The sequence below is a fragment of the Kitasatospora sp. NBC_01560 genome, from assembly GCF_045208415.1.
Taxonomy (GTDB): domain Bacteria; phylum Actinomycetota; class Actinomycetes; order Streptomycetales; family Streptomycetaceae; genus Kitasatospora.
The window spans coordinates 7706288-7815700 of record NZ_CP109364.1 but is presented as its reverse complement, the minus strand read 5'-3'; the positions used below and the strand labels follow the sequence as shown (position 1 = coordinate 7815700).

The following is a 109413-nucleotide window of genomic DNA, read 5'->3' as shown; positions in this document are numbered from 1 at the left end:
CGGTGGTGTTGAGGGTGACGACGAGTCGGCGGTCGTGGCCGGAGCCGGTCACGGTCCAGCGGCCGGCGGCCACCGCGGACCAGGTGAGTTCGATGTCCCGCCCGGCACGGGCCCGCTGGGCGCGCTCGCGCTCGGCCCACTCGTCGGCCTTCTGCCGTTCCCGGGCGGCTCGTTCCTCGGCCTCGGCGTGCTCGGCGCGTTCCTGCCGACGGAGGAAAGCTGCGCGGGTCTCAGCTCGCCAGCGCTCCAGCTCCACGGCGCGCTGGCGGGCGGCCTCGCGGCGGCGGGCGGCTTCCTGGCCGCCGGGGAGCGGGGGCAGGGCCTGGGGTTCGTGGCGGACCGCCCAGGGCTCGGCGAGGTCGGCGCGGTGGTGCCGCCAGATGGTGAGCATGGCGCGGCCGTCGGCGGTGGCGAGCACGTCGCCGTTCTCCTCCTGCCGGAGGAACCCGGCGGCGATGACCAGCTCCACCACGCGGCGGCGCACCCGGCGGCCCTTGGCGTCGATGCGGGCCCCGTAGGGGATTAGGCGGTAGCCGGTGCCGTCCCACCAGACCCCGCTGTCGGGGTCCTCCCCACTGGCGGCCACGACGAGGGCGTGCACGCGGGTGGTCCACCCGGAGTTCTCGCGGGCTTCGCGGGTGCGCTCGGCGGTGACGAAGCGGCGGAAGTCGGCTTCGTGGTCCTCGGCGTGGAGTCGGGCGGCGTGGTGGGCGTCGTCGCGGTGGCCGTGGTCGTCACCGACCTGGGCGGGGCGCCCGCTGTACCGGTCGCCGCAGTCCAGGCACCAGACCGCGCCGCCTTCGCCGGACAGGCCGGCTGGCCCCACCCCGACGGGGCACGGGATGCGCAGCCCCCAGTCCAGGGCGGTACCTCCGCCGGGAATCCAGGGGGCGCGGGGGGTGGGCACTGGTGTCTCCTGCGGTCGGTGGGGCGACCCCCGGTTTTGGTTACCCGGGGTGATTGGTTGGGGTACTCGGCGTAAGGGTCTATGTCATAATGTCTTTTTTATTGACATTTAAAAAATATCTATACATAAGCCCCTGGCGGTGGGACTCAACCCAACTCGGGGTCCGACACCCGGCATACCGACAGTGGGGTGACGGCAGCCGGGCGAGGGGGGTGGGGCCTGGTGCCAGCGGGCTGGTCAGCTCGCCCCGACGGCGTCGAGCCACTGGCCGGCGTCCATCCCGTCCAGGGTCGGGCAGCCGTCGCGGAAGCGGACGTCCCGGGGTTCCAACTCCATGCCGAGCATCTGTGCGACGTGCAGGCACTCACGGACGAGGAGACCCCGGTAGGCGGCTTCGGCCCGGACCTGGGCCTCATCCCCGTAGTACCGGCGGGGCTGGTCGCCACTGAGCATTCGGCCGGCCGCTCCGTACGCCTGGCGCTCGACGGTCCACGTGCCCTTGTCGTCGGGGGCGACGGTGAACCGGACGGCCATCGGGGGCCGGTCACTGATCGGCGGGTAGGTGAGGGTGTAGCCGGTGGTGGTGATGGTGGCGGGGGGCACTGGTGTCTCCGGGGTGGTCGGGGTGGGGGCTGGTGTCAGGGCTGGACGAGCGGCGCGCAGGCCGGGCAGAGCGGTTCGCCGTTGGTGGCCCAGTCCGCGACGAGCGGGGCGTGCGGGTCGCACAGGGAGCGGCGGTCGGGGTCGTCCACCATGGCGACGTGCGGGGCGGTGCTGGGGCTGGCGTAGCCGAAGGTCAGGTGCCGGGGCAGGTCCATGACCCGCAACGGCTCGGGGGCGTGCACAGGGGTTCCTCCGGGGGGGTGGGGGCTGGTGTCAGGCGTGGGCGGTGCGCAGGTGGCGGCGGCGTTCGTCGTCCACGTAGCCCTTGCCGGGGGACTTGATCGACCACTCGCGGCAGGTGCAGACGGCCTTGGAGTACGCGCGGCCGGGGCACTCGGCGACGAGCGGTTTGCCGCTGCTGGTGTGCTTGTGGTTCGGCGGGCAGGGGGTGTCGTCGCCGTGGTGGTCGGTGCGGGGTGCGGTGAACTTCGGGGCGGGGGTGGGCTTCTGGTGGCGGGCCCGGGGTGTGGCCTGGTGCCCGCCGCTGCGGCGGTCGATGGCTTCCTGTTCGGCGTCCCATTCGGCCTCGGTCTGGGCGTCGCCGACCACCAGGGGCTCGGTGTGGTCGAACCACACCTTCCGGTCGGCCGCCACGATGCGCTCGGCCTCGCGCTGGGCAGCCTCGGGGGTGGGGGCGAGGACGGGCACCCAGTGCACGCGGATCTCGTCCACGGCGACGATGTACTTGGACATGCTGCTGCTCTCCTGCGGGTGCTCGGGGGGTGGGGCCTGGTGTCTGACCGGCCTCGGCACGGTCCGGAGGGTGTCCGGCCCGTACCGGGGCGGGTCAGGCCGCCAGTACGGTGCCGCTGACGAGCAGGCCGGGCAGGCAGTCCTGAAGCAGCGCGGGGACCATGACGGTGTCGCGGTCGCGCATCCACGGATGGCCGGGCGCGGTGACGATGGCGAACGCCTCGCCGCCGTCAGCCGGGACGACGACGCGGTACCGGGCACGGGGCTTGGCCACCGCCGGGCAGTCGAGCCCGAGCACGCTCGGGTGCGTGTCGCTGGCGACGCCGTAGCGCACGGTGCCGTCCTTCTCGGTCCAGCGCTGCCAGCCAGCGCCCTTGCTGCGGACCTTGCTGGGCTTCGTGGCGGGGCGGGGACCGGGCCCGATCTTCACGGCCTTGCCGGGGCTGCTGAGCGTCGGCAGGTCCAGCGCGGTCTGCACGGCCTTGGTGTGCTTGTTCTGTGCGCCGCGCTGGGCCGGGGTGGTGACGACGACGGGCTTCTTCTCGCCGGGCAGGCGGAGCGTGGTGGTCAGGGTGGCGGGGGTGGGCACTGGTATCTCCTGCGATGGGGTGGGGGTGGGGCCTGGTGTCAGCGGCGGGTGGTCACGCCGCGACGGGGAGCGGGAGCGCCTCCAGCAACTCCGGTTCAGGAACCTCTGGTTCGTGGCCGTGGCTGTAGCCGCTCTCGCGGTCGTCGCTCTCGAAGATGGCCAACCCGGCGGCCTCGGCGGCCTCGTAGTCGTCGGCCTCTACCTCGTAGCGGTAGGTGCTGGTGTCGTTGATGTAGACGGCAAAGCGGGGCACGGAGGTCTCCTGCGGGGTGGGTCGGGGTGGGGCCTGGTGCCAGGCCGGCCGGAGGGTGGGGCCTGGTGTCAGCGGCCTTCGTAGGAGATCCACCAGTCCGCGTGACCGGTCTCGTAGGCGAACCACTCGCCGTCGTCGCCGGTCAGGCCGACGGCTTCGGCCCAGGCCCGGTATCCATCGCGGCTGAGCCGCCAGCCGCGCATCCTGCCCGCGTCCTCCGCCCCCTTGCCGTACGCGCGGCTGTCGGTGGTCCACTCGGGGAGGTCGGCGGGGTCGCTCACCCACGCGGCTTGCACGACCGGCAGCCAGACCACGCGGACGGTGCGCTTGGGCCGTGGCCACTCGACCGTGACGGCTCCGCCGGGGCCCGGGGTGACGGTCGCGGCGTGGTGGGCTCCGTGCCGTGCGAGACGCTGCGCCAGGACGTCCGGGCTGGTGCTCGGGGAGTCGTCTTCGGTGGCGTACGCCTTGACGCCGTGGGCGGTGGCGTGGTCGCCGACGGTGGCCCGGACGGTGTCGTAGGTGGTGCGGGGGTTCATCGGTGCTTCGCTCTCTTCGTCGGGTGGGGGTGGGGCCTGGTGCCAGCGCCGCCGGTCAGAAGGGGATGCCGCCGATGCGCTTGCCGATCGGGCGGACTCGGAGGTACGCGCCCCGGGCGGCCTGACCTTCCCGGGTGATGCGCCACATACCGTGGACGGCCCCGGGGATGAGGTATCCGGCGTCGGCCAGCCGGGCCGTCTCGGTTCCGTCGGGGTCGGCGACGTCGGCCCCGATGCGGTCGCAGAACGACCAGTGGGAGAGAAGCGCGAAGTCCTCGGCGCTGATCACCGGCTGTCCTCCGCCTCGCGGATGAGGGCTTCTAGTTCGGCGGTGAGGGTGAGCAGCAGTTCCCGGCTGTCCTGGGCGCGGGACTCGTCCGTCTCGTCCCACGTGCCCATGTGTTCGTCGTCGGCGGGCTGGTCCCCGCTATGCGGGTCGTACGTCGGGACGCGTTCGTAGAACGTGGCTTCCCAGTCGCGTTCGTGGCGGTGGACGCGGTCAACGAGGGCTTGAAGCTGTGCGGACATGGCGCTGTTCTTTCGGTTCGGGTGAGGGGGTGGGGCCTGGTGCCTGAGCGGCTACGGCAGGGGCCGGGGTGTCCGGCCGCCACCGAAGCGACTCAGACCTCCATGCCCTTGAGTGCCGCGTCGAACGGGCACATGGCGTCCGTGATCAGCCGGTGCAGGTGGTCCCCGGCGTCCCGGCCGCAGTCGGCACAGCTGACCGTGGACGCCTCCACACCGACGCCGTACTTCGAGCGTCCCGCCGCACTCCTCACAGCCGAACTGGTCGTCGCTGGCGGTCACTTCGGGGTCGGGGAGGTCAGCGACCAGGGCGGCGAACTGCTCGGCGGTCTCGGCTTCGGCGGGCTTCGGGGTGTTTTCGGGCATGGCTGTGCCTCCGTGGCGGCGGTTGGGGGTGAGGGGGTGGGGCCTGGTGTCTGTGCACCCATGGCGCGGGCCCGACGCTGCGGGCGGGCCCTCACCAAAGGGGCGCAGCTCAGATGGACTGGAAGACGTGGCCGCCGGTGGTGTGGGCGTAGTCGCAGTTCCACGCGATCATGTCCAGGTGGGGCCTCCACCCCCGGCACCCTTCGACGGCGGCCCGGTACTCGTCGTCCGTCTCCATCAGCCGGTCGTGGGCGAAGTCCTCCAAGTCGTCCCACTGGCCTTCGTAGGCGTCATCGAAGGTCCGCACGGCGTACTCAGCGTCGCCGACGAGTGCGGCGTAAGCGGTGAGGGCTTCCAGGTCTTCGATCATCAGCCCGGCCTCGTCGGCAAGGTGGGCGAGGTAGTCAGCGGTGCGGCTCACGGTGGGGTCTCTCTCGGGTCGGTGTGGGGGTGGGTGGGTCAGACGGTGTGCGGGTCGGCGAACATCTCGTCCAGCAGGACGTCAAGGCCCTGGCCGAACTCCGGGTCACGGCGCATGTCGCGGAAGGCGTCGAACATCGCGGCTGCGTCGTCGGGGTGGTCCATGCCGAGCTTGGCCAGGTTGGGCCAGTAGCCGGACAGTCGGATTGCGTCGGTGCGGGTCATGGCGGAGATTCCGTTCTGTGGTGGGGAAGTTGGAGGGGGTGGGGCCTGTTGCCTACGCGGCGCGGCCGTACACGGCGCGGTATCCCTGCTTGGAGCCGCGCACGATGGCGCGCACGTCCTCGCGGTACGCGGCCCCCTGCTCGGTGGCGTAGCCGTCCAGGTAGGGCTTGAGAACGGTGGTCAGCGGCTTGCCGGGTTCCCAGCCGGACCCGCCGGTCAGGGTCGGGGTGGTCCAGCGAACGGGCGGGCACGACTCGTTGAGCGCGCAGTCACGGCACAGCGGTTCACCGCGTCGTGCGGTCGACGGGGTCAGCCACTCGTCACAGTCCGAGCACTGGGTGTACCCCATGCCGGACAGCGCGTCCTCCACCATGTCCATCGTGATGCAGCCGAGTTGGGGACAGGCAAGCTCGCTGAGCACGTCCCCGCCGTCCACCCCGTCGGGGAGGGTGAGGGGTGATCCCTCCACCTCTTCGATCATGGCGGCGTGCTCGCGCTCGCTGTGGTCCATCTCGTCCAAGATCGGGTATCCGTGCAGGCTGGCCGTGATCCGCTCCGCGAGCGCAACGGCGGTCGGGTTGTCCGCGTCGTACATGAGCCATCCGGTGTCGTCCCACGCTTCGCCGATCGGTCCGCACTCCTCCGTAAACCAGCGCTTGGCCGTGGCGTAGTTGGACGCTGCGCAGACCTGTTCGGCCTCTGTGGCGTACCAGTGGTCCCCGTCCTCCAGGAACCCGCTCACGTCCATCACCAGGGCTATCCGGGCCCAGTCGTGCGCGGCGCACTCCCTGATCAGGTTCTGTGCGATGTCGTAGCTGTTGCCGAACTGGTCCACGGCGGAGCAGAGTTCGGGTGCGAGAGTGGCGTTCATGGTGCGTTCCTTGCGTGGTGCGGGTCGGTGATCAGCGGGGGATGGAGAGCCAGTTGCAGGCGTACGCGCTGCCCTGGTCGCAGGCGTCGCGCATGGCGTCCTGCCAGCCGTCGTTGAATGCGCGGGTGTAGGCGTCCTCACTGGCCGGGCCGCTGCCCGTGAGCGACCATGAGCCGTCCTCCCAGAAGGTCACGGCCTGTCCGGCCAGTGCCATACCCTGCGAGCCGTCAAGGGCCGTGCGGCAGGCGTCGTGCCCCCGTCCGCAGGCCGCCGCAACGGTCTGCCCTTCACCGAGTACGGCGTAGACGTCATCAGCCGTGACGCTCGGCGGAGTTGGGGCCGGTGCGTGGTGGCTTCCGGCCGCCCATCCGCCGAGTGCGGACACGGTGGACAGGGCGAGTGCGGACAGGGTGAGGCGGGCACGCACGGGTGTTCTCCGGTGTTGAGTGGGGTGGGGTAACGGCTCAGGCGTCGTCGCGGTCGGTGTCGACCGCCGGAACGTCTGCCGGGCACTGCACGGGCCGCCGGAAGCGACCGGCCAGCCGCTGCACCCCGTGCGCCAGAAGGCCGGTCAGCAGGGCCGCCGAGAGCCCCCCGCCCCAGTTGTGCGTCTGCCACGGGTTGCCCGCCAGCAGCATGGCCAGGGCCAGGGCGGCGGGGGTGATGTGGTTACGCATCGTGATCTCGTTTCGCTCGGCTCGTTCGTTCTGAGGGCAACACTGCACCACAGATGCATTCCATGTCCAATGCATCTTGCGTGACCTGCATCACAGATACCGAAGTGCTCGGTCTCGCCAAGGCGGAAGACGCGCGCCTACGCGAAGCGAAGTGAAATCCCTTGTGACACAAGGGTTCTAGAGGTGTAGCGATGGCGGTTTGGCGGTCGGCCCAGGGGCGCCCGGGGGGTGTCTCCCGCGCGTGTTCCTTCATTGCCCGGAGCGTCATAGCAGCCGAGATCCGATACGAACGCCAGCCAACCCCTTCTTCCAGGTCAATAACGCAGTGTGACCAGCAGATATGCACTCACTGCCACGCACCGACTGCGGAGGGTGAGGCCGCGGGCGTCGGCCCGCGTGTTAACCGGGCTGCCTTAATACATATGGAGGCGGCTTACGCGCGTGCGCGCGACCCGTTGCAGCGGCACCCCGGCCGGCCTCCCCTCGCAGTCCCGCCAGGGCAACGCTCCCCGATCGGTCCTCTCTCCCCGGTCGTGGTCGAGCACCTGGCGGAGCCCTGCGCCAAGGAGGTTGCCGTGGCCGCGAGTTCGCGCCGGACGACCCCGCTTCCCCCGCACTGGGCCCGTCTTCGCCGCGCGGTGATGAACCGCGACTCCTGGATGTGCCAGCACATCCGGTACGACACCGGCGAGTTGTGCGGCGAGCCTGCGCGCCACTGCGACCACATCGTCCCCGCCTCCGAAGGCGGCCCGGACGACCCCACGAACCTGCGGGCCCTGTGCGACTGGCACGTCCTGCGCAAGGACGCGGCCGACGCCGGCCGAGCCCGTCAGCGGGCCACCGCGGACCGCTGGCAGCCCATCCGAACCCGCCGACGCCACCCCGGGGAGGTCTGTTGAACATCGACCCGACCGAGAAGGATGCGGCGAAGATCCGCGCCGCGCTGGTCGCCCTGTACGAGACCGAGTTGGACTTGGAGCCGACCGACCTCACGCTGATCGACATCGCCGCGCCGATGCTCGCTCGCGCCGCCCAGCTCGACGCCGTGGTGAAGCGCGAAGGCCAGATGATCGAGGGCGGCAACCGCAAGGACATGATGGTGCTGCACCCCGGGATCGCGCAGGCCCAGCTGAACCGCACGCAGGCCGCCGGCCACCTCGCCAAGATCCGCGGTGAGGGTGAGGGCCCCAAGCGCGGGCACAACTCGCGCGACGCCATCGGCGCTCGCTGGGGAAACCGCGTCTGAGAGGAGCCCGCCGTGGCACGCCGCAAGGCAACCCGGGCCGATGGCCCCTCGGGCGAGGCCCTGCGCATCGCGCGGACCATCGTCTACTACGAGGCGTGCTTGGACTCCGAGGTCCCGCACGCCGTTGCCCGCGAACTGTGGTCGCACGACATGAACTTGCCTTTCGCGGCCGGTGAGCACGTCCCCTGGGACGCAGCCCGGCTGCTGGAGGAGCGCGCCCGCCGCGAAACAGCGGGGGCCTGAGACAGCCAAACTCAAGTTCCATTTGGAGTTTGAGGGCCTCGCATGGATGTCCGGACTGAGGAGGGCCGCTCTGATTCCCTACGAGCCGGTCCGCACCCTCGCGGACGAGATCCCCGACCGCCACCGCACGCTGGCCGGTGAGCTTCTGCGCTGGAGCGCCCACGCGTTCCGGCCGGACTGGAAGTACACCCCGGAGCAGGTCAGAATCCTGGCCCGCTGGTACGAGCTGCGCGACGACGCGGTACCGGAGGACCCGAATGACCCCGAGACCTGGGGCCGGGCGTTTCGCTACGAGTCCGGCACTCTGCGCCGTCTCAAGGGCTGGGGCAAGGACCCGAAGATGGCCAGCGTCGCCGCGATGGAGTTCGTCGGCCCGTGCCGCCTGGTGGGCTTTCGCGCTGACGGTTCGCCGATCGGTGGTCCGCCGCAGGAGGCGTGGGTGCAGATCTTCGCCACAGCGGCTGGCCAGAACGTCAACACCATGTCGGCGCTGGCCACGATCTTCTCCCCGGCCGCCATCGACCGGTACGCGATCAAGCTGGGCCAAGAGGTCTGCTACGCGAGCCAGAGCGACACCGACGGCCGCCAGTGCCGCCTTGAAGCCAAGGCTTCGAGCTTCCGCGCCGCCGAGGGCGGACGGCCCAGCTTCGCCCTGATGAACGAGACCTGGCACTGGGTCGAGGGCAACCACGGCCCGCGCCTGGCCGCCACCATCCGCCCCAACGCCACGAAGGTCGGCGGGCGGACGATGGAGATCACCAACGCCCCGGTGATCGGCGAAGAGAGCGTCGCCGAAGGCACCTGGTACGCCTTCGAGAAGCAGCGCGACGGCGTGAACCGCGACGCCGGTATCTACTACGACTCGGTGGAGGCCCCGCCCGGGGTCGATCTCGCCGACGAGGACCAGCTGCGCGCCGCGATCCTGTGCGCCCGGGGCGACTCGGTGTGGATCAACCCGGACCGCGTGATGCGGGACATCTGGTCGGCCAGCACCTCCGAGGACGAGTCCCGCCGCAAGTACCTCAACCAGCTCTCCAGCCATGACGACGCGCTGGTGGACCGCGATACCTGGGACCTGGCCACGGTCGAGCCGGCCGACGGCATCAGGCCCGGTGAGCGGATCGTGCTGTCCTTCGACGGCGGCAAGACGGACGACTCAACCGGCCTGGTGGCCATGCGTGTTCGGGACAAGCTCGTCCAGAAGCTTGCGCTGTGGGAGAAGCCCGACGGCCCGGCCGGCAAGAACTGGGAAGTGGACGGCCAGGAGGTCAACGACATGGTCGGCCACGTCTTCCAGAAGTACACCGTCGTAGCGTTCTTCGCCGACGTCGCCGGGTGGGAGTCCTACGTTGCCGACTGGTCGGAGAAGTACGGCAAGCACCTGCTCATCAAGGCCAGCGGCAAGTCCACTGTCGGCTTCGACATGCGCGCGAACCAGCGCGAGATCACGACCGAGCACATGGCGCTGGTCGGGGCGATCGAGACCGTGGCATTGCCGCACGTGCGCGACTACTCCCTGACCCGGCACACCATGAACGCCCGCAAGAGGCCCAATCAGTACGGCTTCTCGTTCGGCAAGGAGTCGCGCGAGTCGAAGCTGAAGGTGGACCTGTACGCGGCGATGGTGCTCGCGTGGATCGCCCACCGCCGCCTGACCGAGAGCGGCAAGCTCAAGCCCCCCAAGCAGCCCGGAACGCTACAGACCCGAGGAGGGTTCTGATGTCCCTCCCCGTCGTGCTCCAGCGTGCCCGCCACGCCAAGGAGCTGATCGACCGCGACTTCGACCGGCTGAACCTGGTGGACCGCTACGCCCGCGGACTTCACCGCGCGCCGTGGATGCCGGCCAAGTCCAACTCGGAGTTCAAGGACCTCGTCAAGCGGTCCATCCTGAACGTGACCGGCCTGGTGGTCGAGACCCCGCTGAACGCCCTGCGGGTGCAGGGCTTTCGCCGCCCGGGTTCGGGTGAGAACGCCTACGAGTGGGCGTACTGGCAGAAGAACCGGATGGACGAGCGGCAGGCCGCCGTCCACCGCGCCGCGCTGACCTCCGGAGCGGCCTACGCCGTGGTCACCCCCGACCCGCGCAAGGGCCGCCGCGAGCCGCTGATCCGGGCCTACGACTCGATCAACACCGTCGCGGTCTACACCGACCCGGCGTGGGACGAGTACCCGGTGTACGCGCTGCACGTCCCCGAGCAGCAGCCCGACGAGGACACCACCGTCGGCTACCTGTGGGACGACGTGGCGAAGTACACCATCGACCTGGACTCCGAGCCCGACACGGCGGTGCTTTCCGCCGAGCCGCACGGCATGAACGTCTGCCCCGTGGTCAGGTTCTCGCCGTCGGTGGACCTGCGGGGCCGAACCCGGGGACTGGTCGAACCGCTGGTCGTCTCACAGGACCGCCTCAACCAGCAGACCCTGTCCCTGCTGCTCAACCAGCACTGGGGCGCGCACGCGATCCGCTACGCGACGGGCCTCGCCCCGTCCGAGCGCCTGGACCCGGAGACGGGTGACCCGGTGCGCGACGCGCAGAGCGGTGAGCCGGTCTACGACGTGCCGAGCCTGGACCCGTCCACGCTGCTGATGGCCCCGAACTCGGATGCCAAGTTCGGGCAGCTCCCGGCCATGCCGACCGGCGATCTGATGGCCTCGCGTCGCCAGACGATCGAGGAGATCAGCTCACTGGCCGATGTGCCGCCGCACTACCTCGCCGGGGCCAGCCTGGTGAACCTCTCGGCGGATGCCCTGGCCGCCGCCGAGACCTCGTTCAAGCGGATGCTGGGCTCCCTTCAGGACTCGCTGGGCGAGTCGTGGGAGTCGGTGTTCCGGCTGTGCGCGGTGGTGGCCGGCCGGGGCGAGAGCGAGCAGGACGAGAGCCAGGTCGAGTGGGCCGAGAAGTCCACCCGCTCTCTCGCGCAGGCCGCCGACGCCATGGTGAAGCTCATGCAGCAGGGCGTCCCACTCTCGGTCGCGCTGCGCAAGGTGCCCGGGTTCTCTCAGGCCGACATTGACGAGGCGGTGAAGGCCGCCGAGGAAGCCGCCCGCAAGGCGGAGGCCGCCGAAGCCGAGGCCCTGAAGCAGCAGAAGGAGGCGACGGCCGGTGGCGTGGACTCCCAGAACCGACGAGATCCTTCGGGCGGTGGCCGCGTACCAGCTCGCACAGGAGGCGCTGGCCGGTGAGTTCGCAGCCCGCTGGGCTCAGGCCCTGGCCGCCGTCGAGGCCCGCGAGATCGCCGGGTCGCTGACCGAGCTCGAAACCGAGTACGGGGCGGCGGTCCGCGAATCCGCAGCGGCCTCCTACGCCCTGTCGGTCGTCTTCTACCGGCTGTTGCGTGCGCTGGAGACCGGCCGCGTGATCGGGGGCCCCGGCTACCGGCCGGCCTCCTCGCTCGCCTCCCTATGGGCCGACTTCAACCGCGCCACCGGCAAGCGGACCGGCTCCGGCCTGCGCGAGCCCCTGCCGGTGGACACCCGCAACCCCTTCCCCGCCGAGGACATCGCCCGCGAGACCCGCAGGGCGGAGGAAGCGTTCCGCGAGCAGGTCGCCGACCGGGTGGCCAAGCATGAGCGCGAGCGCCCCGGCCGGGAGGGCTCGGCCGCGCTGGACGACCCCGCGCTGATCGCCTGGGAGCGCGAGTTCCTGGAGTCGCTGAAGACCGGTGGGTCCGGGGCGGGCGGGCAGATCGTCCAAGACGGCGGCCGGGACATGATCAACAACGCGCTGCAGGACGACCCGGGGGCCATCGGCTACTACCGCGTCACCGAGGGCTCACCCTGCTACTTCTGCGCGCTCATGGCCGCCCGAGGCGCGGTCTACAAGTCGAAGCGGACGGCCGCCTTCGGCGCTCACCCGCACTGCCACTGCCAGGCCGTCCCGATCTTCTCGCGCCGCTACCAGCTCCCCGACGCCAACGCGAAGTTCGCCGGGATGTGGCGGGAGTTCGGCGGGGGCTCGCTGGCCGACTGGCGTACCCACTACACCAAGACCTAGGAGAGAGACATGTCCGAGCAGCAGTCCCAGACCCCGACTCCGGCCGAGGCGATCCCCGGTGGTGCGGTCCACCCCGCCACCGCGCCCGCTGCCGAGGAGTCCGTCGACCTGACGAGCGGTCAGGAAAACTCGAGCGAGCCGAACGCCCCCGCCCCGGTCCCGGCCGAGCCGGACTACAAGGCCCTGTACGAGAAGATGCAGGCCGACCTGACCGCGACGCGCGAGCGCTCGAACGAGTCCGGGGTCGAGGCGGACGAGCTGCGCGCGCAGGTCGCCCAGCTCCAGGAGCAGGCCCTTCGGGACCGCATCGCGGCCGAGTACGCGCTGCCGCCGGTCCTGGCTGCCCTGGTCCAGGGCGGTGACGAAGCCGCTGTGCGCAAGCACGCGGAGGCCCTGGCGACCGTCGCCGCGCCGAAGCCCCTGCTGGGTGCCGGCGGGCTGACGCCGCACTCCGAGCCCGACCCGTACAAGGGGCTGGCCGAGAAGCTGCGCAAGCGCCGCTTCGGCATCTGAGAACCCCCACCCGCCTTGAGGCTGCCCTGTTCCGGGGTGGCCTTCCGTCTTCCCGAGGATCAGCGCTATCTCTCTCAACCCCGCACGTGCCAATGCCTTCCAGAACCCGGACAAGCTGGTCCTTCAGGCCATCGCGAACCTGAAGGACAGCGTCCTCCTGGCCCACAAGTTCGACCGCCGCTCGGCGGACGAGTTCGTGAACGCCACCGGTCAGGTCATCAACATCCGCCGCCCCGCCCGCCTGAAGGGCGCTGAGGAGCGGATCGACGCCAAGCGCAAGTTCGGCGACCCGACCACGTGGATTCAGTCGGAGAACCTGAACGAGGGCCTGCTGACCGTCAAGCTCGACACCCACGCCTACTCGGCGGTGGACCTGTCCGACGCCGAGCTGACCCTTGACCTGCTCAGCTTCGGTGAGCAGGTCATGGTGCCGCAGGTGGACTCCATCACCGAGCGCCTTGAGGACAAGGTCGCGAGCGCGATGAACGAGTTCCCCGACGTGGCCACCGCCGCGAAGATCCCCGTTGACCTGACCAAGGCGACCTCGGACGAGCAGGCCGGCCAGATCATCCGCAAGAGCCTGGCGCGCCTGCGCGTCCAGCTCAACAAGGAGAACATCCCGGCCGAGGGCCGTACCGCCGTGGTCGGCTCCGAGGCCGCGTACTACCTGCTGAACGACCCGAACATCACCAAGGCCAACGAGTCCGCCAACGGCGGCGCGGCGCTGCGTCAGGCGACCATCGGCAACCTGTACGGCTTCGACATCGTGGAGTCCACGAACGACGTCCTCGCCCCGCTCGGCGTGTACGCGTTCCACCGCTCCGCGATCCAGCTCGTCTCGGGTGCGCCCTCCGTCCCGGAGTCCGCGAAGGGCGGCCGGCAGAACGCGGACGGCTTCGCGCTGCGCTGGATCAAGGACTACAACTCCGGTGCCGCGATGGAGCGTTCGTTCCTCTCGTCCTACTGGGGTGCGACCCTGGTCACCGACCTGAAGAAGAACGAGACCAACTGGCAGGACCCGAAGAACCTGGTCAAGGTCCGTGGCATCCGCCTGACGTTCACCGGTGAGCCGACCGCCGTCCCCGCCAAGTAAGGGGCCCGCCGTGGCGCTCGAAGTCGCTGACCTCTTCAAGCGCCTGGGCAAGCCCGCTCCCGCCACCGGCACGCCGGACTGGGAGCGGGCGAGTGCCGCGCTCGAAGACGCCTTCTGGGTGATCGCCGCCCAAGGCCACCCTGCGTGGACCCCGCAGCGCCACCCCCCGGTGATCCGCACCCTGGCCCTGGCCGTCGCCGACCGCCGCTTCCGCAACCCCGAGGGGTACGTGCAGGAGCAGGCCGGAGAGGTCTCCTACCGGATGCCGGACGGTTCACCGATGGGACTGGCCCTGACCCGGGGCGAGGCCGCGCTGATCGACAGGGTGTCAGGCCGCGGGGGTCTGAAGTCGGTGAACGGTCAGCGCTCCGTGCTCTCGCGCGGCCTGCGGACCGGCTACCCGTACCCCGATCCCGAGGACTCCTGGGGGCTCGCGTGAGCCTGCTGGAACGCGGACGTACCCGCGTCACCGTCTTCACCGTCCGCATGGTGAGCGACGGCTACGGCGACCACCGGCCCGCCACCGGGCAGGGCACCACCTACTCGGCGTGGGTCCAGCCGGTCGGCGACGCCGCCGGTTGGCGGGCCCCGGTCGGCGCTCAGGTCGGCTGGTCCCCGCCGGTCCGCCGAAAGATCGTCTTCCCACCCGAGGCGGTGATCGACAAGTGGTCAGCCGTCGCCTTCGAGGACGAGGGCGACCCCGGCACCAAGTGGGCCGTGGTGGATGCCCCGCGCGCCCACCACGGTGCTTCCGACCGCATGCGGTTCGTGACCGTCATCGTGGAAGGGGGTGGGCAGAGTGGTCGAGATCCGGCCGGACTGTGACGCCATGATCGCCGGACTTCCCGGGGTGATGGCCGCGCTCAAGCTGGAGGCCGAGGAGCGCAAGGTGCGCATCACCGCGAAGGCCGCCCTGCACATCGACACCGGCGAGTTCATCGCCGGACTGAAGGTCAAGCGCCACGCCAAGGGCTACGCCATCGTGAATGAGGACCCCTTGGCCGCTCATAAGAACTGGGGCGGCTTCAACCACCGGGCCGGGCGGCACGTGGACGGCATCCATGCGATGGAGGCCGCCCTGTGGTGAGAGAGCCGTACCTGATGCCCGACTCCGAGCGGATCGTCATGGAGGCCCTGCGCACCGCGCTGCCCGGCTACCGGTGCGCGGTCTACCTGCCCACCGACTGGCAGCTCTCGCTGCGCGAGGCCGGCGGCCTGGTCATCGCCCGCCGCGTCGGCGGGGTGATGCGCGACAAGCGGTTCATAGACGAGGGCATGTTCACCGTCCAGACGTACGCCACCGCCCGCGCGGACGCCTCCCTGCTGGCCCGTCGCGCCCGCGCCGCCCTGGTGCGTCTGACCCGCGACCAGTGGGGCAACACGGACGGCTACCTCTCGCACTTCCGGGAGGCGACGGGGCCGTTCATGACCACCGACCCGATGACCGAGGCCCAACCGGACTTCTACCGGTTCTCGGCCAACTACATGATCGCTACAAGGCCCCGCTGACGGGCCGGAAGGGAGTCAGCGATGGCTGCTGACGACGCCCCGGTCCTGGTACCGGGCACCGGATACATCTACGTCGCCGACCCGGGAACCGCGCCGCCGGACCTGAGCAAGCCCGGGTTCGACCCGAAGGACACCACCAAGTGGGGTACTGGCGCGGCGTCGTGGAAGTCCGTGGGGAACACCTCGCTGGACAACGGCATCGAGCTGTCCGTGGACGGTGACGACCCGGAGGTTCTGGGGAGCTGGCAGTCCAAGAGCCTGAAGACCACCGACCCGGGCAAGACCTACGCGGTGACGGTCAACTTGGAGGACTTCACCGCGGAGTCGTACAAGCTCTACTACGGCACGTCCAAGGGCCTGGACAGCAAGGGGTTCTTCTCGATCCCCACCAGCCCCACCGCCCAGAACCGCGCGCTGATGATCTGCGCGGTGGACGGCGGCAAGGCCGTCGTGTGGCACTACCCGAAGACCAGCATCATCGGCGCGGACGCCGTGAAGATTGACCCGGCCGCGCTCACCGAGATGCCGGTCAAGGCCACCGTCGTCGCCCTCAACCAGGCCGCACCGCTCGGCACCGTGACGCCGGTCTTCGACCTGGCCGTGGGCCTCCTGCCGCCCGCAGCCTGACCCGCCGGCCCGCCCCGTGAACACTCCGGGGGCGGGCCGATGCTTACCCGCAACCAGTACCGCAGCAAGGAGAGTTAGACCGTGACCACCCTGGACTTCGCCGACCTTCAGGCCGAGGCCGACCGCAAGCACGCGGGCAAGGGCCTGCCGTTCGTCGCCAAGGGCGGCAAGAAGCTGCGCCTGCGCCGAATCGAAGCCCTGCCGGGCGGCGACCTCAAGGCCGCCATGGCACTGATGGACGTCATGCAGTCCGAGAAGGTCAGTAACGAGCGCCGCATCGACGCCATGGGCGCGCTGCTGGTCGCGGTCGCCTCCGACAAGAAGCGGATGCGCGAATCCGTGGACGCCCTGCCGCTGGAGCAGACCATGACTGTGGTCGAGGCGTGGATGGAGCAGGCCGCGCCGGGGGAAGCATCGGCCTGATCAGGCTGCTGGACAAGCACGGCGCGGAGATCACTGCCGACCTGCGCCGCTTCTGCGGCGTGGACGTCCTGGACTGGGTCCGGGGCCGGCACTCCGCGCGCTTGATCCTCGGCCTGATCGGGACGCTCCCCGACGACTGCGCGACGCTGGCCGCGATGCGCGGCGGCCGTGAGGCCCTGGGCTGGGACGCGCGGACCTACGTCCTGGCGGACCTGGTGGACGCCGTGCAGGCGCTGACCCACGTCCAGGTGGCCAAGGCCGTCAAGAACCCCCGGGCGGTCGAGAAGCCGACGCCCTACCCGCGCCCGTACGCCAAGCGCACCCGCAGGCCCGCCGACGGCAACCCGTTCGCCGCCGCCCTCCAACGCGAGGTCGGCGAGGGCGGAGGCCCCGCCGTGGCCCTGCCTTCCACCCCTCTTGCAGAAACGTTCCGCCTACCGGCGGCCGTGCTCGCGCGCTCCACCGCGCCGATGCGGCCCGCACCGGTCCGACTCACGTAGGAGGTGAGCCGATGGCCGGTCCCGGCGGCAAGGAAGCCGGGCGCGTCCACATCCGCGTCCTGCCTGACACTGACGGCTTCCGCCAGCGCCTGAAGCAGTACCTGGAGATGCTGGAGAAGTACACGAAGCTCAAGGTCAAGCTCGACCTTGACACCGGGGGCGTGAATGCCCGGCTGCGCGAGCTGACGCACGACCGCAACGTCCGGGTCAACGTCGTCGCCGACACCGGCGAGGCCGCCGCCCGGATCGCCGCGCTCACCCGCGAGCGACGAGCGCGGGTCCGCGCGGATGCGGACACCGCGCCGGCCGAGGCCCAGGTCCGGGCGTTCACCGGCCGCCGCTGGCGGCTGGGGATCAACGTCCACCTCGCCCGGGGTGGACTCGACCGGGTCAAGTCCGGTCTGCGGGACCTGGGTTCGGGGGCCGCGGAGGTCGCCCGATCCTTCGGGCGCCTCTTCACGCTCTCGATCGAGCAGACGGCCTCCGCCCTCCAGGGCATCGGCTCCGGCGTCGCCTCGGTCGCGCAGGGCACGCTCGGGATGGCGGCCGGGTTCGCCCAGTCCGCCGCTGCCGCGCTGCCGCTGCTGGTCGCGGTCACGGCCATCGCCTCCTGGGTGACGGTCGTCGCCTCCGGGCTGATCGGCGTCCTGGCGCTGGCGGCCCTGCCGGTCCTGCCGCTGGGCCTTGCGGCCGTCGCGGCGGCCGGGGACATGAAGAACCTCGGCAAGAAGGCCGAGGAGGCGATGCAGGCCGCCTCAGAGGCACTGAAGCCTGCAACTGCCGGTATCCGCAACGAGTTTGGCGGTGCGGTCAAGGATGTAACGGCCTGGTTCCGCCAGGCCCAGCCCGAGTTCAAGGCGTTCTTCGACGCCGGGGCGCAGTACGTCCGACCGATGGTGAAGTCGATCACCGACTTCACCGACACGCTGTTCCCGAAGCTCACGGCGGCGATGTCCTCGCCGGGGATGAAGGCTTTCACCGACGAGCTGCCGAAAGCGCTCGTCGGTCTCGGCGCTGCCCTGGGGGACTTCTTCCTCACCCTGTCCAACGGTGGCGCCCAACTTCAGCTGATCCTGGGCCCGTTGGTCGGCCTGCTCGACGCCTTCCTGCAAGGAATCGCCAAGCTCGCGGTCCAGTTCTCGCCGGAGATCGCCGCGTCGATCAGCTGGTTCGCAGACACCCTGCGCCAGTTCTTCCAGGTCTTCTCCGACAACGCCGAAGCAACGTCCGCCCTGATGCGGCTGGTCGACCTGGGCTTGCGCGCCCTGGTCATCACCTTCAGCGTGACGATGCAGGCGTGGAACGGCCTGGCAGTCGGAGCCCAGTGGGCCTGGCAGATGATCCAGGCAGCCTGGGACGGGGTGACCTCGGCCACCAAGTCCTGCTGGGAGGCCGTGAGTTCAGCCGTCTCGTCAGCGTGGTCGTCCGTGACCTCCTGGACGTCGTCGGCGGCCTCCTCCGTGGCCTCCGCTGTCTCGTCAGCCTGGGCGTCAGTGACCTCGTGGACCTCGTCATCCTGGGCGTCAGTGACCTCGTGGACCTCCTCGTCCTGGGCGTCGGTGACGTCCGCCGTGTCGTCAGCGGCCTCGTCCACGGCCAGCGCGGTGGCCGCAGCCTGGGGAAACGTCCAGTCGTGGACCTCGTCCGCGTGGAACTCCTGCGTCTCAGCAGTGAGTTCAGCCTGGTCCCAAATCGCAAGCGGCGTGTCGTCCGGGATCGGCACCGTGGTCTCCTACGTGGCCAGCCTGCCAGGCAAGATCCTCGGCGCGATCGGCGACCTGGGCTCGCTGCTCTACGACAAGGGCAAGTCCGCGATCCAGGGGCTGGTCAACGGCATGAAGTCGATCTCTGTCGGCGGCGTGGTGAGCGGCATCATGTCGTCGCTGAACCCGTTCAGCTCGGCGCCCGCGTCCACCCCGACGGCCGCAGCCCCGCGCTCCCTGATGGCCGCGCCGAGGATGGCCTTCGCCGCCATGCCGGCCGCCTTCGCCGCTCCGTACGCCAGTCCGCTGGAGCAGGCACTTCGCCCGGTCACCGCTGGGCTGCGCTCGCTCGACAGCTACGGCTACGGCCAGCGGGCCGCCGCGAGCCTGCGCCACCCGGAGCCCGTTTCCAAGGCCGCCGGCCGCGAGCGCTACGGCGCAAACATCACCGTCAACGCCCGCACCAGCGCGGACCCCCACGAGATCGGCAAGGCCATCGCGTGGGAGCTGAAGACCTCCGGGAGGTAGCCCATCGGACCGAGCGACATCACCACCGGCACCCCGCTGTCGGCCTCCAACCCCTACACGGGCCGCGACTGGACAGCAGCGTGGGGCGGGCTGCTGCTCGGTGAGGACTCCTCCGTCGTGCTGGAAGAGGTGTCCGGCCTGCTGGACGCCCCCGAGGTCCGCACCTCGGACGCCGAACTGCTCCAGCGCGACGGCCTGACCCCCGGCACCGACTACATGGGCTCGCGCACCGTCACCCTGACCATGCTGGCCCTGGACGACCGCGAGGTGCCCGCGCTGCTCGGGGCCTTCGCCCCCGGCGGTCCGGAGCGGCCGTTCGAGTTCGCGTTCCCCCCGGTGGCCGGCGGGCGCTCGCGGATCATGGCGCGCGTGCGCAAGCGGGCCGTCACCGTGGACCGCGAGTACCACGCGGGCCGCCGCCGCTTCACGGTCGAGCTGGCCGCCACCGACCCACGTCTCTATGGGGCGTGGCTCCAGAGCGCGACCGTGGCAGTGGACGTGCCCCGGGGCGGTCGGCCGATCTTCCCGCTGACGTTCCCCTTCGACATGGGCAACGGCCCCGCCGCCCGGTCAGCTCCGGACATCTACAACGCGGGCTCGGTGGACTCCTGGCCGATCGTGCGGCTGACCCCGCGAACCGGCGAGATCCGCGACCCGGCGCTGACCCTCGTCCACGACGGGGTCCGCCGACGCTTCGCCACCCGGGGACTGCGGGTCGGGCGCGGTGACGCCCTGGTGGTGGACATGGGCCGCCGCCGCATCACCCTCAACGGCGCTTCCCGCTTCGGACAGGTCGATCCGGGCTCGGCCTGGTTCGCCCTGCCCCCGGGGCCGAGCGCCGTTCAACTCGACGTACTGGAAGGCCCCGACGGGGTCACGGCGGATGTGCAGTGGCGCTCCGCCTGGATGTAAGGACCCCTCTCTCTTGGCTGTAGAACTCCGTGCCCCGCTGTTCGTGCAGCAGGGCCGATACGACGCGTTGGACCTGCGCACGATGATCGGCGGCACCAGGGGTGCCCACGTCGGCGTCTCGGGCCCGGCCGCGCTGCTGGTCGAGAAGGTGGACAACCCCACCCCGCGCGTGAGCGTCGCCGCAGGCTCGCTGTGGCTGCCGGACGACGTGGCCGTCTCCCACAAGGGGGCCGTCCACTTCGCCAACCTGGACGCCTCCATTCAGCTCCAGTGCTCCACCCCCAAGCCGGGCGAGGCCGCCCGGCAAGACCTCGTCGTGGCGTTCGCCGACCCCGACACCGCCCCGGCCGGCCCGCTGCTGATGGACATGAAGACCACCGCGGACCGCTACATGCAGTCCGTCACCTACGCCGCCGACGGCACCCCCTACGCCGCAGCCCCCGGCACCGGCACGCAGGTGACCAAGGAAGGTGCGCGCGGCTGGTCGCTGGCGGTGCTCGCCGAGTCCACCCCGGGCGCGAAGGACTGGCCGGTCCCGTCCAACTGCATCCGCCTGGCGCTGGTGAACATCGCCCAGACCGGCATCACGGGCATTGAGGACCAGCGGTTCGTGTTCGCCGGTCAGCTCGACACCACGCCGCTGCGCCAGCTCCGCACAGCAGGCCCGCAGGGCATCGCCCAGGCCGCCACCGGAGCCCCGGCCGGCTCCCTGGTCTACGACTCGGTGACCACCGCGCTGCACAAGGTCACCGGCCCCGGCACTACCGCCCCGGTCCTGCCCGGCGCGACCCGCCTTGACGCCAGCTACCAGGCTCCCGAAAACGCCTGGGGCTCCGAAGGCTGGCACACCTTCACCGCCCCCGCGACCCCGTACCCGCGCCTGGTCACCGTCAGCTTCGAATGCACCTACGCCGGTGACTTCGGCGAGGGGTGGATCAGCCCCGTGGTCTTCGGGCACGGCGAGAGCCGTCGGGCCGGTCGGCCGCAGTACATCCGGGCGGGCGACAACCGCGACGTCCGGGGAACCGGCACCATCAAGGTTCCCGCCGGGGCGGCGATGAGTGTCAGCACCTCGTGCCGCCCGGACAACACCGTGAACAACAACGTGAAGTTCAAGGCGGCGTGGACGTCCTACGCCGAGGCCATCGTCATACAGGCGGCCTGATGACCGAGGCCGCTGACTACCGCGTGATCCTGTCCGAGTTCAAGGGCGGCCGGCTGCTGGCCGAGCTGCCCGTCTCGGGCCTGTCCTTCCGCTCCATCCTCAACGCCCCTGGCTCCGCGAGCTTCACCGTGCCGCTGTCCGCCGAACCCCTGGCCGGCTTGGACTGGTCGCTCGTCTCGCCGTGGCGGATCATCGCCCACGTCCAGCGCGGCAGTCGCGTCCTGTGGGGCGGCCCCCTGCTCTCCTGGTCGGTCGACATGGCCACCGAGACCATGACGCTGGATTGCCCCGGGCTGTGGGAGTACTACCGCCGAAACATGGTCAACCTCGGATACAGCACGGGCGCCACCCCGCGCGAACAGACAACCATCGCCCGTGAGCTGATCCAGACCTTCGCCGACAACCCGTCCCCGGTCGCCCCAGGGCAGGCCGGGTACTGGGGCAGCAACGGCCCCGGCGCGCTCACCTTCGGCCCGGACCTGGACACCATGAAGCGCGACCGCACATATCCCTGGTTCGAGTGGAAGTCCGTCGGTGAGGCGGTCGAGCAACTGGGCGCGGTCATCAAGGGCTTCGACTTCCGCATCGACCACGACTGGGACGTGGACGCCCGGATCATCCGCAACCGTTTCCGCTTCCTCGCCCCGGCCGGAGGCGTGGACACCGGCATCGTCCTGGAGCACGGCACCAACTGCGACGTCACCTCCGTCACCAGCGACGGCGACAAGATGTGCACCGAGACCGGCGTCAACGGCGCGGGCGAAGGCTGGTCGCAACTCAAAAGCTGGTGGTACAACGGCCAGTTGGAGACCGAGGACGGCCGCCGCATCCCACGCCTGGCCGCCGTCGAGACCAACAACTCCGTCGTCCGCGTCGAGACCCTGACCGCCCAGGCAGAGCGCATGACCGCCGTCGGCGCGTTCCCCATCGTCGTCCCCGAGGTGCGCCTGCACCCCGGCGGCGAGTACTCGGTGGCCGAGCTGCGCGTGGGCCACAAGATCCGGGTCCGTGCCCGAACCGCCAACTGGCCCGGCATCAACGCCGAGTACGTCATCCAGGAGATCAGCACCAAGGTCTCCCAGACCGGCGAGGAGACCACCCTGTCCCTCGTGCCGACGACCGTCTTCGAGCGCGTGGACGACTGGGTCAAGGGGGAGCTGGTGAGCGCCGCATGACCGTCTACGGCCGCCCCACCCTCGCGGATGAGTTCCAGGGCATCGACACCCGCCTGTCCGCGATGGAACGCACCGCCAGCGCGCTCGGCGCGGTCCTGCCCATGACCCCCTACCGCCAGGGCCTGGACGTCCAGACCGCCTGGCGCGCCGCCGCCACCATCCCCACCGCCGGAATCGCCCACCCCGTGATCCGCCTGGACTGCCGCGTCTCCTCCAAGCAGGGCGCAGGCGTCTGGCTCCGGCTCTTCGACGTGGACAAGGCCCGCCCCGTCACCTCCGAGTGGCAGTACACCGGAGGCGCACTCAACAACGGCTGGGTCCGCCTGGACTGGGTGCTGCCCATGGGCGGCACCCAGCCCGGCGAGTGGCAGCGCCTGCTGCTCCAGACCCGCACCGACGTCACCGGAGGCGGCACCGTCGATCCCGGCGTCGCCATGACCCTGCCCCTCAACCAGGCGCCCCAGGCCACCGAGGCCGGCACCTGGACACTCGTCGCTCTGCCACCCGGCTACGCCTGACCCTCCGCCAACCGGCCCCTCCCGAACTCCCGGGCGGGGCTTCGTCATTGAAAAGGACAGCTATATCTCCCGCGAAGCGATGATCGCCGAGGCCACCAAGTGGGCCGACCAAGGTTACCGAGGCGGCCTCTCCCCGAACGGCAAGTACTACGACACCCCCTTCGGCAAGTGGTACGCCCCCGGTTTCAACCACGAACCCTTCTGCGACATGTTCGTCTCCTGGTGCGCCGACAAGGGCGGCGAGGCCGCCACCGTCGGCAGGTTCGCCTACTGCCCCTCCCACGTCCAAGCCTTCCGCAACAAGGGCCAGTGGCTCGGGCGCGACGCCGCCTTCAAGCGCGGCGACGTGATCTTCTTCAGCTGGTCGAACAACGGCGTCGCCGACCACGTGGGCATCGTCCTGGAGGACTCCGCCCCCGGCCAGCAGGTCAAGACCGTTGAAGGCAACACCGCCCGCGACAGCGGCGCGGGCCAGGGCTCCGGCGGCTACGTCGCCCGCAAGACCCGGCCCCGCTCCGTCGTGCTCGGCGTCGGCCGCCCCGCCTACACCTCCGGCGGCACTGGCACCGAAACCGGCACCGGCACGCCGACCGGCCGGCCCGTCACCATCAACGGCCTGATGTACGGCCCCGGCGCGCGCGGCCAGCACATCACCGAGATGGGCCGCGCCCTCGTCCGCGCGGGCTGCTCCCGCTACACCCAGGGCCCCGGCCCGGTGTGGGGCAGCGCGGACACCGAGTCCGTGCGCGCCTATCAGATCAAGATCGGCGACACCGCCGACGCCGACGGCATCCCCGGCCCCAAGCAGCTCGCCCGCCTGCTTGCCGAGTTCGGCCGTGGCCCGGTCACCGAGCCCCTGCCGCCCGTCACGCCCCCGCCGGCCACCCGCACGTTCACCATCCGCAAGGGCATGACCCTTGGCGGTATCGCCGTGGCGCTCGGCACCACGGTTGCCGGGCTGCTCTCCCTCAACCCCCAGATCGGCAACCCCGACCGGATCACCGAGGGGCAGCAGATCACCGTCCCCGCCCCGGCCACCCCGAGCAGCACGCCGCAGACCCCGGCCCCGCCGGTGACCGAGACCCCGGCCCCGCCCACCCCGGTCGAGACCCCGGTGCCGACCCCGGACCCCGTTCCCGCCCCGGACCCGGCCCCCGCAGCAGCCACCCACACCGTCGCGGCCGGGGACACCCTGTCTGCCATCGCCGCCCGCTACGGCGCGAGCCTGGACGCCGTGGTCAACGCCAACCCGCAGATCGCCAATCCGGACCGGATCGAGGTCGGGCAGGTGATCAGCCTGCCGACCGCCACCGCCGGAGCTGCCGCCGCGCCGCCGGTCCACACCGTCGTTCCCGGTGACACCCTGTGGGACATCGCCGCCTGCTACCGGGTCACCCTGGAAGCGCTGGTGGCCGCCAACACCGCCACGGTCGCCAACCCGGACCTGATCTTCCCCGGGCAGGACATCGCGATCCCCGACGGCTCCGCTCCCGTCCCGCGCCCGGCCGCGCCCAAGCCGCAGGCCCCCGCGCTCAAGCCCGCCCCGGCCCCCGCCGAGCAGCCCACCCCGACCCCGGAACCCGCACCGGCCCCGCCGGTCGAGGACAAGCCAGCCACCCCGAGCACCGGCTACTCCAACGACCTCGCCGGATGGATCGAACAGGCCCGGGACATCCTGCGCGCCAACGGCGACCTCGTCCCCAGCGCTGCCGCGATCGAGCACCGCGCGATGATCGAGTCCGGCGGCAACCCGAAGGCCGAGAACCACTGGGACAGCAACGAAGCGGCGTACGGCGGCACTTACGGTCTGCTCCAGACCATCCGGCCCACGTTCGACGCCTACGCGCTGCCCGGCCACCGCGACATCCTCAACCCGGTGGACTCGATCATCGCGGGCGTCCGCTACGCGAACGCGACCTACGGCTCGTTCGAGTCCATCGCCTGGAACGCAGGGGGGTACTGATGGCCCGAGACGAACAGCTCGGCGGCGTGGTGATCGGACCACGCGAGATCTACGACCAGCTGGTCGGCGTGCGTGAGGACGTGCGCTCGCTGGCCCAGAGCAGCGCGACCGTGGACCAGATGCTCAAGGACCACGAAGACCGCGTCCGCGCGCTGGAACGCTGGCGCTACGGCGTCGTGGCCTCCGGCCTCGCCGGAGGCACCGCCCTGGCCGCCGACGTGGTCGCACGACTGAAGGGATAAAGGATGAAGGACTGGCTCAACGCCAACCCCGTCAAGGCCCGCGCCGCCGTCGTCGCGCTGCTGACCGTGCTCGGCACCGTCGTGCCCAAGCTGGCCGGCATCGAGACCAACGAGGCCATCATCGGCCTCCTGTTGGCCGCCGCCGCGATGGCCGGCGGGCACTCCGCGGGTAAGCGCGTCGTCACACACGAGACGGCCGCCGCCCGCACCGAGGAGGCCCGCACCGCAGCACTCGCCGAGGGCTGCACGTGCCCGGACGCCGACACCGGGCCGCGCGTCCGGCTCGGCGACGACGGGATGAAGGCGAAGCGATGACCAGGGCCCCGGCCTGCCTCCGGGCCGGTCGGGGCCTTTTCTCGTTGCGGAGCGGGGCTGTGGTGGAATGGATGACTGGCACCGTTGGTTGCACAACGGTCCTGGTCTACCTGAGAGGAACCCATGCCCCCACGCAAGAAGGCCGCAGCTCCCGGCTGGCAGGCTGTCCCCGGCACGCAGGCCGTGATGGACAAGGCCGTTCCGCTGGTAGCGCCCGCAAGGGAGACCCGCGACTTCGGCCCGCTCGCGAAGGTGGTGTTCGAGACTGCGCTGCTCTTCCCGAACTCGAAGGGACTCCCGGATCTCCGCCGAGAGAGCTACGCCGCTCGGCAGTGGATGTCAGCTCTCCTGGACGCTGCGGGGATCAAGGCACCACCTATGTCCCCCAAGGAGGTCCGGGAAGCCGTAGCGAAGGACCGCCAGAGCATTCTTCAGTCCATTCGGGACGCGCTCTCACCAGTCCGCGTGGACTACGTCACCTCGTTGGACGAGCGGCCCGAGGAGATGGCCGAGCGTTTCCCGGGCTTGTCGTCGGCTGACGAAGTCTTCGCCTACTACAAGATCATCCCGAAGGCTCAGAGCACGATCCGAACGGAGAACTACCACCGTCGGGCCGCCCTCCAGACCATCGGCGCGGTCCTGGACGTGGCTGCCGGTGACGATGCCGTGGTTCCCCCTGCCCGCACGGCCGAGGTGGTGCAGAGCGTACGCCGCACGGTCGCGGCGCTGGCTCCGGCCTCGTTCGAAGGGCTCGACCCCGCCACCACGGAACGGCTCCGTGAGGAGCTGCGGGAGACCCGCGCGGTGCTGCTCGCGCTGGAGGAGTCCCTGAGCTGACGTCCCGCCCCCAGGCCCCGCCTTCCCGATTCCGGGAGGGCGGGGCCTTTTCGCGTTCCATGCCTCGCCGTGCCGGTTGTTAACCGGGCCGCCTCAACCGTGGCGAAGGAGGGCAACGAGATGAAGAACATCGCATTGATCGGCCGCGCGAGATCCGGCAAGGACACGGCGGCCGGCGTGTTGCGCGAGCAGGCGTACGTCCGCCTCGCGCTGGCCGACCCGCTCAAGCACATGGCGTACGACATCGACCCGGTGGTGGGCACCGAGCTGCTGGGCATCAACGCCCCGGCCCCGGTCCACCTGGCGGGCGCGGTGGACCGCTACGGCTGGGAGAAGGTGAAGGACCGGTTCCCGGAAGCGCGCCGGTTCCTTCAGCGGCTCGGCACCGAAGGTGTCCGCCGCCACGTGGACCCGGATTTCTGGATCGGCCGGACAGTCCGCAGCGCGGCTGGTATCCCGGGGCCGGTGGTGGTGACGGATGTGCGGTTCGACAACGAGGTGGACGCCCTGCGCGCCGCCGGATTCGTCGTCTGGTTCATCGACCGGGGCGCCCCCGACGGCGACCACCCGAGCGAACGGCTCGGCCCCGAGCACGCCGACCTCGTGATCCCGAACACCGGCACCCTCGCCCAGTTCTCCGACCGAATCCGCGCCGCCTTGGAGGCCACCGCATGACCTTGCGCGACCGCTTCGATTCCCTGGACCGCACCGCGAGCGCCATCGAGAACGTGGTGTTCATCTACACCCCCGTCCCCGACGTGCTGAGCCCGGCGGAGCGCGAGGCCGACGAGCAGGCCGCGAACGCCCGCGTCCTGGCGGAGGTGCCCGGCTACTCGGACACCCTTCCGTCCCTGCTCGCCGCTGCCTGATCCCGCGTCATTCCGCGGTGGCCCGTCCCGACCGGGGGCGGGCCTTTTGCATGCCCTCAAGTAGAGAAGAGAGCCCATGTCCGAAGGCGTCCGCACGATCCACCAGAAGGGCTCGCGGTACTACGTCCACCCGGAGTCCGGCGACCTCGCCCCCTCGGTGACGTCCATCTTGAACATGGAGGCGAAGCCGTTCCTTCAGGACTGGTCGGCCGGCATGGCCGCCGAGTGCGCGGTCACCGACCTTGAGGTGGTCCAGCGCATCGCGGCGCGCGACCGCCAGGCCGCCGTGGACTTCCTGAAGTACGCAGCGAAGAGGTACACCAAGGTCCGCGCCGATGTGGGCAGCCTGGTGCACGACTACTTCGAGCTGCGGCTGCGCGGCGAGGAGGTGCCCTACCCGCACCACGATGTCGAGCCGTACGTGGGGCACATCGAAGCGTGGCTGGACCGCTACCAGCCCGAGCTGCTGCACGCGGAAGACGTGGCCTGGTCGCGGGAGCACGGCTACGCCGGGTCGTTCGACTTCCTGGTGAAGATCAACGGCAAGACCATTCTCGGTGACCTCAAGACCAGCAAGAGCATCTATCTGTCGGTCGCTGCCCAGCTCGCCGCCTACGCCCACGCGGACGACCTGATCACCGTGGACCGGCGCATCCAGCCGTTCCCGAAGGTCGATGCCGGGGCGGTCCTGCACGTCACCCCGGCCCGCGCCGAGTTCCGGCCCGTCACGATCGACCGCCGGATCTTCGAGCGCTTCCTGACCCTGCGCGCCCGCTTCGCCGACGACCGCGACTCGGACGCCGGGATCATCGGCCGCGTCGCCTGGAAGAACGAGGCCGGCCACCAGAGCGGCACCGCCCGCCGCGCCGCCTGACCGGGGCGTTGTTAACCGCCCCCGCTCAACCCCACGGGCCGGTGTTAACCGCCCCCGCTCAACCCCACGGGCCGGTGTTAACCGCCCCGGCTCTACTCCCACGGTGCCGACCCATTGGCGGCCACCGACCCGACAGAACGGATCACACTTGAGCAACGCACTCGACAACATCTTTGCCTCCGACCCCGAGCTTGCCGAGCGTGCGGAGCGTGCCGAGGCCGCCGGTCGCCCGGACGTTGCGGGCACCTTCCGCAACTACGAGGCCGCCCCCGACGGTGGGTTCCCGACCGCGCTCCACCAGTGGCAGGTGACCAGCGCACTGCCGTCCACCGCCGACGCGGTGGCGGAGCTGCTGGGCGGCACCCCGTACGAGCGGGAGACCGAGGCGGAGGACGCGATGGCGGTCAACACCGACACCGACCGGGTCGAGGTTGTCATCGACGGCCCCGGCGCGATCGAGTTCGACATGAAGCAGTGGGTGAACGGCAAGCTCGCCCACCACTGCGACACCCGCGCCTTCCTGTCCCCGCCGGAGGACGTGGGCGTGCCCTGCCGCTGCCCCGGCACGCTGGCGGAGCTGAAGGACCGGGCGAAGGCCGAGCGCGGCCCCAAGCCCGCCATCACCCTGACGTTCCGCCTCGCGCACGACACCGGCCTTGGCGCCTTCCGCTACAAGTCCTCGGGCTGGTCGCTCATCAGCGAACTGCCCGCGCTGAAGACCGCGCTGGCCAAGGTCGGCGGCCCGGCCCTGGCCCACCTGATCAACGAGCGGGTGCAGTACACGGCCAAGAGTGGCCGGGACGTGGATTACCAGAAGCTTCAGCTGAAGGTCGTCAAGGCGTTCGAGCAGGCCATCACCGACGCGCCGAACGCGGCCGTCGAGGAGGAGCCGCCGTTCTAACCGGCGCTCCACCCATCACACCAGCGGGACCGGTCCTTCGGGGCCGGTCCCGCTCCCGTTTCCCTGGAGAGAGAAACCCATGTACCCCTGCACCAACCTCACGGTCTTGTCTTCGGCTGGTCGAGTCGGCCGCGAGCGCCACGGCCTGTCGTGGGAGCCCTCGGAAACGCGTCGGCTCACGGCGCTTCACACCCAGGGCGTCCGGTGGGATGAGATCGCCCGGCTGCTCGGCCGTACCGAAGCGGCGGTGCGGGCCCAGGCGAAGAAGACCGCGCCCACCGCAGCGTCTGTCCCGGCCGCAGCACGCATGGCCGTGCCGGACATGCCGCCGGCCCGCATGCGCGGGGCCGAGCTGCTGGAGCAGCGGGACCGCACGGGTCTGACCTTCGAGCAGATGGCGGCCCGCGTCGGAATCTTCAACGGTCCCGGCATCCTGTACGTCGTCGCCGACGGCAAGAACCAGCTCTCCCCGCGCTACACCGCCGCGATCCGGGCACTGCCCGACGCCGCCCGCCGGACTGCCCCGGCCCTGACCGTAGTTCTTCCCGTCTCGCCGCAGCCCGCCCCGGGCTTCGTCAGCGTCATGGTCCCGGATCACCTGGCCGCCGCGTTCCAGGTGATCCTTCACGCGATGGGTGCCCAGCAGTGACCGCCTGGGAAGCCGACGCCGAGCTGTTCGGCAAGGCCAGTAGCAAGGCGTTCCTTGCGTTGCTCGCGGCGCGCTGTGTGGAGCCCGGTGAGCAGGGCGGCACCAAACTCCATTTGGAGTTTGGCAAGGTGTTCGCCCCTGACTTCGCGAGGGCAGCGGGCAAGGGCGCCAACACCGTCAGGCGGTACCTCGCCGCGTGGGATCTCCTCGCCGAGGACGGACACGTCCCGTCGCGCACCGAGCTGGTTCCGGGGCTGGACGTGGAGCTTCCCGCCGCGAAGACGTGGACGGAGTACTACCGCCGGGCGAATCCGCCGAAGCCGAAGAACCCAGGTGACGTGACGCTGGAGCAGGCCGAGGCTGAGATCGCCGAGGACCCTGCCGCGCGGCTGCTCCCGACCCCCCGGAGCCGCCACGTGGACACCTACCTTCTGCGCATGTTCGACGCCACTTCGGACATTCAGAACCGCCTCCCCGGCCCGGCTGCCACCGCCATGAACCGCCTGGTGGACGCACTCGCGGACCTCACCGACCCCGACCAGACGAACCGCGCCTTCCTGCACAGCCTGGACGCCGTGGCCGAGCTGGCTGCCGCGCTCGGAACCCCTGAATGAGAGAGAACCCCATGCAAACTCCGACTGGTGCGGAGCCGATTCCGGCCCGCCTCGTCAACGTCCTGCCCGCGACCGACCGCGCGCAGGAGATCATGCGCTTGGCGTTCCGGGAGTCGCCGCGTCCGCCTTCGGCCGGCACCCGCAACAGCCAGGCGAAGCTGACCGAGCGCAAGGTCTACGCGATCCGCCGCTCGGCCGACCTGGGCGCCAGCCTGTCCGCACTGGCCGAGGCGTTCGACATCTCCGAGCGGGCGTGCCGCCACATCGCGCGGCGGACCTCCTGGGCGCACCTGCCCGAGGAGAGGGCGGCCCGTTGAGCGACCACCGAACCCCGTTGTGGGAGATCGCTCCCGAGGAGCGGAGGGCGTTCCTGCACGCCCGAGCGCGAGCGCTGGCCGCCGAGGGTGCGAACCCGTGCCGTCTGCTGCGGGCGTCGGACGCTGCCCATGTCGGCGATTTCCGCGAGCCACGTGCGGGGGAGGGCGAGACGTGACCTTCCGCATCGGCCTGGGCATAGCCCCGGCGCTCGGTGACCTTCGGGCCGCCGGTCCCGGGGACGTGATCCTGTTCCTTCACGACGCCCGCCAGCGCCCGGACTTCGCCCGCTATTGGCAGGCCGCCGCGACGGCCGTCTTCCGGGGCGCGGGCCTGACGGTGGTGACGGCCTAGTGGTCAACCGATCGAAGGCCAAGGGAACCGCGTGGGAGTCCGCGGTGGCCGACTACCTGAACGAACAGCTCGGCCTGTACCGGGAGTTCTGGAAGGACGGTGACCGCTCGGTCCGCTGGAAGGACCCTACCGACCGGGACAACGTGCGTCGCAACGTCCAGGAGGGCGCGGCGGACATCGGCGATCTCGGGGTGCGGCCGTTCGCTGGGGAGTGCAAGGCGGAGAAGTCTTACGACCTGGCCGCCTATGTGCGCCAGGCGGAGGCCGAGGCTGTCAACGCTGGGATGCCGTTCGGGGTCGCGTACGTGAAGCGGCCTCGCGCGAAGACCGAGGACGGGTACGCCGTCACGTCGATCCGCACGCATGCGGCGATCGTCAAGGCCCTTCGGGAGGCCGGTTACTAGAGAGGAGAGGGCCGTTGCGGATGTCGGAGATCCTGGACCGCTTGGAGGAGTGGCGGGACTACCAGGGCGGTGAGTGGGTGGCGCGCTGCCCGGCTCACGACGATGGGAAGCCGTCGCTGTGGATCAACTTGAAGAGCAACGGGATGGTGGGCCTGGCCTGCCGCGCCGGGTGCCGCTTCGAGGACATCGTGGCCGCACTGGACTTGCTGCCGAGGCATCTGTTCAACGTGGACCCGGAGGGCCTGGCGGTCGTCGCTGAGGCGCGGCCCGAGCCGGTCTCGCCGTTCCTGACTGCGGCGCTTCGGGTGTGGTTGGACAGCCTGCCGGCCGGACAGCACGACGACCCGGCCGCCACCTCGTACGCCTTCGACCGCTTCGGCCTGTCCCCGGCGGAGCAGGACCGGCTGGGCCTGCGGTGGTGGCCCGGTCCGCAGCCGTGCCCCGAGTGGGTTCCGACCTCGTTCGTCCGGTATCCCCGCCTCGTCGTGCCGATGGCCGACTTCGCGGGAGTGGCCAGGGGCGCCCAGGGGCGGGACCTCTCGGGGCGCTGCCCGGTGCGGTGGATCTCGCTGGCCAACCCCGACGGCTTCGAGTGGCAGCGGTTCGGGGTGTTCCCCGGCCCGGACCCCGGTGCGCCGTGGGTCCTCGCCGAGGGCCTGTCCGATCCGCTGGCGATCGTCGCCGACGGCTTCAACGCGGTCGGCGTGCGCGGGGCCGCGCTGCTCAACAACGACCCCACCACGCTGGACGCCCTGGCCGCCGGGCTGGCGGGCAGGGACGTGCGGGTGTGCGGCGACAACGACCGCTCCGGGCGGGAGTTCGCCCGGACCATCCTGGCCGCCCTTAACGAGCGGGAGGTGCCCGCCCGCCAACTGACTTTGCCTGCGGGCTTCAAGGACTACGCAGTATGGAGAGAGACCCGGTGACGACGACCTACGCCATCGACAGCCTGACCACCCCCTACGAGCCGCAGCGGGCCGCGTTGACCCTGCCCCCTGCGCAGGCGGTGGCCGCCTACCGCGACGCGGCCTCCCGCTACGGGGCATCCGACATCGTCAACGCCCATGCCCTGGTGCAGTTCCAGAAGGGCGGCATCAAGTACGCCGACGGCGTGGGCTTCCACGTCTGGGACGGCCGGCGGTGGGTGCGCTCGGAGGTGCTGGTGCGCCAGGCCGCCCACGACCTTGGGGCGGCGATGGTGGAGACGCTGGCCCGCGAGAAGGAGGTCATCCGGGCGGCGCTGGAACTCAAGCTCGCCGGGGAGGCGCTGGACGCCGAGTACGAGAAGCAGGTCCAGGCGCTCCCGCTGGCCAAGGCCGCCAAGGGCTTCACGATGGCCCGCCGGATTGACGACCTGATGCGCGAGCTGGCGTCGGTGCGCGGGGTCCACTGCGAGGTGGACGACTTCGACAACCGGCCCGAGCTACTGACCTTCGCCAACGGAACCGTGGACCTGCGCACCGGGGTCATCCGGGCGCACGACCCGTCCGACATGCTGACCAAGGCCCTGCCGTGGGACTACAACCCGCAGGCGAAGGCCCCGAGGTGGCTCGGATTCCTCTCCGAGGTCTTCCCCACCGAGCCGTCGATGCCCCACTACATCCGCCGCCTGTGCGGGTACGGCGTCACCGGCTCGACGGCCGAGCAGGCGTTCGCCGTGCTGATCGGGACGGGAGCCAACGGGAAGTCGGTGTTCCTGGACACCTTGACGCACGTCTTCGGCGACCTGTCCGAGACGACGCGCTTCGAGACGTTCGAGGACCGGGGCAGCTCGATCCCCGCCGACCTGGCCGCGCTGCGCGGGGCCCGGATGGTGATGGCCAGCGAGGGCGAGGCCGGGAAGCCGATGAGCGAGTCAGTGCTGAAGCGCGCCACCGGCAGCGACAAGCTGACGGCCCGGTTCATGCGCGAGAACTTCTTCACCTTCCAGCCGACGTTCCTGCTGTGGCTGGCCTCCAACCACACCCCCGCCTTCAGGTCGCAGGACGAAGGTCTGTGGCGGCGCGTGAAGTTGGTCAAGTTCGACCGGTACTTCAAGCCGGAGGAGCGGGACCACTCGATCTTCGCCACGCTGCGCGAGGAGGCCGAGGGGATCGCCGCGTGGGCGGTGGCCGGCGCGGTCGAGTGGTACGCGGGGGGCCTGAAGGAGCCGGCCTGCATCAAGAGCGCCACGTCCTCGTTCAAGGAGAACTCGGACGCGCTGGCGGAGTTCCTGACGGACGTGCTGGTGAAGACCGGCAGCGACAAGGAGCACGTCCCCGCCCAGGACGCGTACACCGCCTACCGCGACTGGTGCGAGGCACAGGGCGAGAAGGCGTGGACCCGTCGCGGGTTCATCTCCGCCCTGGACGAGCGCGGCATCCGCCAGCACCGCATGACCCGGGGCCGCGTGCTGCTCGGCGTCCGCTTCGCCAGCCAGCCGTCACCGGCCGGGCCGGGAGTGTTCGACACCACCAACGACTAGGAAGAGAGCACATGCGGGTACACCCGTACCGACTGGCCGGAGAGCCGGTCGAGATCAAGGTCGCCGAGAACGGTGACGACCTGCGGGAGTTCCGCACCTGGTGGACCGGCCACGCCAACGCCGGGACACTGATCGGCTTCGACACCGAGACCACGGGCCTGGCCTGGACCGACCGAATACGGCTCGCGCAGTTCGGCGACACCCACACCGCGTGGGTCATCCCCGTCGAACTCGGCGGCCCCTTCCGCGAGGCGGCGCGCGAGGCGCTGGCGACGCTGCCGAACCTGGTGGCGCACAACCTGGCGTTCGACGCACTGAAGGTGGACACCGAGTTGGGCATCCGGCTCGAAGACCTCTACCCCCGGGCCCGGGACTCCCGCATCGCCGCCCACCTGCTCGACAGCCGCCACGACTACGAAGGCGGCGTCGGCCTGTCCCTCAAACCGCTGTCGGCCTGGTACGTCGATCCCGCCGCGCCCGACACACAGGGCGATCTGACGAAGGTGTTCAACGGGCTCGGGCTGACGAAGCAGACCGGCTGGGCCGGGATCGACCTCTCGCACCACGTCTACGAGCTGTACGCCGGTCTCGACGCCCTGCTCGTGGCCCGGCTGCTGCCCAAGCTGCTGGCCCGGTACAAGGCCGAGGGGCTGCGCTCGGCGCTGCTGCCCTACGAGCACAGCGTGGCCCTGGTCTGCGCGAAGATGCAGCGCCGGGGCATGCTCATCGACCCCGAATACACCGAGGGCCTTGTCCGTCGGCTCGGACATGAGAAGGAACGCTTCTCCGCCGTGGCCGCGCGGTTCGGGGTGTCCTCGGTGAACTCCCCGGACCAGGTGGCCGGCGCGCTGCTGGGCATGGGCGAGCGGCTGACCGAGCGCACCGACAGCGGCGCGCTGTCGGTGGCGAAGGACGTGCTGCTGCCGATGGCCGATCTCGACCCGGACTGGGTGCGGCTCGGGATGCGCGAGCCCAACGCGCTCGCGGACGCCGTGCTGCGGGCCAAGCGCGCGGGGAAGTGGAGTTCGAGCTACGCCGAGGCGATGCTGAACAACCGCGACGAGCACGGCCGCATCCACCCGAAGATCAACCCGCTGGGGGCTCAGACCGGCCGCGCCTCCCACTCCGACCCGGCGATGGCCCAACTTCCCTCCCACGGCTGGGAGGTACGGCGAGCCGTGGTCGCAGAGCGGGGCAGCGTCTACTTCTCGGTGGACCAGCAGGCGGTGGAGCTTCGGGTGCTGGCCGCCCTGTCGGGTGAGTCGCGGATGGTCGAGGCCATCGCGGCGGGAAAGGACCTGCACGGCTTCGCGGCGGAGCTGATGTTCGGCCCCGACTTCACGAAGCCGCAGCGAGGACTGGCGAAGATCGCCGGACTCGGCACCGCATACCAGGGCGGGGCCGCGACGCTGGCCAAGCAGACCGGACAGGACGTGGAGGTCATGCGGGACACGCTACGGCGGTACAGCCGGGCGTTCCCCGGGATCAAGCGGTGGGCCCGCAAGATGCAGCGTCAGGCGCTCGCGGAGCGCTGCACGATGACCACGGCGGTGGGCCGCAGGCTCCACCTGGACCGCGACAAGCTGTACAAGTCCGTCGCCTACGCCTGCCAGTCCACGGCCCGCGACACGATGGGCCAGGCTCTGCTGACGATGGACGCCCAGGGCCTGACCCCGTACCTGACGATGTGGGTTCACGACGAGGTCGTGGGCACGGCCCCGAAGGACGAGGCCGCGGAAGTGGCCCAGGCAGTTGCCGAGGCCATGAAGATGACCCTGAAGGGCGTACCGCTGGACACCAAGGCAGAGGTCTACGGGCCGAGTTGGGCCGATGGCTACAAGCTGCCGAAGGAGTGGGCCTATGCGGCGTGAGCCGGAGAGCGAGCACACGCAGTTCTGCGAGGTGTGCGACGACGAGAAGCCGCTTGGGCAGTTCGGCCGGCGCAAGAGAGCGCCGAACGGCCGGGCGAACGTCTGCCGGGCCTGCGTGAAGGCGGCCAACAACCGGGCCAGCAAGGACCCGGCCGTCGTCCGCAAGCGCCGGGACGCCCGCCTGCGGCGGGTCTACGGCATCAGCCTGGCCGACTACGAGCGGATGGGCCGCCAGCAGCGCTGGCGGTGCGCGATCTGCGATCAGAAGGCCGTGGCCGGGGACCGCCTGGTGGTGGACCACGACCACGCCAAGCCCCACGGCCAGGCGGTGCGGAGGCTGCTGTGCCGGGGTGAGAACTCCGCGCTCGGGCACTTCGGCGACTCCTCCGCCCGACTCGACCGGGGCGCTGGCTACTTGCGCGCCCACGGCAAGTGAGGCCCAAGTCACATTACCTTCTCTTTGCAATTAAACCCGCAGGTAGCGGGCTTGATCGTTACAAACAGTGACGGATCTGCCGCTTTTGCACACAACGGACACAATCTAAGCTCTGCTCACGTGCCGCACAGAGGAGTGCGCAGCCAGTTAACGAACAGGAGTGGTGATGCGTCGTCGCGGCTGGACGGCCTACTGCGGCATCCGCAGACTCCTCGCCTATCAGGCGCGAGTCCGCAGGGAGTTCGCCAAGCTGACAACTCGCTGTGCAGCGTTGGCTGTTCGCCGCGCGATGGGAGTGACCGACGGTAGCTCGCTCGATCTGGAGCTGTGCGCCCGCGAGTTCGACGTGCTTGAGTGCGTCCGCCCGGACATGCGGGCATTAGCGCCTTCGCACGTGCACCGGTACGTGGCGACCGATCGCCTCGGGGCTCGCGTTGCCCGCCTACTGCACCTTCGCCTTTCTCGCTGCATGGCGCTGTTTACGCGCTGCCTTGCCCTCACCATTCCTCCGGCACTCCGCCGGAGTGTTCGGGAAGTCTGACCGGCCTGACCTGACGACAGGCCGCTCCAGGCCCCTGCCCTTCGGCTGATCCCGAAGCGGCAGGGGCCTTTTCCATGCCCCGACACGGCCACCCGCGCCGGCCGGGGCTTCGTCATGCCCTGGCGCGCCCGCCGATCCGCGATACCGCGCGCCCATCTCTCTGTTGTGTACATGCCAAGGAACTTTCATGCCTTCTTCCTGCATCACGCCCGCCCTGATCGCCCAGGCCCAGACCCCCAAGCCGCTGACCGCCCTAACCGGCGTCGGCAAGCTCGACCGGGGACGCGTCGCAACCGAGGAGATCCTGAACGGACTTGAGGGCATCGCCCGGTCCGTCTCCCGCAAGCGGGCCCAGCAGATGGAAGGCGACAGCCACCAGGCCGCCCAGGACATCGCCCAGGAAATGCGCCTGAGCTTCTGGCGCGCCCTCAACGACTGGGACGTGGACGCCCCCAACACCGCCGAGTTCACCAGCTACGCCTTCCAGCGCGCCAAGCTCGACGGCCGCTCGGCCGCCACCCGCGAAATCGCCCCCGGCGCACCGCGCTCGGCCGCAGCCGCCTACATGGGCGCCCTGTCCCGCTCCGCAGGCGACTTCCAGGCCGCCAAGGACGAGCTGATCAACCACCCGGACGCCAAGCGCCGCTTCTCACCCGAGCAAGCCGACCTCGTCGCTGCCGCCTTCGCGCGACCGCTCCCCATCGAGAGCGTGCCCAAGACCGTGCTCGAAGCTTCACCCGCCCAGGACCCGGACACCCTGGTCGAGTACACCGCGCTGGGCACGACGCCCCGCACACCACGCCTTCACACCGTCGTCACGAACGGGCGGGAGGTGGTGGCCGGAGCAACCACGGCCGGCTGGTGCACCGACCTCCAGCCCTCCCTTGCGGCGAACCCGCTGGCCATCTCCCGCGACGCCGTCCGCTGCAAGGGCGTCAAGGTCACCGGCACCAAGCGGGGCAAGCACGCCAGCGGAGCCATCATCGACCGCGACGCTGACGCGGACGCCACCGCCCGTTTCACCCGCGCCGCTCAGGTCAAGGCTGACGAACTGCTCAACGGCATGTCCCCGACCGAGGCCGCCATCGCCCGCCTCGCGTTCGGCTTCGACGGCCCGCCCATGCTCACCGACGCCGGGAAGCTCGACGCCACCGCGATAGCCGAAGCGCTCGGCAAGACGGCCGGCACCGTCAAGGCCACCTGGTCCCGCGCCCTGAAGAAGCTCCGGACCGCCGCGTGAGCGCCCCTGTTAACCGCCCCGGCTCAAGCCTTCCGAACCCCACCGGAAGGAACACACGATGAAGTCCCCAGTCGGAACCTACGAGCTGACCAGCGGCGCGAGGCTGCGCGTCTTCGCCGACCACGGCGACAGCGACGGCTACGGCCTGGAGATCACCTGCGACGGCCACACCGTCCGCTACGACTCCGGGCACTCCGCCCGCGAAGTCCACGCCTTCGTGGCCCTGTTCACCTGACGAGGAGAGAGAACCATGATCGAGACCACCGAGCACAAGGCCACCCTGTCCGTGCGGCACGGCTCCGTCGTCGGCGTCCGAACCGACCGCATGGGCCCCGTGCTGGCCTTGACCGTCGGAGCGCAGACCGGTCGCCCAGCCAAGCTCAACGCCTACCAGTGCCACGAGCTGGCCGCCTACCTCGTACGCCAGGCTGCCGAGCTGGTCCGAGACGAGACGGACGAGCAGGCTCCCGAACCAACGGGACGTCCGGTCGCGGGGAGACCGGCGGCGGGTCTGTACGACCGGCGGCCCGCACCCCCGCTCGTCGGCATCGACTCGCATTGGGAGAGCCGGTGACCCGCACCGAGGCCCTGGCACTGGCCCAGAAGACCGTCACCGCCATGTCCACCAACACACGCGGCTACCAGGACCAGCCCTTCGACGCCCGCGTGAGCGCCGTCCTGCGCATCGCCAACTTCCTTACCACGACTGGAGAGAATCCCGATGACGACCGCACCTGAGCAGCAGACCGTGTACGTGGACGAGCAGCAGTTCCCCTGCAAGTACGACGGCCCGCGCGACTTCGCCCGCCTGCACATCGACGCCGAAGGCGACATCGGCCTTCTCGTCCGCTCCGGCGACCCGAACGCCAACCCCGCCTCCATCTACCTGAACCCCGAAGTCGCCGAACCCCTGGGCCAGTCCCTGGTCAACCTCGCGGCACGCTCGCGCGCCATCACCGAGGAGATCCGCCGCGTCCAGACCCAGGAAGCCGAAGCCGCCCGCCGCCTCGGTGAGCTGGAAGCCACCCGCCAGGCCGGGGCACCCTTCATGGTGCCCGGCGGCTCGACATCTCCCGCCGCCTATCCGCAGACGCCCGCCCTCGCGGACACACTGGTCCGCCAGAGCACTGCCACCGCCGGGGCCCCCGGCCCGTCCTTCGCTGACACGACGCTCGCGCAGAGCAGCACCACCGCCGAGCGCGAGCGCGCGTTCCTGCGCGCCTCCGAACTGCTCGGTCCGGACTCCGGTGTCGCCAGCAAGATCGCCATGGCCAACTTTCTGCTCCAGGGCACCACGAAGTGACTTCGCCCGTGATCCACGCCGTCGTCCACCGCTCCGCCCGCGCCTACGAGGCCCGCACCCCCACCGGGGAACGCGTCATCGTGATCGAGACCGAGCACTACTCACCCGGACAGCTCACCCGAACGGTCGTCCCCCTCCCGGAGCACGTCGCGCTCGACCTCGCCACCGACATTGAATCCGTCGGCTGGTGACACCTGCCCCACCCACGCCAAGGCCCCCGGCCGGCACTGTCTCGCACAGTGCTGACCGGGGGCCATTTCTGCGTTTCAGGCCCTGTCCGCCGCAGGCTGCTCGCCCTTCTCCCCCCTCGGCGGCTTCCACCCCCGCGGCTTCTTCCACACGATGTGAACCCTGTCCACAGTGAGCCGTGCTCCACGGTATGGAGCCTTCTTCAAGAACACCTTGTCGATGGCGAGTCGCAGGAGCTGGCCTCGGTAGGTGTCGCTCGACTGCTTCCACAGCTCAGCATTCCGCACCGGATCAGTCAGCACCGAGATGTCAGCGAGGGGCTGAGCCACCGCTTCCCACTCTTTGCGCGCGGTCTCCACGTCCTCCACCGCCGCCCGTCGCTGCTTGACGTACATCGCCTCTCCGTCCCGTCCCGGGTAGGCGCCCGCTGCCTCCAGCCGGTCAACGCGCTTTACAGCCTCCTCCGCTAGCTTGAGCTGCCCCCGGGCCTCTTGCTCCGCCTTGCTCTCCTCCGGCTGGGACAGCTCCACCCAGCCCTCCGCGACCGCGAGCAATGTTGGGTCCAACGGGCCCGCAGTGGTCAGCCGCTTACGCCATTCCTGCTCCAGGACGCGCACCACGGCGGTCCGTGCAGCAGTCACGGGGTCGGGGCAGTCCAGCCCGAGAATCAGCATGTTGCACCTGAACGCTGGGCCGAGGGTCGTCGCCTTGTGGCCGTGCTTAATGACGTAGCCGCCTCCCGCACACCACGTGAGGCCCATTGCAGGTGACGGCTCTGGGGGCGGTTTCTCCTCGGTGGTGCCCAGGGACACAGGCCGACTGTCTACCTTCGCCGCGATCCGACGGTGCTTGTCCCACGTCGCCTGCGGGATGCCCTCAACACCCTTAGCGAACACCCGGACCGGCTTCCCCTTGTGGTTCAGGTAGAGATGCGGGGTGTTCTTCACCGTTACGATCTGCCAGCCGAGGTACACGGGGCTCGTCAAGATTTTTCCGACCAAGCTGACCCGGAATGGGCCTCCCTTGGCGGCAGTGATGCCATCGGCACTCAGGCCGAGCGCGATCTGCCGCCGGGACCGACCCTCGGCGGCCTCGTTGTGGATACGCTCGATCACTGGCCAGAGCTTGCCGTGCTTCAGCTTGCGCTTCTTCGTAACCTTGAGGCCGTACGGTGCGGCAGACAGCCATTTGCCGTCGTCGCGTTGCTGAGCCTTGGTGTCCTTCACCTTCTTGGAGAGCACCCGGCTGTACTCGCGGGCATGCTCGGCAGCGGCGATGATCTTCGATCGGTCCGCCTCGACCTCGGTGTCCAGCCGGTCGATATCGAAGTACAGCCGCTTGCCCGGAACGTCAAGGATCTTCAGGACGTCGCCCGCGCCCTTGCGGCTGTACCGCGAGGAGTCGTACACCCACAGGCAGTCGGAGTCGCCTTCGAGTAGTGCGTGCACCGCCGCCTCGAAGTCTGGGCGCTTGACTCCGGTCTTGTAGGCCGAAAGGTTCTCCCGCCAGATCCGACGGATCTCGTACCGGTTCTCCTTCGCCCAGGCCCGCCCGCGTGTCTCCTGGGCCTTCAGCGACAGGATGTCCCCAGCCGCCTTACCCCGGACGACCTGCGACTTCCGAAGAAGCAGATCGACACACCGGGTCGGGTCAGCAGCCTTGCGCGCCATGGCTCCACTCTCCAGTCAGCAGCGCGCGCCCGCACCCTGGAGGTGTAAGGCTGACTACGCGCCCTACGTGCCGTAGCAGGTCATGTACAGGTGCGGCGAGGGCGCGTCGGCGGTGCCGCCGCAGGCCGGCCAGGTGGCCAGCGAGAACGCCCAGCCGTGCGCGTACACGTAGTCCAGCCCGCCGTTCGGACCACCGAGCGTGACCAGCCGGCGGACGTCGCCCGCGTAGGCCCGGCCCCAGGACGGCCGCACCGAGGAGACGTACGCACGCGCCGCGACCTCGCCCTTGCTCCAGGCCACCACATCCACCTGGGGCGCCCCGAGCCGGGCCCGGATCAGCGCGATCGCGTCGGCGACGGCCTGCGCCTGGAGCAGGTTGTCGCCCTGCTTGTGGGCGAAGTTGATCGCGAACACCCGGTGGCCGCTCGCTGCGAGGTACTGGGCGAGGCCGGTCGACGGGCAGCCGGACGCCACCGCGCCGCAGCTGCCCGTCTCGTCCGGGGCGGCCCAGGCGCGGTCGGCGTTGTCGTTGGCGCCGTGGACCAGCAGGACGGGGGTGGCATGGCCGCCCGTGTCCCAGCCGGTGGCCGAGTAGAGCAGGAAACGCCCGGAGAAGGGCTGGCGAACGCCGCCGAAGTACGTGAGGCGGGCGCCGTCCTGGTCACCGCGGCCGCCGGGCGGGTACTGCTCGGTGCGGAAGCCGGGGGTGGTGTCGAGGTAGCGCTCGACCTTCGCCCAGCCGTTGCCGGGGGCCGGGAACGCCGCCTCCAGAGTGAGGGCCGCGACGGCGGGGGTGGCGGGACCGGAGGTGGAGGCGGCGGCGGTGGAGGCGGCGGGGGTGGCGGGACCGGAGGTGGAGGCGGCGGGGGTGGAGGCGGCGGGGGCGGGTGGTGTGCCGAGGAGGAACGCCGCGAGGGTGAGCAGGGCGGTGGCCGTGGCGGCGGCGAGGGCTGCGGGCCGGCGTCTCCCGGGGGTGCGGGCGGCGGGCGACAGGACAGGCACCGCGGCGGGCAGCGGCGCGGGCATCGAGCTGGGCATCGGTGCGGGCATCGGGCGGCTCCCTGGTCGCGGGTCCGGCGGGCGGGCCCCGGCCGGGCCGGCGTGCCTGCACGGTACGGCCGGGCCGCCGGGCCGCCCATGGACCCGGGTCACACCCGGTCGGCGGGCGGCGTGGCGGCCCGAGCCGTAGCGGGGTGTCGACAAGTCCGCCACGAAGGTCACCCGTCGGATAGGTTGGAGGTCCCTGCGCGGTTCCGAACCGCACCACGAGAGACGAGGACCAGTCCCGCCATGACCGCGCCCCTGCCCGGCTTCGCCGGCCGCACCTACCTCTTCCAGGTCGACAACGGCGCGGCCTTCCGCAACTCCTACTCGGCCGACGGCAAGCGGCTGCGCTGGGAGGGCCTCGGCGAGTCGGCCGGCCAGTGGGAGGACGTGGCCCTGCACGTCGCCGAGGTCGGCCCGGCGGTGTACTTCGTCAGCTGGACCGAACAGAGCGGGATCACCGTCAGCCACGTGATGGACCTCAACAAGCTCACCGTGCGCGCGTTCTGGACGTACGAGGGCGAGGGCGGCCGGGTCGGCGAGCTGCACACCGGCACGCTCGAACCGGTGGTCTGAGCCGGTCGTCCGGTCCGGTCCGTCGGAGAACGGGAACGCCGGAGAACGGGAACGCCGGAGAACGGGAACGCCGGAGAACGGGAACGCGCCGGGCCGCTCACCTCTGCGGGTGAGCGGCCCGGCGCGTTCCCGACCGGCCGTCAGACGGGCTGCCCCGGCACCACGAGGTGCTGGGAGAGCCACTCCAGCGAGGAGGGCAGCAGCTTGCTCCAGGTCTCGAAGTTGTGGCCGCCGGTCTTCATCATGCTGTAGGAGACCTTCATCGGCGCGTGCGAGGCGGCCACGAACGCCTCGGTGTCCCGCCGGTAGTCGCCGTCGCCCTCCTTGGTGCCGGCGAGCAGCACGGACACCTCGGGCTGCGGCAGGTTCTTCAGCCGCCACATCAGGTCGGCCTCGTTGCGGCGCCGCTCGCTGCCCTTGAAGAGGTCCGGCACGGTCGGGTCGTCGGCCGCCTGGTAGTACCCGGAGAGCGAGACCGCGGTGGGGAAGACCTCCGGGTGCCGCATGGCGAGCTTGAGTGCGCAGTAGCCGCCGGTCGAGTTGCCCATGAACCCCCAGGCCTGCGGGGCGGAGGAGACCCGGTAGGTCGCCTGGATCGCGGCCGGGACGTCCTTGGTGAAGTACGTCTCCGACTGGGCGCCGCCCGGAATGTCCTCGCACTCGGTGTCCAGCGGCAGCGCGGGCGAGGGGCGCACCAGCACCATCACCGTCGGCTGCATCCGCCCGTCCTGGAGCAGCTTGAGCGCCGCGCCCGGGTAGTTCAGCCGGGTGACGAGGTTCTTGGCGATACCGGGGAAGCCGGTGGAGACGATGACGGCCGGGAACTGCTTGTGCGCGTACTCCGGCTGGAAGTACTGCGGCGGGAGGTAGACGTAGCCCTCGGTGGAGAGGCGGGTGCTGGCGCCGTCGATCCGGACCTGGCGGATCTCGCCGGACTGCTTGGGGTCGCGGCCGAGCGCCCCGCCGCCCTGGACGGCGGTCTGGCCGATGGTCTCCACCGTCAGCCGGCCCGAGGCGTCGGCCTTGTTCTGGATGACCACCGGACCGTTGTCGCCCGTGCCGAGCAGGTCGTCCCAGCTGCTGTAGAAGGCGAAGTAGTTGTTGGCCACCAAGCCAAGTGCGGCGAGCACCGCAAGCTGCGTGGCGAGCAGTGCGCCGATCCGGCCGAGCACCGCCTGCCAGGTCGTCCTCGCCAGCTTCGGCCACAGCCAGATCGTGCCGGCCATCATCACGACGGCGATCAAAACGGTCAGCGCCAACACCTTGTGGCTCGTCAGACCCATGTCCTGCTTGCTCCCACGCCTCGAACGTCCCCCCGCCCCCACCGGCTCGCCCGGCGAAACCGGTGTCGGGCCCGTGCCCTAGGACACCCGGGGCGGCCGCCCCGGTTCCCCCGTCCGCAGCGGAGGCCGTCGCCGAGGCGCGATCAACAAGCCTATCGGTCCCCGCAGCCGCCCAGGACCCGCCGACCAGCGGGGATTCGAAGTTCCGGCACGGTCCGGAGGTATGACACGGGGCGTCCGGAAGCGTGGTGGTGGTGCGCGGGAGCAGGTCGCGCCGACCGCGCACGCGGTGGCGCGAACAGGCGGTGCGGAGGCGGTCCGCGCCCCGGCGCCCCGGGGAAACTGCCCTTTCGGTCACACCCGCCGGTGACGTCTAATCAGCTGACGACTGCCCAGAGACGCAACCCGGCGGTCAGCTCGCGCATGCAGCGGACCCCGAGCTCCCGGGGCGAACCCGGGCCCTCGGTCGGCGCGTCGGAGAATGCCCACTCCTCCAGGGCCACTCGAATGGCGGTGGTGGCGGCAGCAGCCGCGAGCCGGATCTCCAGCTTGTCCGCCCCCTGGGGGCAACGGGCCGCGATCACCCCGTACAGCCGCTCCTCCGAATCGGCGTGGACGCGCTGCCACACGTCGGCCAGGCGCGGATCACGCAGCAGGTCGCGGGTCCAGTGCATCGCCTCGACGGCCGCGGCGTCGGCCGGCGTGAGCGACTCGGCGGCCGACCGCTCCAGCGCCTCGCGCACCGGCAGCTCGGCCGAGCTCTCCGCGAACAGCAGCACCCAGCGCCGCCCGCCCGCCGCCAGCAGCGGCGCGACGGCGTCCTCCTTCACCGAGAAGTAGCGGTAGAAGGTGCGCAGCGAGATGCCCGAGGCGAGCGCGATCTCCTCGGCGGTGGTCGCCTCGACCCCGCGCTCGGCGAAGAGCGCGGCGGCGGTGCGGGCGATCTCCAGCCGGGTGGCGTCACGGCGGCGCTGGTTCAGGGTGGGGCGTCCGGTCACGGTCGCCAGCGTACGCGGACGAACGGGCACGGTGGCGCAGCGTGCCGGAGCGGCACAGTGTGGCGTGGTGGCGCAGCGTGCCGGAGCGGCACGGTGTGGCGTGAAGGCACGGTGTGGCGTGGTGGCGCAGCGTGCCCAGGGGTGGCGCGAGGCAGCTCATCGGCACGGTGCGCCCAGGTGGCACGGCTCGCTGGAGTGGCACGTCAAGCCTCATTGGCACGTCATGCCACTTCGGCGTACCGTGTCAGCGAGGTCGCGAGACCACGAACGAACGGAGTACCACCATGGAGCGCTTCAGCGGACGGAATGTCCTGATCACCGGCGGCGGCTCGGGCATCGGCCAGGCCACCGTGCACCGGATCCTCGCCGAGGGCGGGCGGGTCGTCGCGGTCGACGTCAACGAGGACGGCCTGAAGGCCACGCTGGACCGGGCGGCCACCGACGGAACCGACGACCGGCTGACCCTCGCCGTACTGGACATCTCGGACGAGGCCGCCGTCCGCACAGGCGTGGCGGAGGCCGTGGCGGGCCTCGGCGGGCTCGACGTCCTGGTCAACGCGGCCGGCATCCTGCGCTCCTCGCACACCCACGCGACCACGCTGGAGTTCTGGAACAAACTGATCGCGGTCAACCTGACCGGCACGTTCCTGATGACGCGGGAGTCGCTGCCCGCACTGCTCGCCGGCGGCCGGGGCGTCGTGGTGAACTTCAGCTCCACCTCCGCGACCTTCGCCCACCCCTACATGGCCGCGTACGCCGCGACCAAGGGCGGCATCCAGTCCTTCACCCACGCGATCGCCTCGGAGTACTCCAAGCAGGGCCTGCGCGCGGTGTGCGTCGCACCCGGCAGCATCGACAGCGGCATGACCAACAACCCGGGCCTCCCCGCGGACGCCGACTTCGGCCTGCTCGCCAAGCTCTCCCCCGCCCTCGGCCAGGGCTTCGCCGGGCCGGACACGGTGGCGGGCGTGATCGCCATGCTGGCCTCGGACGACGGCGCGTTCGTCACCGGCACCGAGATCCGGATCGACGGCGGCACCCATATGTGACCCCCGACCGGCCGGCCCCGGCCGATCGAACGGTCGAACGTCCGGCCGCCCGGGCCCGGGGCGCTCCGCCGAGCGGCGCGGGCCCGGGGCGGCCGGCCCGGTGCCCGCGTGGGCGGGGGACGGCCCGGTCGGCCCCGCCCACCTGGCGCTGCGCGCCGCCGCCGCGACCGGTGGCGGGTTGCTGGGCCCGGCGGGGCGGGCCGCCGTTCTCGACGCGGTCGCCGCCTGGGACGGCGGTCACCCACCGCTCGGCGGCGACCCGGTCGGGCCGGTACTGGCAGCCGCCGACGTCCCGCCCGCCGAGCGGCCCGGCGCCCGGCTGGCACTGCTGGCCGCGCTGGCGCCGTACCGGATCACGGAGCAGGACGTGGCGGCGTGGCGGGCGGAGCGCGGCGCCGACCCGACGGCCGGGGGCGGCACCGGGACCGGCCGTGGCGCCGATGACGGCGGCAGCGCCCACCACGGGGGCCGCCCCGGGGACGACGGGGAGCTGACCCGCGTCCTGGCGTTCGGCGCGATCACGGCCACCGCGCGGGTGGAGTCGTGGATCACCGCCGAGACGGGCGGGTAGCAAGCGACGGTCGGTCCGGGCTGTGCCCCGGCCGCGAAGTGGCCTTTACTGGAAGGGAAGGCACCCGAGCCGGTGGGCGGACGAAGCCCTTCGCCGCCCCCGGTGGTTCACCGGTTCGCCGGTCGTATCCGGCAGGAGGTAGTGCCATGAGCCCGCCTTCACAGGATCAGGCTTTACCGCGTCTCGTCGTCGACAACCCGGACCGGATCCGCGGCCGGGTCTACGTGCTCGCCCACGAGCCCCTGCTGGTCGGCCGGGACTCCGCCTGCCAGATACAGGTGGTCGACCCCTGGCTCAGCCGGCGCCACGCCGTGGTGTGGCGGGCCGGCGGGCAGACCACCGTGGAGGACCTCTCCTCCACCAACGGCACCCGGCTGAACGGCCACCGGGTACTCGGGCAGCAGTTGCTGCGCAGCGGGGACATCCTCGACTTCGGGCCGCTCGCGGTGCACTACGAGGAGCCGCCCGGGAGCGCGGTGGCCGAGTGGCGGACGGGCACCTCGGCCCCGGAGGCGATGACCGTCGTCACCGCGGACGGGGTGTTCCCTCCCCAGCACGATCACGCCGCCGGGCCGGAACCGCCGCCCCCGAAGGCGGCGCAGCCGGTCCCCGCGTTCGAGGTGACAGCTCCGGAGGAGGTGGCCGAGGATGAGGCGGCTCAGGGGGAGGCCGTTCCGGACGTGGCGACTCCGGAAGCAGCGGCCGCGCAGGACGCCCCTCGGGAGCAGCCTCCGGGAGCGCTGGAGCCGCCGGAGGAAGCTGCCGCGGCGAGCGCGCCTCCGGAGGTAGTGGCAGCCGGGAACGACGCGGCGCGGGAGGTAGCCGCGGACGACGCGGTACGGGCCGCGGTTCTGGCGGAGACGGCCCCGCAGGAAACGGCCCGGGAGGACGGCACCGACCGTCCGGCCGCCGAACCAGCGGTCGCCGAGCCGGTCGCCGAGCAGGCCGTCGACCGGGCGGGCCCCGCACCGGCCGAACCCCCGGAGGCCGGCCCCCTCGCAACAGAACCCCGGACGGACGTCCTCCCGGTGGCTGCGGCACAGCCGGCCGTCGCCGAGGTGATCGCTCCCCGGGAGGCCACCCCTCGGGAGGAGGAGCCCGAGCAGCCACGGTTCACCCCGGCCCTGGAACCCCGAGCGGAACCCCGAGGGGGACCGGGCCCCGGACCGACGGACCCACTGCCACCGGACCCACCGCCACCGGACGGACCGCAACTGAACGCGCCACAGCTGAACACGCCGCAGCCGGAAGCACCGCGGGCGGACGCACCGCAGGCCGCCGCGGAGCGCCGGTTCGACGTGGCCCGGCAGCAGGCAGCGGGAAACCTCAGCAACATCGGCGGGAACCAGTACAACTACGTCATGCAGGACAGTTACCTCCTGCTGGCCCGGCGGGAGGAGTTCTTCCGCAGGATCGCCGCCACCAGGACCAAGGCCCGGCACCTGGCCCTGGTGGGCGTCCTGCTCGCCACGGTCGGCGGCGCCTTCCTCGGGTGGACGCGCTCCACGCCGGACGTGCTCGGCCCGGATCTCGGAGGCGTCCCGGTCAACACCGTCGGCATGTCCGTGGTGACGACCGGCGTGGTGCTGCTGCTTCTCGGCGTCGCCCTGCTGATCAGGACCGTGGTCCGGCAGCGTCGCTACGAGACCGAGGAGGAACGCGGACTGAATCCGGACCCGCCGCTGCCGACGTGAGGCGGCGCGGGCCCCAGGCGAAGGGACCGTCATGGTCTTCAACATCGGCAGTCAACAGGCCGGCGTGATCAACAACGTCGCCGGTGACCAGACCGTGCAGGGCGGCCAGTCGGGCCACCTCACGGCGGACGGCAAGGACGTGCGCGGGCTGGTCGGCGAACTCCGGACCGCCGTCGAGGATGCGCAGCTCCCGCCGGCCGTCGTGCCCGAGGTCCGGGCCGAGCTGGACTCCCTGGACGAGGAGGTCGCCCGGCCGGAGCCGGACCGCGAGGCGGTGGCCGGCCGGCTCACCCGGATCACCGGTCTGCTCACCTCGGCCGGCGCCCTCGTCGCCGCCGGCACCAGCCTGATCGGCCCCATCTCCGCCCTGGCCGGCTGGGTCGGCGCCCTCGGGCGGCCCATCCTGCAGGCCCTCGGCATGTGAGCGCCGGACGCGGGCCTCGTCAGGTGCGGGCGCCGTCGGATGCAGGGGTCGTCGGGTGCGGGCCGCCGGGCTCGGGCCGTCGGCTTCAGGACGACGGAGCGGCGTGGGCGCCGCGCCCGGGTGGCGTGCTGCCGGCGGCGGCGTCCCGGCGGTCCGCCAGCGTGTTCCCCGCCCACAGCAGCACGGCCCCGGCCAGGGCGAAGGCCCCGGTCGTCAGGAACGACGCCCCCGCGACGCGGCAGTAGCCGCCCGGGATGGTGGGGTCGAGGAACCGGTACGGGTACCAGTCGACCACCAGGCCGCGGAGCAGCGTGTAGGCGAGGTAGAGCAGCGGGAACACGAGCCAGCCGGCCGCCTCCACCCTGCTGATCCGCCGCTCGGGCGGGTCGATCAGCCAGTCGGCGAGCACGACGGCCGGCACCGCCTGGTGGACCACGTGGTGCACCCACGGCACCATCATGTCCACGGGGTACGGCGCCTGGAGGAGTCCGTACGCGAGCCCGGTGACGGTGGTGCAGAGCAGCACCGCGCCCCGTACCGTACCGGGCACCGCGTCCCGGCCGGCCCGCCCGGCCAGGCCGCCGAGCAGCAGGACGACCATCGCCGCCAGGGCGCTGAGGTTGCCGAAGTAACTGAAGAAGTCGGGCAGTCCGGTGATTCCGGTCGCGGCGCGGTGGCCCGCGAAGCCGAGCGCGACGGCGATGAGGGCCGCGAAGGCGATCCTGGCCGGGGCGAGCCATCGGTACATCCTCGGGTCCGCCTCTCCGCCGGGGCATCGGGTGCCGTGACTGCTCAGATTCAAACCCCGGCACGGGCATCCGGCCACCGGGCGGCCACCGGCGGCGTGCCACCGTCCGGCCCGACGGTGACCGGTGGGGAGGCCCGGCCGGCCTGTCGGGGGGACGGGCTAGCCTGCGGCCATGACCGAGACGACGAGCGGCGACGACCGCAGCTTCCCGCCCGCCCTGGCCGAGGTGGCCCTGGTGGAGTTCGAGTACGGCGAGGACGGCGGCGTCGACTTCGAGCCGTACGACGCATTCGACTCCGCCGAGGAAACCACCGACTGGATCCGCTCCTGGACGGGCAACCACGAGCTCGACGGTGCCGCCTACCGGGTGTTCGGGCAGGACGGCACCGGCGGCCTGGCCGCGCTCTGGCTGGTGCGGCCGGGCCGCCCGCTCGCCGAGCAGCCGGTGGTCTTCCTGGGCTCGGAGGGCGAGAGCGGCGTGGTGGCGGGGAGCCTCTCCGACTTCCTCTGGGTACTGGCCGACGGCCTCGGCCCGATGGAGGCCGCCGTCCACACGGGCTGGGAGTCCTACCCCTCCCCCGCCCTGGCCGACCTGGCCGAGCGCCACGCCGCCACCGCGCGCCGGGCCGCCGAGGAGATCATCAAGGAGGCGCAGGCCGAGTTCGCCACCTTCACGGAGGATCTCGACGCACTCTGCCGCTGAGCCGCCGCCCTCGGGCTCTCCTCCGTCAGGACGGCCACGGTGCCGCGAAGGCCCGGGCCGGGTTCGCCGTCAGCACCAGGGCCGGCAGCTCGGGGCCGAACTCGCGGGCGAGCCGCGGGGCGAGGGACGTGAGCAGGTGGGTGGGGCCCGGGGCGTGCCGGGCGGAGCGGGTGGTGGTGTCGCCCCCGAGGAGGAGTTGGCCGGCGTGACCGGCCTCCACCAGGGCGGCGACGGTGTCGAACAGGTGGTGGTCGGTGGCGTGGTGCGCGCGCGAGGGGCCGTCCAGGGCGAGGTAGGCGCCGGACGCGGCGAGGTACCGGTGCAACCGCAGGTCGGGCAGGCGGTTGAGGTGGCCCAGGATCACCCGCTGCGGCGGGACGCCGTACCGGCCGCAGAGCAGCTCCAGGACGTCGGCCGCAGCGGTGCCCAGTTCGTGGTGGACGGCGATCGGCGCGCCGGTGGCGTGGTGCGCCTCGGCGGCGGCCCGCATGACCCGCCGGGTGTGCTCGCCGAGCCCGTGGAAGTCGCCGGCCACCTTCACGAGACCGGCCCGCACGCCCGCGGGCGCGCCACGCAGTCCGGTGGTCAGCTCCTCGGTGAACAGTTCGGCGAGCCGGTCCCCGTCGTACAGCGCGGTGAGCGTGGCCGGCTCGTAGTGGACGGCCTGGTGCAGCCCGGTGGCCGCGACGATGTGCACCCCCGTGGTGCGGGACAGCTCCGCGAGCGCGTGGCCGCCGCGGCCCATGCCGTGCGGGGTCCACTGGACGAACGTCCGGCCGCCGGCCGCGGCGAAGTCCCGCAGGACCGTCCCGGCCGCGGCCGGATCGTCCAGCTCCTCGCCGGGGAGGCGGGGGCTGCGCAGGAAGAGGTGGTCGTGGGCGTCGCAGACGCCGAGCTCGGCGGGGTCGACGTCGCCGAGCACGGTGCGGACGGTGACGGGGCCGGCGCCCCGGCGGGGAGCGGCCCCGGGCCCCGGGGTGGCGGCGCTCATGCGGTGCCGGTCCCCGTCGTGGTACCGGTCCCCGTCGTGGCGCCGGTGGCCGTCGTGGTAACGGCCCCGGTGACGGGCTCCGCCCCGGTCTCGGCGAAGGTCGTGGCGGCGACCCGCAGGCCGGCCAGCGCCTTGGGCACCCCGACGTAGGGCGCGAGGTGGACGAGCACCTCCGTGATCTCCGCCGGGGTGAGCCCGATCCGCAGGCTGTTGCGGACGTGGTCGGCGAGCTGCGGCTCGACGCCGCCGAGGGCCGTCAGGGCGGCCAGGTTCGCGATCTGACGGTCGCGCAGGGCCAGCCCGGGCCGCTGGTACGTGCCGCCGAAGAGGCTGGTGACGATCCAGTCGGGGAAGCCGGGCGCCAGTGCGTCCAGGCCCGCGAGGGTGGCGGCCTGGGTCTGCGGGCCGGCGAGTTCGTTCATCAGGTCGTAGCCGGCGGCTCGGTCGAGCACGGCGGCGGTGAGCGCGGTGGGCTCCATGGGCGGGTGATCCTCTCACCAGTGGCGGCCGGCGGGCAGCCGGTCGAGTTCGGGGGCGGAAAGGTGCAGCACCCGGTAGCGGGTGCCCGGTTCGCCGGCCGGGGCGGGGCCGGCCCAGAGGGCGAAGCGCAGCAGTTCCCAGCGGCTGGGGTCGACAGCGACGGCGGCCGTGTGCAGGGCGGGGTGGTCCGGCAGGGCGCCGACGGCGGCTTCGACGGCCTCGGCCGGATCGGTGTTCTCCGGGAGGCGTTCGACGTGCCGGGTGGCGGTGACCGGCGTGCCCCGGAAGGGGCCGCGGCTCAGGCCGGTGCCGAGCCAGTGCCGGACGACGGGACGGCCGAAGTCCGCGCCGAGGCCGCGAAACCCCGGGCCCCAGAGGAAGCTGTTCATGCCCTCGGGGGTCCGCCAGAGGTAGAACGGGGCGTACTCGTTGACCGGGGCGCCGTCCTGGCCGCGCTCCCGGACGAGGTACGCCTTCAGGCCGAGGCCCGGGTGGTCGTCGAGCAGGTGGCCCTTGTCGGCGACCCGCTTGCGGATGATCCCCATGTCGTAGTCGGCGGGGAGGGTGATCGCGTACTGCATGGCGTGCACGGGCGGTCTCCTCGGGGCGCGGCCCGGCACCGCGCGGCCCGGGAGGGCGGAGCCGCGCGGCTCGGGAGGGCGGATCGATCGGGTTCGGGGCCGTGGAGCGTGGATCCGGTCCGACGGCGGGCCCGCCGCTCAGCCGAGGCGGTGGGCGGCGAGCAGGCCGAGCGCGCCGCGCACGGCCTGCTCGAAGGGCTCGGCGGTACCGGCGGCCCGGGCGAGCACGTAGCCGCCCTGGACGACGGCGACCACGGCGGCCGCGGTGTCCACCGGGTCGGCTGCCGGGGCGAGTTCGCCGGCGGCCTGACCCTCGGCGACCACCTCGGCGATCCGCCCGCGCAGCCAGTCGAAGGTCTCCTCGACGGGGGCGCGAAGCTGTGGGTCGGCGATCACGTCCGGGTCCTGGGCCATCCGGCCCATCCGGCAGCCGCGCAGTACGTCGCGCTCGCGGTGCAGGTAGGCGGCGATCCGGTCGTAGGCAGGTCCGGGGCCGGCCAGGTCCGCGGCGGCCACGGCGCGGAGCTGTTCGGCGCTGCGACGCAGTGCGGCGGCGGCGAGGTCGGGCTTGCCGGTGAAGTGGTGGTACATGCTGCCCTGGCCGACGCCGGCGTGCTGCTGGATCGCCTTGGGGCTGGTGCCGACGTAGCCGCGCTCCCAGAGGAGCTCCTGCGTGCTCTCGATGAGACGGTCCTGGGTTGCCATGCGGCCACTGTACCTACAGGTATGTACAGCTGTACATACCTGTAGGTACAGAGCTGTCGGCGCCTCCCCACTCAGGCCCGCCCGGGCAGCCGGGCAGCCGGACGGACCGTGGGCCGCCCCCCGGCGGTCCACGGTCCTGCATGATCACCGTCCCCCGGCCGAACGCACCGCACGCGCCGCACCCGCCGCACGACGGTGGCGCGCGTCACCCCACCCCGGCCGCCCGCACAGGGGCGCCGGGGCGGGCCGGCGCGCGGTCAGGGGAGCTCGCGGCGGATCACCGGGGCCACCTCGCTCGCGAACAGCTCCAACTGCTCGTGCTGCGCCCGCTCGGTGAGCGAATCCACCCCGATGCCGACCACCTCGTTGCCGAAGGCCTCGTGGTAGCGGTGGATCTTCTCGATCACCTGCTGCGGGCTGCCGACCAGGGCCGATCCGCGCTCCAACGCGTCCTCCAGCGAGGCGAACGGCGAGTTGTTGTGCTTGCCGGCGGCCGAGTTGAACATCGCGTCCCAGTACGGGCGGAAGCCCTCCACGGCGTCCTGCGACCGCTCGGCGACGAACAGCCCGCCGAAGCTCGTCCCGACCCTGGCCTCCTTCGGGTCGTGGCCGTAGTGCTCCCAGCGCTCGCGGTAGTGGTCGACCAGCGCCTTGTACTTGGCCAGCGGGTGGAAGGAGTTGGCGGAGAAGAGCGGGTCGCCGTACCGCGCCGCGAGGTCCGTCGACTGCTCGCTGGTGGCGCTGCCGTGCCAGACCGGGATCGGGTCCTGGAACGGCCGCGGTGAGGTGGTGACTTCGTGCAGCGCCGGCCGCGTGCTGCCCTCCCAGCTCACCTTCTCCTCCCGCCAGAGCCGGTGCAGCAGGCCGTAGTTCTCCGCGAGCGCCTCCCACTGCCGGTCCTCCGGCAGACCGAACAGACCGAAGTGGCGCGGGTCGTTGCCCTTGCCGATGATCAGTTCGAGCCGGCCGCCGGAGAGCTGGTCGACCATCGCGTAGTCCTCGGCGACCCGGACCGGATCCAGGATGCTCAGCACGGTGACCGTGGTGAAGAGCCGGATGGTGGAGGTACGGGCGGCGATGGCACTCAGCAGCACCGGCGGCGCGGGCGAGAGGAACGGCTCGCCGTGCCGCTCCCCCACGCCGTAGCCGTCGAAGCCGAGGCGCTCCGCGGTGACGGCCTGGTCGATGACGTTGTGCAGCTTCTCGTGCGGCGTGCGCTGCACACCGGTGACGGGGTCGGGTCCGTTGGAGACGAGGGACGAGACGGTGAACCGCATGGCGGTCTCCTTAGGGGCGGCGGGCTTCGGCCCGGTCCGGTGGAATGCGCGGGACTCCGCTGAGCCCGGCGGGAGTTGACGGGGAACGCCCGGACCTGGCCGGGCGCGATGGGACGTGATGGGAGACGGCAGCACCGCGACGTGGTGGGACATCACCGGACATCACCGGACGTCGCCGGGCCTGCGGGCGGCCGCGGAGGTTGCTGCACCGGGCGGCGCCCACGGGGGAACGGGCCGGACGACGGGGCGGCCGCAGAGGCACCGCGGGCACGGGGCCACGGCGCACGGCGACGGGCGGCCCCACGGGTGCTACCGGTGGTTAACCGATGCTGTGCGAGCTGCGGACGCCGGGGAGACGGTGGGGGCGACAACAGCGCAGGGGCACGGCACAGTCGGACATCCCCGCTCCCCCCTTCGCCTCGCACACACACGATCCACCGCGAGCATATGCACCGGTCAGGAGCGGGGCAAGAGCTTGATCCCGGCCGTCGGACTGGCAGGATGTCCGGCATGACCTACCTCGCCGCGGATGACCGCTATGCCGCCATGACCTACCGCCGGGCCGGCCGCAGTGGCGTACAGCTGCCCGCCGTCTCGCTGGGCCTGTGGCACAACTTCGGTGACACCCAGCCACTGGAGGTGCAGCGCGCCGTGCTGCGCCGGGCCTTCGACCGGGGCATCACCCACTTCGACCTCGCGAACAACTACGGCCCGCCGTACGGCAGCGCGGAGCGCAACTTCGGCTACCTGTTCGCCCAGGACTTCCGCCCGTACCGGGACGAGCTGTTCATCGCCAGCAAGGCCGGCTGGGACATGTGGCCGGGCCCGTACGGGGACGGCGGCAGCCGCAAGTACCTGCTGGCCAGCCTGGACCAGTCGCTGGACCGGATGGGCCTGGACTACGTCGACGTCTTCTACTCGCACCGCCACGACCCGGACACTCCGCTGGAGGAGACGATGGGCGCGCTGGACTCGGCGGTGCGCTCGGGCAGGGCCCTGTACGCGGGCATCTCCAACTACCCGGCCGCGCAGCACCGGGAGGCGGCGGCGATCCTCCGCGACCTGGGCACGCCGGTGCTGATGAACCAGTCCGCGTACTCGATCCTCAACCGGTACGTGGAGGACGACGTCCTCGACGCGGTCGGCGAGACGCGGACCAGCCTGATCGCCTACTCGCCGCTCGCCCAGGGCCTGCTGACCGACCGCTACCTCTCCGGCGAGGTGCCGGAGGGCTCGCGGATGTCGGTCGGCCACTTCCTCAAGGAGGAGGCGCTGACCGGCGCGAAGCTTGAGCAGCTGCGGGCCCTGAACAAGGTGGCCGAGCGGCGCGGGCAGACCCTCGCCCAGCTGGCGCTGTCCTGGGTGCTGCGCGACGAGCGGGTGGTGTCGGTGATCATCGGCGCCAGCAGCGTCAAGCAGCTGGACCAGAACATCGACGCGCTGAACGGCGGCCCGCTGACCGCCGAGGAGCTCGCGGAGATCGACGCGCTGAGCCGCTGAGCACCGGGCGCGGCGCCGGGGCCGCGTGGGGTGGGACCGGGGAGACCGGTCCACCCCCACGCGCCGCCCGCGGACCGGCCGCAGTGGCGGCGGAAGGCGTGGCGGCGGGGGCCGGCCGTGACCTGCCGGGCCGCCGGGCGTTGTACCGTCCGCACACGTCCTTCGAACCCCGGGAGTCCCCGTGCGGACGATCCTCCTTCGCGCCCTGGCCCGCTTCGCCCGGCAGTTGGCGCTCACCTCGCCCCTGCCGTTCCCCGTCCTGCCGGGCGCTCTGCCCCACACGCTAGCGGCGGTTGACGCCCAGCGCGGGTAGCACCGTCTCGGCGACCCGGTGGGCCTCCTCCAGCAGCGGATTGCCGGACAGGATGAAGGTGTCCACGCCGAGCGACTCGAACTCCTGGAGCCGCTCGATCACCTGGGCGGTGGAGCCGACCACCGCGGTACCCGGTCCGGGACGGAACAGGCTCATCCCCGGCCAGAGGTTCGGGTAGCTCTCCAACTCCCGAGCCCGGGCAGGGACCTTGCCGCCGTGCTGGCGGAACTGCCGCTGCCAGCCGACCCCGTCCTCGCCCTTGGCACCGCCGAGCTGGCGGGCGTACGTCGCCTCGCTGGTGACGTCGAGCAGCCGGTCGGCGGCGGCCCAGGCCTCCGCCTCGGTGTCACGGACGATCAGGTGCAGCCGCAGCCCGATCCGCAGGCTGCGCCCGTACGCGGCCGCCCGCGCGCGGACCAGGTCGAGCTTCTCCTTGAGCAGGTGCGGCGGCTCGCCCCAGGTCAGGTAGACGTCCACGTGCTCGGCCGCCATCTCGATACCGGCCGCCGAACTCCCGCCGAACCAGAGCGGAATGCCACCCGGCTGGACCGGGGTCAGCTCGCGCAGACTCGCGCCGGCGTTCTTCAGGTCGTAGAACTCGCCCTTGTGGTCGAAGACTTCGCCGGAGGTCAGGCGCTTGACGAGCGACCAGTACTCGGCGCTGAGCCGGTACCGGTCGTCGTGCTCGACGTCCAGACCGTACTCGCGCAGCTGCGCGGTCGACCCGTTCACCACGTTGAAGCGCAGCCGGCCGCCGTGCAGATGGTCGAAGCTCAACGCCATCTTGGCCAGCAGGGTGGGCGAGATCAGGCCCGGGTGGACGGCCAGCAGCGGCTTGAAGGCCGGGGTGGTCGCGGCGGCGAGCGCGTTGCCGAGATCCCAGACGTCGTAGAGGTCCGTCGCCAGCAGCGCACCGGTGTAGCCCAGCCGCTCGACGCTGCCCGCGAGTTGCTGCAGATAGCGGAGGTCTACCGGACGCCGGCCGGCCGGCTCCCACGGGTAGTGGCCCTCGCGCGGGATGATGTACCAGAGGACTTCGGAGGCCATCGGATCAGACCGCCTTGGCGAGCGCGGCGGCCACCGGGGCCTCCAGGGCGGGCAGATGGGCATCGGCAACGGTCACCGCACGGTCGATGAAGCCGACCTCGTGGAAGATGTCCGCCGCCTCCTGCTGCTCGGCGACGAACCCGGCCGTCGCGGGCTCCAGCCGCCACGGCAGTGCACCCAGCGCCGCCTCCCAGTCCTCGGCCGCGCCGCCCAGGTCGCCCGCGGCGATCGTGGCCGCCTCGGACAGGTGGGCTGCCACCCAGGCGTCCGCCCGGCGCAGCGCGGCGCCGATCGCGGCCACCACCTCCGGCCGGCCGGTGGCGAAGTCCCGGCGGGTGAAGAACACCGAGCGGTCGGTGATGACGTCGCCGGTCCGGATCAGCTCGCGGAACTCCCCGCCGCGCCGCGCCGCCGCCAGCTCGGCACCCTGCGCGATCCATCCGGCGATCTCACCGTCGCGAAGCCGCTGCGCCTGGTCCTCGTCGACGGCGGGGCGGACCGGCGTGATGTCGGTCGCGTAGGAGAGGCCCTCGGCGTGCAGGGCCTTGGCCAGCAGGTGGGTCTGCCAGGAGCCGACGCCCAGCACGACCGTCCCGCCCTTCAGGTCGGCCACGGACTGCACCGGGCCGTCGGCGCGCACCAGCAGCGCACCGTGGTCCGGGCGGGGCGCGGAGACCGCCGCGTACACCAGGTCGTGGCCGGCCGCCTGCGCGGTGACGGGCGGGGTCGAGCCGGTGCCGCCGAAGTCGATGGTGCCGTCCGCCAGCAGCGCGCCGGTCCGGGTGCCGTCGGCGTAGTGGTGGAACGCACCGGTCTCACCGAGCGCGGCCAGCTCCTCGTTCAGGTAGTCCAGCCGGGAGAGGTAGTAGAGCGACGGGTTGCTGGCGTGGACGCCGAGGGTGATGGCCATGGTGAACTCCAGTGCGGTGCAGTGATGGTGGGGGCCACGGTGAAGCGGATGCCCAGTGGAACGGGTGCTCAGTGGAGCAGGTGCTCAGTGCGACGGATGCTCAGTGGACGCCGAGGTCGGCGAGCAGGCCGCGGCGCAGCTCGGCGAAGGCCGGGTCCGCCGGGTCGCGCGGGTGGTCGACGGTGACGCGTTCGTCGCGGACCAGCTTGCCGTCCCGCAGGACGGCCACGCGGTCGGCGAGCCGGACGGCCTCCTCCACGTCGTGGGTGACCAGCAGGACGGCCGGGCGGTGGCGGCGGACGAGGTCGCCCACCAGGTCCTGCATGCGCAGCCGGGTCAGCGCGTCCAGCGCGGCGAACGGCTCGTCCAGCAGCAGCAGTTGAGGCTCCCGGACAAGGGCCCGGGCAAGCGCGACCCGCTGCGCCTCGCCACCGGACAGGGTGGCCGGCCACGCCTCGGCGTGCTTCTCCAGCCCGACTTCCGCCAGCGCCCGCAGCCCCGTCTCCCGGGTGGCGGCGCCGCGCGGCAGGCCGACGGTGACGTTGGCGAGCACCCGCTTGGAGGGGACCAGCCGGGGCTCCTGGAACACCACGGTGCGGACCGGCGGGACGAGGACGGTGCCGCCGTCGGCCCTGTCCAGGGCGCCGAGGATGCGCAGCAGGGTGGTCTTTCCGGTGCCGCTGGCACCGAGCAGGGCCACGAACTCGCCCCGGGCGATGGAGAGGTCGACGCCGTCGAGGACGGCCCGGGAGCCGAAGACCCGGCGCAGTCCGCGCAGGTGGACGGCGGGAGTCTCCGCGGCTGGGGTCCCCGCGGCCGGGGTCGCCGCGGCAGCGGTCCGGTCGTGGGTGGTCCGGTCATGGATGGTCGGGGTGGTCATCGGGCCGCTCCTTGGGTGGCCTTGCGCCAGGGCATCAGGAAGCGCTCCAGGAGCCGGACGACACCGTCGGCGGTGAGGCCCAGCAGCCCGTAGATCAGGATGCAGACGGCGAGGATGTCGGTGCGCGAGAAGTTCTGCGCCTGGGCCATCAAGTACCCGATGCCCTCGGTGGAGTTGATCTCCTCGGCGGCGATCAGGGCGATCACACTGAGCGTCATGGACAGCCGCAGGCCGGAAAGGAGCGAGGGCAGTGCCCCCGGCAGCACCACGGTGCGGACGATCGCCCAGCGGCCGAGGCCGAAGCTGCGCATCGCCTCGATCAGCTTGCGGTCGGTGTTGCGCACGCCGCCGGAGGTGGACACGTACATCGGGAAGCTGGTCGCGACGCCGATCAGGGCGATCTTCGCCGTCTCGGTGATGCCGAACCAGACCATGAACAGCGGCACCAGTGCCAGGAACGGCACCGTGCGCAGCACCTGGATCGCGGAGTCGAGCAGCTCCTCGCCGAGCCGGAAGAAGCCGGTGACCACACCCAGCACCAGGCCCACGCTCGCCCCGAACAGCAGGCCGAGGCCGGCCCTGGTGAGCGAGACGGTCAGCGCGTCGGCAAGCTGGCCGTTGCCCCAGAGCTCGCCGACCGCCTCGGCCACCTGGGCCGGCGAGGCGAGCACGTCCTGGGTGAGGGCGCCGGTCGCGGAGGCCAGCGCCCAGCCGCCGAGCAGCACGAGCGGACCGAGGGTGCGCAGCGTGACGGCGAGGGCGCGCGGGCGGGGCGCGGGCAGCCTGGTCCGCGGGGCGACCAGGCCGGCTTCGAGCGCGGCCGCGGTGCCGTCGTCGGCCCGGCCGCCGTCGGCACCAGTGCCGCCCTCGGCGCCGGCTGCGGCTGCGGCTGCGGCTGCGGCTGCGGCTCCCGGCGGAGCCTCGGCCGCGGCCCGGGGGTTCCCCGTCGCAGTGCTCACTTGGCGCCGCCGGCGAACGAGTCGATGGCGATCAGGTAGGGCTTCACGTCGACCAGCTGCTTGGTGACCTTCTGGTCGGCGAAGAACTGCGCGACCGTGCCGAAGCGGGTGATGTCGGCCTCGGTGATCACGTCGGCGGTGGCGAGCTGCTTGCTGACGCCGATCGCGACGTCCTTCTCCGCCGGGGTGACCGCGGTCGGGCCCGAGTCGGTGAAGACGTTCAGGTAGGCGGCCGGGTCGGCCTTCTCCTTGAGACCGTTCTCGTGCAGGTAGCTGTAGAAGGCCTTGACCACCGCCGGGTACTTCTCGGCGAAGCCGTTGCGGACCGCCCAGACCGCGTAGTTGTCGGAGCCGACCTCCTTGCCGTTGGCCAGGAAGTGCGCGCCGGAGTTGGCGATCGACGGGGTGGAGAAGGTGTTCCAGGTCGCCCAGGCGTCCACCTGGCCGGAGTTGAAGACGCCCGAGGTCTGGTCGGCGCGCAGGTAGACCCGCTCGACCTGGTCGGCCGGGACGTTGTTCTTCGCCAGCGCCTTCAGCAGGAGGTACTCGCTGGTGCCGCCCTGGGAGACGGCCACCTTCTTGCCGACGAGGTCCTGGACCGACTTGATGGGCGAGTCGTTCTTCACCAGGATGCCCTCGCCGACGCCGTCGGGGGCGGTCTGCGCGAACAGCTTGAAGCCGGGCTTCTGGGCGAGCGCGGCGACGGCGGAGGTGATCGAGCCCTGGGCGACGTCGAGCTGGTCCGCGGAGAGCGCCTGGGCGGCGGGCGCGAACGGGCCGGCGCTCCCGGTCCAGGCCGCCTTGGCGTGGACGGCGGCCAGGGCCCTGTCGAGCGAGCCGTCCTTCTTGCCGAGCGCGAGGAAGCCGTTGTTGCCCGGGTCGGGCAGGCGCAGCACGACGTCGGCCTTGCCGCCGCCGTCGGCGGAGGCCTTCGCCCCGTCGGCGGACGAGCCGCAGGCGGCCAGGGTGGTGGTGGCGAGCAGGGCGGTGGCGGCAAGGGCGAGGCGAGGGGTCTTCACGGTGCACTCCAAGGTGGTTCGGGGGGCGGGGCGGCCCGGGCAGGGCGGCAGGGGGCGCGGGGGGATCGGGAGTGGTGGGCCGGGCGCAGCTGTCGGCTGTCGAGCGTCCGGCACCGGCCGTCAGCCCCCGGCCACCGGCTGCTCGCCCGCCGCGGACCGGCGGCGGTGTTCGAGCAGCTCGCGGGCGGCGCGGAGCGGCTCCGGGTCGGCCCAGCCGCGGACGTCCACGGGGGCGGCGAGGAAGCCGTGGCGGCGCAGGAAGCGCTCCTGCTGCGCGAGCAGGTCCAGACGTTCCTCGGAGAGGTCGAGGTGCAGGGTGCGGTGGCTTCCGGCCGCGTACGCGCCTGCGACGCCCTCGGCGCCGGCCCCGGTCTCGGCCTGGAGGATCCGGCCCACCTCGGCGGGGTGCTCGGCCGCCCAGTCGGCGGCCTCCAGCAGGACGGCGAGGAAGCGGGTCACCAGGTCAGGATGCTCGTCCAGGAGCCGCTGGTGGACGGTGACCGGGCGGGGCGTGCCGTTGTTCACCCGGGCGCGGCGGTCCGGCGCCGTGTCCAGCTCGACGGCGACCTCGGCACCGACCCGGCGGGCGGCCTCGACGGCCAGCGCACCCTTGACGTACACGGCGTCCACGGCGCCGTCGCGCAGGGCGGCCAGCTCCGCCGCCCACTGCCCGCTCCCGGGCAGCGCGGGGACGTCGACCAGCTCGGCGTCGTCCAGGGTCAGCCCGGCGAGCGAGAGCGCACCGTGCAGGCCGGCCAGCGCCATCGCCCGCCAGAAGTCGATGCCGATCCCATGGCGTGGGACGGCCAGGCGCAGCCCGCGCAGCTGCCCGGGCTCGGTGATCCCGCTGCCGGCCCGGACCAGGACGACCTGCCGCTCCTCGATCCAGGTGAGGCCGATCAGCCGGGTCCGCTCGCCGCGCGAACGGGCCCAGAGCGCCGGCACGTTGCCGCCCTCGCGGAAGAGGCCGGTGAGCGCGTGGGTGTAGTGGTGGTCTGCCGCCACATCCGGCGGCGCGTCCTGGAGCGAGCGCACGGTGATGCCGTCGGCGGCGAACTCCCGCGCGAACCGGCCCTGGTCGGCGGCTATGCCGGTGGCGGTGGGGACGGGGCAGCGGGTGAACCAGAGGGTGTCCGGGGTGTCGGGGGACGCCTGGACGGCGGCGGGGGTGTGGCTGGGCACGGTGGCGGGGTTCCTCTGCGGCTGGGTGTGCGCGGGCGCGGCGGGGCGCGGGCACGGACGTGGGACGTCGGGGGTGATTCGGGGGGTCCGGAAGGGCGCGGGAGCGCGTCAGCGACAACAGACGCAGGGGGCCGGGCATCGGTGGGTTGTCACGATGCTGCTCCTTCCTGCGGTGCGACCCGTCGGCGGGCCATCGGCGAACCGGACACGGACGGTCCGGAGGGGGTGCTCCGGGCGGGACTGTCCGGTGCGATGTGCCGAGCGTTCCACGGCAACGGAGCGCGAGGCAAGCCTTTGCCACATGGTGGGATCATTGTTCATGAATGCCACTCCATTGCAACGTCACCGACACAATCGGGAAGCATCAGCTGCCATAGTCTGGAACCGACTTCGGTGATCGCACCGGAGCGCCGGACAGAACGCGAGGTGCCATGGCCGAGGCCGCAACCGCCGTCCAGAGCCCGCCGGCCGGCGCGCAGGCCGTCCAGCGGGCACTCGGACTGCTGCACTGTTTCCACGACAACGGCCCCGACCTGAGCGCCTCGGACCTCGCCCGCCGGCTGGGCCTGTCGGTCTCCACCGCGCACCGGCTGGCCCGCACCCTGGTCAGCGCCGCCTTCCTGGAGCAGGACGAGCAGACCGCCCGGTACCGGCTCGGCCCGGCCGTGGCCGAACTCGGCCAACTCAGCTTCCATCAGCGGGGCCTGCACCTCGCCGCTCCCGAGCTCGACCTGCTCTCCCGGCGCACCGGCGCCACCGCCGACCTCGCCATCCGCAGCGGCTCGCACGCGGTGATCCTGGTCGGCGCCTCCGTCCGCCCGGACACCGGGCTCGGGCTCCGCCGGCCACTGCACTCGACGGCCCTGGGCAAGGTACTGCTGGCCTGGCCGCGCCCGGGTGACTCGGGCGCGGCGGCGATCGGCCCGCTCCAGCCGTTCACCGACCGGACGATCACCGAACCGGACCTGTTGGCCGAGGAGTTGGTCAAGGTCCGGGCCGCGGGTCACGCCCTCAACGACGGCGAGTCGGCCGCCGGCGTCCGCACCGTCGCCGTCCCGGTGCTGGACGGCTCCGGGCAGGCCCGGTTCGCCCTCGCCGTGCGCTCGACGCCGGCGCACCTCACGGACGATCGGCTGGACTGGTTCCTCGGACACGCGCGGACCTGCGCGAACGCACTCGCCGTCCTGCTGCTGCCGCCGGACCAGCGGGCCTGAGCAGCACCCGGACGTCCGAAGCGCCCGGAGCCGAAGCACGAGACCCCCGGACCGCGCCCACAGCCGGACGAGCAATGCCAACACGCCTGCGCCGCAAGGCAGCTGGGCGCGAACGCCGGTGCGGGCCGGGCGTTCGCAGTGAACGCCCGGCCCGCACCGGCAGGTTGAAGCCACCGCGCCGCGGCCGCACCCCGGCCGAAGCCGGCGTTCAGCCCCGGTCCGTACCGGTGATCACACCACCGGGGTGTACTTGTAGCCGACCCGACGGACCGTCACGATGCTGTCCCGGTAGGCCGATCCGAGCTTGCGACGCAGTCGCGCCACGTGGACGTCCACCGTGCGGCCGTCGCCGACGTGGCCGTAGCCCCAGACGGCGGAGACCAGGTGGTCCCGGGTGTGCACCCGCTGCGGGTGCTCGGTCAGGTGCGCCAGCAGCTCGAACTCCAGGTACGTGAGGTCGAGCAGCCGCCCGTCGACGTAGGCGTTCCGACGCTCCACGTCCACGGTGATGCCGCGTCCGGCGGGCCGCACCGGGCGGGCACCGGCCGGACCGGCGGCCGGTGCCGCCACGATGTGACCGACGGCAGCTGCGGCGCCGGGCGTACCGGCAACACCGGTGGGACGAACCGAAACGGCCTGGCCGGCGGACGAGTTGGCCGGAGTCACCGCAGCCTCGGCGGGCACCAGCACCAGGTACCCGACCATCGGGTGACCGGCCGCTGCGCCGAACTGCGCACTGTACTGGGCGAGCAGACCCTGCGGCAGCGCACCCTGCGGAAGGGCCGCCACCACGGTGGCCCCCTCGGGCAGTGCGGCGAGCAGGGCCTGCGGTGCCTGGAGGGCCTGACCGCCCTGCGGAGCCGCGACGGGCGCCTGCGCGGCCGACGGGTGCGGGGCGGCGGCGTGCTGGGCGGACGGGTGCGGGGCCGGGGCGGACTGCGGGCCGGCCTGCTGCTGGCCGTGCCATCGCTCGGCGACGGCGGCAGTGGCGGTGGAGGGGAGGGAGCGGACCGCGCGCAGGTGCGGGGTCGCGGCGGGCAGGGGAAGGGTGGCCGTGGAAGAAGACATGGTGCCGCTCATTTCGCGCGTGACGGACGGGGTGGAGTCGTCTGCGCGTCGACCGGGCGTTGCTGCCGGGGGCTGATTCGAGGTCAGCGGGCGGAGTGCCGGGACGCGCTGGGCGAACCCGGACACGTCTGGTCGAACAGGTGCGGCTGCCGGGACGGCCAGAACGGCTCAAGGTCGGAGCGACCTCGGCTGCTGTCCACGACGTTGTTCATGCGCCCATTCAACCATGTGAACGGACTGTTGCACCGCACGCGGTGTGTCGCCCCCGTCACGCGGACAGTATCGGCGGCGGCTCTGCCACCGGTGGCGACGACAGGTGGGACGGGGGTGGAGCGGGCGAGGTTCACTGGTGCTCTCCGCGAAGCGGGTCCGGGCGACGGCAATGCCCCGGACGGGGCGTCCGGCGGTGCCTGGTCGACGAGTTGACGGATCGTCAGCATCCGGCCGCGAGGGCGGCGGGAGGGCCGGGAACGGCGCGGCGGGTGAGACCGGCCAGGGGATCCGTCGAAGGGGCGGGGACGGTCGGGTGCGTCACCGACAGCAGGCGCTGCAGGTCAGCGCGTGGTCGATGTACCGGCGGACCGTCAGGGCCGGCGTGGGCGGAGCAGGGGCGTGCGCGGCGGCTGCGCGGCGCTGGTCGATCGTCACGGTACTGCACCTCCCCCTCACTACTGGCCTCGTTGCCGGCCCTCGTTGCCGTGGCGCCGCTGTCGGGCACCCGGTTCCGGGGCCCTTCAGGTGTTCCGAGGCGCCCGACAGCAGGGCCGGGCGGCCTTCCGTTCACAGAGCCTTCCACGCCGAGCCAATCAAGGCAACCTCCCGGACATCGAACGTCCGGAATGCGGACCTCACAATGAGACGGCGCACCTCGAAGGCCAGGTCGGGGCGGTTCCGAACGACCGCTCAGACCCGTGCCGGGGCCCCGCGCCGACGCTCGGCGGCATGCTCGACCAGCGTGACCAGCAGCTCCTTGCCGTCCTCGCGCCGGCGCGCGTCACAGAGCAGCACCGGGATCCCCGGGTCCAGGTCGAGCGCCTCCCGGACCTCCTCGGGCGCGAAGGCCTCCGTCCCCTCGAAGCAGTTCACCGCCACCACGAACGGGATACCGCGCTGCTCGAAGAAGTCGACCGACGGGAAGCAGTCCGCCAGTCGCCGGGTGTCGGCGAGGACCACCGCGCCGAGCGCGCCGCGGGCCAGCTCGTCCCAGACGAACCAGAACCGGTCCTGGCCCGGCGTGCCGAACAGGTAGAGCGCGAGCCCGGGCCGCAGGTCGATCCGGCCGAAGTCCATCGCCACCGTGGTGGTGCGCTTGGTCTCCACGCCCGAGGTGTCGTCCACCGGGCGGCCGAGCTCGCTCAGCTCCTCCTCGGTACGCAGCGGGCGGATCTCGCTCACCGAGCCGACCAGGGTGGTCTTGCCCGCCCCGAAGCCACCCGCGACCAGGATCTTCACGGCGACGCCCGGGCCGCCGCGCCACCGCGGGTCGGTGGCGGAGCCGGCCGCGGCGCCCCGGCCGGCGGCGGCGCCGGGGGCGGCGTTCTCGTGGTGGTCAGAGCGCACGGAGTCCATTGATCACGTCTCGCAGCAGGCGCTCGTCCGGGAGCTCGGCGAGCGGAACGGGTCGGGTGACGCTGATCAGTTCGGCGTCGTAGAGGTCGCCGAGCAGCACCCGGACCACGCTGACCGGGAGGTCGGTGTAGGAGCCGAGTTCGGCGACGGACAGCGGCTCCCGGCGGCACCAGGCCAGGATGGTCTGGTGCTCCGGGTCGAGCACGTGCGCGGGTACGGCTCCCGCGTCCGGGGCGGGGTCGGCGGCGGTGATCAGCGAGATCAGGTCGAACAGGCCGTCCTCGACCGGCCGGGTACGGCCCCGGGTCATCGAGTACAGCCGCACCACCGGCCCGGCCTCGTCGTCGAACCACCGGTCGTCGACCGGGGTTCGCGGCTCGAACAGGTCGATCCCGGGCTCGTCCCCGCCCGGGTCGTCCGGTTCGAGCTCCGGCTCCTCCGCCGCCATCGGGTCCGCCATCGGGCCGCTCATCTCCCCGGCGGGGCGGCTTCGGTGCGCGGCTCGGCCGCCAGGTGCTCGCCGACCCGCTTGACCAGCAGGGCCATCTCGTAGGCGATCTGGCCGATGTCGGCCTCGGCCTCGCTGAGGACCGCCAGGCAGCTGCCGTCGCCGGCCGCGGTGATGAAGAGGAACGCCTCGTCCAGCTCCACCATGGTCTGGCGGACGCCGCCGACCTTGAAGTGGCCGCCCGCGCCCTTGGCCAGGCTGTGGAATCCGGCCGCCACGGCGGCCAGGTGCTCGGCGTCCTCGCGCTCCAGGCCCCGGGAGGCGCCGGTGGCCAGCCCGTCGCTGGAGAGGATCACCGCGTGCCGCAGCGCCGCGACGCGTCCCACGAGGTCGTCCAGGAGCCAGTTGAGGTCTCCGGCCGACTGCGTCGAAGTGGTCATGAATCAGTTCCTTCCGCTGGAGCGGGTGGTGCGGGCGGTGCGGGCGATGCCGGTACTGCCGTGGGTGAGCGTGAGGGTGGGGAGAACACGGACGGTGGTGCGGATGATGCCGGTGTTGCGGGTGTCACGGGCGCCGGCAGCGGGCCCCGGGCGAAGCGCGGCGCCGGCGGTGCGGACGGCACGCGCCGGGCGAGCGGGGCCGAGCCACTGGCGGGCGGGGCGGGCAGCGCCGCCTGCGCGGGGGCCGGGGCGATCGCCCGGCGGGCCGGGTCCGGCGGCAGCCAGGTGGGCACGGCGGTGGGCCTGGCGGCCGGGGCCGCCGGGGCGGTGGCGCCGCGCCCCCGGGTGAAGCCGCGCTGGAACGACGCGAAGGCGGCGCGGGCCTCCTCCGGCGAGCGCTCCCGGACGGGCTCGCTGTCGGCGCTCCGGCCGTTGCCGGCCTCGGCGTCCTGGGTGGCGCGTTCGCGCAGCTGCGGGGCGAGGCTCGCCTGGCGGATCCGGCGCGGCAGGGCTCCGGTGCCGGCCGTGGTCGCGGCCGCGGGCGCCGTGGCCGCCGTCGCTGCGGCCGCCTTGCCGGTGTCCACCGGCGCGGAGCCCTGCGCGGCGGCGGCCGCCGCCGCAAGCTCCTCGCGGCGGTGCCGGCCGGTGCCCGGGGAGGTCTCGTCGGCGGGGCTCGGCACCAGCACCGGCCCGCCCTTGGTGCGGGAGCGCCGCGGCAGTCCGCCCGGGGTGCGGGCCGGCTCGGGCGCCGACGGCCGCGGCCCGCCGCTCACCCGGTGGCGGCCGCCCTGGCCGGCTCCGGTGGCCCCCGCCCGGCGGCCGTCCGGACCGCTGCCGGTGGTGGCGTCACCGGCGGGCGCGTCCTGGCCGCTCTCGCCGCTCAGCGCCGGCACGGCGACCAAGTCCCGCTGGCCCTTGCGCACGGCCACCGGCCGCCGCCCGGCCCCGGCCGCCGCGCCCGCCCCGCCGGCCGGCTCCGGCAGCCCGTCCGGCGCCTCCGCCAGCAGCTCGCGCGGGATCAGCACCACCGCGGTCGTCCCCCCGTACGGCGAGGGCCTCAGGTGGACGCGGATGCCGTGCCGGCGGGCCAGCCGGCTGACCACGAACAGGCCGAGCCGGTCGGTGTCGGCGAGGTCGAACTCCTGCTCCACGGCGAGTCGTTCGTTGATCTCGGCGGTGGCCTGCTCGCCGAGCCCGAGACCGCGGTCGTCGATCTCCAGGGCGAAGCCGTGCGCCACCACCTCGCCCTGGACGGTCACCTGGGTGTTGGGCGGGGAGAACACCGCGGCGTTCTCCACCAGTTCGGCCACCAGGTGGGTGACGTCCGCGACGGCGCTGCCCAGCAGCCCGGTACCGGGGAACGGCCGGACGGTCACCCGGGCGTAGTCCTCCACCTCGCCGACGGCGGCGCGGACGACGTCCACCATCCGCACCGGCTTGCGCCAGGCCCGGCCGGGCGAGCCGCCGGCCAGGATGATCAGGCCCTCGGCGTGGCGGCGCATGCGGGTGGTGAGGTGGTCGACCTTGAAGAGGTCCTCCAGCTCGGCCGGGTCCTCGGTGCGGCGCTCCATGGTGTCCAGCAGGGTCAGCTGGCGGTGCAGCAGCACCTGGCTGCGCCGGGCCAGGTTGACGAAGACCGCCGAGACGCCGCGCCGCAGCTCGGCCTGTTCGACGGCGGCCTCGACGGCGGCCCGCTGCACGGCGTTGATCGCCCGGCCGACCTGGCCGACCTCGGCCGGCCCGAACTCCAGCTCCGGCGCCTCGGTCGCGACGTCCACCGCCTCGCCCTTGCGCAGCCGCAGCATGACGGAGGGCAGCCGGGTGCCGGCCAGCTCGTTGGCCGCGTTGCGCAGGCCGATCAGCTCGCGGGCCAGCCCGCGGCCGATCCGGTAGGAGATCACGATCGAGAGCACGACGGCGATCAGGCCGATCACACCCGCGATGCCGCCGCGCCAGAGCAGGCCCATCGCGTAGGACTGCTCGCGGTCGCCGATCGTCACGGCCAGCCGGGAGTTGATCGCGGCGAGGTCGCCCAGCGCGCGGTCGGCCGTCTCGCGCCAGGAGTCGCCGTTGATCGCCTGGACCACCCGGTCGGGCCCGCCCGCGCCGACGAAGTCGGCCTCGGCGCGGGCCAGCGCGGCCCAGGCCTCGCCGCCCCGCAGGGCGATGTAGTCGCTCTGGTCGGCCGGTTCGAGCTCGGCGATGTAGACGGTGAACAGGGCCTGCTGGTTGTGCAGGGCGTCCATCGCGGTCTGGTACTGCTCGGAGGTCGGCCGGCCGGTGGCCGTCCGCAGCCCCTCCATCGCCGCGTCCTCCTGCGAGAGGTACTCGCGGGCGCGTGCCAGCTCGATCAGGATCGTGCCCTGGCGGGGCAGTTGGCCGCTCTGCCGGGCGACGAAGGCGGACCGGAAGCCGAAGGTGGGCTTGACCAGGTCGCTGTACTGGTCGAGGGCGAACTCCCAGTTGAGCGCCGCGCGGTTGATCTGGCCGCGCAACGGGGTCAGCTGGTCGGCGGCGGCGAGGATCTGCACGTAGCGGCCGCGCTGCGCGGAGTCGAGCTTGCCGCCGCCCGAGTCCTTCTTCTGCCGCAGGACGCCGAGGTCCTGGTCGGTGACGGCCTGCGCGTGCTCGAAGGCGTCCCGGGCGGCCCGCGAGGACGGGTCGGCCAGCCGCTTGACGGCGGCCCGGCGCTCGTTCTGCAGGTCGTACGCGTACTGGTCGACCGGCCTGCCGAACTCCTTGTACGTACTGCTGACCTCCAGCTGGCTCCAGACGTCTCCGGTGGTGGCGAGCGTCGCGTAGGCCCACAGGGCGGTGAGCGCGACGATGGGCACCAGGAGCAGCGCGATGATCTTCGCGCGGATCGAGCTGCTGCGCAGACGCATGGAGTCCTCGGTCGGGGAAGTGCCAGGCGCGGACGGGGAGCGGTTCGAGCGGGGGACGGGGGCTTCGACGGGCGCCGGAAGGCTCGAAGCCCGCGGGGCGGCCGGGCGGTCGGACAGGAGGTCGGGCGGGGGTCGGGCGGTCGGGCACCTGACTGGTCGGTCGGGCGGACGGGCAGTCGCCGACCGCGTGGGTGGACGGCAAACCAACGGTCCGGGCCGGGGCCCCGGCCGCAGGTCTGCGAGAGCCTACTACGCCCTGACCACTCGTTCGAGGGTCGAACCCGTCCTCTCTGCCGCCAATCCCGATCACGCCCGGATCACGCCCGCGATCATGCCCGGACCGCGCCCGGACGTGGCTGTGACCCGACCGCAACGGGACTGCGGACGGATCCGCGCCACCCCCGGATCGGAACCCCGTCCTGTCCGGATCGTCCCGAACATCCCGGATTCACCCCCTCGCCCCCCACCCCGCGCCCCGGCCGTCACGGCACTTTCCCTACGGACCGGTGCCGATCTCGTCGCGTCACGGTCACAACCCTGGGCAGTGACAGACCGATCCGATAGTTTCGCTCCACCTGCCCGACCGGTCAGCGTGCCGCCGAGCCGGACGCCCGAACGGGCCCGGCAGGCAGGGGCCGCAAACGGGATCGGGGGCAGTGTGCGCGAGTTCAGCTCCCCCGCCCCGGCCGGTCCCCCGGTCACCGGCGGTCTGGCCGACTCGCTGTACGACGCCGCCGAACGCACACCCGGCCTGGTCCAGTTGGCCCGCCCGGACGCCACCGGCCAGGAGTGGCACGACGTCACCGCGGCGGCCTTCCGCGACGAGGTGCTGGCCCTCGCCAAGGGCCTGCTGACCCGCGGGGTCCGGTACGGCGACCGGGTGGCCCTGATGTCCCGCACCCGCTACGAGTGGACGCTGTTCGACTACGCACTCTGGTCGATCGGCGCGATCAGCGTCCCGGTCTACCCGACGGCGGCCCCCGAACAGGTCCGCTGGATCCTGGCCGAGACCCAGGCCGTGGCCTGTCTGGTCGAGGACGAGGACCACGCCATGACGGTCGGCGCGGTCTGCGACGCGCTGCCGGAGCTCACCGGCATCTGGCAGCTCGACCGGGGCTGTGTCGCCGCGATCACCGAGGACGGCCGCGGGGTGCCCGACTCCCTCGTCCACCGCCAGCGGCTCGGCGTCGCGCCGGAGAACGTCGCCACCGTCGTCTACACCTCGGGCACCACCGGCCGGCCCAAGGGCTGCCTGCTCAGCCACGCCAACCTCGCCGGCGCGGCCGACGCCCTGCTCGCCGGCTGGGCCGAGGAGTTCCGGGACACCGGCGGCGGCCCGCCCTCCACCCTGCTGTTCCTCCCGCTCGCCCACGTCTACGGCCGGATGGTGCAGGTCGCGGCGGTGCGCGGCGGCTTCCGGATCGGGCACCTCCCCGAGGTCTCCACCGACGCCCTGCTGCCCGCCCTGGCCACCTACCGGCCGACCTTCCTGCACCTCGTCCCGTACGTCTTCGAGAAGATCTTCCAGCAGGCCCGGCGGGCCGCCGAGGAGGCCGGGCGGGCCGAACTCTTCGAGCAGGCCCGTCAGGTGGCCGTCGAGTGGGCCGCCGCCCGCGAGCAGCGCGCGCTCGGCCACGGCCCCGGGCCGGGCCCGAAACTGCGGCTGCGCCACCTCGCGTACGAGCGGACGGTCTACCCACGGCTGCGGGCGGTGCTCGGCGGTCGGGTCCGCGGGGTGATGTGCGGCGGCTCCGCACTGAACCGGGACGTGGGCCTCTTCTTCACCGGCATCGGCCTCAACCTGTACGAGGGCTACGGCCTCACCGAGACCGCCGCGGCGGTCACCGCCAACCCGGCCGGCCGGCAGAAGATCGGCACGGTGGGCCGGCCGATGCCCGGCGCCACGGTGGCCATCGCCGACGACGGCGAGGTCTGGGTGCGCGGCCCCGGCGTGTTCGGCGGCTACCTCAACCACCCCGGCTGCACGGCCGAGACGCTGTACGACGGCTGGTTCGGCACCGGCGACCTCGGCAGCCTGGACGAGGACGGGTACCTCTCCATCACCGGCCGCAAGAAGGACCTGATCGTCACCAGCAGTGGCAAGAACCTCGCCCCGGGCGCCCTGGAGGAGCGGGTCCAGGCGCACCACCTGGTCTCCCAGTGCCTGGTGGTCGGCGACGACCGCCCGTACGTGGCGGCGCTGATCACGCTGGACCCGGCGGCCCTGGCGCACTGGCTGAAGTCGCACGGCCGCGAGCAGCTGGACACCTGGGCGGCGCTCGGCGACGAGGAGCTGCACGCCGAGATCCAGCGCGCGGTGGCCGCCGCCAACACCGCGGTGTCCCGCGCCGAGTCGATCCGGGCCTTCCGGCTGCTGCCCCGCGAGTTCGGCATGGACCAGGGGCTGCTCACGCCCTCGCTGAAGCTCCGCCGGGCGGCCGTCACCGAGTACTACGCGCAGGACATCGAAGAGCTGTACGCCCCCTGACGATGCGTCTTGTCCCTTTTGCGGCACGGGCTGCGGCGCGCGGTCAACCCGCCGTTCCCTTGACGATCCGAGTGGTCCAGTCCATTGTTCTGCCACGGTCCGAGTGCGGCACGCCGACGGCTCCCGTCCCTCGGGGAGCGCTCCACCCCGTTCCACCCGCCCACCCCACGGGCGTCCTCCGCTTTCCGAGCACGGCCCTCACAGCCCCCACGGCCCCCACGGCCCCCACGCAGGAGTCCTCAGTTGTTCATGTCCTCACGCCTGCCCGCGACCGCCCGGCCGACCGGCGCCGCGCGGCTCTCCGCCCTGGCCGCCGGCGCGCTGCTCGCCGTCTGCGGTCTCGCCGCGCCGGCGTCCGCCGACCCGGCGCCCACCACCGGCACCCCCGCCGCGGCCGTCAACCTGGCGACCAACCCCGGGTTCGAGATCCCCGCCTCCGCACTGGCCGACTGGGGCAGCGTCCCCGGCTGGCGCTGCACCGGCGGGCCCGCCGAGGCGGCCGCCACCACCACGGCCCCGCACTCCGGCGGCTCCGCCCTCGCCGTCACCCCGGCGAACGACGACTCCAACGGCGAGTGCGCCCAGACCGTCTCCGTCCGGCCCAACACCACCTACACCGCCTCGGCCTGGGTCCGCGGCAACTACGTCTACCTGGGCGCCACCGGCACCGGCCGCGACGTCGCCCCCGCCTGGACGCAGAGCACCAACGGCGGCTGGCAGCAGCTGACCACCCGCTTCACCACCGGCCCCACCGCACGCACCGTCCGGCTCTACGTGCACGGCTGGTACCAGCAGGGCCCGTTCGCCGTCGACGACGTCCGGGTGGACGGCCCGGCGCCCGCGCCCGCCACCGCCGCCCCCTCGGTGCCGACCAGCGACAAGGTGGTCTTCTTCACCGTGGACGACGGCTGGCAGCGCACCCCCGAGGCGGAGAAGTTCATCGCCGACCACCAGCTGCCGATCACCGCCTTCCCGCTGCCGATGCCGGCCGCCACCGACCCCGACTTCTTCCGGCGCGTCACCGCCGTCCCCGGCTCGTCGATCCAGGACCACAGCGTCTCCCACCCCGACCTCACCACGCTCTCCCCCGCCGAGCAGCAGGTCGAGATCTGCGACGCCCGCGACTCGCTGACCAGGACCTTCGGCACCACTCCGACCGTCTTCCGGCCCCCGTACTTCACCTGGAACGCGGACACCCTGCAGGCCGCCGCCAACTGCGGCATGCGCACCGTCCTGACCGCCGACGCGGACTTCAGCTGGGGCGCCTCCAACATCTGGCACGAGGGCACCCTGTCGCCCGGTGACGTCGTGCTGATGCACTGGACCGACACCCTCGCCACCGACCTCCAGCGCGCCCTCGCCGCCGCCGACGCGGCCGGCCTCAAGCCCGCCGGCCTGGCCTCCTACCTGGGCTGACCGCCCCGGCCCGACAGGGCCGTTCCGCCGCTCCCGGGGGGAACGGCGGAACGGCCCTGCGACCCTCCCCCTCCGTGGCCCCGCGGTGCAGCATCCGTGCGCCGGCCACCGGTACGCGCACGTGTTCCCGCCGTGGCCGGAGCGCAATGATCCAGGCCCAGACTTGCCGTCATGGACCGACGGGGAGGCCGCGCACTGCGCGGGGTGAGCGGGTTGCTGGGGATCGCCGCCGTGCTGTCGCTGCTGGGCGGCTGCTCGGCACCGTACCGGCGGATCACCGGGATCCTCGTCGCGAACGGCGAAGCGATCGTGCTGCTGCGCAGCTGCGACCGGGCCGCGTTCGACTTCATCACCGTCTCCGAGTCGTCCACCCACTCCTCGCTGCAACTGACCCCGCCGCCGGGGACCAACCGGGCCGGCGCCTTCCCGCTCCACCGCCCGCCTGCCGCCTGGACGGCCGACGGCACCCCGCCCCCGCCGCTCGACACCACCGGGGCGTCCTTCTCCGTCGACGTCCGGACCGACGAACCCGCCGAGTCGTCGGTCGAGTTCACCACGGCCGACCTCGCCCTGCTCGGCCCCGGCCAGGTCTGGGCCGACCAACAGGTCTGGGCCCTCGCCGACTTCGAACGCCACGTCCGCGACCGGTGCTGACCCCCACCGCCCCCGTCACGGGGCCGCCGGCCGGCCCGGGCCGCGCCGATCACGCGCGTTGACAGGCGGTGGGCGGGGTGTTGTGATGTGTGGCGTGCAGCGCGGCGCCGGCCACAGAGCAGTGGGCCGGCCGGCAGCCGAGCGAGCGCCCTTCACCGAGGGACGATGCGCGATGAGTATCCACTCCGCTTCCCTGATCTGACGTCAGCGGCCACGACGGCGTTCGCGGGCCCGGCCTCCGGCCTCGCTCGCGCCACCTCCCGGCACTACTGACGCACCGCCTGCTCCGGCGAGCCCGCACGCGCGGCCGCCGGCAGCCGCGCGTAACCGTGCCCGCGCCGCCCGTGGCCTTCACCCCGTAGTCGTGTTCGGAGAATCCACAGGCGTATGCCGATGTCCTTCAACCAAGCAATCATCGAGGAATTCCGCGCCAACGCCGGACGGGTCGGCGGCCCCTTCTCGGGCGGCGACCTCCTGCTGCTCACCACCACCGGCGCCCGCTCCGGCCGGGAGCACACCGTACCGCTCGGCTACGTCCGGGCGGACGGCCTGCTGCTGGTCGTCGCCTCGGCGGCCGGCGCGCCGGACCACCCGCAGTGGTACCGCAATCTGCTCGCCCGCCCCGTCGTCCGGGTGGAGCTCGGGCCGGAGACGTTCGAGGCGGTCGCCGTCCCGGCCGAAGGGGACCGGCGGGGCCGGCTGTTCGAGGCGGTGGTACGGGTGGCGCCGGGCTACGGCGACTACCAGGCCCGCACCGCGCGACTGCTGCCGGTGGTGGTGCTGGAACACCCCGGGGCCGACGCCCCCGGGAGCGGGCCGCGCGAGGTGGCGAACCTCGCCGACAAGCTGCTGGAGGTGCACACCTGGCTGCGCTCCCAACTCCGGTACGTCCGGGCGGAGACCGAGGCGCACTTCGCCGCCGGGAGCACCGGTAGCGCCGGGGACGGCCGGCCGCCGGGCCTGGGGCTGCAGATCCGGCAGCACTGCCTGGCCCTCTGCGAAGGCCTGACCCACCACCACACCGGGGAGGACGGAGCGATCTTCCCCGCCCTGGCGCGCAGCCACCCGCAGCTGCGGCCGACGCTCGACCGGCTGGGCGAGGAGCACCGTGCGGTCGGCCGGATCAAGGCCGAGCTGGTCCGGCTGCTCGCCGGCCTCGGGACCGCCGAGCCGGAGCGGTTCCGGGCGGAGCTGGCGCGCCTGTCGGCCGCGCTGGAGGCCCACCTGGCCCACGAGGAGGCGGAACTGCTGCCGGTGCTCGCGGACATCCCGTTCCCGCCCCGACGGTGAGACGTCGCCGATGACGCGGCGGCGATGACGCGGCGCCGGGGAGACGCCGCGCCCGCCGGTCCCCCACCCCGATGGCGGCGTGGGGGACCGGCGGGCGCTGGGTGCCGGCCGGGCGCTGGGTACCGGCGGGCCGGCGGTACCGGCCGGGCCGGACCGTCGGGCTAGACCTGGGCCGAGAACACCGGGAGGTAGCCGCCGGAGTGGCCGGCCGCCTTCGGGTGGTAGCTCTCGTCGACGGGCAGGGTGGTGCTGTTCAGCCAGGTGGTGCTGGAGCCGCAGATCTCGTGCTCGGTGAAGATGCTCCGGACGTCGCCGAAGGCGAAGCCCGCGTTCGCGGCGCGCTTGGCGAGGACACCGTCCAGGACATCGGCCGCACTGTTGATGGCAGCGCGCTTGGTGTCGCCGATGCCGAAGATGCAGCTCCCGCCGATCTTGTAGAGGTGGGGGTAGCCCAGCACGACCACCCGGGCGTTGGGGGCCTTGGCGTGGATGGCCGCGTACACCTGGTCGAGCTGACCGGGCAGGGTGTTGTTGGCGTAGTTCTTCGCGGTGGCGACGGCGTTCAGGCAGGCACTCTCGGAGTCCAGCACACAGGTCTGCATGGTGCTGGCGAAGCCCGCGTCGTTGCCGCCGACACTGATGCTGATCAGCGTCGTCGCGGAGTTCAGCACCGAGAGCTGGTTGTTGAGCACGTCACCGGTCCGGGCGCCGGAACACGCGACGAAGGAGAAGGACGACGGGGAGTGCGCGTTCTTCCAGAGATACGCGTACGCGTTGGTGCTCCGCTTGCAGCTGCCGCTCTCGCTCGTGTAGCTGCCGGCACCGGTGCCGGACGCGTAGGAGTCGCCCAGGGCGGCGTAGTTGACGCCGGCCGCATGGGCGGACGAGGCGGTGAAGAGGGTGGACAGGGTGAGGAGGACCGCGAGGGCGGCGACGGACATGGAGCGAGTGGGGCGCAGCATGACACCTCCAGGGAGTGACGTGCGTCACACATGTGATACCAGGCGGTAGGTACCACGGGAAGCGCTCATGCCAAGGCAATTGACGGTCGGTCCGACAACGGTGAAGTGAACTGCGCCACGAGCAACGGGAAGTGCGCTGGTCAAGCCCCGGCGGCGCGGCCGGCAAGGCCCGGAGGAGTCACCCGTTCGGCGGACCGCCGGCCAGGGCGGCGGCAGGGGAGCCCGCCCGGATGCGCGTCCGGCACCTGGTTCACGTCCTTCCCGGACGGGGCGCGCCGCCACCCTGCTGATGGACGGCGGGGCGGTCCGGGTCGGCCCGGCGGTCGGGGGCCGCGGGGCGGCCGGGCCGCGTGCCGGGCGGGGTGAGCTCCGCGCCGGAGCTGCCGGCGGAGTCCGCCGCGGGCGGCCTGCCCGCCGCCGGGAGTGCCGCACCGGGGAAGACCTCGCAGCCCTCCACCGGCAGCTCCTCGATCATCTCGTTGGCGGCGCCGGGCACGCCGAGCCACCGGACGCCCGCGGACACCGCCGCCCGGGCCTGCCGGAGGCCGGGCGCGCCCCAGCCGAGCAGCTCGACCGCGAGGCCGGGGGCGACGAGCAGCCGCCGGTAGTGCCGCCCGGAGGCCGGATCCGGCAGGCTGGGGCCGACGGCCCGCAGCGCTGCGGCCATCCGGACCCGCGCGCACTCGTGGCCGCCGTTCGCCGAGCCCACCCGGTCGTAGAGGTAGCCGAGGTAGTACGGCGCGCCGATCTCCGCCTGGGCCTCCTCGGCCGCCTCCCGGGCCAGGGCCGAGCCCGGGTCCCCGTCGTCCTCGGGCTCCAGCGAGCCGCCGGGCAGCGAGACGATGCCGTCCTTGGGGTTGACCAGGGTGAGCACCCGGCCGTCGGGCGCGAACAGCCAGCCCCAGGACTGCTTCACCGACAGCCCGGCGGGGACGCTCTCCCCCGGTCGCCACGGCCACCCCGCGGTGGGACGCCGGCGCACCTTGCCGAGCAGCTCGGCGATCTCCGCGCTGAACTCGATCCGGCTCATGCGCCCCCCTTTCGGTGTCGGGCTCGCCGGACCGGCGGTGCGCGGGGAGGACCTGCGGTGCACGGTTCAGGGCGGAGCGGCGGAGGCGGCGGCATGGGGCACCGCCGGCCTCTGCTGTTGATCTTCCCCGAAATCTTCCCCGAACAGGCGGTCGATGAACAGTCCTCGGCGCCGCTTGGTGGACACGAAGGATCGAACGGCCTGGTCAGCCCGGCGCTCCACCTCCCTCCTCCTCGACCCCGGCAGCACCCGGCGCCGTCCCGCCCGGCGCCGTCCCGCCCGGCGCCGCCTCCGCAGGGAAGGCGGGCAGGGCGAAGCCCGGCAGCGGCACGGCCCCGGGCGGGAAGGGCAGCCCCCGCGCGACGTCGTCGGTGAGCGCGTCGAACACCTCGTGGGCGGACATCGGCCGCAACCGGCCGTCGGCCAGGGCCCAGCCGCGCACCGCCTGGCCGCCGGGCGCCGCCGGATCACCGTGCAGCAGCAGCCCGCCCGCACCGCCCCCGGCCACGCCCGCCGCCACCGTGACGCAGAACGCCTCCACCTCCCGGCCGCCCTCGACGAGCCGGCCGGCCACGATCCCCAGCTCGGCGGCGGCGGTCAGCTGCTCGCCGTCCTCCGGCCCGTGGCAGCGCACGGTCAGCAGGTGACGGCCCTCTCCGGCGCCCTCGGCCAGCGCCAGGTGGACGGCGGCGACGTACGCCATCACCTCGACCAGCCGGGCCGGCCCGCCCGCCCCCTCGCCGATCGCGTCCAGCAACGCCCGGCCGGCGACGGTGATCCGCACCCGGGACCAGTGGTCGTCGACCAGCACCGGGAGCAGCTCGGTCAGCCGCTCCCCCGCGTAGACGAAGGGCTCACCGGCCAGCTCCGGGTCGGCCGCGTACGCGACGCGCGCGGCCGCGCCCGCGGGGTCGAGGCCGAGGAGCTCGCAGTAGTCCTCGTAGTCGGCCGGTTCGAGCACCCGCAGGTGGATCTCGACCCCCTGCCCGCGCAACGCCCTGAGCTGGGCCTCCGTCCGCCGCAGGTACTCCCGGAAGGCCAGCCGGCCGAACAGGCCGTGCCGGGCCAGCGCGGCGAAGTCGGCCTGGCGGACGGCCAGCGCGCAGGCCACCGGCAGCGGGGGCGGCGCGCCGCGCGGACGGCCGCGCCGCCAGGACCGGGCACCGGCCCCGCCCGCACCGGCGCCCGGCGGCCGGGGGCCACCGCGGCCGCCCGACGGCGGACCTCCCGGCGGCCCTCCCGGGGCACCGCCCCCGACCGGCCCGCCCGGGCCCGGCCGCCCGGGCAACGGCACCCGCCGCCCGCCTGCACCGCCACCGCCACCGCCACGGGCGCCGGCACGGACGCCGGCACGGACGCCGGCGCGCACCCGGCGCACCACGGGCTCGGCGAAGTCGAAGAACTGGGACTGCGCGGACATGGGCCCTCCCGGGGATCGTGACCGGCCGCGACCGCCGACCCGGGGGGGGGATCCCGGAGCGGCACGACAACGGCGACCGTACACAGCGTCACCGACAATCCACCTGGAGCGACCGCCCGGGGCTCCCGGCCGGGCTTCGCGGGACGGCCGGGCCGGCTGTTCCGCCCGGGTTGTCAGTGGCGTTCGTTAGGGTCGGGGACCATGCGACTCCTGCATACCTCCGACTGGCATCTCGGGCGCTCCTTCCACCGGGAGAGCCTGCACGACGCCCAGCGCGCCTTCCTGGACCACCTGGTCACCGTGGTCCGGACCGAGGGCGTGGACGCCGTGCTCGTCGCCGGCGACGTGTACGACCGGGCACTGCCGGGCCTGGAGGCGGTCGCCCTGTTCGACGACGTGCTGCACCGGCTCGCCGCCCTGGGCGTCCCGGCCGTGTTCATCAGCGGGAACCACGACTCCGCCCGCCGGCTCGGCGTGGGCGCCGGCCTGATCGGCCGGGCCGGGGTCCACCTGCGGACCGACCCGGGCGAGTGCGCGGCGCCCGTCCTGCTCACCGACGAGCACGGGCCGGTCGCCGTCTACGGGCTCCCCTACCTGGAGCCCACGCTGGTCCGCGAGCGCTTCGGGCTGGAGCGCGGCGGCCACGCGGCGGTGCTCGGCGCCGCGATGGACGCCGTCCGGGCCGACCTCGCGGAGCGCCCCGCGGGCACCCGCGCGGTGGTGCTGGCGCACGCCTTCGTCACCGGCGGCACCGCGAGCGACAGCGAGCGGGACATCGCGGTCGGCGGCGTCGCCTCGGTACCCGCCTCCGTCTTCGACGGCGTGCACTACGCCGCGCTCGGCCACCTGCACGGCTGCCAGACGCTCGCCCCGCACCTGCGCTACAGCGGCTCCCCGCTCGCCTACTCCTTCTCCGAGGCCGGGCAGCGCAAGACCATGTGGCTGGTCGACCTCGCGGCCGACGGCTCGGTGACGGCCGAGCGGGTCGACTGCCCGCGGCCGCGCCCGCTGGCCTGCCTGCGCGGCCGCCTCGCCGAGCTGCTCTCGGACGAGAGGTACACCGAGCACGAGCAGTCCTGGGTCCAGGTGACGCTGACCGATCCCGGCCGCCCGGGCGAGCCGATGGAGCAGCTGCGCCGGCGCTTCCCGCACACCCTGCAACTGCTCTTCGAGCCCGAGGAGAGCGAGGCGTCCCCGTCCCCCTCGTACGCGGCCCGGGTCAGCGGGCGGTCCGACCTGGAGATCGCCGAGGGCTTCCTGCGGCACGTGCGCCCCGGCGCCGAGCCGGACCGGGACGAGCTGGGCTGGCTGCGCGAGGGCTTCGAGACCGTCCGCGAGAGCGGCGAGCGGAAGGCGGAGCTGCCCCGATGAGACTCCACAGGCTGACCGTCACCGCCTTCGGGCCGTTCGCCGGCACCGAGACGGTGGACTTCGACGCGCTCGCCTCCGGCGGGCTCTTCCTGCTGCGCGGGGCGACCGGCGCGGGCAAGAGCAGCGTGCTGGACGCGGTCTGCTACGCCCTGTACGGCGAGGTGCCCGGCACCCGCCGGGCCAACCGGCTGCGCAGCGACCACGCCGATCCGCTGCGGCCGACCGAAGTCCGGCTGGAGCTCACGCTCGGCGGCCGGCGGCTGCAGATCGTCCGCCTCCCGGAGCAGCCCCGGCCGAAGAAGATCGGCCGGGGAACGACCGTCGAGCGGGCCCAGACGCTGCTGCGCGAATGGTCCGCCGACGACGGCGCGCCCGGCACCGGCGGCACGGGTGACGGCACCGGCACCCCCGGCTGGCGGGCCGTCAGCAAGTCCCACCAGGAGACCGGGGAGGAGATCCACCGGCTGATCGGCATGAGCCGGGACCAGTTCTGCCAGGTCGTACTGCTGCCGCAGGGCGACTTCGCGCGCTTCCTCAAGGGGGACTCCGAGGAGCGCGCCAAGCTGTTGCGGCGGCTCTTCGACACCGAGCGGTTCCAGCACGTCGAGGCCTGGCTGGCCGAGCAGCGCCGGGCCCAGGAGGCCGCCGTCCAGGCCGGGCGCCGCCGCCTGCGGGACTTGGCCAGCAAGGCCGAACAGGCGGCCGGCCCGCAGGGCGAACCGGTCGCGGCCTGGGTGCCGGCCGAGGACGAGCCCGCCCACGCCGCCGCCGGGCTCACCGCCGGCGTGCTCGGCTGGGCCGCGATCCTGCGCAGCGGCGCCGCCGAGCAGCTGGCCGTCGCCGACGCCGCGCTGGCCGTCGCCGAGGCGGGTCACGGCGAGGCACAGCTCGCCCTGGCCCGGGCCGAGGAGCTGGCCGGCCGGCAGCGTCGCCACCGGGCGGCGGCCCAGGAGGCGGCCCGCCTCACCGGGAACGGCCCGGCGGTGGAGCACGAACGCCGCCGGCTGGCCGACGCCCAGGCGGCCCTCGGGGTGGAGTCGGTGCTGCATCTGCGCCGCGCCGCCGCCGAGGCGCAGCGGGCGGCCGGTGCCGAGGAGCACCGCCGCCGGGAGGCACTGGCCGGCCTGCCCGGCGAGGGCGCCGCCCTGGCGCGCGCCGGGGCCGGGGAGGCCGCCGGGGCAGAGCAGCGGCTGCGGGCCGAGACGGTCCGGCTGGAGGCCGCCCGGGCCGACGAGCAGCGCTGCGAGCTGCTCGGCCGGGAGCTGGCCTCGCTGGACACCGACCGGCGCCGGGCCGAGGAGCTCGCCGAGGAGGCGGCGGACTGGCTGGCCGAGTTCGACGGCCGGATCGCCGCGCTCCAGGAGGAGCAGACCGCCGCGCGCGCGGCCGGCAGCCTGGTCGAGCGACTGGACGCCCGACGCGGCGAGCTGGCGGCACGGCTGGCCGCGGCCCGGAGCCGGGACGCCCTCGGAGCGGAGATCGCGGCGGCCGAGCCGCACGTGCTCGCCCGGCGCGCCGAGGCCCTGGACGCCCGCGAGCACAGCCAGGACGTGCGCGAGCGCCGGCTCACCGGCATGGCGGCCGAGCTGGCGAGGCAGCTCCGGTCGGGCGAGGCCTGCCGGGTCTGCGGCTCACCGGACCACCCGGAGCCGGCCCGGCCCGCCGGCCGGCAGGTCGGCGCCGACGACGAGCGGCGGGCCCAGCAGGCCCAGGCCGTGGCCGAGCGGGCGCTCGAGGAGGCCGAGCGCGAGCTGGCCGGCCTCCGGGTCCGCGAGGCGGCCGCCGCCGGCGCGGCCGGGCCGGACGCCGCGGAGGCTCTGGCCGGCTCGCTGGCCGCGCTGGAGCGCGAGCGCCGGGAGGCGCTGCGGGCCGCGGAGTCGCTGGACGCCGTCGGCCGGCAGATCGAACGCCTCACGGGCGACCAGAACGGCCGGCTCGCCGAGCTGCGCGACGCCGGCGAGCGGACGGCCGTGCTCACCGAGCGGATCGCGGCGCTCGGTGCCGAGCGGGAGAAGCTGGACCACCGGGTCGCGCAGGCCCGCGGCGACGCCCCGTCGGTGGCGGCCCGGGCGGCGGCACTCGCCCGGCTGGCGGACGGCGTGGCGGCGCTCGCGGAGGCCTCCCGGGCCGCCGCGGAGACCGCCCTCCGGCTGCGGGACGCCGACGAGGAGTCGGCCAGGGCCGCCGTGACGGCCGGGTTCCCGACGCTGGAGCGGGCCACGGCCGTCCTGCTGCCGCGCGAGCAGCGCGAGCAGATCGAGGGCCGGCTGACGCGGTACCGCTCCGAGCTGGCGGCGGCCGAGCAGCAGCTCGCCGAGCCGGAGCTCGCGGCGGCCGCGGCCCTCCCGCCGGCCGACCTGCCGGGCACGCAGGCGCGGCTCCGGTCGGCCGTCGACCGGCTGCGCCGGGCACACGCCGCGCAGGAGGCGGCGCGGGAGCGCTGCACGGCGCTCGCCACGATCGGCGGGCAGCTGGCGCAGCTGGCCGGCTCGCTGGCCCCGGCGCTGGGCCGCTTCGCCCGGATCAACCGGCTCGCCGCCGTCGCCGCCGGCACCTCGGCGGAGAACCGGCTGCGGATGCGCCTGGAGTCGTACGTCCTGGCGGCGCGGCTGGAGCAGGTGGCGGCCGCGGCCAGCGACCGCCTGGTGCGGATGTCCGGCGGGCGGTACACCCTCGTCCACAGCGACGACCGCGGCACCGGCACCAAGCGTTCGGGCCTCGCCCTGCGGGTGGTCGACGCCTGGACCGGCACCGAGCGGGACACCTCGACGCTCTCCGGCGGCGAGAGCTTCTTCGCCTCGCTCGCCCTGGCGCTCGGCCTGGCCGACGTGGTCACCGACGAGGCGGGCGGCATGCCGCTGGACACGCTCTTCATCGACGAGGGCTTCGGCACGCTCGACGAACAGACGCTGGAGGAGGTCATGGACGTCCTCGACGGCCTGCGGGAGCGGGACCGCGCCGTCGGCATCGTCAGCCACGTCGCCGACCTGAAGTCCCGGATCCCGGCGCAGCTGCTGGTCCGCAAGGGGCGGCACGGCTCCACCCTCGCGCTCGCCGGACGGGAGGACGCCTGAGGCCGGGCGCCCGAGGGGGCACCGAGGCGCGGGCGAACGGGCGGGACGGCCGGGACGCCCGGGGCGCCCGATGGCGGTGAGCCGCCGGCCGTCAGTCAGCGGCCGACGACCCGGTCAGGCCGGTCCCCGTCAGGTCAGCCAGGTCAGGTCAGCCCGAACAGGCGATCCGCTGGGCCTGCTGCCAGGCGCAGACGGGGCAGAGCGTGCTGCCCGGCCGGTCGGCCGGCAGCTCGGTGGGCTCGCCGCAGAGCACGCAGTCGGCGCGCGGTCCGGTCAGCCCGGGGTCGTGCACCAGCGCGGCCCGGGCCGCCTCGGCACCGGCCGGGGCCAGCTCGCAGAGTGCACCGTCACCGGGCGCCGACGCGCCACCCGCCGCTCCCGGACCCACCGGATCCGCCGGCCCGCCCGTCACGACGTCCGTCACCACCGCACCGGTCACCGCTTCACTGCTCATGCCGCCTTCCTACTCCGGTACCCCGCCCTGCCGCAAGGCCGGCCTGCGGCCCCGAGCCGCCCGGAACCGCCCCGGCCCGCGCCGCCCGCCCCGAGCCGCCCGGCCCGCGCAGGTGGGCGCCAGGACCCGCGGCACGGCCCGGATCCCGCCTCCCGTACGGTGGCCCCGTGTCCGACACCCTCGCCCGGCTCCTGCACGCCGCCCGCCACGCCTCGCCCAACTACCCCGAGGTAGGTGCCACCCGGGGCCCCCGGCTCCCGGCCGGGTACGCGCAGCTGCGGCGCCGCGTCCACCTCGGACACGGACCCGAGGTGCTGGAGCGGGCCGGGCAGTACGTGCTCGGCTGGGGCTGCCAGCTCGGCACCGGCTTCGCCGTCCACCCGCACGCCCCGGCCGAGGAGGGCGCGACCGTCCTACTGCGGCTGAGCCCGCCCCGGCTGCGGTGGCCCCGCGTGGTGATCCCCTGCCGGGTGGTGTGGACCGTGGACGGGCCCGACCGGATCGGCTTCGCGTACGGGACGCTGCCCGGGCACCCGGAGTGCGGCGAGGAGGCGTTCCTGGTGAGCATGGACGCGGCGGGCGAGGTGTGGTTCGAGGTGACCGCGTTCGCCCGGCTCGCCGCCTGGTACGCCCGGCTCGGCCGCCCGGTGGCGGTGCTCTGCCAGTACCTGGCGATCGAGGGCTATCTCGCGGCGGTGGTCGCCGCCGTCGCCGGCCTCCCGGGCGCCCCCACCGGCACGGACGCTCCGGGCCGGACCGCCCCCGGCACGACGGCCGCGCCGCACCCGTAGCCGCACCCGTAGCCGTAGTCGTAGCCGTAGTCGTAGCCGGGACGACCGGTAGCCGGGACGGGGGCCGACTCCCGTGGCCAGGACCGGTGGGGCGGCCGCGCGTCGCCGGCCGCCCCACCGGCCGCCCCGGGCTCAGCCCAGGAACGAGAACCGCACCGTCCGGTGCGGGTTGTCGCGGTTGGTGTCGACCAGGACGACCGACTGCCAGACGCCCAGGGCGAGTTGGCCGCCGATCACCGGCAGGGTGGCGTGCGGGGCGACCAGGCCGGGCACCACGTGGTCGCGCCCGTGCCCGGGGCTGCCGTGCCGGTGGCGCCAGCGGTCGTCGGCCGGGAGCAGGTCCCGCAGGGTCGCCAGGAAGTCGTCGTCGCTGCCCGAGCCGGTCTCCAGCACGGCGATGCCCGCCGTGGCGTGCGGCACGAAGACGTTGAGCAGGCCGTCGCGCCCGGCGGCCCGGTCGTCGAGGAACGCGGCGCAGCGGTCGGTGATGTCGAGGGCCACCTCGCCGCTGCCCGTGGTGATCTCGATCGTGGTGGTCTGGAAGGGGCCGGGGTGGAAGGGGGTGGAGTGGTTGTTGTCCGCCATGTCGTCATCCTCACCCACGTTCCGGGGTGGTCCGGACCGCCCCGCCGACTCGCCCTGCCGGGCCGTCAGGGTGCCGTAGGGTGACGGGTTCGGGCCCGCCCGCCTTCCACGACAGGGCCGGGCCGCGGTCGTGACTCGGGCCGGAACGCCCGTGGGCGACTGCGGTCGTGACTCGGGCCGGAACGCCCGTGGGCGACTGCGGCCGGGGCCCGGGCCGGAACGGCCGCCTGCGGACACACCGAAGGCCCGACGGTCCCTGAGGTCCGTCGGGCCGGATGCCGGTCGGCGCGGGGGGCAGTGCCCTAGCCGCGACTTCCGAACAGGCTCCGCCGCAGCCGGCGCAGCGGCGCCAGCAGCGACACCCGCACGTGGCGGCGCTGCACGGTCGGGGCGCCGGCGCCGCGCGGCGTCAGCTCCCTTATCAACCCGAGCGCCTCGGCGGTGTCCACCACCGGGAGTGCGGGCGCGCCGAGCACAGCCAGGTGACGTTCGATCCGGCGGCCGGTCGCGCCGACACCGCACTGGATCGCCGGCACTCGGGGCCGAGTCCGCACTTGCATGTGTTCCATCTGTTTTCCCACCCCTACGAGGCGCCAGGGCCGTGAGGCGAAGACTATCCGTGACAGACGGCCTTCGCGCAACCGTCCTGGTGTTCTGCCACCGTATCGTGCGGCGTCAACTGACGGCGCACCAGGGGCTGCCGGTCCCGGTCACGACTAGGCATCAATGATGGTGCACGACCGGGCACCGTCACAGGGGCCACGGGGTCACGGACCCGGAGCCCGTCGGCGCAGTGCGCGCCGGGCGCGCGGTGGCACCGGCGGTCACGGCCCGCCCGGTATGCCACCTTGCCGAACCACCCGCGCGACCCCTTCCCGCCATCTCCGGGTCACTCGGGCGACGCTCCGGCGAACCCTCCGGACTTTCACTTCAGGAAGTGAACACAATCAGGGGATTGACGCGGGCGAAACCTCCAAGCAATATCTTCATCAGTCCAGATCGTCCGGCGCAGTCCGGGTCTCCCCCCAACTGCGCGTTCGACTGATGAAGATTTCCGGCTCCCCCGAGCCACTGCCCGGCCGCCTCGACGCTGCGGTGGCCAGGTTCGGGAGGTGCCCGGACGGGCAGCCGGCCGTAGAGGGTCGGCCGGGCCGCCACCAGGCTGCCGGTGCCGCCCCGAACAGGGCCCGGCACCGGCGGCTCCGGCCCCGACAGCCCCTGACGGCTCCGACACACTCCCGCCAGCCCCGGCCTCACCCACGAGGAGACCCGCCGGGCGACGCACCGGGCGACCCGCGTGCCGACGCGGGAGCCGCCCGGGAGGCGGCCCCGGCACCGTACCGGACACCGTTGCTCAGTGGCGCACGACACACCCCGGGCCCCGCGGCCGCGCAGGCCCCGGCACCGCCCGTGCCCCACCCGTGCCGCGCCCGGGCACCGCTCCGGCCGGCCTCCGCACCCACCCGGCGCACCCGGCCCCCGCACGGCCCCGCCCCCGGTCGCGCTCGCTAGACTCAGCCAGCGTGCCAGTACTCCTCAGCATCGTCCTCCCGGTCCACGGAGTGGAGCGCTACCTGCCCCGCTGCCTCGACTCGATCCTGGAAGCCACTCCCGCCGGGGAGACCCGCTTCGAGGTGATCGCGGTCGACGACCGATCCCCCGACCGCTGCGGCACGATCCTGGACGAGTACGCCGCCCGCGACCGCCGGCTGCGCGTGCTGCACCTCCCCGAGAACCAGGGCCTCGGCGGCGCCCGGACCGCCGCCCTGCCCGAGGCGCGCGGCGAGTACGTCTGGTTCGTCGACAGTGACGACTGGCTGCCCGAGGGCACCGTCTCCGTCATCCTCGACGAGCTCTCGCAGGAGCGCCGGCGCGAGACCCCGGCCGACGTCCTGCTCACCGACTTCACCCACGCCTACCCGGACGGCGGGACGGAGCCGAACCCCTGGCGCCACGTCCTGGTCGGCTCCCCGCTGGCCGACGGCGCGACCCTGGCCGAGCACCCGGCGCTGTTCCAGACCGTGATGTCGGTGTGGAACAAGGTGTTCCGCCGCGCCTTCCTGCTCGGCCTCGGCGTCTCGTTCGGGCGCGGCTTCTACGAGGACATCTCGGTCACCTACCCCGCGCTGCTCGCCGCCGAGCGGCTGCGCTACCTCGACCGGTCCTGCTACTTCTACCGGCGCGGCCGGGCCGGTGCGATCACCTCCACCGCCTCGCCGAAGCACGCCGACGTCTTCGCCCAGTACGACGCGATCTTCGCCTTCCTGGACCGCCCGGACCGGCCCGGCCGCCCGGTGCCGGACTCCCTGCGCACCCTCGTCTTCGACCGCACGGTCAAGCAGGCGCTCACCGTCTACGACAGCCCGGGGCTCGTCCCGGTCGCACGGCGCAAGGACTTCTTCCGGCGGATCTCCGAGCACTTCGACCGCCACCGCCCGACCGGCTACCGGTTCCCCGCGGGCGTGCGCGGCGTGCAGTACCGGCTGGCGGCGCACAACGCGCGGGTCGCTTACGCGGAGCTCCGGCGCACCGGGCGGCTGCCGCGCGAACTCAAGCGCGGGGCGCGCGCGGTCGCGCCTGCGGTGAAGAAGGGGGTGCGCAGCAGCGCCCGGTTCACCGCGTACAACGCCTTCCGCCGGCTGCCGCTGGACGAGCACGTGGCGGTCTACGCGGCCTACTGGCACCGCGGTTACGCCTGCAGCCCGGCGGCGATCTACGAGAAGGCGAAGGAGCTGGCGCCCGGCGTCCGGGGCGTCTGGGTGGTGGAGAACCGCACCCAGGCGGCCACGCTGCCGGCCGACGTGCCCTACGTGATCGTCAACACGCCCGCCTACCTGAAGGTGATGGCGACCGCCAAGTACTTCGTCAACAACGTCAACTTCCCGCGGACGATGGTGAAGCGACCGGGCACGGTGCACGTCCAGACCCAGCACGGCACGCCGCTGAAGGCGATGGGGATGGACCTGCGGGACCACCCGGTGGCGGCGGACGGGATGGACTTCGACCGCCTCCAGGAGGCGGTCGACCGCTGGGACTTCCTGGTCTCCTCCAACCCGCACACCAGCGAGCACTTCGCCCGGGCCTTCCCCGGCCGGTACGAGATGCTGGACACCGGCTACCCGCGCAACGACCGGCTGGCGAACACCACGCGCACCGAGGTGCTGGAGATGCGGGCGCGGTTCGGGCTGGCGCCCGGCCGGACTGCGGTGCTGTACGCGCCGACCCACCGCGAGGCCAAGGGCGGGTACGTACCGCTGCTGGACGTGCGCGAGCTGGCCCGGCGGCTCGGGCCCGACTTCACGCTGCTGGTGCGCACCCACTACTTCCACACCGGCGGACCGGGTGACCTGACGGCGGGCGCGGACGCGGCGGAGATCGTGGACGTCTCGGCGCACCCGACCGTCGAGGACCTCTACCTGGCGGCGGACGTCCTGGTGACGGACTACTCGTCGATGATGTTCGACTACGCGGTGCTGGACCGGCCGGTGGTGATCTTCGCGCCGGACTGGGACGAGTACCGGGAGAACCGGGGCGTCTACTTCGACCTCTTCGCGGAGCCGCCGGGCGCGGTGACGGTGGACGCCGACGGGCTGGCGAAGGCGCTGCTGGCGGGCGATCCGGAGCCGGCGGCGCGGGCCCGGTTCCGCGCGCGGTTCTGCCCGTGGGACGACGGCGGGGCGGCCGAGCGCGTGGTCCGCCGGGTGTTCCCGACCACGGCCTGACGGCGGGGCCGGGTGCGGCCCGGCGCGGACGGGTGCGGCCCGGCAGGGGCGGGCCCGCCCGGAGCGGGCCGGAACGCCGACGGCGGGGCCCCGGAGACCCGGTGCCCCGCCGCGGACGGACTCAGCCCTGACGCGCGGCCAGGAACTCGTCGAAGGTCAGCTCGCCGTCGTGGTTGGTGTCCATCTGCTTGATGATGGCCTCGGCCACCGAGATCGACGTGGTCAGGTCGCCGAGCTCGCGCGCGACCTTGGCGTACTCGACGGCGGTGATCCGGCCGTTGCCGTTCACGTCGAACTTGTCGAAGGCGGCGCGGATGTTGTCGACGTCTGCCATGGGACCCCTCCTGAGGGAACTGATGAGCTGCTGATCTGCCGGTCTGTCGATCTTCCGATCAGGTGGACCGGCCGATGTGCATTTCTTTCATTACGACGGCCGTACCCTACCCGGCCGTGGCGAGTGCCACGGCTTCCGGGAGTGGACGGGCTCGGGGGTGGGTGTCGTAGTCTGCGGGTCTGTCCCGGCCAGGCCGGGACGGATCGGCCGCCGATTGTCATCTGTTCAGGCCCGGGCACCTCTCGGGCGTGCGCGTCCTGGGAGGGACCATGCTCGATCTCGTCACCAAGCTGGTCCTGAAACCGTTCGCGCGGGGGGTCTGGCGGCCGACCATCGAAGGCCTGGAGAACGTGCCGCGCAAGGGCGGCGTCATCCTGGCCAGCAATCACCTCTCCTTCATCGACAGCGTGGTCATCCCCCTGACCGCGCCGCGCCGGGTGCACTTCCTGGCCAAGGCCGAGTACTTCACCGGCACCGGGCTCAAGGGCTCGCTGTCCAAGGGCTTCTTCGAGGCGATCGGCGCCGTCCCGGTCGAGCGCGGCACCTACCGCTCGGCGCAGGCCTCGCTGGAGTCGGCGCTGGAGATCCTGGAGGACGGCAAGGCCTTCGGCATCTACCCGGAGGGCACCCGCTCGCTCGACGGCCGCCTCTACCGCGGCAAGACCGGGGTGGCCTGGCTGGCCCTCACCGCGGGCGTCCCGGTGGTGCCGGTGGCCCTGGAGGGCCCCGAGCAGATCCTGCCGATCGGCAAGCGCGTCCCGCGGATCAAGAAGGTGACGGTCCGCTTCGGCGAGCCGCTGCACTTCGACGAACTGCACGGCCAGGCCCGTTCGCTCAAGGCCCGCCGGCAGGTCACCGACGAGGTCATGCGGGCCATCCAGCAGCTCTCCGGCCAGGAGGTCGTGGAGAGCTACAACGAAGTCCCCAAGGCCGCCTGAGCACCTCCCGGCCGGTCGCCCCTCCCCTCCCGGCCGGGTCCGGCGCTCCCCCTGGCCCGCCCCCGACCGGATCCGGCCCTACCCCCGACCGGATCCGGCCCTACCCCTGGCCGAGTACGGCCGGCACCGGCTCGGGCGCCTCGCGCCGCAGCAGGGCCGCGTACCGGCCGTCCGCCTCGACCAGCTCGTCGTGGGTGCCGAGCTCGGCCACCTCGCCGCGGTCCAGGACGACGATCTGGTCGGCGCCGCGGACGGTGGAGAGCCGGTGCGCGATGGTGATGGTGGTCCGGCCGGCCGCCAGGGTGTCGATGGCCTGCTGGACGGCGTGCTCCGTCCGGTTGTCGAGCGCGCTGGTGGCCTCGTCCAGGATCAGCACCGGCGGGTTGCGCAGGATGGTCCGGGCGAGCGCGAGGCGCTGCTTCTCCCCTCCCGAGAAGCGGTAGCCGCGCTCGCCGACCAGGGTGTCGTAGCCGTCCGGCAGCGCGGCGATGGTGTCGTGGACCTGCGCCGCCCCGGCCGCCGCGACCAGCTCGGCGTCGGTGGCGTCCGGCTTGGCGAACCGCAGGTTGTCGGCGACCGAGGCGTGGAAGAGGTAGGTCTCCTGGGAGACCACGCCCACCGCCCGGGACAGCGTGTCGAAGGACAGCTCGCGCACGTCCACGCCGTCGATGGTGACGCGACCGCCGGTCACGTCGTAGAGGCGCGGGACGAGGTAGCTGAGCGTGGTCTTGCCGGAGCCGGTCTCGCCGACCACGGCCAGCGAGCTGCCGGCCGGGACGTCGAGCGCCACGCCGGCGAGGGTGGGCCGCTCCTGGTCCGCCTCGTAACGGAAGCCGACACTCTCGAACCGGACCTCGCCCCGCACCTTCTCCAGGCTCACCGGGTGCTCCGGCTCGGCGATCTCCACCGGGAGGTCGAGGTACTCGAAGATCCGCTGGAACAGCGCCAGCGAGGTCTGCACCTGCACGCCGGTGGAGAGCAGGCTGACGGTCGGGCGGAAGAGGCCCTGCTGGAGCGAGACGAAGGCGACGAGGGTGCCGACCGAGACGATCGGCGAGCCGCCGGCCGCGGCCAGCCCGGCCGCCCAGTAGATCACCGCGGGCATCGCGGCCATCACGATCTGGATGGTGTTCATCCGCCAGCGCCCGGCCATGCTCGCCCGCACCTCAAGCTCGGCGAGCTGGTCCGACTGCTCGGTGAACTCCCGGGAGAGCGATCCGGAGCGGCCCATCGTGCGGCCCAGCAGGATGCCGCTGACCGACAGCGACTCCTGGACCGCCGAGCTCATCGCCGCGAGCTGCTTCTGCCGCTCCGTGGTGATCTTCTTGCGCTCGTTGCCGACCCGGCGGCTGATCCACACGAACACCGGCAGGAGCAGCAGCGAGACCACCGTGAGCCGCCAGTCCAACGCGACCATGGCGACCACGGACGCGATCACGCTGGTGAAGTTGGAGACCAGCGAGGTGGCCGTGGAGGTCACGGTGGACTGCATGCCGCCGATGTCGTTGGCGATCCGGGACTGCACCTCGCCGGTGCGGGTCCGGGTGAAGAACGCCAGCGACATCCGCTGGAGGTGGCTGTAGACGGCCGTCCGGAGGTCGTGCATGACGCGCTGGCCGACGGTGGTCGAGATCAGCGTCTGCAGCACGTTGAAGATGCTGTTCACCACGGCGGCCGCGACCATGCCGAGGGCGAGCAGGCTGAGCAGGCCGGTGCGGCCCTGCGGGATGGCGGTGTCGAGGACGGCCCTGAGCAGGAAGGGCGATATCACCGAGACCACGGCCGAGGCCGCCACCAGCAGGCCGACCACGGTGAGCCGGCCGGTGTACGGGCGGAAGAGCGCGAGAATGCGGTGCCACTGGGCCGGCGGGCGGTCTTCGCCCTCGGCCCGGGCGGGCGGGGTCCATCGGATGCCGTCGGGCCTCAAGGGCGGGCCTCCCTGGGTCGGACGCGCGGGCGCGCAGCGGGCGTGGCGCCGCGCAGGGGCGCGGCGGGCATGACGGTCGGGCGGCCGCCAGCATAGCGAGAATAGCTCATAGTTAGCGAAGCTAATAGTGAGGCTCGCTCTATTCCCGCCCGGGCCGCCGGGGCACCGGGCCGCCGGGGCCACTGAGACCGCCGGGGCCACGGCCGCCCGCCGCGTGCCACCCGCGCTACTTGGTCCGGTAGGTCCGCGCCGCCTTCGAGGAGAGCCCGCCGAGCTTGCCGGCCGGCAGCAGGCGGGCGATCCCGACCGCGATCTTGTAACGCTTGCCCGGCACGGACAACGAGCGGCCCCGGGCCAGGTCGCGCATCGCCTCGTCGACCACCCGCTCGGCGGACAGCCAGCCCCAGGACGGGATGTTGCCCGTCCCCATGCCCGCCCGCTGGTGGAACTCGGTACGGGTGAAGCCCGGGCAGAGCGCCATCAGCCGCACCCCGGTACCCCCGAGGTCGCGCATCACGCCCTGGGTGAAGCTCACCACCCAGGCCTTGCTGGCGCCGTAGGTGCCGCGCGGCAGGAAGGCCGCGACCGAGGCGACGTTGACGATCGCGCCGCGCCCCCGCTCGCGCATGCCCGGCAGCGCCGCCGTGGTCAGCCGCAGGATCGCCTCGACATGCACCTTGAGCATGTCCAGCTCGTCCTGGAGCGGGACGGTCAGGAACGCACCCTTGTTGCCGAAGCCGGCGTTGTTCACGAGCAGGTCCACCGGACGGGCGGCGTCGGCCAGCCGCGTCTCCACGGCACCGATGCCCTCCTCGGTGGCGAGGTCGGCGGTCAGCACCTCGGCGTCGATGCCGTACGTGGCCCGGAGGTCCGCGGCGGCGTGCTCCAGCCGCTCGGTGTCCCGGGCCACCAGGACGAGCTGGTACCCGCTCCGGGCGAGCCGGCGGGCGAACGCGGCTCCGATGCCGGCGGTCGCGCCGGTGATCAAGGCAGTGGTCATGCGCCGACCGTATCTACTCACGGGTATCCGCGACACCCCCGGCGATTCCGCTGCGCGGCGGCGACGTGCCTCTCGGTGACGACGGTCACGGACTGTACTGCGGTGGCGCCGGACGGTTCGTACTCCTATCGTCGATGAAGGGGGCGTCGCCGGACCAGGCGACGGAACTTCGATGAGGAGGCATTCGGATGCTTACTCAGACCACCCGGACCACGCGGTCGACGCTCGCCACCCAGGCGGAGCTCGACGCACTCGGCATGTTGATCACGGAGGACGAGGCGACCGTCAGCGACGCGCCCACGTACCGTCCGGAAGCCGCTGCCCTGCTGCTGCTCGCAGGTGCCCTGCTGTTGTCGCCGAAGCCGCCGAAGGAGAAGACCCGGTAACTCGGGACCGACGGTACCCGGCACCGCGCGGAGTCCGCGGACGCACTGCCGCCCGTGACACCGCGAAGCCCTCTTCAAGGAGACGCACGCACCATGCCAACCGCCGATCTCTCGCTCCGCGACGAATACGCCGCGGCGGTGGAGCGGCTGGCAGGCCGCACCCTCGACGCCCTCCGGGGAGTCGGGGGTGCGGCCGCGCCCGCCGCGCCCGACACCGGCTCCGCGCCGCGCCCGGTCCTCGCCGCCGCCCGGGTGCTCGGGCCGGACGTGCTCGCACCCCAGGTGCTGGGCGCGGCCGGGGCCGACGAGCAGGCCGTCCTGCTGCTGACCGAAGCCCACCGGGCCTTCCCGCTCGCCGCCTTCCCGGCACCCGCCGACCCGGGATCCCCCGCCGGTGCCGCCCCGTCCGCCGACGAGGACCGGCGCGCCGGCGCCGTCCTCGTCGCCGCGTGGCGGGACTGGGCCACCACCGTGCTGCTCTCCCGGACACCCGGGCCCGTCGCCGGCACCCCGTTCCCCGAACCGGCCGGCGACCCGGCGCAGGACCGGGGCGCGCCGCAGCCCGGCCACGCCCCGCGGCCGGAGCCCTACGCCTGGCAGGCCTGGTCGGTCCGGATGGCCCAGCTGTCCGCCCTCGCCCTCCCCGGCCTCGACGGACCGGTGCACGACGCGGCCCGCGAGCACACCCTCGACCTGGCCCGCGGCGCCGTCCGTTCGCTGCTCCGCTGCGACTACCGGGTCGCCGCCCGGCTGACCCGCTGGCTCGCCTGGCTCGCCGCCGACGGCCGGCCGCTGCCCCTGGAGGTCGAGCCCGTGCTGGACCGGATCCGGGCCGTGGGCGACGGCAGCGCCCGCACCGCACTCGAACTCGCCGTCGCCGACCGTCTGCTGAGCGGAGCAGCCTCATGACCGACCATCAGCTCCTCTCCTCCGCGCAGCAGTTGGGATCGCGCGCGATGGCCTGGCTGCACAGCTGCCACCAGCGCGGCTTCGGCCGGCTCCCCGACGACGTCACCATCGACCTGGCCGATCCGAACAACGCCTACAAGCCGCTCGCCGAGTCCGCCCTGGCCGCGTCACTCGTCCTGCGGGACGGCGTCACCGGCCCGCACGACGCCCGGATCGCCCGCGAGCTCCTGGACTTCGGCTGGTCCCAGCTGCGGGAGGGCAACCTCCTGTACGAGCGGCTGCTGCGCTACCCGGTGATGACCGACCCCCTGGAGACGTACGTCCACTTCGCCCGGGCCGGCTACCGGCACGCGCCGCTGGAGGACTTGCTGGAATCCCTGACGAAGGTCCGCGGGATCCAGGCCATCGAGATGATGCCCAACCGGCGGCTCGCCCTCGCCAACGCGCGGCGGGTGATCGGACTGCGCAACCAGCCCGACGACTGGGACGCCCTCACCGCCCGGACCTGGCTCGGCGCCACGCCGGAGCCCTGGGCGATCGACTGGCTGACCGGCTACCACATCACGCACGCCGTGTTCCACCTCACCGACTGGGGCGCCCGACCCGAGGGCATGCCCGAACAGATGAGCGACTACGTCCGCAACTGGCTGCCGGTCTGGGTCGACACCTGGCTGGAGGTCGGCCAGTGGGACCTCGTCGGCGAGCTGCTGGTGGTCGACTCGTGCATCGGGGAGCCCGTCACCGGCGCGCAGGGCTGGGAGGCGCTGGCCGCGATCCAGCGCGAGGACGGACTGATCCCGCGCGAGAGCGCCGAACCGGTCTCGGACGACCCCGAGCAGGCCTTCCGCGACCACGAACACACCGCCGTCGTCGCGGTGGTGGCCGGCACCGTCACCCTGTCCCGGGCGCTCGGCGGCGCCGCGGTCGCGGCCTGAACGCGATGTCCGACCAGGAGGCGACGGCCTACCCTGACGCGGCGACCGACCCGGACGCGGCGACCGCCCCGGACCCGGTGACCGCCCCGGACACGACGGCGGGCCCGGACACGACGGCGGGCCCGGACTGCGCCTCCCGGCCGGCCGTGACGCCGGGAGGCGGGGCAGGCTTCGGCGGTCCGGGCGCGGAGCACGTCCCCGCCCTGGTCCGGGCCGCCGCGCCGTACGCCACCGCCGTCACACTTGCCGTGGCCCAGGGCGACCGGACCGCCGTCCACTGCCACGGACGGACCGCCCGTGACGGGGAGCCCTGCACACCCGACACCGTCTACGAACTCGGCTCCGTCACCAAGACGTTCACCGCGCTGCTGCTTGCCGTCATGGCCGCCCGGGGCGAAGTCGCCCTGGACGACCCGCTGGAGCGTCACCTCCCACCGGGCTGGCGCCCGCCGGACCTCCGACACGGCGGCCCGATCCGGCTGCTGCACCTGGCCACCCACACCTCCGGCCTGCCCAAGCTCCCGCCCGGACTGCTGACGGCCGCCCTCCCGACCTGGACCAGCAACCCCTACGTCGCCTTCGACGACCGGAGGCTGCGCGCCGGCGTGGCCCGAACCACCGTGCGCCACGCGCCCGGTGCGCGCTACGGGTACTCCAACTACGGGGTCGGCCTGCTCGGCCGGCTGCTCGCCGAGGCAGGCCGCGCCGGCTACGCCGAGCTGCTGGCCGACCGCCTGCACCGCCCGCTCGGCCTGCGCACCGCCACCTGCTCCCCCGACGCCCCGCACCGCGCGACCGGTTACCGGCGCGGCCGGCCGCTCCCGCCCTGGCTCATCCCCGGGCTGCCGGGCGCCGGCGCCGTCCGGGCCGGCGGCGCCGATGTGCTGCGCTTCCTCCGCGCCCACCTGTCCCCGGGCGAGGGCGAGTTGGGGCAGGCGCTGCGCGACGTCCAGCGCCCGCGGCTTCGGCCGGCACGTTCGACGGACCGCATCGGGCTGGTCTGGAACCTGCGCGGCACGCCGGACGGCCGCGACCTCTACTTCCACTCCGGCGCCACCCGCGGGTTCACCGTCGTGGTCGGCTTCTGCCCGCAGACCGCGACGGCGGTCGCCGCCCTCACCAACACCGGGCCGGCCCTCGACGGGCGCTTCGTACAGACGGCGTACGAGATCCTGAAGCAGCTCGCAAAGCCGACGGACTGAGCGGAGCCGGCCCGGGGGCGACGACAGTCGGGCGGAGCCGACCGCAGGCGCGCCGAGGCCCGGCCGGCCCCGTGCCGCGGGCCGGCCGGGCCTCGCCGGTCAGCCCTTCTCGGGGTGGACGGCCGTGTCGGCGGCCCCGCCGGCACCCACCGGCCGCAGGCGGGTGGCGGCGGTGGCCGCCAGCGCCGGGGCCAGCTTGGCAACGTCCCGTGAACCGACGGCGGCGATCACCAGCGGGAGCAGGGCGCGCACCGGCTGCAACCCCCGCAGCCAGGCCTGGGCGTAGACGTGGGCGGAGCGGCGGGCGATGCCGTCGGCCAGGCGCTCCACGGCCGGGGCGAGCGGGTAGGTCTTGCTCGCCGGCCAGGGCAGCCGGGACCGCATCTGCCGCAGGACCACGTCCTGATCGGCGCCGCGCACCATGTCGGTGTCGGTCCAACTCAGGTAACCGACACCGACCTTGACCCCCTGATGGGCGACCTCGGCGCGGATCGAGTGGGCGAAGGCCTCGACCCCGGACTTGCTCGCGCAGTACGCACTCATCAGCGGCGCCGGAGTGAGCGCGGCGAGCGAGGCGATCTGCAGCAGGTAGCCGCGGCTCTCGGCGAGGAACGGCAGGAAGGCGCGGGCGGTCGCGACGCTGCCGAGCAGATTGACCTCGATCACCCGGCTGAACGCCCGGTGGTCGCTGTCCAGCAGTGGGCCGCCGATGGCGATGCCCGCGTTGGCGACCACGGCGTCGATCCGGCCGTAGTGCTCCTTGATCAGCCGGGCGGTCCCGGTGAGCGCGTCGATGTCGGTGACGTCGGCCTCCCAGGCCGTGGCGGTCGGCCCGCAGAGCGCGGCGACGGCCTTGAGTTCGGCCGGCTCCAGGCCCAGCAGGGCGACCTTGGCACCCCGCGCGGTGAGCGTGCGGGCGAGTTCGGCGCCGACGCCGCGCGCGGCACCCGTGACGACGACGACCTGTGCGGACAACGGCGGTACGGCGCTCATGCGGTCAGGCTCCTCTGCGGGCCGGTGGGGCTGGGGGTGAGCGGTCCGGCTGCCGGCCGGCCGGCGGCGGCGGCAGGGGCCGTGGCCGGCCGGGTGGCGGCCGGGTGGATCGTGGCCAGGTGGGCGGCGGCCATCCGGTCGATCTCGGCGGCGACCTCGGCGGGCCGCTCGACCGGCGCCATGTGGCCGACACCGGGCAGCAGGAGCAACCCCTGCGGGTCCGGCAGAGCTTCAACCATCCGGTGGGCGTGCACCGGTGGCGTCAGGCGATCGTCGGTGCCGACCACGACGGCGGTCGGCACGGCGAGCCGGGACAGCCCGGCGCGGACGTCCAGCAGCTCCAGCACACCGGCCCACGCGGCCCGGACGCCCGTCGGGCAGGCGTGCACGATCCGGGCCGTCGCCTCGACCCGGTCCGCCGGCGAACCCGGGCCCATCGTCGCGTACTTGAGCGCGGCACGGCTCACCGGCCCGACCGGGCCGAGCGGCAGCCGGGAGCGCAGCACCCGGCGGTGCAGCAGGCGGCGCAGCCGCGGGGCGCGCACGGCCCCCGGCAGCACCCGGAGTTCGGCGACCAAGTCCGACGGGCCGGTGGAGACCAGCACGGCGGCGGCCGTCCGGACGGCGACCTCGGGGCGGTCGGCGGCGGCCATGATGGTCATGCCGCCCATGCTGTGGCCGGCGAGGACAGCCTGCTCGCCCTCCGGCACGGTCCGCGCGAGCACGGCCGCGAGGTCGTCGGCGAGCGCGCGGGTGGAGTAGCGGATCCGGCTGGGCGGGATCTCGCTCCGGCCGTGGCCGCGCTGGTCGTACGCGACGACCCGGTAGCGGGCGGCGAGCCGGTGGATCACCGGTGCCCAGAAGGCCGTCGAGCACGTCCAGCCGTGGGCGAGCACGATCGTCGGGGCGCCCGGCTCACCGTGGATCTCCACGTGCAGCCGGATGCCGTCGGCCGAGCGGACGTCCAGCTCCTCGGTCGGGACGGGCGGCAGGCAGTCGGCGGGGATCGTCGGGCTCATGCGGGCTCCTCCCCCGGGGTGACGGCGGCGGAGACCGTGATGGCGACGGTGCCGGCGGCCGCTGCCGCCGCGGCGGTGGCGGCATCGGCTGCGGTGGCAGCGGCTGGGGTGGCAGCGGCTGGGGTGGTGCGGGGCTTCGGTGCGATTCGCATGATCAGCTCGTACTCGTCGAGGTCGACCTTGCGGGTGGCGCGGCGGAACGAGGTGGTCGAACCCGGCCACAGCACCGTGTTCTTGCCGCTGGAGTCGAGGTACCAGCTGCGGCAGCCGCCCGTGGTCCAGACAGTGCGGTCCATGCGGTGCTGGAGTTCGAGGTTCCACTGCCGCTGGGCGCGCTCGGTCGGCTGCATCGCGGTGGCGCCGACCGAGCCGAGCGCGGTGAGCGCGTCGACCAGGTAGGTCACCTGGGACTCGATCATCAGGATCATCGAGCTGTTGCCGAGGCCGGTGTTGGGGCCGATGACGAAGAAGAGGTTCGGGAAGCCCCGGACGGTGGAGCCGCGCAACGCCTCCATCCCGCCCTTCCAGTGCTCGGCCAGGCTGGTGCCGTCGGCGCCGAACACCCGCGCGCCGATGGGCATGTCGGTGACGTGGAAGCCGGTGCCGAAGACGATCGCGTCCGCCTCGTGCTCGCTCCCGTCGGCCGCCACCAGGGTGGAGCCGCGCACCTCGCGGAGGCCGGAGGCGACCACTTCGGTGTTGGCCGCGGCCAGCGCCGGGTAGTAGGTGTTGCTGAGCAGGATGCGCTTGCAGCCGATCCGGTAGTCCGGGGTGAGCCGGGCGCGCAGGGCCGGGTCGGACACGCTCCGGGCGATGTGCCGTTCGGCGAGCTGCTGGACCACCTTCAGCAGGCCGGGGCGGCGCACGAAGGCGTCCACCTGGAGCTCGCGGAGGGCGAACAGGGCGCCGCGGCGGAGCTTGGCGGTGACCGGCAGCCGGCCGTGCAGCCACTTCTCCAGCTCGGTGATGTCGCGGTCCCGGCGCGGCAGCACCCAGGCGGGGGTGCGCTGAAAGACCGTCAACCTGCCGACCTGCGGCTGGATCGAGGGAATGATCTGGGCCGCGGAGGCGCCGGTGCCGACCATCGCCACCCGCTTGCCGGCCAGGTCGAAGTCGTGGTCCCAGCGGGAGGAGTGGAACACCCTGCCGGGGAAGGAGTCCAGGCCCGGGAGGTTCGGCATCTGCGGGTCGGCGAGCGGCCCGGCGGCGGAGACGACGGCGTCGGCCGTCCACTCACCGGCCGTGGTGGTGATCCGCCAGCGGGTCCACTCCGGCTCCCAACGGGCCTCCGTCACCTCGGCGTTGAAGCGCAGGTGGGGGCGGATGCCGAAGACGTCGGTGACCTTCTCCAGGTAGGCGCGGATCGCGGGCTGGCCGGAGAAGCTGCGGGGCCAGTCGGGGTTGGGCGCGAAGGAGAAGGAGTAGAGGTGGGAGGGGACGTCGCAGGCGCAGCCGGGGTAGCTGTTGTCCCGCCAGGTGCCGCCGACCGATCCGGCGCGCTCCAGGATCACGAAGTCGGTGATCCCTGCGCGGCGCAGCCGGACAGCGGTGCCGAGGCCGCCGAAGCCGGAGCCGATCACGGCCACCCGGACGTGCGGGACGGGGCGGGCGGCCTCGGGTGCGGGCACGGGGGTCGGCGCGGAGGCCGGCTCGGGGGCCGGCCCGGCCGCGGGCTCCGGGGAACTCGCGGCGCCCCGGGGCTCCTGACCGGGGGCTCCGGGCTGGGGGCGCTTGGTGCTGGATGCCATGCGGCGTCCTCCTGAGGGTGGGGCCATGAGGGTACGCACTGCGGCGGCCTGCGCCTCCATGGTGCCGTGGCGCCGTCGCGATAATCACGCCAGTAATCACTGGCACGATTGGCAGAGTAGCCCGTGCCGCCCGGCGAGGGAAGAAGCCCGGCCGGCCCACTTCTCCGATCGCCCGTCCTATGCTGAGCGCCGTGGACAAGGTCAGAGCAGCGGCGGGCGACGAGCAACGCGAGTACCGGGTGGAGGAACTGGCCGAGGCTGCCGGCATCACCACCAGGACGCTGCGCTTCTACCGCGAGCGCAAGCTGCTCCAGCCACCCCGCAAGGAAGGCCGGATCGCCTGGTACGGCGAGACCCACCTGAACCGCCTGCGCGTCATCGCCGAACTGCTGGAACGCGGCCACACGCTGGGCGGCATCGCCGAGCTGATCGGCGCGGGCGAGAGCGGCCAGGACGTCGCCGAACTGATCGGACTGGAGGCCGCGATCATCGCGCCGTGGTCCGACGAGACTCCCGTCCACCTGAGCTGGGACGAGCTCAAGGCCGCCTTCGGCGACCAGCTCACCGAGGAGAACACCGCCGAGTCCATCGCCCAGGGCTACATCACGATCAGCGAGGACGGGATCACCCACGTCAGCCGCCGGCTGATGGACGCGACGACGGCGCTGGTCGACGAAGGCGTCCCGCTCTCGGTCGTCCTGGAGGCCAGCCGGCGCTCCCAGGAGCACGTGGACGCGATCGCGGAGATCTTCACCGCGGTCGTCCGGGAGCAGATCCTCGGCGCACTCGCCGCCGACTCCCCGCTCCCTCCTGGCGAGGCGGCCCGGCTCACCGATCAGATCCTGCGGGTCCGCCCCCTGGCCCGGACGGTCACGGACGCCCAGTTCGCCCTGGCGATGGACCGGCGGGTGCACGCCGAGTACGACGAGCTGCTCCGGCAGCGGCTGGAGCGGGACGAGGAGGAGGAGGCGGGGGCACAGGGCGACTGACTGCCGGCTGCCGCGAGCGCGCGCCCCACGCGCCGCCGGCCCCGAGCCCCCGGCCCCCTGTCCCGAGCCCCCGGCCGCGGACCGTCCGGCGCGTAACCGCCTCCACGCAGGGGCAGGGATCCGGGCGCCTCGCCGCCGTCCGGAACGGAGCCGCCCGATGCCACCCGCCCCGACCCCCCTCGCCGCCGCACTCACCCGCCGCACCCTGCTCACCCTGGCCTCCGGCCTCGTGCTCGCCGCCTGCGGATCGGGCGGCCCGGGCACCGCACCGGCCGGTTCGCCCGGCACCGGCACCGGCGCCGACTCCGGCACCCGTACGGTCCGGCACGCACGCGGCGAGACCGCGGTGCCCGCGCGGGCCGCCCGGGTCGTCGCACTGGACACCGACGCCCTGGACTCCGTCGTCACCCTCGGCCTCACCCCCGTCGGCGCCACCGTCGTCGCCGAGGGAACACCGCTCTCCGGCTACCTGCCCGCCGCCCGGCTGGCCGGGACCAGGACCGTCGGCACGATCGGCCAGCCCAACCTGGAGGCCGTCGCCGCGCTCCGACCGGACCTGATCCTGAGCAACCAGGTCCGCGACGACAAGCGGTACGACGAGCTGTCGAAGATCGCACCGACCGTCCTGAGCAGGACCACCGGGCCCGCCTGGAAGGAGAACGCCCGGCTGCACGCGGAGGCACTCGGCCGGCAGAGCGAGGCGGACGCCGCGGAGGCGGCCTACCGGACAGCGGCGGCGAGCCTGGTCGCGGCACTCGGCGGGCCGCAGAAGGCCGCGGACACCAAGGTGGCGATGGCCCGCTTCCTGGCCGGCGCGCCCACCCGGCTCTACCTCAACGACACCTTCGTCGGCTCCGTCCTCAAGGATCTCGGCCTGGGCCGGCCCGCCAACCAGGACAAGCCCGGGTTCTCTATGGAGATCAGCCCGGAGCAGGTCGACCAGGCCGCCGCCGACGTCATCTTCTACTCGGTCTACGGCGACGCGGCCAAGTCCGACCGGCCGAAGATCATGGAGGGCTCGCTCTGGCGGAACCTGGACGCCGTGCGCAGCGGCCGGGCCTTCCCGGTGGACGACGGCCTGTGGATGCTCGGTATCGGCTACACCGGCGCGGGCCTGATCCTGGAGCAGATCCGGAAGGACCTGGTCGGCTGAGCGCCCCGCCGCACCCCCTCGCCACACCCCCTCGCCACACCCCCGCGCCACACCCCCGCGCCACACCCCCGCGTCACGCTGCGCAACGCCGCCCCCGGTGCCACCGAACCACCGAACCACCGAACCACCGCCGGACGATCGCCGAACCATCGACGAATTGCCGCCGAATTACTGCCGAATTACCGCCGCAGCACTGCCGACACCGTGCCGATGTGCCTGCTGTGGCAGCTGTTGGCGCCCCGGTTGGCCGGTCCTCTAACATGATCGAGCACGCCCGACCGACTCCGCTGGGTGATCGTACGGTTACCTGGACGATCGCACCGGCCGTACGGTCGGAGCTCACCCGCGGGTCGCACAGTCACCGGGCCGGGCCGGTGGTGGGAGGCGGGCGCCCACCCCTGGTCCCCGTGGGGGCAGAGCAGGATGTCCGTGGTCAGGAAGTTCCGTTCGGCGGCGCAGCTGACGGGTGGTGCCGTGCTGCTCTGGTCGTTCCTGGGCAGGCTGCCGTACGCGATGTGCTCGATCGGCACGCTGCTGCTGGTCACCAGGAACACCGACAGCGTCTGGTGCGGTTCGGTGGTGGCCGGGGCACTGGCCGTGGGGCTGGCGTTCGGCGGGCCGACCGTCGGGCGGCTGGCGGACCGCCGCGGACAGCGGACGGTCGGCCTGGTCGCGGCGGCCGTCAACACGGTGGCGATCGTCGCCCTCGTCACCACCTCCGAGAACGGCCTGCCGCTCGGCTGGCAGATCGCCCCGGCCGCCCTCATCGGCTTCTCGGTTCCGCTGGTCGGTCCGCTGTCGCGCAGTCGCTGGGTCCGGCTGGCGGACGGCGACCGGGAGTTGACGTCGTCGATGCTCTCGCTGGACGGCATCGTCGACGAGATCAGCTTCACCGCCGGCCCCGCGCTGGTCGGGGTGCTCGCCACCGTGGCCTCGCCCGCCGTCGGCCTGCTCACGGCGGCCGCGCTGGTCAGCGTCTGCGCCACCCTCTTCGCCCTGCACCCGACGGCCACGCCGGGAACCGCCGCGGGCCCCCAGGGGGCGGACGCGTCCCGCGGCGCCGGCCGGGACGGCCGGACCGAACCGCTGCTGAACGCGCCGTACGCGCTGCTGCTGGCCGGGATGGCACTGCTGGGCGCGTTCTTCGGTTCGGTGCAGGTCGGGGTGACGGCCACCACGGAGGCGCTCGGTCAGCCGGGCGCGGCCGGGCTGCTGTACGGCCTCATGGGCCTGACCAGTACCTTCGCCGGCATCGCCACCGCCGCTCTGCCCGCCCGCTGGGAGCTGCCGCTGCGCCTGCGGGTGGCCACCGTCCTGCTCTGCTCCACCTCCGTCCTGCTGCTCTTCTCGGGCGGCAGCGTGTCGGCCCTGGCCGCCGCGATCGGGGGCGTGGGCGTGGCCGTCGCCCCCCAGATGATCACCATGTTCGGCCTGGTCGAGCGGACGGTGCCGACCTCCCGGCTCGGCGAGGCGATGGCGGCGCTGGTCAGCGCGATCATCGTGGCCCAGTCGGCCAGCACCTTCCTGAGCGGCTGGGCCGCCGCCCACATCGGCCCCACCGCACCGTTCCGGATCACCGTGGCGGCTGCCGCGGCGGCACTGCTGCTCGCCGCATTCACCGCCACCGACCACCGCTACCGCCGCCGCGACCTCCCGACCGCCGGAACGGGTGGCGGGGCAGGTGGTGGAATGAGCGCCGCACCGGCCGCCGGAGCGTCCGCCGTCACGGCGGGCGGGGCGAAGGCCAAGAACACCCCAAGCGCCGGCGGGGATTCCCGGCAGAATCCGGAGGCGGTGCGCCCCCGGCGTGAAGAGAACGAGGAGCCCGTGCAGCCCTCGCGGGCGTAACGCCCCGGCCGCTGCCACACGTTAGGCTCAGCCACCGATGTCCGTGGCGCAACTCTGCGCGCGGGCATCGAGCCATTCGGCGGACCGGGAAACCGAAGTGGCCCGGGAGGCGTCCCGTAGGACGTGCGGCAGGGCGGCCTGAGGCACGTCCGGAGGGACATCCCGGCCGCCGGACCGGAAGACGGACCGGCTGACGCACCAGAAGACGTACCGGACGACGTACCGGACGACGTGAAGACGTACCGGAGACGGGGGAACGGGGAAGCATGAGCGGTGGAGCAGGCGCAGGCGGCGGGGCGGGCGGGGACGGGTACAGCGTCAGCCTGGCGGGCCTGAGCGGGGTGTCGGACCAGTTGGGCAAGACCGCCACCGACATCGCGGCGGCCAAGGCCGCGTACGCGGGCTCGGTCTGTTACGCGTCCACGGCCTTCGGCGAGTTCGGGATGGACCAGGCCTGGTCCGCCTTCGACACCGCGTGGTCGAAGGAGATCACCGTCACCCAACGCGCCCTCGACGAGCTGTCGCAGAAGATGTCGACGACCACGCAGAACTACCGCAACACGGAGAAGGCGATCGCCTCCGCACTGGTGCCGGCGGGTGGCCGGTGAGCAAGGTCAAGGATCTGGAGAACGCGCAGCACGACATCGAGAAGGTGAACCTCATGTTCGCCAACCTCTCGCTGATCCAGGGGATCGACAAGGCACTAGGCGTGCCGGAGCCGGTCGGCGACCCGGCCGCCGTGCGCGCCCGGGCGAAGGACTACGCGCAGGCGGCCACCTCCTTCAACCAGGCCTCGCAGGACCTCGCGGGCATCGCCACCAACCAACTGCCCGCGGTCTGGACCGGCTCGGTGGCCGAGCACGCCACCCAGGCGATCCACGCGATGTCGGCCGAGACCACCACCTCCAAGGAGAGTCTGGCCGCGGCGGCCGTCCTGCTGGACGCCTGGGCCAACGACCTGGAGTGGGCGAAGCGCACCGACGCCGACGGCTGCCGTCAGCTGAGCGAGGCCAGGGCGAAGGCCGCCGAGGACCCGGGCGGTTTCGACCAGGACGCCCGGAACGCCGCGATCGCCGGCGTCGGTGCCCGGATCTCCGCCGCACGGCACGCCGAGAGCTGCGCCACCAGTACGGCGAGCAGGCTGAACCAGCTGACCTCCAAGGCCCGCGCCTCGCGCGCCGGCGAGGGCTCGCTCGACCCGCTGGCCGCCGTGGTGCTGGCCACCGAGAAGAACCCGGGCGCGGGCGAGGACGACGGTTACATCCTGACCCCGGGCCAGCTCGACCGGGCCACCCAGACGCTCGGTGTGATGACCGGCGCCGACCAGGCCGCCTTCCGCGCGCTGCTCTCCGGCGCCAAGTCCCCCGAGGAGGCCGCCTACCTGTGGAAGGCGCTGGCGGCCGGCCACTCGGTGGCCGACATCCAGAGGTTCGACGCGGGCATCCACCCGCACGGTGACGATCCGGCGTGGCTCGCCCGGCACCTGGTGCCCGCGACCAGCACCACCGACATCAACCGTGAGTCCACGGACAACATCGACCTCACGTACCAGGGCCAGCAGGTCAACATCGACGGCTACTCCGTCTACTCGCAGCGCAACGTCAACGACTGCGTGGCCGCGTCCACCGTGATCGCCCAGGCCAAGCTCGACCCGCTGCTGATGTACCAGCTCACCACCGGCGGCACGCCCGACACCCCCGGCGCCGACTCCGCGCAGAACTTCGAGCAGCGGCTGCAGAAGACCTACGTGGACGAGTACATCGCCGGCCAGAAGGCCGACGGCCGCAAGACCTACCCCAAGGAGGACAGCGGCCTCGGCCCCAAGGCCCAGACCTACCTGGCCGACAAGGACCTCGGCAAAGCCACCGGCGCCGACTACGAGCACGTGGAGCTGGAGGACGAGCAGGACCGGCGGGCGGCCCTGGCGCGGATCGAGAAGTCCGTGGACGAGGGCCTGCCGGTACCGATCACCGTGCGCAACAGCGACGAGGGCCACCAGATGATGATCATCGGGCGGGACGGTGACAGGCTGCAGGTCTACAACCCCTGGGGCTTCACCTCCTGGGTGACGGAGGAACAGTTCGTCAACAGCCAACTCGGCGGACTGACCCCCGGTGAACACCCCCTGAACAAGTCGACCGCCCTGGAGCTGCCGAAATGACCACCGTCCGGCCGGATGCCGAACTGGCGGACCTCGACGTGCCCGCCGCCATCACCCGCGGCCTGCTGCTCACCGGCGGCCCGCGCCAGGCCCTGTTCACCGAGGCCGCCATCGCCGCCGCACACCGCGCGGAGGCGGCGGACGTCGGCCCGTACCCGTTGGGCTTCCTCGCCCAGCACGTCCGGGCGGGTGGCTTCGCGGCCGCCCTCGCGCTGCCCGAGCCGGTCATCAGCAGGCCCGGCCGCACCCTGGTCCGCAGCTGGCTGGAGGCCGCCGCCGCCAGCGGCGCCGATCTGGGGCGCGAGCACCTGTTCGCACGCTGGCTGGCGGAGGTCTCCGCCCTGCTCGCGCTCCGGCGCGACCTCCGGGCGCTGGGCGACTAGCGTCCTCGGTCCGGACCGCTCCGGACCGGCGGCGCGGCGGGCGGGTCTGCGCGACCGACGCCCCGCCCGCCCCGCCGTGACCTGATGATCACTCCGGCCCTACGATCCGATCATGATCGAAGGAACGCACGTACGACTGCGCGCGCTGCGCGCCGAGGACGCGGAGCACCATCTCCGGTGGCGCAACGACCCGGAGACGGTGCGCCTCGCGGCCGCCGGCGACCCGTGCTTCGGGCCGGTCACCCCCGAGGCGCTGGGGCTGGGGTTCGACACCATGTTGCGGCTCGTCCCCCGCGAGGCCGCCGTGTTCACCGTCGAGGAGGCGGCGACCGGCCGCGTCATCGGCATGGCCGACTACCGGGACCTCGACCCCTGGGCCGGGGTCGCCACGCTCGGGATCACCATCGGCGAACCGGACGTCCGGGGCCGGGGCCACGGCTCGGAGGCGGTGCGACTGCTGGTGGACCACCTGTTCGGCGCGTACGGCCTGCACCGGCTGGAGCTGGACACCTGGAGCGGCAACGAGCACGCCGTCCGGGCCTTCACGCGGCTCGGCTTCCGGATCGAGGGCCGGCGCCGCGCGGCCGTCCTGGTGGGCGGCGCCCGGTACGACCGGGTGCTGTTCGGCCTGCTCCGCGAGGAGTGGGCGGCGGCGGCCCCGCAGCACCGTGCCGGCGACGGGGGCGGCGACGGGGACGGGGACGCCGTCACCGGCTGAGCCGTCTCGTCGGTCACGGCGGTGATCCGCTTGCACGCACCACCGCCGGCTCCGCCGCCGCCGCGTCTCGTCCTGGCTCCGAGGCGCCCGGCCGCAACCCCCGCCGGGCCCGGGGCGCCGGCCCTCACGCCGGGCGACGGGCGAGCAGCAGGTCGCTGAAGTGGTCCATGTCGATGCCCCCGCCACGGGCGTCCAGCACCCGGCCGGTCTCGGCGAGCACCCGCTCACGCCGGTCCGGGGAGAGGACGCGGTACGCCGAGGTCGAGGCGAGCAGCGCCAGGTAGCGGTCGGTGGCGTAGTGCCGGTGCTCCCGGAACCGGACGGCCCGCAGGTCGGTGAACCGGCCGTCCCGGCGGCACTCCTCCTCGGGCCAGCCGGGCGCCCCGGCCCAGTGACCGGGCCGCTCACCGTAGGCGGAGGCCGGCGCGCGGTGCGGAGTGCCGACCAGTCCGTGGCGGCGGTCGACCTCGGCCAGGACCGTCTGCACCTCGGGGTCGCGGATTCCGTGCGGGTTCCAGAACAGGGCCAGCGTGCCACCGGGGGCGAGGGCGTCGTGGGCGAGGTCCCAGCGCCGCTCGCCGTCCACCCAGTGCCAGGACGTCGCGGCGAGGAGCAGCCCGAAGCGGCGGCCGTCCGACCGCCAGTCCTCGAAGCGCCCGGACTGTACCCGCACACCGCGGCAGTGCGCCGTGTTCCGGCGCAGCACCTCAGCCATCCGCGGGTCGGGCTCGATGCACACCAGCGGAACGCCGTGCGCGGCGAACGACAGCGTGGCCTTTCCGGTGCCGGCGCCGATCTCCAGCGCGGCCTGCCCGTCCAGGGCCGCGTACGCGAGCACCTCCGTCACCAGCGCGTCCGCGTAGCCCGGCCGGACGATGTCGTACATCTCGGCCACCTCGCCGAAGACTTGACTGCGCGTCATGTCGACCTGATCGTCCGCGGTCATCGACTCCCCCCTCGGCGTGCCCGGCCGGCACGCCGTCACCCTACCGACGGGGCACGGCCACCTGAAGAGGGCGTGCACCTTGCGGGCCGGGTTCACGCAGGAGCCCGGCCGGGCGCGGCCGTCCTCGGTGCACCCCGCAGGACGCGCGCCCGATCCGCGGGCGCGGAGCAGCATCAGTCGGCGGTCGGCCAGTCCCAGCCGAGCTGGATGAACAGGCCGAGGCGGTCGGAGACGCAGCGCATCTCGCTGATCCGGCCGGCGGCCAGGGTGAGGACGAAGATCGCCTCGTTCTCGAAGGCGCGACCGGTGGGCACCGGCATCCGGGGGTGGCTGCCGGAGCTGACGCCGCTCTGGGTGACCCGGGCGACCACCCGGTCGCCCTCGGCGATCAGCTCGTCGACCCGGGCGCGGTACGGCGCGAGGGCCTCCAGCTGGAGGGCGATGGCGGCGAACGCGGCGCCCGGCTCGTCGGGCTCGCCGTGGACGACCTTGTTGTGGTCGACGACATCGGCGGCGAGGTAGTCGCCCAGGTCCGCGACGCGGGCCTCGTTGAGGGCGGCGAAGAAGTCGGCCACCAGCTGCTTGTTCTGCTCCGTGGTCATGAGGAACCTCTCTCTTACGGCGTAAGGCTGCGTCGGGGCGCTACTCTTCCCTTACGCCGTAAGAATGTCAACGTCCGGCCGGAGGAGCAGCGCCATGGAGACCAGTGCCAAACGGGCCGGGCTCACCCGCACCAAGGTGCTTCGGGCCGCACTGGACCTCGTCGACCGGGACGGCGTCGAGAAGCTGTCGATGCGCCGCCTCGGTACCGGGCTCGGCGTCGAGGCCATGACGCTCTACCACTACGTCCCCAACAAGGCCGCCCTGCTCGACGGCCTGGTCGAGCTGGTGGTCTCCGCAGTCCGCGCCGACACCACCGCGCCCGCGGAGCGATGGCCGGAGCACCTCCGCCGCTTCGCCGTGGCCTTCCGAGCCGAGCTGCTGCGCCACCCCGGGGTGATTCCGCTGGTCGCCACCCGCCCCGTCCGCTCGGCCGACGCGCTACGCGCGGCGGAGGACACCGCGGCCGCCCTCACGCTCG

At 73.0% G+C, this 109413-nt stretch carries 121 protein-coding genes (2 of these 121 only partly in view); 73 read left to right on the top strand and 48 right to left on the bottom strand.

Features of this window, described 5'->3' with window-relative positions:
* A protein-coding gene (locus tag OH807_RS33835; protein ID WP_406206902.1) for a hypothetical protein crosses the window boundary here: on the top strand, positions 1 to 526 show its 3' portion. It extends 239 nt beyond the left edge of the window; the window shows 526 of its 765 coding nt (coding positions 240-765); its start codon lies beyond the left edge, outside the window; the stop codon is at positions 524 to 526.
* Between the two features lie 618 nt (positions 527 to 1144).
* Here OH807_RS33835 and OH807_RS33830 read toward each other — a convergent pair.
* The 13 genes from OH807_RS33830 to OH807_RS33770 all read right to left on the bottom strand — a co-directional run bounded on the left by OH807_RS33830 (position 1145) and on the right by OH807_RS33770 (position 6728).
* Positions 1145 to 1510, bottom strand: coding sequence for a hypothetical protein (locus tag OH807_RS33830; protein ID WP_406206899.1), 366 nt, complete (start codon positions 1508 to 1510; stop codon positions 1145 to 1147).
* Between the two features lie 35 nt (positions 1511 to 1545).
* Positions 1546 to 1752, bottom strand: a complete 207-nt coding sequence (locus OH807_RS33825; protein WP_406206896.1) for a hypothetical protein — start codon at positions 1750 to 1752, stop codon at positions 1546 to 1548.
* Positions 1753 to 1783: 31 nt separating this feature from the next.
* Positions 1784 to 2263: a hypothetical protein gene (locus tag OH807_RS33820; RefSeq protein WP_406206894.1), complete on the bottom strand. Its 480-nt coding sequence runs from the start codon at positions 2261 to 2263 to the stop codon at positions 1784 to 1786.
* A gap of 94 nt (positions 2264 to 2357) precedes the next feature.
* The gene (locus OH807_RS33815) at positions 2358 to 2852 is read right to left on the bottom strand and encodes a hypothetical protein (protein WP_327065961.1); all 495 of its coding nucleotides are present in this window, start codon (positions 2850 to 2852) and stop codon (positions 2358 to 2360) included.
* Between the two features lie 52 nt (positions 2853 to 2904).
* Positions 2905 to 3105 (bottom strand): hypothetical protein, encoded by a 201-nt coding sequence (locus OH807_RS33810; protein WP_406206891.1) that lies wholly within the window; start codon positions 3103 to 3105, stop codon positions 2905 to 2907.
* A gap of 68 nt (positions 3106 to 3173) precedes the next feature.
* Positions 3174 to 3644, bottom strand: coding sequence for a hypothetical protein (locus OH807_RS33805; protein ID WP_406206888.1), 471 nt, complete (start codon positions 3642 to 3644; stop codon positions 3174 to 3176).
* A gap of 55 nt (positions 3645 to 3699) precedes the next feature.
* Positions 3700 to 3933, bottom strand: coding sequence for a hypothetical protein (locus tag OH807_RS33800; protein ID WP_406206885.1), 234 nt, complete (start codon positions 3931 to 3933; stop codon positions 3700 to 3702).
* A complete protein-coding gene (locus OH807_RS33795; RefSeq protein ID WP_406206882.1) occupies positions 3930 to 4172 on the bottom strand; it encodes a hypothetical protein in 243 nt (80 codons plus the stop codon). Before OH807_RS33795 ends, OH807_RS33800 begins: the two co-directional genes overlap by 4 nt.
* A 472-nt stretch (positions 4173 to 4644) precedes the next feature.
* Positions 4645 to 4956 carry a hypothetical protein gene (locus OH807_RS33790; protein WP_406206879.1) on the bottom strand — a complete coding sequence of 104 codons (312 nt, stop codon included), beginning with the start codon at positions 4954 to 4956 and terminating at the stop codon, positions 4645 to 4647.
* A gap of 38 nt (positions 4957 to 4994) precedes the next feature.
* A complete protein-coding gene (locus tag OH807_RS33785; RefSeq protein ID WP_406206877.1) occupies positions 4995 to 5180 on the bottom strand; it encodes a hypothetical protein in 186 nt (61 codons plus the stop codon).
* A 52-nt stretch (positions 5181 to 5232) separates the two neighbouring features.
* Positions 5233 to 6051: a hypothetical protein gene (locus OH807_RS33780; RefSeq protein WP_406206874.1), complete on the bottom strand. Its 819-nt coding sequence runs from the start codon at positions 6049 to 6051 to the stop codon at positions 5233 to 5235.
* A gap of 31 nt (positions 6052 to 6082) precedes the next feature.
* The gene (locus OH807_RS33775; RefSeq protein ID WP_406206871.1) at positions 6083 to 6265 is read right to left on the bottom strand and encodes a hypothetical protein; all 183 of its coding nucleotides are present in this window, start codon (positions 6263 to 6265) and stop codon (positions 6083 to 6085) included.
* A gap of 250 nt (positions 6266 to 6515) precedes the next feature.
* On the bottom strand, positions 6516 to 6728 hold the full coding sequence (locus OH807_RS33770) for a hypothetical protein (protein ID WP_406206867.1): 213 nt from the start codon (positions 6726 to 6728) through the stop codon (positions 6516 to 6518).
* A 575-nt stretch (positions 6729 to 7303) separates the two neighbouring features.
* Here OH807_RS33770 and OH807_RS33765 point away from each other — a divergent pair.
* The 43 genes from OH807_RS33765 (at position 7304) to OH807_RS33555 (ending at position 39260) form a co-directional block, all read left to right on the top strand.
* Positions 7304 to 7627 (top strand): HNH endonuclease, encoded by a 324-nt coding sequence (locus tag OH807_RS33765; RefSeq protein WP_406206864.1) that lies wholly within the window; start codon positions 7304 to 7306, stop codon positions 7625 to 7627.
* Complete coding sequence (locus tag OH807_RS33760; protein ID WP_406206862.1) at positions 7624 to 7974, top strand: hypothetical protein; 351 nt, start codon at positions 7624 to 7626, stop codon at positions 7972 to 7974. The genes OH807_RS33765 and OH807_RS33760 overlap by 4 nt, the downstream gene beginning before the upstream one ends.
* A gap of 12 nt (positions 7975 to 7986) precedes the next feature.
* Positions 7987 to 8217, top strand: a complete 231-nt coding sequence (locus OH807_RS33755; protein ID WP_406206859.1) for a hypothetical protein — start codon at positions 7987 to 7989, stop codon at positions 8215 to 8217.
* Between the two features lie 46 nt (positions 8218 to 8263).
* Positions 8264 to 9937, top strand: a complete 1674-nt coding sequence (locus OH807_RS33750) for a terminase (RefSeq protein ID WP_406206857.1) — start codon at positions 8264 to 8266, stop codon at positions 9935 to 9937.
* A complete protein-coding gene (locus OH807_RS33745) occupies positions 9937 to 11400 on the top strand; it encodes a phage portal protein (RefSeq protein ID WP_406206854.1) in 1464 nt (487 codons plus the stop codon). Before OH807_RS33750 ends, OH807_RS33745 begins: the two co-directional genes overlap by 1 nt.
* Positions 11360 to 12211, top strand: coding sequence for a hypothetical protein (locus OH807_RS33740; protein ID WP_406206851.1), 852 nt, complete (start codon positions 11360 to 11362; stop codon positions 12209 to 12211). The genes OH807_RS33745 and OH807_RS33740 overlap by 41 nt, the downstream gene beginning before the upstream one ends.
* A gap of 9 nt (positions 12212 to 12220) precedes the next feature.
* Positions 12221 to 12724, top strand: coding sequence for a hypothetical protein (locus OH807_RS33735; RefSeq protein WP_406206848.1), 504 nt, complete (start codon positions 12221 to 12223; stop codon positions 12722 to 12724).
* Positions 12725 to 12782: 58 nt separating this feature from the next.
* Positions 12783 to 13817, top strand: a complete 1035-nt coding sequence (locus OH807_RS33730) for a P22 phage major capsid protein family protein (RefSeq protein WP_327071483.1) — start codon at positions 12783 to 12785, stop codon at positions 13815 to 13817.
* Between the two features lie 10 nt (positions 13818 to 13827).
* The gene (locus OH807_RS33725; RefSeq protein ID WP_327065941.1) at positions 13828 to 14256 is read left to right on the top strand and encodes a hypothetical protein; all 429 of its coding nucleotides are present in this window, start codon (positions 13828 to 13830) and stop codon (positions 14254 to 14256) included.
* Positions 14253 to 14642, top strand: coding sequence for a hypothetical protein (locus OH807_RS33720; RefSeq protein WP_327065940.1), 390 nt, complete (start codon positions 14253 to 14255; stop codon positions 14640 to 14642). Before OH807_RS33725 ends, OH807_RS33720 begins: the two co-directional genes overlap by 4 nt.
* Positions 14643 to 14646: 4 nt before the next feature.
* Complete coding sequence (locus OH807_RS33715) at positions 14647 to 14904, top strand: DUF5403 family protein (RefSeq protein WP_327065939.1); 258 nt, start codon at positions 14647 to 14649, stop codon at positions 14902 to 14904.
* A complete protein-coding gene (locus OH807_RS33710; RefSeq protein WP_406206843.1) occupies positions 14898 to 15326 on the top strand; it encodes a hypothetical protein in 429 nt (142 codons plus the stop codon). Before OH807_RS33715 ends, OH807_RS33710 begins: the two co-directional genes overlap by 7 nt.
* Positions 15327 to 15347: 21 nt before the next feature.
* Positions 15348 to 15953: a hypothetical protein gene (locus tag OH807_RS33705; protein WP_327065937.1), complete on the top strand. Its 606-nt coding sequence runs from the start codon at positions 15348 to 15350 to the stop codon at positions 15951 to 15953.
* An 81-nt stretch (positions 15954 to 16034) separates the two neighbouring features.
* On the top strand, positions 16035 to 16376 hold the full coding sequence (locus OH807_RS33700; RefSeq protein ID WP_327065936.1) for a hypothetical protein: 342 nt from the start codon (positions 16035 to 16037) through the stop codon (positions 16374 to 16376).
* Positions 16337 to 16876, top strand: coding sequence for a hypothetical protein (locus OH807_RS33695; RefSeq protein WP_406206840.1), 540 nt, complete (start codon positions 16337 to 16339; stop codon positions 16874 to 16876). Before OH807_RS33700 ends, OH807_RS33695 begins: the two co-directional genes overlap by 40 nt.
* Positions 16877 to 16887: 11 nt before the next feature.
* Positions 16888 to 19107 carry a hypothetical protein gene (locus OH807_RS33690; RefSeq protein WP_406206837.1) on the top strand — a complete coding sequence of 740 codons (2220 nt, stop codon included), beginning with the start codon at positions 16888 to 16890 and terminating at the stop codon, positions 19105 to 19107.
* A 117-nt stretch (positions 19108 to 19224) separates the two neighbouring features.
* The gene (locus OH807_RS33685) at positions 19225 to 20019 is read left to right on the top strand and encodes a phage distal tail protein (RefSeq protein ID WP_327065933.1); all 795 of its coding nucleotides are present in this window, start codon (positions 19225 to 19227) and stop codon (positions 20017 to 20019) included.
* A 13-nt stretch (positions 20020 to 20032) separates the two neighbouring features.
* A complete protein-coding gene (locus OH807_RS33680; RefSeq protein WP_327065932.1) occupies positions 20033 to 21184 on the top strand; it encodes a hypothetical protein in 1152 nt (383 codons plus the stop codon).
* The gene (locus OH807_RS33675; protein WP_406206833.1) at positions 21184 to 22359 is read left to right on the top strand and encodes a hypothetical protein; all 1176 of its coding nucleotides are present in this window, start codon (positions 21184 to 21186) and stop codon (positions 22357 to 22359) included. Before OH807_RS33680 ends, OH807_RS33675 begins: the two co-directional genes overlap by 1 nt.
* A complete protein-coding gene (locus OH807_RS33670) occupies positions 22356 to 22877 on the top strand; it encodes a hypothetical protein (RefSeq protein ID WP_406206830.1) in 522 nt (173 codons plus the stop codon). The genes OH807_RS33675 and OH807_RS33670 overlap by 4 nt, the downstream gene beginning before the upstream one ends.
* Positions 22878 to 22956: 79 nt before the next feature.
* Positions 22957 to 24840: a LysM peptidoglycan-binding domain-containing protein gene (locus OH807_RS33665; RefSeq protein WP_406206827.1), complete on the top strand. Its 1884-nt coding sequence runs from the start codon at positions 22957 to 22959 to the stop codon at positions 24838 to 24840.
* A complete protein-coding gene (locus tag OH807_RS33660) occupies positions 24840 to 25082 on the top strand; it encodes a hypothetical protein (protein ID WP_327065927.1) in 243 nt (80 codons plus the stop codon). The genes OH807_RS33665 and OH807_RS33660 overlap by 1 nt, the downstream gene beginning before the upstream one ends.
* Positions 25083 to 25085: 3 nt before the next feature.
* Positions 25086 to 25397 carry a hypothetical protein gene (locus OH807_RS33655; RefSeq protein WP_406206824.1) on the top strand — a complete coding sequence of 104 codons (312 nt, stop codon included), beginning with the start codon at positions 25086 to 25088 and terminating at the stop codon, positions 25395 to 25397.
* 123 nt (positions 25398 to 25520) lie between these two features.
* Positions 25521 to 26234, top strand: a complete 714-nt coding sequence (locus OH807_RS33650; protein ID WP_406206821.1) for a hypothetical protein — start codon at positions 25521 to 25523, stop codon at positions 26232 to 26234.
* A gap of 120 nt (positions 26235 to 26354) precedes the next feature.
* Positions 26355 to 26909: a hypothetical protein gene (locus OH807_RS33645; protein WP_406206818.1), complete on the top strand. Its 555-nt coding sequence runs from the start codon at positions 26355 to 26357 to the stop codon at positions 26907 to 26909.
* Positions 26906 to 27103: a hypothetical protein gene (locus OH807_RS33640; RefSeq protein WP_406206815.1), complete on the top strand. Its 198-nt coding sequence runs from the start codon at positions 26906 to 26908 to the stop codon at positions 27101 to 27103. The genes OH807_RS33645 and OH807_RS33640 overlap by 4 nt, the downstream gene beginning before the upstream one ends.
* A 76-nt stretch (positions 27104 to 27179) precedes the next feature.
* The gene (locus OH807_RS33635; protein ID WP_406206812.1) at positions 27180 to 27977 is read left to right on the top strand and encodes a hypothetical protein; all 798 of its coding nucleotides are present in this window, start codon (positions 27180 to 27182) and stop codon (positions 27975 to 27977) included.
* Positions 27978 to 28125: 148 nt separating this feature from the next.
* Positions 28126 to 28878 carry a hypothetical protein gene (locus OH807_RS33630; protein WP_406206809.1) on the top strand — a complete coding sequence of 251 codons (753 nt, stop codon included), beginning with the start codon at positions 28126 to 28128 and terminating at the stop codon, positions 28876 to 28878.
* Positions 28879 to 28957: 79 nt separating this feature from the next.
* Positions 28958 to 29527 carry a hypothetical protein gene (locus OH807_RS33625; protein WP_406206806.1) on the top strand — a complete coding sequence of 190 codons (570 nt, stop codon included), beginning with the start codon at positions 28958 to 28960 and terminating at the stop codon, positions 29525 to 29527.
* On the top strand, positions 29524 to 30141 hold the full coding sequence (locus OH807_RS33620; RefSeq protein ID WP_406206803.1) for a hypothetical protein: 618 nt from the start codon (positions 29524 to 29526) through the stop codon (positions 30139 to 30141). The genes OH807_RS33625 and OH807_RS33620 overlap by 4 nt, the downstream gene beginning before the upstream one ends.
* Positions 30142 to 30152: 11 nt before the next feature.
* The gene (locus OH807_RS33615; protein WP_327065917.1) at positions 30153 to 30458 is read left to right on the top strand and encodes a hypothetical protein; all 306 of its coding nucleotides are present in this window, start codon (positions 30153 to 30155) and stop codon (positions 30456 to 30458) included.
* Between the two features lie 172 nt (positions 30459 to 30630).
* Positions 30631 to 30810 carry a hypothetical protein gene (locus OH807_RS33610; RefSeq protein ID WP_327065914.1) on the top strand — a complete coding sequence of 60 codons (180 nt, stop codon included), beginning with the start codon at positions 30631 to 30633 and terminating at the stop codon, positions 30808 to 30810.
* A 44-nt stretch (positions 30811 to 30854) separates the two neighbouring features.
* On the top strand, positions 30855 to 31214 hold the full coding sequence (locus OH807_RS33605) for a hypothetical protein (protein WP_406206799.1): 360 nt from the start codon (positions 30855 to 30857) through the stop codon (positions 31212 to 31214).
* Positions 31215 to 31234: 20 nt separating this feature from the next.
* Complete coding sequence (locus OH807_RS33600; RefSeq protein WP_406206797.1) at positions 31235 to 32140, top strand: toprim domain-containing protein; 906 nt, start codon at positions 31235 to 31237, stop codon at positions 32138 to 32140.
* Complete coding sequence (locus OH807_RS33595) at positions 32137 to 33678, top strand: phage/plasmid primase, P4 family (RefSeq protein ID WP_406206794.1); 1542 nt, start codon at positions 32137 to 32139, stop codon at positions 33676 to 33678. The genes OH807_RS33600 and OH807_RS33595 overlap by 4 nt, the downstream gene beginning before the upstream one ends.
* Before the next feature lie 11 nt (positions 33679 to 33689).
* The gene (locus OH807_RS33590; protein ID WP_406206791.1) at positions 33690 to 35549 is read left to right on the top strand and encodes a DNA polymerase; all 1860 of its coding nucleotides are present in this window, start codon (positions 33690 to 33692) and stop codon (positions 35547 to 35549) included.
* Positions 35539 to 35985, top strand: a complete 447-nt coding sequence (locus OH807_RS33585) for an endonuclease domain-containing protein (RefSeq protein ID WP_406206788.1) — start codon at positions 35539 to 35541, stop codon at positions 35983 to 35985. The genes OH807_RS33590 and OH807_RS33585 overlap by 11 nt, the downstream gene beginning before the upstream one ends.
* Positions 35986 to 36713: 728 nt before the next feature.
* Positions 36714 to 37766 carry a hypothetical protein gene (locus OH807_RS33580; protein WP_406206785.1) on the top strand — a complete coding sequence of 351 codons (1053 nt, stop codon included), beginning with the start codon at positions 36714 to 36716 and terminating at the stop codon, positions 37764 to 37766.
* A gap of 58 nt (positions 37767 to 37824) precedes the next feature.
* The gene (locus OH807_RS33575; RefSeq protein WP_406206782.1) at positions 37825 to 38001 is read left to right on the top strand and encodes a hypothetical protein; all 177 of its coding nucleotides are present in this window, start codon (positions 37825 to 37827) and stop codon (positions 37999 to 38001) included.
* A 15-nt stretch (positions 38002 to 38016) separates the two neighbouring features.
* Entirely contained in the window at positions 38017 to 38340 is a 324-nt protein-coding gene (locus OH807_RS33570; protein ID WP_406206779.1) for a hypothetical protein, read from the top strand.
* Entirely contained in the window at positions 38337 to 38504 is a 168-nt protein-coding gene (locus OH807_RS33565; protein WP_406206776.1) for a hypothetical protein, read from the top strand. Before OH807_RS33570 ends, OH807_RS33565 begins: the two co-directional genes overlap by 4 nt.
* On the top strand, positions 38488 to 39069 hold the full coding sequence (locus OH807_RS33560) for a hypothetical protein (protein ID WP_406206774.1): 582 nt from the start codon (positions 38488 to 38490) through the stop codon (positions 39067 to 39069). Before OH807_RS33565 ends, OH807_RS33560 begins: the two co-directional genes overlap by 17 nt.
* Positions 39066 to 39260 (top strand): hypothetical protein, encoded by a 195-nt coding sequence (locus OH807_RS33555; RefSeq protein ID WP_406206771.1) that lies wholly within the window; start codon positions 39066 to 39068, stop codon positions 39258 to 39260. The genes OH807_RS33560 and OH807_RS33555 overlap by 4 nt, the downstream gene beginning before the upstream one ends.
* A 75-nt stretch (positions 39261 to 39335) precedes the next feature.
* On the opposite strand, the gene OH807_RS33550 is transcribed toward OH807_RS33555, so the two are convergent.
* Together OH807_RS33550 and OH807_RS33545 are read right to left on the bottom strand one after the other, a co-directional pair.
* Complete coding sequence (locus OH807_RS33550; protein WP_406206768.1) at positions 39336 to 40928, bottom strand: recombinase family protein; 1593 nt, start codon at positions 40926 to 40928, stop codon at positions 39336 to 39338.
* Positions 40929 to 40991: 63 nt separating this feature from the next.
* Positions 40992 to 41978: an esterase/lipase family protein gene (locus OH807_RS33545; protein WP_406206765.1), complete on the bottom strand. Its 987-nt coding sequence runs from the start codon at positions 41976 to 41978 to the stop codon at positions 40992 to 40994.
* Between the two features lie 240 nt (positions 41979 to 42218).
* Between OH807_RS33545 and OH807_RS33540 the strand changes: the two genes are divergently transcribed.
* Positions 42219 to 42548, top strand: a complete 330-nt coding sequence (locus OH807_RS33540; protein ID WP_406206762.1) for a MoaF-related domain-containing protein — start codon at positions 42219 to 42221, stop codon at positions 42546 to 42548.
* A 140-nt stretch (positions 42549 to 42688) separates the two neighbouring features.
* Here OH807_RS33540 and OH807_RS33535 read toward each other — a convergent pair whose 3' ends face one another.
* Both OH807_RS33535 and OH807_RS33530 read right to left on the bottom strand, forming a co-directional pair.
* The gene (locus OH807_RS33535) at positions 42689 to 43831 is read right to left on the bottom strand and encodes an alpha/beta hydrolase (RefSeq protein WP_406206759.1); all 1143 of its coding nucleotides are present in this window, start codon (positions 43829 to 43831) and stop codon (positions 42689 to 42691) included.
* Between the two features lie 377 nt (positions 43832 to 44208).
* Positions 44209 to 44829, bottom strand: a complete 621-nt coding sequence (locus tag OH807_RS33530; RefSeq protein WP_406206756.1) for a TetR/AcrR family transcriptional regulator — start codon at positions 44827 to 44829, stop codon at positions 44209 to 44211.
* Positions 44830 to 45113: 284 nt separating this feature from the next.
* Between OH807_RS33530 and OH807_RS33525 the strand changes: the two genes are divergently transcribed.
* The 4 genes from OH807_RS33525 to OH807_RS33510 all read left to right on the top strand — a co-directional run bounded on the left by OH807_RS33525 (position 45114) and on the right by OH807_RS33510 (position 48567).
* Complete coding sequence (locus tag OH807_RS33525) at positions 45114 to 45878, top strand: SDR family NAD(P)-dependent oxidoreductase (protein WP_406206753.1); 765 nt, start codon at positions 45114 to 45116, stop codon at positions 45876 to 45878.
* A gap of 100 nt (positions 45879 to 45978) precedes the next feature.
* On the top strand, positions 45979 to 46449 hold the full coding sequence (locus tag OH807_RS33520) for a hypothetical protein (RefSeq protein WP_406206750.1): 471 nt from the start codon (positions 45979 to 45981) through the stop codon (positions 46447 to 46449).
* 146 nt (positions 46450 to 46595) lie between these two features.
* Positions 46596 to 48143, top strand: coding sequence for an FHA domain-containing protein (locus OH807_RS33515; RefSeq protein WP_406206747.1), 1548 nt, complete (start codon positions 46596 to 46598; stop codon positions 48141 to 48143).
* Between the two features lie 31 nt (positions 48144 to 48174).
* Complete coding sequence (locus OH807_RS33510) at positions 48175 to 48567, top strand: hypothetical protein (RefSeq protein ID WP_406206744.1); 393 nt, start codon at positions 48175 to 48177, stop codon at positions 48565 to 48567.
* An 85-nt stretch (positions 48568 to 48652) separates the two neighbouring features.
* On the opposite strand, the gene OH807_RS33505 is transcribed toward OH807_RS33510, so the two are convergent.
* Complete coding sequence (locus tag OH807_RS33505) at positions 48653 to 49315, bottom strand: Pr6Pr family membrane protein (RefSeq protein WP_406206742.1); 663 nt, start codon at positions 49313 to 49315, stop codon at positions 48653 to 48655.
* 172 nt (positions 49316 to 49487) lie between these two features.
* Between OH807_RS33505 and OH807_RS33500 the strand changes: the two genes are divergently transcribed.
* Positions 49488 to 50018: an SMI1/KNR4 family protein gene (locus OH807_RS33500; RefSeq protein ID WP_406206740.1), complete on the top strand. Its 531-nt coding sequence runs from the start codon at positions 49488 to 49490 to the stop codon at positions 50016 to 50018.
* 25 nt (positions 50019 to 50043) lie between these two features.
* Here the strand turns inward: OH807_RS33500 and OH807_RS33495 are convergent, their stop codons facing one another.
* The 5 genes from OH807_RS33495 to OH807_RS33475 all read right to left on the bottom strand — a co-directional run bounded on the left by OH807_RS33495 (position 50044) and on the right by OH807_RS33475 (position 54052).
* Positions 50044 to 51009: a phosphotriesterase gene (locus OH807_RS33495; protein ID WP_406206739.1), complete on the bottom strand. Its 966-nt coding sequence runs from the start codon at positions 51007 to 51009 to the stop codon at positions 50044 to 50046.
* A complete protein-coding gene (locus tag OH807_RS33490; protein WP_406206736.1) occupies positions 51006 to 51488 on the bottom strand; it encodes a carboxymuconolactone decarboxylase family protein in 483 nt (160 codons plus the stop codon). The genes OH807_RS33495 and OH807_RS33490 overlap by 4 nt, the downstream gene beginning before the upstream one ends.
* A 15-nt stretch (positions 51489 to 51503) precedes the next feature.
* A complete protein-coding gene (locus tag OH807_RS33485) occupies positions 51504 to 52079 on the bottom strand; it encodes a DUF4865 family protein (protein ID WP_406206733.1) in 576 nt (191 codons plus the stop codon).
* Between the two features lie 129 nt (positions 52080 to 52208).
* The gene (locus OH807_RS33480; protein ID WP_406206730.1) at positions 52209 to 52775 is read right to left on the bottom strand and encodes a TetR/AcrR family transcriptional regulator; all 567 of its coding nucleotides are present in this window, start codon (positions 52773 to 52775) and stop codon (positions 52209 to 52211) included.
* A 257-nt stretch (positions 52776 to 53032) separates the two neighbouring features.
* Entirely contained in the window at positions 53033 to 54052 is a 1020-nt protein-coding gene (locus tag OH807_RS33475; RefSeq protein ID WP_406206727.1) for an LLM class flavin-dependent oxidoreductase, read from the bottom strand.
* 510 nt (positions 54053 to 54562) lie between these two features.
* Here OH807_RS33475 and OH807_RS33470 point away from each other — a divergent pair.
* On the top strand, positions 54563 to 55552 hold the full coding sequence (locus OH807_RS33470) for an aldo/keto reductase (RefSeq protein WP_406206725.1): 990 nt from the start codon (positions 54563 to 54565) through the stop codon (positions 55550 to 55552).
* A gap of 283 nt (positions 55553 to 55835) precedes the next feature.
* Here OH807_RS33470 and OH807_RS33465 read toward each other — a convergent pair whose 3' ends face one another.
* From OH807_RS33465 to OH807_RS33440, 6 genes are all read right to left on the bottom strand, one after another.
* A complete protein-coding gene (locus OH807_RS33465) occupies positions 55836 to 56912 on the bottom strand; it encodes an LLM class flavin-dependent oxidoreductase (RefSeq protein ID WP_406206722.1) in 1077 nt (358 codons plus the stop codon).
* A gap of 4 nt (positions 56913 to 56916) precedes the next feature.
* A complete protein-coding gene (locus OH807_RS33460; protein ID WP_406206719.1) occupies positions 56917 to 57822 on the bottom strand; it encodes an ABC transporter substrate-binding protein in 906 nt (301 codons plus the stop codon).
* Between the two features lie 100 nt (positions 57823 to 57922).
* Entirely contained in the window at positions 57923 to 58702 is a 780-nt protein-coding gene (locus OH807_RS33455; RefSeq protein WP_406206716.1) for an ABC transporter ATP-binding protein, read from the bottom strand.
* Positions 58699 to 59505 (bottom strand): ABC transporter permease, encoded by an 807-nt coding sequence (locus OH807_RS33450; protein WP_406211335.1) that lies wholly within the window; start codon positions 59503 to 59505, stop codon positions 58699 to 58701. The genes OH807_RS33455 and OH807_RS33450 overlap by 4 nt, the downstream gene beginning before the upstream one ends.
* Before the next feature lie 152 nt (positions 59506 to 59657).
* Positions 59658 to 60680, bottom strand: a complete 1023-nt coding sequence (locus OH807_RS33445; RefSeq protein WP_406206713.1) for an NrtA/SsuA/CpmA family ABC transporter substrate-binding protein — start codon at positions 60678 to 60680, stop codon at positions 59658 to 59660.
* A 120-nt stretch (positions 60681 to 60800) separates the two neighbouring features.
* A complete protein-coding gene (locus OH807_RS33440) occupies positions 60801 to 61862 on the bottom strand; it encodes an ABC transporter substrate-binding protein (protein ID WP_406206710.1) in 1062 nt (353 codons plus the stop codon).
* A 431-nt stretch (positions 61863 to 62293) separates the two neighbouring features.
* Here OH807_RS33440 and OH807_RS33435 point away from each other — a divergent pair, with 431 nt between their 5' ends.
* Positions 62294 to 63076 carry an IclR family transcriptional regulator gene (locus tag OH807_RS33435; protein WP_406206707.1) on the top strand — a complete coding sequence of 261 codons (783 nt, stop codon included), beginning with the start codon at positions 62294 to 62296 and terminating at the stop codon, positions 63074 to 63076.
* Positions 63077 to 63307: 231 nt separating this feature from the next.
* Here OH807_RS33435 and OH807_RS33430 read toward each other — a convergent pair whose 3' ends face one another.
* From OH807_RS33430 to OH807_RS33410, 5 genes are all read right to left on the bottom strand, one after another.
* Positions 63308 to 64144: a winged helix-turn-helix domain-containing protein gene (locus OH807_RS33430; RefSeq protein ID WP_406206704.1), complete on the bottom strand. Its 837-nt coding sequence runs from the start codon at positions 64142 to 64144 to the stop codon at positions 63308 to 63310.
* A 903-nt stretch (positions 64145 to 65047) separates the two neighbouring features.
* Positions 65048 to 65713 carry a GTP-binding protein gene (locus OH807_RS33425; protein WP_406206701.1) on the bottom strand — a complete coding sequence of 222 codons (666 nt, stop codon included), beginning with the start codon at positions 65711 to 65713 and terminating at the stop codon, positions 65048 to 65050.
* Positions 65694 to 66173: a DUF742 domain-containing protein gene (locus tag OH807_RS33420; RefSeq protein ID WP_406206698.1), complete on the bottom strand. Its 480-nt coding sequence runs from the start codon at positions 66171 to 66173 to the stop codon at positions 65694 to 65696. The genes OH807_RS33425 and OH807_RS33420 overlap by 20 nt, the downstream gene beginning before the upstream one ends.
* Before the next feature lie 8 nt (positions 66174 to 66181).
* Positions 66182 to 66601, bottom strand: coding sequence for a roadblock/LC7 domain-containing protein (locus tag OH807_RS33415; protein ID WP_406206695.1), 420 nt, complete (start codon positions 66599 to 66601; stop codon positions 66182 to 66184).
* Entirely contained in the window at positions 66598 to 69486 is a 2889-nt protein-coding gene (locus OH807_RS33410) for a nitrate- and nitrite sensing domain-containing protein (protein WP_406206693.1), read from the bottom strand. The genes OH807_RS33415 and OH807_RS33410 overlap by 4 nt, the downstream gene beginning before the upstream one ends.
* 658 nt (positions 69487 to 70144) lie before the next feature.
* On the opposite strand from OH807_RS33410, the gene OH807_RS33405 reads away from it, so the two are divergent.
* The 4 genes from OH807_RS33405 (at position 70145) to OH807_RS33390 (ending at position 75334) form a co-directional block, all read left to right on the top strand.
* A complete protein-coding gene (locus OH807_RS33405; RefSeq protein WP_406206691.1) occupies positions 70145 to 71974 on the top strand; it encodes an AMP-dependent synthetase/ligase in 1830 nt (609 codons plus the stop codon).
* A gap of 249 nt (positions 71975 to 72223) precedes the next feature.
* Entirely contained in the window at positions 72224 to 73390 is a 1167-nt protein-coding gene (locus tag OH807_RS33400) for a polysaccharide deacetylase family protein (RefSeq protein ID WP_406206688.1), read from the top strand.
* Between the two features lie 171 nt (positions 73391 to 73561).
* Positions 73562 to 74044, top strand: coding sequence for a hypothetical protein (locus tag OH807_RS33395; protein ID WP_406206685.1), 483 nt, complete (start codon positions 73562 to 73564; stop codon positions 74042 to 74044).
* Positions 74045 to 74431: 387 nt separating this feature from the next.
* Positions 74432 to 75334, top strand: a complete 903-nt coding sequence (locus OH807_RS33390) for a nitroreductase/quinone reductase family protein (RefSeq protein WP_406206682.1) — start codon at positions 74432 to 74434, stop codon at positions 75332 to 75334.
* A gap of 161 nt (positions 75335 to 75495) precedes the next feature.
* On the opposite strand, the gene OH807_RS33385 is transcribed toward OH807_RS33390, so the two are convergent.
* From OH807_RS33385 to OH807_RS33375, 3 genes are all read right to left on the bottom strand, one after another.
* Positions 75496 to 76296: an SGNH/GDSL hydrolase family protein gene (locus OH807_RS33385; RefSeq protein ID WP_406206679.1), complete on the bottom strand. Its 801-nt coding sequence runs from the start codon at positions 76294 to 76296 to the stop codon at positions 75496 to 75498.
* A gap of 250 nt (positions 76297 to 76546) precedes the next feature.
* Positions 76547 to 77326 carry a hypothetical protein gene (locus OH807_RS33380; RefSeq protein WP_406206677.1) on the bottom strand — a complete coding sequence of 260 codons (780 nt, stop codon included), beginning with the start codon at positions 77324 to 77326 and terminating at the stop codon, positions 76547 to 76549.
* A gap of 205 nt (positions 77327 to 77531) precedes the next feature.
* Positions 77532 to 78746, bottom strand: a complete 1215-nt coding sequence (locus tag OH807_RS33375; RefSeq protein WP_406206674.1) for a hypothetical protein — start codon at positions 78744 to 78746, stop codon at positions 77532 to 77534.
* Positions 78747 to 78947: 201 nt separating this feature from the next.
* Between OH807_RS33375 and OH807_RS33370 the strand changes: the two genes are divergently transcribed.
* Positions 78948 to 80117: an exonuclease SbcCD subunit D gene (locus OH807_RS33370; protein WP_406206671.1), complete on the top strand. Its 1170-nt coding sequence runs from the start codon at positions 78948 to 78950 to the stop codon at positions 80115 to 80117.
* The gene (locus OH807_RS33365; RefSeq protein ID WP_406206668.1) at positions 80114 to 83191 is read left to right on the top strand and encodes an AAA family ATPase; all 3078 of its coding nucleotides are present in this window, start codon (positions 80114 to 80116) and stop codon (positions 83189 to 83191) included. Before OH807_RS33370 ends, OH807_RS33365 begins: the two co-directional genes overlap by 4 nt.
* A gap of 148 nt (positions 83192 to 83339) precedes the next feature.
* On the opposite strand, the gene OH807_RS33360 is transcribed toward OH807_RS33365, so the two are convergent.
* The gene (locus OH807_RS33360; RefSeq protein WP_406206665.1) at positions 83340 to 83645 is read right to left on the bottom strand and encodes a hypothetical protein; all 306 of its coding nucleotides are present in this window, start codon (positions 83643 to 83645) and stop codon (positions 83340 to 83342) included.
* Between the two features lie 167 nt (positions 83646 to 83812).
* Between OH807_RS33360 and OH807_RS33355 the strand changes: the two genes are divergently transcribed.
* On the top strand, positions 83813 to 84436 hold the full coding sequence (locus OH807_RS33355; protein ID WP_406206663.1) for a DUF1990 family protein: 624 nt from the start codon (positions 83813 to 83815) through the stop codon (positions 84434 to 84436).
* A 132-nt stretch (positions 84437 to 84568) separates the two neighbouring features.
* On the opposite strand, the gene OH807_RS33350 is transcribed toward OH807_RS33355, so the two are convergent.
* Positions 84569 to 85021, bottom strand: coding sequence for a YjbQ family protein (locus OH807_RS33350; RefSeq protein ID WP_406206660.1), 453 nt, complete (start codon positions 85019 to 85021; stop codon positions 84569 to 84571).
* Between the two features lie 302 nt (positions 85022 to 85323).
* Entirely contained in the window at positions 85324 to 85590 is a 267-nt protein-coding gene (locus tag OH807_RS33345; RefSeq protein ID WP_406206657.1) for a hypothetical protein, read from the bottom strand.
* Between the two features lie 954 nt (positions 85591 to 86544).
* On the opposite strand from OH807_RS33345, the gene OH807_RS33340 reads away from it, so the two are divergent.
* The gene (locus tag OH807_RS33340) at positions 86545 to 88743 is read left to right on the top strand and encodes a CDP-glycerol glycerophosphotransferase family protein (RefSeq protein ID WP_406206654.1); all 2199 of its coding nucleotides are present in this window, start codon (positions 86545 to 86547) and stop codon (positions 88741 to 88743) included.
* 121 nt (positions 88744 to 88864) lie between these two features.
* Here OH807_RS33340 and OH807_RS33335 read toward each other — a convergent pair whose 3' ends face one another.
* Positions 88865 to 89077 carry an EF-hand domain-containing protein gene (locus tag OH807_RS33335; protein WP_406206652.1) on the bottom strand — a complete coding sequence of 71 codons (213 nt, stop codon included), beginning with the start codon at positions 89075 to 89077 and terminating at the stop codon, positions 88865 to 88867.
* Between the two features lie 269 nt (positions 89078 to 89346).
* Here OH807_RS33335 and OH807_RS33330 point away from each other — a divergent pair, with 269 nt between their 5' ends.
* Positions 89347 to 90015 carry a lysophospholipid acyltransferase family protein gene (locus OH807_RS33330; RefSeq protein WP_406206649.1) on the top strand — a complete coding sequence of 223 codons (669 nt, stop codon included), beginning with the start codon at positions 89347 to 89349 and terminating at the stop codon, positions 90013 to 90015.
* A 100-nt stretch (positions 90016 to 90115) separates the two neighbouring features.
* On the opposite strand, the gene OH807_RS33325 is transcribed toward OH807_RS33330, so the two are convergent.
* Both OH807_RS33325 and OH807_RS33320 read right to left on the bottom strand, forming a co-directional pair.
* On the bottom strand, positions 90116 to 91942 hold the full coding sequence (locus OH807_RS33325; protein ID WP_406206647.1) for an ABC transporter ATP-binding protein: 1827 nt from the start codon (positions 91940 to 91942) through the stop codon (positions 90116 to 90118).
* Positions 91943 to 92168: 226 nt separating this feature from the next.
* A complete protein-coding gene (locus OH807_RS33320; RefSeq protein ID WP_406206644.1) occupies positions 92169 to 92942 on the bottom strand; it encodes an SDR family NAD(P)-dependent oxidoreductase in 774 nt (257 codons plus the stop codon).
* Between the two features lie 188 nt (positions 92943 to 93130).
* On the opposite strand from OH807_RS33320, the gene OH807_RS33315 reads away from it, so the two are divergent.
* From OH807_RS33315 to OH807_RS33300, 4 genes are all read left to right on the top strand, one after another.
* Positions 93131 to 93328: a hypothetical protein gene (locus OH807_RS33315; protein WP_387892552.1), complete on the top strand. Its 198-nt coding sequence runs from the start codon at positions 93131 to 93133 to the stop codon at positions 93326 to 93328.
* 93 nt (positions 93329 to 93421) lie between these two features.
* Positions 93422 to 94237: a hypothetical protein gene (locus tag OH807_RS33310; protein ID WP_406206641.1), complete on the top strand. Its 816-nt coding sequence runs from the start codon at positions 93422 to 93424 to the stop codon at positions 94235 to 94237.
* Entirely contained in the window at positions 94234 to 95172 is a 939-nt protein-coding gene (locus OH807_RS33305) for a DUF6895 family protein (RefSeq protein WP_406206639.1), read from the top strand. Before OH807_RS33310 ends, OH807_RS33305 begins: the two co-directional genes overlap by 4 nt.
* A gap of 5 nt (positions 95173 to 95177) precedes the next feature.
* Positions 95178 to 96374: a serine hydrolase domain-containing protein gene (locus OH807_RS33300; RefSeq protein WP_406206636.1), complete on the top strand. Its 1197-nt coding sequence runs from the start codon at positions 95178 to 95180 to the stop codon at positions 96372 to 96374.
* Between the two features lie 99 nt (positions 96375 to 96473).
* Here the strand turns inward: OH807_RS33300 and OH807_RS33295 are convergent, their stop codons facing one another.
* The 3 genes from OH807_RS33295 to OH807_RS33285 are packed head-to-tail and all read right to left on the bottom strand — an operon-like array spanning position 96474 to position 100134.
* Complete coding sequence (locus OH807_RS33295) at positions 96474 to 97367, bottom strand: SDR family oxidoreductase (protein WP_406206633.1); 894 nt, start codon at positions 97365 to 97367, stop codon at positions 96474 to 96476.
* Positions 97364 to 98386: an alpha/beta fold hydrolase gene (locus tag OH807_RS33290; protein ID WP_406206630.1), complete on the bottom strand. Its 1023-nt coding sequence runs from the start codon at positions 98384 to 98386 to the stop codon at positions 97364 to 97366. Before OH807_RS33290 ends, OH807_RS33295 begins: the two co-directional genes overlap by 4 nt.
* Complete coding sequence (locus tag OH807_RS33285) at positions 98383 to 100134, bottom strand: flavin-containing monooxygenase (RefSeq protein ID WP_406206628.1); 1752 nt, start codon at positions 100132 to 100134, stop codon at positions 98383 to 98385. Before OH807_RS33285 ends, OH807_RS33290 begins: the two co-directional genes overlap by 4 nt.
* A gap of 191 nt (positions 100135 to 100325) precedes the next feature.
* Between OH807_RS33285 and OH807_RS33280 the strand changes: the two genes are divergently transcribed.
* From OH807_RS33280 to OH807_RS33250, 7 genes are all read left to right on the top strand, one after another.
* Complete coding sequence (locus OH807_RS33280) at positions 100326 to 101123, top strand: MerR family transcriptional regulator (protein WP_406206625.1); 798 nt, start codon at positions 100326 to 100328, stop codon at positions 101121 to 101123.
* A 157-nt stretch (positions 101124 to 101280) separates the two neighbouring features.
* Complete coding sequence (locus OH807_RS33275) at positions 101281 to 102276, top strand: ABC transporter substrate-binding protein (RefSeq protein WP_406206623.1); 996 nt, start codon at positions 101281 to 101283, stop codon at positions 102274 to 102276.
* A gap of 429 nt (positions 102277 to 102705) precedes the next feature.
* The gene (locus OH807_RS33270; protein ID WP_406206620.1) at positions 102706 to 104124 is read left to right on the top strand and encodes an MFS transporter; all 1419 of its coding nucleotides are present in this window, start codon (positions 102706 to 102708) and stop codon (positions 104122 to 104124) included.
* Positions 104125 to 104390: 266 nt separating this feature from the next.
* Positions 104391 to 104732 carry a type VII secretion target gene (locus OH807_RS33265; RefSeq protein WP_406206618.1) on the top strand — a complete coding sequence of 114 codons (342 nt, stop codon included), beginning with the start codon at positions 104391 to 104393 and terminating at the stop codon, positions 104730 to 104732.
* On the top strand, positions 104729 to 106285 hold the full coding sequence (locus tag OH807_RS33260; RefSeq protein WP_406206616.1) for a hypothetical protein: 1557 nt from the start codon (positions 104729 to 104731) through the stop codon (positions 106283 to 106285). The genes OH807_RS33265 and OH807_RS33260 overlap by 4 nt, the downstream gene beginning before the upstream one ends.
* Positions 106282 to 106668, top strand: a complete 387-nt coding sequence (locus tag OH807_RS33255) for a hypothetical protein (protein ID WP_406206613.1) — start codon at positions 106282 to 106284, stop codon at positions 106666 to 106668. Before OH807_RS33260 ends, OH807_RS33255 begins: the two co-directional genes overlap by 4 nt.
* A gap of 112 nt (positions 106669 to 106780) precedes the next feature.
* A complete protein-coding gene (locus OH807_RS33250) occupies positions 106781 to 107386 on the top strand; it encodes a GNAT family N-acetyltransferase (protein WP_406206610.1) in 606 nt (201 codons plus the stop codon).
* Positions 107387 to 107510: 124 nt separating this feature from the next.
* Here the strand turns inward: OH807_RS33250 and OH807_RS33245 are convergent, their stop codons facing one another.
* The gene (locus OH807_RS33245; protein ID WP_406206607.1) at positions 107511 to 108332 is read right to left on the bottom strand and encodes a methyltransferase domain-containing protein; all 822 of its coding nucleotides are present in this window, start codon (positions 108330 to 108332) and stop codon (positions 107511 to 107513) included.
* 173 nt (positions 108333 to 108505) lie between these two features.
* Positions 108506 to 108934 carry an ester cyclase gene (locus OH807_RS33240; protein WP_406206605.1) on the bottom strand — a complete coding sequence of 143 codons (429 nt, stop codon included), beginning with the start codon at positions 108932 to 108934 and terminating at the stop codon, positions 108506 to 108508.
* 94 nt (positions 108935 to 109028) lie between these two features.
* Between OH807_RS33240 and OH807_RS33235 the strand changes: the two genes are divergently transcribed.
* Positions 109029 to 109413, top strand: partial view of a TetR/AcrR family transcriptional regulator C-terminal domain-containing protein gene (locus tag OH807_RS33235; protein ID WP_406206602.1) — the 5' portion only. It continues 263 nt past the right edge of the window; only the first 385 of its 648 coding nucleotides appear in the window; the start codon lies at positions 109029 to 109031; its stop codon lies beyond the right edge, outside the window.

Coding starts and splice junctions, on each gene's coding strand:
- OH807_RS33820 (WP_406206894.1), bottom strand. CDS start 2,263: ATGTCCAAGTACATCGTCGCCGTGGACGAGATCCGCGTGCACTGGGTG.
- OH807_RS33805 (WP_406206888.1), bottom strand. CDS start 3,644: ATGAACCCCCGCACCACCTACGACACCGTCCGGGCCACCGTCGGCGAC.
- OH807_RS33795 (WP_406206882.1), bottom strand. CDS start 4,172: ATGTCCGCACAGCTTCAAGCCCTCGTTGACCGCGTCCACCGCCACGAA.
- OH807_RS33785 (WP_406206877.1), bottom strand. CDS start 5,180: ATGACCCGCACCGACGCAATCCGACTGTCCGGCTACTGGCCCAACCTG.
- OH807_RS33780 (WP_406206874.1), bottom strand. CDS start 6,051: ATGAACGCCACTCTCGCACCCGAACTCTGCTCCGCCGTGGACCAGTTC.
- OH807_RS33775 (WP_406206871.1), bottom strand. CDS start 6,265: ATGGCACTGGCCGGACAGGCCGTGACCTTCTGGGAGGACGGCTCATGG.
- OH807_RS33770 (WP_406206867.1), bottom strand. CDS start 6,728: ATGCGTAACCACATCACCCCCGCCGCCCTGGCCCTGGCCATGCTGCTG.
- OH807_RS33750 (WP_406206857.1), top strand. CDS start 8,264: ATGTCCGGACTGAGGAGGGCCGCTCTGATTCCCTACGAGCCGGTCCGC.
- OH807_RS33745 (WP_406206854.1), top strand. CDS start 9,937: ATGTCCCTCCCCGTCGTGCTCCAGCGTGCCCGCCACGCCAAGGAGCTG.
- OH807_RS33735 (WP_406206848.1), top strand. CDS start 12,221: ATGTCCGAGCAGCAGTCCCAGACCCCGACTCCGGCCGAGGCGATCCCC.
- OH807_RS33715 (WP_327065939.1), top strand. CDS start 14,647: ATGATCGCCGGACTTCCCGGGGTGATGGCCGCGCTCAAGCTGGAGGCC.
- OH807_RS33705 (WP_327065937.1), top strand. CDS start 15,348: ATGGCTGCTGACGACGCCCCGGTCCTGGTACCGGGCACCGGATACATC.
- OH807_RS33690 (WP_406206837.1), top strand. CDS start 16,888: ATGGCCGGTCCCGGCGGCAAGGAAGCCGGGCGCGTCCACATCCGCGTC.
- OH807_RS33675 (WP_406206833.1), top strand. CDS start 21,184: ATGACCGAGGCCGCTGACTACCGCGTGATCCTGTCCGAGTTCAAGGGC.
- OH807_RS33670 (WP_406206830.1), top strand. CDS start 22,356: ATGACCGTCTACGGCCGCCCCACCCTCGCGGATGAGTTCCAGGGCATC.
- OH807_RS33665 (WP_406206827.1), top strand. CDS start 22,957: ATGATCGCCGAGGCCACCAAGTGGGCCGACCAAGGTTACCGAGGCGGC.
- OH807_RS33660 (WP_327065927.1), top strand. CDS start 24,840: ATGGCCCGAGACGAACAGCTCGGCGGCGTGGTGATCGGACCACGCGAG.
- OH807_RS33655 (WP_406206824.1), top strand. CDS start 25,086: ATGAAGGACTGGCTCAACGCCAACCCCGTCAAGGCCCGCGCCGCCGTC.
- OH807_RS33650 (WP_406206821.1), top strand. CDS start 25,521: ATGCCCCCACGCAAGAAGGCCGCAGCTCCCGGCTGGCAGGCTGTCCCC.
- OH807_RS33645 (WP_406206818.1), top strand. CDS start 26,355: ATGAAGAACATCGCATTGATCGGCCGCGCGAGATCCGGCAAGGACACG.
- OH807_RS33640 (WP_406206815.1), top strand. CDS start 26,906: ATGACCTTGCGCGACCGCTTCGATTCCCTGGACCGCACCGCGAGCGCC.
- OH807_RS33635 (WP_406206812.1), top strand. CDS start 27,180: ATGTCCGAAGGCGTCCGCACGATCCACCAGAAGGGCTCGCGGTACTAC.
- OH807_RS33625 (WP_406206806.1), top strand. CDS start 28,958: ATGTACCCCTGCACCAACCTCACGGTCTTGTCTTCGGCTGGTCGAGTC.
- OH807_RS33615 (WP_327065917.1), top strand. CDS start 30,153: ATGCAAACTCCGACTGGTGCGGAGCCGATTCCGGCCCGCCTCGTCAAC.
- OH807_RS33600 (WP_406206797.1), top strand. CDS start 31,235: ATGTCGGAGATCCTGGACCGCTTGGAGGAGTGGCGGGACTACCAGGGC.
- OH807_RS33590 (WP_406206791.1), top strand. CDS start 33,690: ATGCGGGTACACCCGTACCGACTGGCCGGAGAGCCGGTCGAGATCAAG.
- OH807_RS33585 (WP_406206788.1), top strand. CDS start 35,539: ATGCGGCGTGAGCCGGAGAGCGAGCACACGCAGTTCTGCGAGGTGTGC.
- OH807_RS33580 (WP_406206785.1), top strand. CDS start 36,714: ATGCCTTCTTCCTGCATCACGCCCGCCCTGATCGCCCAGGCCCAGACC.
- OH807_RS33575 (WP_406206782.1), top strand. CDS start 37,825: ATGAAGTCCCCAGTCGGAACCTACGAGCTGACCAGCGGCGCGAGGCTG.
- OH807_RS33570 (WP_406206779.1), top strand. CDS start 38,017: ATGATCGAGACCACCGAGCACAAGGCCACCCTGTCCGTGCGGCACGGC.
- OH807_RS33560 (WP_406206774.1), top strand. CDS start 38,488: ATGACGACCGCACCTGAGCAGCAGACCGTGTACGTGGACGAGCAGCAG.
- OH807_RS33550 (WP_406206768.1), bottom strand. CDS start 40,928: ATGGCGCGCAAGGCTGCTGACCCGACCCGGTGTGTCGATCTGCTTCTT.
- OH807_RS33545 (WP_406206765.1), bottom strand. CDS start 41,978: ATGCCCGCACCGATGCCCAGCTCGATGCCCGCGCCGCTGCCCGCCGCG.
- OH807_RS33540 (WP_406206762.1), top strand. CDS start 42,219: ATGACCGCGCCCCTGCCCGGCTTCGCCGGCCGCACCTACCTCTTCCAG.
- OH807_RS33535 (WP_406206759.1), bottom strand. CDS start 43,831: ATGGGTCTGACGAGCCACAAGGTGTTGGCGCTGACCGTTTTGATCGCC.
- OH807_RS33525 (WP_406206753.1), top strand. CDS start 45,114: ATGGAGCGCTTCAGCGGACGGAATGTCCTGATCACCGGCGGCGGCTCG.
- OH807_RS33515 (WP_406206747.1), top strand. CDS start 46,596: ATGAGCCCGCCTTCACAGGATCAGGCTTTACCGCGTCTCGTCGTCGAC.
- OH807_RS33510 (WP_406206744.1), top strand. CDS start 48,175: ATGGTCTTCAACATCGGCAGTCAACAGGCCGGCGTGATCAACAACGTC.
- OH807_RS33505 (WP_406206742.1), bottom strand. CDS start 49,315: ATGTACCGATGGCTCGCCCCGGCCAGGATCGCCTTCGCGGCCCTCATC.
- OH807_RS33500 (WP_406206740.1), top strand. CDS start 49,488: ATGACCGAGACGACGAGCGGCGACGACCGCAGCTTCCCGCCCGCCCTG.
- OH807_RS33495 (WP_406206739.1), bottom strand. CDS start 51,009: ATGAGCGCCGCCACCCCGGGGCCCGGGGCCGCTCCCCGCCGGGGCGCC.
- OH807_RS33490 (WP_406206736.1), bottom strand. CDS start 51,488: ATGGAGCCCACCGCGCTCACCGCCGCCGTGCTCGACCGAGCCGCCGGC.
- OH807_RS33480 (WP_406206730.1), bottom strand. CDS start 52,775: ATGGCAACCCAGGACCGTCTCATCGAGAGCACGCAGGAGCTCCTCTGG.
- OH807_RS33475 (WP_406206727.1), bottom strand. CDS start 54,052: ATGCGGTTCACCGTCTCGTCCCTCGTCTCCAACGGACCCGACCCCGTC.
- OH807_RS33470 (WP_406206725.1), top strand. CDS start 54,563: ATGACCTACCTCGCCGCGGATGACCGCTATGCCGCCATGACCTACCGC.
- OH807_RS33465 (WP_406206722.1), bottom strand. CDS start 56,912: ATGGCCTCCGAAGTCCTCTGGTACATCATCCCGCGCGAGGGCCACTAC.
- OH807_RS33460 (WP_406206719.1), bottom strand. CDS start 57,822: ATGGCCATCACCCTCGGCGTCCACGCCAGCAACCCGTCGCTCTACTAC.
- OH807_RS33455 (WP_406206716.1), bottom strand. CDS start 58,702: ATGACCACCCCGACCATCCATGACCGGACCACCCACGACCGGACCGCT.
- OH807_RS33435 (WP_406206707.1), top strand. CDS start 62,294: ATGGCCGAGGCCGCAACCGCCGTCCAGAGCCCGCCGGCCGGCGCGCAG.
- OH807_RS33430 (WP_406206704.1), bottom strand. CDS start 64,144: ATGTCTTCTTCCACGGCCACCCTTCCCCTGCCCGCCGCGACCCCGCAC.
- OH807_RS33425 (WP_406206701.1), bottom strand. CDS start 65,713: ATGGACTCCGTGCGCTCTGACCACCACGAGAACGCCGCCCCCGGCGCC.
- OH807_RS33420 (WP_406206698.1), bottom strand. CDS start 66,173: ATGGCGGACCCGATGGCGGCGGAGGAGCCGGAGCTCGAACCGGACGAC.
- OH807_RS33415 (WP_406206695.1), bottom strand. CDS start 66,601: ATGACCACTTCGACGCAGTCGGCCGGAGACCTCAACTGGCTCCTGGAC.
- OH807_RS33410 (WP_406206693.1), bottom strand. CDS start 69,486: ATGCGTCTGCGCAGCAGCTCGATCCGCGCGAAGATCATCGCGCTGCTC.
- OH807_RS33400 (WP_406206688.1), top strand. CDS start 72,224: ATGTCCTCACGCCTGCCCGCGACCGCCCGGCCGACCGGCGCCGCGCGG.
- OH807_RS33395 (WP_406206685.1), top strand. CDS start 73,562: ATGGACCGACGGGGAGGCCGCGCACTGCGCGGGGTGAGCGGGTTGCTG.
- OH807_RS33390 (WP_406206682.1), top strand. CDS start 74,432: ATGCCGATGTCCTTCAACCAAGCAATCATCGAGGAATTCCGCGCCAAC.
- OH807_RS33385 (WP_406206679.1), bottom strand. CDS start 76,296: ATGCTGCGCCCCACTCGCTCCATGTCCGTCGCCGCCCTCGCGGTCCTC.
- OH807_RS33380 (WP_406206677.1), bottom strand. CDS start 77,326: ATGAGCCGGATCGAGTTCAGCGCGGAGATCGCCGAGCTGCTCGGCAAG.
- OH807_RS33375 (WP_406206674.1), bottom strand. CDS start 78,746: ATGTCCGCGCAGTCCCAGTTCTTCGACTTCGCCGAGCCCGTGGTGCGC.
- OH807_RS33370 (WP_406206671.1), top strand. CDS start 78,948: ATGCGACTCCTGCATACCTCCGACTGGCATCTCGGGCGCTCCTTCCAC.
- OH807_RS33365 (WP_406206668.1), top strand. CDS start 80,114: ATGAGACTCCACAGGCTGACCGTCACCGCCTTCGGGCCGTTCGCCGGC.
- OH807_RS33360 (WP_406206665.1), bottom strand. CDS start 83,645: ATGAGCAGTGAAGCGGTGACCGGTGCGGTGGTGACGGACGTCGTGACG.
- OH807_RS33350 (WP_406206660.1), bottom strand. CDS start 85,021: ATGGCGGACAACAACCACTCCACCCCCTTCCACCCCGGCCCCTTCCAG.
- OH807_RS33345 (WP_406206657.1), bottom strand. CDS start 85,590: ATGGAACACATGCAAGTGCGGACTCGGCCCCGAGTGCCGGCGATCCAG.
- OH807_RS33335 (WP_406206652.1), bottom strand. CDS start 89,077: ATGGCAGACGTCGACAACATCCGCGCCGCCTTCGACAAGTTCGACGTG.
- OH807_RS33330 (WP_406206649.1), top strand. CDS start 89,347: ATGCTCGATCTCGTCACCAAGCTGGTCCTGAAACCGTTCGCGCGGGGG.
- OH807_RS33320 (WP_406206644.1), bottom strand. CDS start 92,942: ATGACCACTGCCTTGATCACCGGCGCGACCGCCGGCATCGGAGCCGCG.
- OH807_RS33315 (WP_387892552.1), top strand. CDS start 93,131: ATGCTTACTCAGACCACCCGGACCACGCGGTCGACGCTCGCCACCCAG.
- OH807_RS33310 (WP_406206641.1), top strand. CDS start 93,422: ATGCCAACCGCCGATCTCTCGCTCCGCGACGAATACGCCGCGGCGGTG.
- OH807_RS33305 (WP_406206639.1), top strand. CDS start 94,234: ATGACCGACCATCAGCTCCTCTCCTCCGCGCAGCAGTTGGGATCGCGC.
- OH807_RS33300 (WP_406206636.1), top strand. CDS start 95,178: ATGTCCGACCAGGAGGCGACGGCCTACCCTGACGCGGCGACCGACCCG.
- OH807_RS33295 (WP_406206633.1), bottom strand. CDS start 97,367: ATGAGCGCCGTACCGCCGTTGTCCGCACAGGTCGTCGTCGTCACGGGT.
- OH807_RS33290 (WP_406206630.1), bottom strand. CDS start 98,386: ATGAGCCCGACGATCCCCGCCGACTGCCTGCCGCCCGTCCCGACCGAG.
- OH807_RS33285 (WP_406206628.1), bottom strand. CDS start 100,134: ATGGCATCCAGCACCAAGCGCCCCCAGCCCGGAGCCCCCGGTCAGGAG.
- OH807_RS33275 (WP_406206623.1), top strand. CDS start 101,281: ATGCCACCCGCCCCGACCCCCCTCGCCGCCGCACTCACCCGCCGCACC.
- OH807_RS33265 (WP_406206618.1), top strand. CDS start 104,391: ATGAGCGGTGGAGCAGGCGCAGGCGGCGGGGCGGGCGGGGACGGGTAC.
- OH807_RS33255 (WP_406206613.1), top strand. CDS start 106,282: ATGACCACCGTCCGGCCGGATGCCGAACTGGCGGACCTCGACGTGCCC.
- OH807_RS33250 (WP_406206610.1), top strand. CDS start 106,781: ATGATCGAAGGAACGCACGTACGACTGCGCGCGCTGCGCGCCGAGGAC.
- OH807_RS33245 (WP_406206607.1), bottom strand. CDS start 108,332: ATGACCGCGGACGATCAGGTCGACATGACGCGCAGTCAAGTCTTCGGC.
- OH807_RS33240 (WP_406206605.1), bottom strand. CDS start 108,934: ATGACCACGGAGCAGAACAAGCAGCTGGTGGCCGACTTCTTCGCCGCC.